General features: G+C 67.5%; 109 protein-coding genes. 58 read left to right on the plus strand and 51 right to left on the minus strand.

The window, feature by feature from the left end; all coding sequences use genetic code 11:
* Window positions 1-147 precede the first annotated feature (147 nt).
* On the plus strand, window positions 148-1,671 hold the full coding sequence (locus tag NDI86_RS20800; RefSeq protein ID WP_310902189.1) for a lipopolysaccharide biosynthesis protein: 1,524 nt from the start codon (window positions 148-150) through the stop codon (window positions 1,669-1,671).
* Between the two features lie 90 nt (window positions 1,672-1,761).
* On the opposite strand, the gene NDI86_RS20805 is transcribed toward NDI86_RS20800, so the two are convergent.
* On the minus strand, window positions 1,762-3,015 hold the full coding sequence (locus NDI86_RS20805; RefSeq protein WP_310902190.1) for a protoporphyrinogen/coproporphyrinogen oxidase: 1,254 nt from the start codon (window positions 3,013-3,015) through the stop codon (window positions 1,762-1,764).
* A gap of 337 nt (window positions 3,016-3,352) precedes the next feature.
* Between NDI86_RS20805 and NDI86_RS20810 the strand changes: the two genes are divergently transcribed.
* The 7 genes from NDI86_RS20810 to NDI86_RS20840 all read left to right on the plus strand — a co-directional run bounded on the left by NDI86_RS20810 (window position 3,353) and on the right by NDI86_RS20840 (window position 11,346).
* Window positions 3,353-4,237, plus strand: coding sequence for a hypothetical protein (locus NDI86_RS20810; protein ID WP_310902191.1), 885 nt, complete (start codon window positions 3,353-3,355; stop codon window positions 4,235-4,237).
* A 99-nt stretch (window positions 4,238-4,336) separates the two neighbouring features.
* Window positions 4,337-4,906 (plus strand): gluconate 2-dehydrogenase subunit 3 family protein, encoded by a 570-nt coding sequence (locus NDI86_RS20815; protein ID WP_310902192.1) that lies wholly within the window; start codon window positions 4,337-4,339, stop codon window positions 4,904-4,906.
* Between the two features lies 1 nt (window position 4,907).
* A complete protein-coding gene (locus NDI86_RS20820; RefSeq protein WP_310902193.1) occupies window positions 4,908-6,551 on the plus strand; it encodes a GMC family oxidoreductase in 1,644 nt (547 codons plus the stop codon).
* Window positions 6,552-6,713: 162 nt separating this feature from the next.
* Window positions 6,714-7,733 carry an NAD-dependent epimerase/dehydratase family protein gene (locus NDI86_RS20825; protein ID WP_310902194.1) on the plus strand — a complete coding sequence of 340 codons (1,020 nt, stop codon included), beginning with the start codon at window positions 6,714-6,716 and terminating at the stop codon, window positions 7,731-7,733.
* Window positions 7,730-8,749 carry an NAD-dependent epimerase/dehydratase family protein gene (locus NDI86_RS20830; RefSeq protein WP_310902195.1) on the plus strand — a complete coding sequence of 340 codons (1,020 nt, stop codon included), beginning with the start codon at window positions 7,730-7,732 and terminating at the stop codon, window positions 8,747-8,749. Before NDI86_RS20825 ends, NDI86_RS20830 begins: the two co-directional genes overlap by 4 nt.
* Window positions 8,750-10,012, plus strand: coding sequence for a glycosyltransferase family 4 protein (locus tag NDI86_RS20835; protein WP_310902196.1), 1,263 nt, complete (start codon window positions 8,750-8,752; stop codon window positions 10,010-10,012). It abuts the gene before it with no gap.
* Window positions 10,009-11,346, plus strand: coding sequence for a sulfatase (locus NDI86_RS20840; RefSeq protein WP_310902197.1), 1,338 nt, complete (start codon window positions 10,009-10,011; stop codon window positions 11,344-11,346). The genes NDI86_RS20835 and NDI86_RS20840 overlap by 4 nt, the downstream gene beginning before the upstream one ends.
* Before the next feature lie 296 nt (window positions 11,347-11,642).
* Here NDI86_RS20840 and NDI86_RS20845 read toward each other — a convergent pair whose 3' ends face one another.
* Window positions 11,643-12,692, minus strand: coding sequence for a GNAT family N-acetyltransferase (locus NDI86_RS20845; protein ID WP_310902198.1), 1,050 nt, complete (start codon window positions 12,690-12,692; stop codon window positions 11,643-11,645).
* 111 nt (window positions 12,693-12,803) lie between these two features.
* Here NDI86_RS20845 and NDI86_RS20850 point away from each other — a divergent pair, with 111 nt between their 5' ends.
* From NDI86_RS20850 to NDI86_RS20870, 5 genes are read left to right on the plus strand one after another with little or no spacing between them, the layout of a single operon-like run.
* Complete coding sequence (locus NDI86_RS20850) at window positions 12,804-13,862, plus strand: Gfo/Idh/MocA family protein (RefSeq protein ID WP_310902199.1); 1,059 nt, start codon at window positions 12,804-12,806, stop codon at window positions 13,860-13,862.
* The gene (locus tag NDI86_RS20855; RefSeq protein WP_310902200.1) at window positions 13,859-14,779 is read left to right on the plus strand and encodes an NAD-dependent epimerase/dehydratase family protein; all 921 of its coding nucleotides are present in this window, start codon (window positions 13,859-13,861) and stop codon (window positions 14,777-14,779) included. Before NDI86_RS20850 ends, NDI86_RS20855 begins: the two co-directional genes overlap by 4 nt.
* Before the next feature lies 1 nt (window position 14,780).
* The gene (locus tag NDI86_RS20860; protein ID WP_310902201.1) at window positions 14,781-16,250 is read left to right on the plus strand and encodes a flippase; all 1,470 of its coding nucleotides are present in this window, start codon (window positions 14,781-14,783) and stop codon (window positions 16,248-16,250) included.
* Between the two features lie 53 nt (window positions 16,251-16,303).
* Window positions 16,304-16,579 carry a hypothetical protein gene (locus NDI86_RS20865; RefSeq protein WP_310902202.1) on the plus strand — a complete coding sequence of 92 codons (276 nt, stop codon included), beginning with the start codon at window positions 16,304-16,306 and terminating at the stop codon, window positions 16,577-16,579.
* Complete coding sequence (locus NDI86_RS20870) at window positions 16,576-17,016, plus strand: type II toxin-antitoxin system VapC family toxin (RefSeq protein ID WP_310902203.1); 441 nt, start codon at window positions 16,576-16,578, stop codon at window positions 17,014-17,016. The genes NDI86_RS20865 and NDI86_RS20870 overlap by 4 nt, the downstream gene beginning before the upstream one ends.
* A 15-nt stretch (window positions 17,017-17,031) precedes the next feature.
* Here the strand turns inward: NDI86_RS20870 and NDI86_RS20875 are convergent, their stop codons facing one another.
* A complete protein-coding gene (locus NDI86_RS20875; protein ID WP_310902204.1) occupies window positions 17,032-18,426 on the minus strand; it encodes a PQQ-dependent sugar dehydrogenase in 1,395 nt (464 codons plus the stop codon).
* 335 nt (window positions 18,427-18,761) lie between these two features.
* On the opposite strand from NDI86_RS20875, the gene NDI86_RS20880 reads away from it, so the two are divergent.
* The 3 genes from NDI86_RS20880 to NDI86_RS20890 are packed head-to-tail and all read left to right on the plus strand — an operon-like array spanning window position 18,762 to window position 23,126.
* Complete coding sequence (locus tag NDI86_RS20880; protein WP_310902205.1) at window positions 18,762-20,621, plus strand: LamG domain-containing protein; 1,860 nt, start codon at window positions 18,762-18,764, stop codon at window positions 20,619-20,621.
* Between the two features lie 3 nt (window positions 20,622-20,624).
* Window positions 20,625-21,953, plus strand: coding sequence for a hypothetical protein (locus NDI86_RS20885; protein WP_310902206.1), 1,329 nt, complete (start codon window positions 20,625-20,627; stop codon window positions 21,951-21,953).
* A 57-nt stretch (window positions 21,954-22,010) separates the two neighbouring features.
* Window positions 22,011-23,126, plus strand: a complete 1,116-nt coding sequence (locus NDI86_RS20890; RefSeq protein WP_310902207.1) for a glucosamine inositolphosphorylceramide transferase family protein — start codon at window positions 22,011-22,013, stop codon at window positions 23,124-23,126.
* Window positions 23,127-23,151: 25 nt separating this feature from the next.
* Here the strand turns inward: NDI86_RS20890 and NDI86_RS20895 are convergent, their stop codons facing one another.
* Both NDI86_RS20895 and NDI86_RS20900 read right to left on the minus strand, forming a co-directional pair.
* Entirely contained in the window at window positions 23,152-24,165 is a 1,014-nt protein-coding gene (locus NDI86_RS20895) for a glycosyltransferase (protein ID WP_310902208.1), read from the minus strand.
* 45 nt (window positions 24,166-24,210) lie between these two features.
* A complete protein-coding gene (locus NDI86_RS20900; RefSeq protein ID WP_310902209.1) occupies window positions 24,211-25,383 on the minus strand; it encodes a hypothetical protein in 1,173 nt (390 codons plus the stop codon).
* A gap of 163 nt (window positions 25,384-25,546) precedes the next feature.
* On the opposite strand from NDI86_RS20900, the gene NDI86_RS20905 reads away from it, so the two are divergent.
* Genes NDI86_RS20905 through NDI86_RS20920 form a run of 4 tightly spaced genes read left to right on the plus strand, consistent with a single transcriptional unit; the run spans window position 25,547 to window position 29,683 of the window.
* Window positions 25,547-26,782 carry a glycosyltransferase family 4 protein gene (locus NDI86_RS20905; protein ID WP_310902210.1) on the plus strand — a complete coding sequence of 412 codons (1,236 nt, stop codon included), beginning with the start codon at window positions 25,547-25,549 and terminating at the stop codon, window positions 26,780-26,782.
* A complete protein-coding gene (locus NDI86_RS20910) occupies window positions 26,779-27,696 on the plus strand; it encodes a glycosyltransferase family 2 protein (protein ID WP_310902211.1) in 918 nt (305 codons plus the stop codon). The genes NDI86_RS20905 and NDI86_RS20910 overlap by 4 nt, the downstream gene beginning before the upstream one ends.
* Entirely contained in the window at window positions 27,693-28,913 is a 1,221-nt protein-coding gene (locus NDI86_RS20915) for a glycosyltransferase family 4 protein (RefSeq protein WP_310902212.1), read from the plus strand. Before NDI86_RS20910 ends, NDI86_RS20915 begins: the two co-directional genes overlap by 4 nt.
* Window positions 28,907-29,683 carry a glycosyltransferase gene (locus tag NDI86_RS20920; RefSeq protein WP_310902213.1) on the plus strand — a complete coding sequence of 259 codons (777 nt, stop codon included), beginning with the start codon at window positions 28,907-28,909 and terminating at the stop codon, window positions 29,681-29,683. The genes NDI86_RS20915 and NDI86_RS20920 overlap by 7 nt, the downstream gene beginning before the upstream one ends.
* Here the strand turns inward: NDI86_RS20920 and NDI86_RS20925 are convergent.
* Both NDI86_RS20925 and NDI86_RS20930 read right to left on the minus strand, forming a co-directional pair.
* Window positions 29,623-31,602, minus strand: a complete 1,980-nt coding sequence (locus tag NDI86_RS20925) for a hypothetical protein (protein ID WP_310902214.1) — start codon at window positions 31,600-31,602, stop codon at window positions 29,623-29,625. The genes NDI86_RS20920 and NDI86_RS20925 overlap by 61 nt on opposite strands.
* 121 nt (window positions 31,603-31,723) lie before the next feature.
* Window positions 31,724-32,269 (minus strand): metal-dependent hydrolase, encoded by a 546-nt coding sequence (locus NDI86_RS20930; RefSeq protein ID WP_310902215.1) that lies wholly within the window; start codon window positions 32,267-32,269, stop codon window positions 31,724-31,726.
* Window positions 32,270-32,372: 103 nt separating this feature from the next.
* Between NDI86_RS20930 and NDI86_RS20935 the strand changes: the two genes are divergently transcribed.
* Window positions 32,373-32,645, plus strand: coding sequence for a DUF8044 family membrane protein (locus tag NDI86_RS20935; RefSeq protein ID WP_310902216.1), 273 nt, complete (start codon window positions 32,373-32,375; stop codon window positions 32,643-32,645).
* A gap of 44 nt (window positions 32,646-32,689) precedes the next feature.
* On the opposite strand, the gene NDI86_RS20940 is transcribed toward NDI86_RS20935, so the two are convergent.
* The 4 genes from NDI86_RS20940 to NDI86_RS20955 form a co-directional block, all read right to left on the minus strand.
* Entirely contained in the window at window positions 32,690-34,519 is a 1,830-nt protein-coding gene (locus NDI86_RS20940; protein WP_310902217.1) for a glycosyltransferase family 2 protein, read from the minus strand.
* 89 nt (window positions 34,520-34,608) lie between these two features.
* Window positions 34,609-35,556 carry a DUF1616 domain-containing protein gene (locus NDI86_RS20945; RefSeq protein ID WP_310902218.1) on the minus strand — a complete coding sequence of 316 codons (948 nt, stop codon included), beginning with the start codon at window positions 35,554-35,556 and terminating at the stop codon, window positions 34,609-34,611.
* 53 nt (window positions 35,557-35,609) lie between these two features.
* A complete protein-coding gene (locus NDI86_RS20950) occupies window positions 35,610-36,059 on the minus strand; it encodes a DUF7970 domain-containing protein (protein WP_310902219.1) in 450 nt (149 codons plus the stop codon).
* Window positions 36,056-37,045 (minus strand): ParA family protein, encoded by a 990-nt coding sequence (locus NDI86_RS20955; RefSeq protein WP_310902220.1) that lies wholly within the window; start codon window positions 37,043-37,045, stop codon window positions 36,056-36,058. Before NDI86_RS20955 ends, NDI86_RS20950 begins: the two co-directional genes overlap by 4 nt.
* A 432-nt stretch (window positions 37,046-37,477) precedes the next feature.
* Here NDI86_RS20955 and NDI86_RS20960 point away from each other — a divergent pair, with 432 nt between their 5' ends.
* Window positions 37,478-39,169 carry a potassium channel family protein gene (locus NDI86_RS20960; RefSeq protein ID WP_310902221.1) on the plus strand — a complete coding sequence of 564 codons (1,692 nt, stop codon included), beginning with the start codon at window positions 37,478-37,480 and terminating at the stop codon, window positions 39,167-39,169.
* 5 nt (window positions 39,170-39,174) lie between these two features.
* Here the strand turns inward: NDI86_RS20960 and NDI86_RS20965 are convergent, their stop codons facing one another.
* A complete protein-coding gene (locus tag NDI86_RS20965) occupies window positions 39,175-41,826 on the minus strand; it encodes a cation-translocating P-type ATPase (RefSeq protein WP_310902222.1) in 2,652 nt (883 codons plus the stop codon).
* Window positions 41,827-41,886: 60 nt separating this feature from the next.
* On the opposite strand from NDI86_RS20965, the gene NDI86_RS20970 reads away from it, so the two are divergent.
* Together NDI86_RS20970 and NDI86_RS20975 are read left to right on the plus strand one after the other, a co-directional pair.
* A complete protein-coding gene (locus tag NDI86_RS20970; protein WP_310902223.1) occupies window positions 41,887-42,177 on the plus strand; it encodes a DUF211 domain-containing protein in 291 nt (96 codons plus the stop codon).
* A gap of 6 nt (window positions 42,178-42,183) precedes the next feature.
* Window positions 42,184-42,765 (plus strand): VIT1/CCC1 transporter family protein, encoded by a 582-nt coding sequence (locus tag NDI86_RS20975; RefSeq protein WP_310902224.1) that lies wholly within the window; start codon window positions 42,184-42,186, stop codon window positions 42,763-42,765.
* Between the two features lie 12 nt (window positions 42,766-42,777).
* On the opposite strand, the gene NDI86_RS20980 is transcribed toward NDI86_RS20975, so the two are convergent.
* A complete protein-coding gene (locus NDI86_RS20980; protein WP_310902225.1) occupies window positions 42,778-43,209 on the minus strand; it encodes a pyridoxamine 5'-phosphate oxidase family protein in 432 nt (143 codons plus the stop codon).
* Between the two features lie 95 nt (window positions 43,210-43,304).
* Here NDI86_RS20980 and NDI86_RS20985 point away from each other — a divergent pair, with 95 nt between their 5' ends.
* Window positions 43,305-43,589, plus strand: coding sequence for an amphi-Trp domain-containing protein (locus NDI86_RS20985; protein WP_310902226.1), 285 nt, complete (start codon window positions 43,305-43,307; stop codon window positions 43,587-43,589).
* 2 nt (window positions 43,590-43,591) lie between these two features.
* Here NDI86_RS20985 and NDI86_RS20990 read toward each other — a convergent pair whose 3' ends face one another.
* Complete coding sequence (locus NDI86_RS20990) at window positions 43,592-44,188, minus strand: metal-dependent hydrolase (RefSeq protein ID WP_310902227.1); 597 nt, start codon at window positions 44,186-44,188, stop codon at window positions 43,592-43,594.
* 174 nt (window positions 44,189-44,362) lie between these two features.
* Complete coding sequence (locus NDI86_RS20995) at window positions 44,363-45,004, minus strand: HVO_2922 family protein (protein ID WP_310902228.1); 642 nt, start codon at window positions 45,002-45,004, stop codon at window positions 44,363-44,365.
* A gap of 209 nt (window positions 45,005-45,213) precedes the next feature.
* Here NDI86_RS20995 and NDI86_RS21000 point away from each other — a divergent pair, with 209 nt between their 5' ends.
* The 3 genes from NDI86_RS21000 (at window position 45,214) to NDI86_RS21010 (ending at window position 47,879) form a co-directional block, all read left to right on the plus strand.
* Window positions 45,214-46,137, plus strand: coding sequence for a sugar phosphate isomerase/epimerase family protein (locus tag NDI86_RS21000; protein ID WP_310902229.1), 924 nt, complete (start codon window positions 45,214-45,216; stop codon window positions 46,135-46,137).
* A gap of 48 nt (window positions 46,138-46,185) precedes the next feature.
* Window positions 46,186-47,355 carry an FG-GAP repeat domain-containing protein gene (locus NDI86_RS21005; RefSeq protein ID WP_310902230.1) on the plus strand — a complete coding sequence of 390 codons (1,170 nt, stop codon included), beginning with the start codon at window positions 46,186-46,188 and terminating at the stop codon, window positions 47,353-47,355.
* Between the two features lie 98 nt (window positions 47,356-47,453).
* Window positions 47,454-47,879, plus strand: coding sequence for a hypothetical protein (locus NDI86_RS21010; RefSeq protein WP_310902231.1), 426 nt, complete (start codon window positions 47,454-47,456; stop codon window positions 47,877-47,879).
* Window positions 47,880-47,902: 23 nt separating this feature from the next.
* Here the strand turns inward: NDI86_RS21010 and NDI86_RS21015 are convergent, their stop codons facing one another.
* Window positions 47,903-48,130, minus strand: coding sequence for a hypothetical protein (locus tag NDI86_RS21015; protein ID WP_310902232.1), 228 nt, complete (start codon window positions 48,128-48,130; stop codon window positions 47,903-47,905).
* Window positions 48,131-48,934, minus strand: coding sequence for a M48 family metallopeptidase (locus NDI86_RS21020; protein WP_417936303.1), 804 nt, complete (start codon window positions 48,932-48,934; stop codon window positions 48,131-48,133).
* A 141-nt stretch (window positions 48,935-49,075) separates the two neighbouring features.
* On the opposite strand from NDI86_RS21020, the gene NDI86_RS21025 reads away from it, so the two are divergent.
* Window positions 49,076-49,498 (plus strand): DUF2391 family protein, encoded by a 423-nt coding sequence (locus tag NDI86_RS21025; RefSeq protein ID WP_310902234.1) that lies wholly within the window; start codon window positions 49,076-49,078, stop codon window positions 49,496-49,498.
* On the opposite strand, the gene NDI86_RS21030 is transcribed toward NDI86_RS21025, so the two are convergent.
* From NDI86_RS21030 to NDI86_RS21040, 3 genes are all read right to left on the minus strand, one after another.
* Window positions 49,499-51,238, minus strand: coding sequence for a hypothetical protein (locus NDI86_RS21030; protein WP_310902235.1), 1,740 nt, complete (start codon window positions 51,236-51,238; stop codon window positions 49,499-49,501).
* 443 nt (window positions 51,239-51,681) lie between these two features.
* A complete protein-coding gene (locus NDI86_RS21035; protein ID WP_310902236.1) occupies window positions 51,682-52,020 on the minus strand; it encodes a hypothetical protein in 339 nt (112 codons plus the stop codon).
* A 105-nt stretch (window positions 52,021-52,125) separates the two neighbouring features.
* Window positions 52,126-53,079, minus strand: a complete 954-nt coding sequence (locus NDI86_RS21040; RefSeq protein ID WP_310902237.1) for a hypothetical protein — start codon at window positions 53,077-53,079, stop codon at window positions 52,126-52,128.
* Between the two features lie 222 nt (window positions 53,080-53,301).
* On the opposite strand from NDI86_RS21040, the gene NDI86_RS21045 reads away from it, so the two are divergent.
* On the plus strand, window positions 53,302-54,750 hold the full coding sequence (locus NDI86_RS21045; RefSeq protein ID WP_310902238.1) for an ATP-binding response regulator: 1,449 nt from the start codon (window positions 53,302-53,304) through the stop codon (window positions 54,748-54,750).
* 218 nt (window positions 54,751-54,968) lie between these two features.
* Window positions 54,969-55,628, plus strand: a complete 660-nt coding sequence (locus NDI86_RS21050; RefSeq protein ID WP_310902239.1) for a helix-turn-helix domain-containing protein — start codon at window positions 54,969-54,971, stop codon at window positions 55,626-55,628.
* Here NDI86_RS21050 and NDI86_RS21055 read toward each other — a convergent pair.
* A complete protein-coding gene (locus tag NDI86_RS21055) occupies window positions 55,625-55,822 on the minus strand; it encodes a hypothetical protein (protein ID WP_310902240.1) in 198 nt (65 codons plus the stop codon). The two genes, NDI86_RS21050 and NDI86_RS21055, sit on opposite strands and share 4 nt — an antisense overlap.
* 100 nt (window positions 55,823-55,922) lie before the next feature.
* The gene (locus NDI86_RS21060) at window positions 55,923-56,120 is read right to left on the minus strand and encodes a CopZ family metallochaperone (protein WP_310902241.1); all 198 of its coding nucleotides are present in this window, start codon (window positions 56,118-56,120) and stop codon (window positions 55,923-55,925) included.
* Window positions 56,121-56,251: 131 nt separating this feature from the next.
* Between NDI86_RS21060 and NDI86_RS21065 the strand changes: the two genes are divergently transcribed.
* Entirely contained in the window at window positions 56,252-56,845 is a 594-nt protein-coding gene (locus tag NDI86_RS21065; RefSeq protein ID WP_310902242.1) for an AsnC family transcriptional regulator, read from the plus strand.
* 81 nt (window positions 56,846-56,926) lie between these two features.
* Window positions 56,927-57,910 (plus strand): ring-cleaving dioxygenase, encoded by a 984-nt coding sequence (locus tag NDI86_RS21070; protein WP_310902243.1) that lies wholly within the window; start codon window positions 56,927-56,929, stop codon window positions 57,908-57,910.
* Between the two features lie 18 nt (window positions 57,911-57,928).
* On the opposite strand, the gene NDI86_RS21075 is transcribed toward NDI86_RS21070, so the two are convergent.
* The 3 genes from NDI86_RS21075 to NDI86_RS21085 all read right to left on the minus strand — a co-directional run bounded on the left by NDI86_RS21075 (window position 57,929) and on the right by NDI86_RS21085 (window position 60,643).
* Window positions 57,929-59,767, minus strand: a complete 1,839-nt coding sequence (locus NDI86_RS21075) for an SLC13 family permease (RefSeq protein WP_310902244.1) — start codon at window positions 59,765-59,767, stop codon at window positions 57,929-57,931.
* Window positions 59,768-59,863: 96 nt separating this feature from the next.
* The gene (locus NDI86_RS21080) at window positions 59,864-60,133 is read right to left on the minus strand and encodes a DUF8028 family protein (RefSeq protein WP_310902245.1); all 270 of its coding nucleotides are present in this window, start codon (window positions 60,131-60,133) and stop codon (window positions 59,864-59,866) included.
* A gap of 75 nt (window positions 60,134-60,208) precedes the next feature.
* Window positions 60,209-60,643: a TRAM domain-containing protein gene (locus tag NDI86_RS21085; protein WP_310902246.1), complete on the minus strand. Its 435-nt coding sequence runs from the start codon at window positions 60,641-60,643 to the stop codon at window positions 60,209-60,211.
* A 253-nt stretch (window positions 60,644-60,896) separates the two neighbouring features.
* Here NDI86_RS21085 and NDI86_RS21090 point away from each other — a divergent pair, with 253 nt between their 5' ends.
* The gene (locus NDI86_RS21090; RefSeq protein ID WP_310902247.1) at window positions 60,897-61,502 is read left to right on the plus strand and encodes a GAP family protein; all 606 of its coding nucleotides are present in this window, start codon (window positions 60,897-60,899) and stop codon (window positions 61,500-61,502) included.
* Here NDI86_RS21090 and NDI86_RS21095 read toward each other — a convergent pair whose 3' ends face one another.
* Window positions 61,503-62,261 carry an SDR family oxidoreductase gene (locus NDI86_RS21095; RefSeq protein WP_310902248.1) on the minus strand — a complete coding sequence of 253 codons (759 nt, stop codon included), beginning with the start codon at window positions 62,259-62,261 and terminating at the stop codon, window positions 61,503-61,505.
* 105 nt (window positions 62,262-62,366) lie between these two features.
* Window positions 62,367-62,648 (minus strand): hypothetical protein, encoded by a 282-nt coding sequence (locus tag NDI86_RS21100; RefSeq protein WP_310902249.1) that lies wholly within the window; start codon window positions 62,646-62,648, stop codon window positions 62,367-62,369.
* A 287-nt stretch (window positions 62,649-62,935) separates the two neighbouring features.
* On the opposite strand from NDI86_RS21100, the gene malA reads away from it, so the two are divergent.
* From malA to NDI86_RS21120, 4 genes are all read left to right on the plus strand, one after another.
* The gene (malA, locus tag NDI86_RS21105) at window positions 62,936-64,927 is read left to right on the plus strand and encodes an alpha-amylase MalA (RefSeq protein ID WP_310902250.1); all 1,992 of its coding nucleotides are present in this window, start codon (window positions 62,936-62,938) and stop codon (window positions 64,925-64,927) included.
* A gap of 125 nt (window positions 64,928-65,052) precedes the next feature.
* Window positions 65,053-69,588: a DUF7997 domain-containing protein gene (locus NDI86_RS21110; RefSeq protein WP_310902251.1), complete on the plus strand. Its 4,536-nt coding sequence runs from the start codon at window positions 65,053-65,055 to the stop codon at window positions 69,586-69,588.
* Window positions 69,589-70,171: 583 nt separating this feature from the next.
* On the plus strand, window positions 70,172-71,173 hold the full coding sequence (locus tag NDI86_RS21115; RefSeq protein ID WP_310902252.1) for a hypothetical protein: 1,002 nt from the start codon (window positions 70,172-70,174) through the stop codon (window positions 71,171-71,173).
* Window positions 71,174-71,177: 4 nt separating this feature from the next.
* Entirely contained in the window at window positions 71,178-73,247 is a 2,070-nt protein-coding gene (locus NDI86_RS21120; protein ID WP_310902253.1) for a hypothetical protein, read from the plus strand.
* A 95-nt stretch (window positions 73,248-73,342) separates the two neighbouring features.
* On the opposite strand, the gene NDI86_RS21125 is transcribed toward NDI86_RS21120, so the two are convergent.
* The 4 genes from NDI86_RS21125 to NDI86_RS21140 all read right to left on the minus strand — a co-directional run bounded on the left by NDI86_RS21125 (window position 73,343) and on the right by NDI86_RS21140 (window position 77,198).
* On the minus strand, window positions 73,343-74,173 hold the full coding sequence (locus NDI86_RS21125; protein ID WP_310902254.1) for a formyltransferase family protein: 831 nt from the start codon (window positions 74,171-74,173) through the stop codon (window positions 73,343-73,345).
* 256 nt (window positions 74,174-74,429) lie between these two features.
* Entirely contained in the window at window positions 74,430-75,920 is a 1,491-nt protein-coding gene (malQ, locus tag NDI86_RS21130) for a 4-alpha-glucanotransferase (protein WP_310902255.1), read from the minus strand.
* Between the two features lie 109 nt (window positions 75,921-76,029).
* Window positions 76,030-76,695, minus strand: a complete 666-nt coding sequence (locus tag NDI86_RS21135) for a helix-turn-helix domain-containing protein (RefSeq protein ID WP_310902256.1) — start codon at window positions 76,693-76,695, stop codon at window positions 76,030-76,032.
* A 74-nt stretch (window positions 76,696-76,769) separates the two neighbouring features.
* Complete coding sequence (locus NDI86_RS21140) at window positions 76,770-77,198, minus strand: DUF4112 domain-containing protein (RefSeq protein WP_310902257.1); 429 nt, start codon at window positions 77,196-77,198, stop codon at window positions 76,770-76,772.
* A gap of 184 nt (window positions 77,199-77,382) precedes the next feature.
* Between NDI86_RS21140 and NDI86_RS21145 the strand changes: the two genes are divergently transcribed.
* Window positions 77,383-77,625, plus strand: a complete 243-nt coding sequence (locus tag NDI86_RS21145) for a PRC-barrel domain containing protein (RefSeq protein ID WP_310902258.1) — start codon at window positions 77,383-77,385, stop codon at window positions 77,623-77,625.
* Between the two features lie 339 nt (window positions 77,626-77,964).
* Window positions 77,965-79,014 (plus strand): glycosyltransferase family 4 protein, encoded by a 1,050-nt coding sequence (locus NDI86_RS21150; RefSeq protein ID WP_310902259.1) that lies wholly within the window; start codon window positions 77,965-77,967, stop codon window positions 79,012-79,014.
* Window positions 79,015-79,147: 133 nt separating this feature from the next.
* Here NDI86_RS21150 and NDI86_RS21155 read toward each other — a convergent pair whose 3' ends face one another.
* Entirely contained in the window at window positions 79,148-79,495 is a 348-nt protein-coding gene (locus tag NDI86_RS21155; RefSeq protein WP_310902260.1) for a DUF7510 family protein, read from the minus strand.
* 263 nt (window positions 79,496-79,758) lie between these two features.
* Here NDI86_RS21155 and NDI86_RS21160 point away from each other — a divergent pair, with 263 nt between their 5' ends.
* Window positions 79,759-80,136 (plus strand): hypothetical protein, encoded by a 378-nt coding sequence (locus tag NDI86_RS21160; protein WP_310902261.1) that lies wholly within the window; start codon window positions 79,759-79,761, stop codon window positions 80,134-80,136.
* Window positions 80,137-80,926: 790 nt separating this feature from the next.
* On the opposite strand, the gene NDI86_RS21165 is transcribed toward NDI86_RS21160, so the two are convergent.
* Window positions 80,927-81,055 carry a hypothetical protein gene (locus tag NDI86_RS21165; protein ID WP_310902262.1) on the minus strand — a complete coding sequence of 43 codons (129 nt, stop codon included), beginning with the start codon at window positions 81,053-81,055 and terminating at the stop codon, window positions 80,927-80,929.
* A gap of 122 nt (window positions 81,056-81,177) precedes the next feature.
* On the opposite strand from NDI86_RS21165, the gene NDI86_RS21170 reads away from it, so the two are divergent.
* Window positions 81,178-82,365, plus strand: a complete 1,188-nt coding sequence (locus NDI86_RS21170) for an orc1/cdc6 family replication initiation protein (RefSeq protein WP_310902263.1) — start codon at window positions 81,178-81,180, stop codon at window positions 82,363-82,365.
* Between the two features lie 895 nt (window positions 82,366-83,260).
* Here NDI86_RS21170 and NDI86_RS21175 read toward each other — a convergent pair.
* On the minus strand, window positions 83,261-83,620 hold the full coding sequence (locus tag NDI86_RS21175; RefSeq protein WP_310902264.1) for a hypothetical protein: 360 nt from the start codon (window positions 83,618-83,620) through the stop codon (window positions 83,261-83,263).
* A gap of 168 nt (window positions 83,621-83,788) precedes the next feature.
* Between NDI86_RS21175 and NDI86_RS21180 the strand changes: the two genes are divergently transcribed.
* Both NDI86_RS21180 and NDI86_RS21185 read left to right on the plus strand, forming a co-directional pair.
* On the plus strand, window positions 83,789-84,349 hold the full coding sequence (locus tag NDI86_RS21180) for a metal-dependent hydrolase (protein ID WP_310902265.1): 561 nt from the start codon (window positions 83,789-83,791) through the stop codon (window positions 84,347-84,349).
* Window positions 84,350-84,392: 43 nt separating this feature from the next.
* Complete coding sequence (locus NDI86_RS21185) at window positions 84,393-85,136, plus strand: GNAT family N-acetyltransferase (RefSeq protein ID WP_310902266.1); 744 nt, start codon at window positions 84,393-84,395, stop codon at window positions 85,134-85,136.
* A 139-nt stretch (window positions 85,137-85,275) separates the two neighbouring features.
* Here the strand turns inward: NDI86_RS21185 and NDI86_RS21190 are convergent, their stop codons facing one another.
* The gene (locus tag NDI86_RS21190) at window positions 85,276-86,133 is read right to left on the minus strand and encodes a CBS domain-containing protein (protein WP_310902267.1); all 858 of its coding nucleotides are present in this window, start codon (window positions 86,131-86,133) and stop codon (window positions 85,276-85,278) included.
* Between the two features lie 279 nt (window positions 86,134-86,412).
* Here NDI86_RS21190 and NDI86_RS21195 point away from each other — a divergent pair, with 279 nt between their 5' ends.
* The 4 genes from NDI86_RS21195 to NDI86_RS21210 all read left to right on the plus strand — a co-directional run bounded on the left by NDI86_RS21195 (window position 86,413) and on the right by NDI86_RS21210 (window position 88,777).
* Window positions 86,413-87,027 carry a prolipoprotein diacylglyceryl transferase gene (locus NDI86_RS21195; RefSeq protein ID WP_310902268.1) on the plus strand — a complete coding sequence of 205 codons (615 nt, stop codon included), beginning with the start codon at window positions 86,413-86,415 and terminating at the stop codon, window positions 87,025-87,027.
* Window positions 87,028-87,209: 182 nt separating this feature from the next.
* Window positions 87,210-87,572, plus strand: a complete 363-nt coding sequence (locus tag NDI86_RS21200) for a DUF5789 family protein (protein ID WP_310902269.1) — start codon at window positions 87,210-87,212, stop codon at window positions 87,570-87,572.
* Between the two features lie 126 nt (window positions 87,573-87,698).
* Window positions 87,699-88,322 (plus strand): DNA starvation/stationary phase protection protein Dps, encoded by a 624-nt coding sequence (gene dps / locus NDI86_RS21205; RefSeq protein ID WP_310902270.1) that lies wholly within the window; start codon window positions 87,699-87,701, stop codon window positions 88,320-88,322.
* Window positions 88,323-88,438: 116 nt separating this feature from the next.
* On the plus strand, window positions 88,439-88,777 hold the full coding sequence (locus tag NDI86_RS21210) for a DUF7130 family rubredoxin-like protein (protein WP_310902271.1): 339 nt from the start codon (window positions 88,439-88,441) through the stop codon (window positions 88,775-88,777).
* A gap of 161 nt (window positions 88,778-88,938) precedes the next feature.
* Here NDI86_RS21210 and NDI86_RS21215 read toward each other — a convergent pair whose 3' ends face one another.
* From NDI86_RS21215 to NDI86_RS21235, 5 genes are all read right to left on the minus strand, one after another.
* On the minus strand, window positions 88,939-89,286 hold the full coding sequence (locus tag NDI86_RS21215; protein WP_310902272.1) for a hypothetical protein: 348 nt from the start codon (window positions 89,284-89,286) through the stop codon (window positions 88,939-88,941).
* A 113-nt stretch (window positions 89,287-89,399) separates the two neighbouring features.
* Entirely contained in the window at window positions 89,400-90,323 is a 924-nt protein-coding gene (locus NDI86_RS21220; protein ID WP_310902273.1) for a hypothetical protein, read from the minus strand.
* A gap of 323 nt (window positions 90,324-90,646) precedes the next feature.
* A complete protein-coding gene (locus NDI86_RS21225) occupies window positions 90,647-90,991 on the minus strand; it encodes a HalOD1 output domain-containing protein (protein ID WP_310902274.1) in 345 nt (114 codons plus the stop codon).
* A gap of 219 nt (window positions 90,992-91,210) precedes the next feature.
* Window positions 91,211-92,581, minus strand: coding sequence for a hypothetical protein (locus NDI86_RS21230; protein ID WP_310902275.1), 1,371 nt, complete (start codon window positions 92,579-92,581; stop codon window positions 91,211-91,213).
* 93 nt (window positions 92,582-92,674) lie between these two features.
* Window positions 92,675-92,974, minus strand: a complete 300-nt coding sequence (locus NDI86_RS21235) for a DUF7553 family protein (protein ID WP_310902276.1) — start codon at window positions 92,972-92,974, stop codon at window positions 92,675-92,677.
* A gap of 100 nt (window positions 92,975-93,074) precedes the next feature.
* On the opposite strand from NDI86_RS21235, the gene NDI86_RS21240 reads away from it, so the two are divergent.
* From NDI86_RS21240 to NDI86_RS21255, 4 genes are all read left to right on the plus strand, one after another.
* Window positions 93,075-94,136, plus strand: coding sequence for an AI-2E family transporter (locus NDI86_RS21240; protein WP_310902277.1), 1,062 nt, complete (start codon window positions 93,075-93,077; stop codon window positions 94,134-94,136).
* 146 nt (window positions 94,137-94,282) lie between these two features.
* On the plus strand, window positions 94,283-94,600 hold the full coding sequence (locus NDI86_RS21245; RefSeq protein ID WP_310902278.1) for a DUF7344 domain-containing protein: 318 nt from the start codon (window positions 94,283-94,285) through the stop codon (window positions 94,598-94,600).
* A gap of 174 nt (window positions 94,601-94,774) precedes the next feature.
* Window positions 94,775-95,308, plus strand: a complete 534-nt coding sequence (locus tag NDI86_RS21250) for a hypothetical protein (RefSeq protein ID WP_310902279.1) — start codon at window positions 94,775-94,777, stop codon at window positions 95,306-95,308.
* Between the two features lie 291 nt (window positions 95,309-95,599).
* Entirely contained in the window at window positions 95,600-97,141 is a 1,542-nt protein-coding gene (locus NDI86_RS21255; RefSeq protein WP_310902280.1) for an FAD-dependent oxidoreductase, read from the plus strand.
* A 164-nt stretch (window positions 97,142-97,305) separates the two neighbouring features.
* Here the strand turns inward: NDI86_RS21255 and NDI86_RS21260 are convergent, their stop codons facing one another.
* The 3 genes from NDI86_RS21260 to NDI86_RS21270 all read right to left on the minus strand — a co-directional run bounded on the left by NDI86_RS21260 (window position 97,306) and on the right by NDI86_RS21270 (window position 101,167).
* The gene (locus NDI86_RS21260) at window positions 97,306-98,139 is read right to left on the minus strand and encodes a hypothetical protein (RefSeq protein WP_310902281.1); all 834 of its coding nucleotides are present in this window, start codon (window positions 98,137-98,139) and stop codon (window positions 97,306-97,308) included.
* Window positions 98,140-98,543: 404 nt separating this feature from the next.
* Complete coding sequence (locus tag NDI86_RS21265; protein WP_310902282.1) at window positions 98,544-99,020, minus strand: four-helix bundle copper-binding protein; 477 nt, start codon at window positions 99,018-99,020, stop codon at window positions 98,544-98,546.
* A 194-nt stretch (window positions 99,021-99,214) separates the two neighbouring features.
* The gene (locus tag NDI86_RS21270) at window positions 99,215-101,167 is read right to left on the minus strand and encodes a GAF domain-containing protein (protein WP_310902283.1); all 1,953 of its coding nucleotides are present in this window, start codon (window positions 101,165-101,167) and stop codon (window positions 99,215-99,217) included.
* A 216-nt stretch (window positions 101,168-101,383) separates the two neighbouring features.
* Between NDI86_RS21270 and NDI86_RS21275 the strand changes: the two genes are divergently transcribed.
* Window positions 101,384-101,701, plus strand: a complete 318-nt coding sequence (locus NDI86_RS21275; RefSeq protein WP_310902284.1) for a DUF7344 domain-containing protein — start codon at window positions 101,384-101,386, stop codon at window positions 101,699-101,701.
* A gap of 60 nt (window positions 101,702-101,761) precedes the next feature.
* On the opposite strand, the gene NDI86_RS21280 is transcribed toward NDI86_RS21275, so the two are convergent.
* Together NDI86_RS21280 and NDI86_RS21285 are read right to left on the minus strand one after the other, a co-directional pair.
* The gene (locus tag NDI86_RS21280) at window positions 101,762-102,511 is read right to left on the minus strand and encodes a mechanosensitive ion channel family protein (RefSeq protein WP_310902285.1); all 750 of its coding nucleotides are present in this window, start codon (window positions 102,509-102,511) and stop codon (window positions 101,762-101,764) included.
* 94 nt (window positions 102,512-102,605) lie between these two features.
* Window positions 102,606-102,869 carry a DUF6684 family protein gene (locus tag NDI86_RS21285; RefSeq protein WP_310902286.1) on the minus strand — a complete coding sequence of 88 codons (264 nt, stop codon included), beginning with the start codon at window positions 102,867-102,869 and terminating at the stop codon, window positions 102,606-102,608.
* 123 nt (window positions 102,870-102,992) lie between these two features.
* Between NDI86_RS21285 and NDI86_RS21290 the strand changes: the two genes are divergently transcribed.
* The gene (locus NDI86_RS21290) at window positions 102,993-103,157 is read left to right on the plus strand and encodes a hypothetical protein (RefSeq protein ID WP_310902287.1); all 165 of its coding nucleotides are present in this window, start codon (window positions 102,993-102,995) and stop codon (window positions 103,155-103,157) included.
* Window positions 103,158-103,191: 34 nt separating this feature from the next.
* On the opposite strand, the gene NDI86_RS21295 is transcribed toward NDI86_RS21290, so the two are convergent.
* Window positions 103,192-103,560, minus strand: coding sequence for a DUF5789 family protein (locus NDI86_RS21295; RefSeq protein WP_310902288.1), 369 nt, complete (start codon window positions 103,558-103,560; stop codon window positions 103,192-103,194).
* Between the two features lie 115 nt (window positions 103,561-103,675).
* Window positions 103,676-104,056, minus strand: a complete 381-nt coding sequence (locus NDI86_RS21300) for a hypothetical protein (protein ID WP_310902289.1) — start codon at window positions 104,054-104,056, stop codon at window positions 103,676-103,678.
* Between the two features lie 230 nt (window positions 104,057-104,286).
* Here NDI86_RS21300 and rdfA point away from each other — a divergent pair, with 230 nt between their 5' ends.
* Window positions 104,287-104,910, plus strand: a complete 624-nt coding sequence (gene rdfA / locus NDI86_RS21305; RefSeq protein ID WP_310902290.1) for a rod-determining factor RdfA — start codon at window positions 104,287-104,289, stop codon at window positions 104,908-104,910.
* Window positions 104,911-104,954: 44 nt separating this feature from the next.
* Window positions 104,955-106,844: an archaea-specific SMC-related protein gene (locus tag NDI86_RS21310; protein ID WP_310902291.1), complete on the plus strand. Its 1,890-nt coding sequence runs from the start codon at window positions 104,955-104,957 to the stop codon at window positions 106,842-106,844.
* Window positions 106,845-107,313: 469 nt separating this feature from the next.
* On the opposite strand, the gene NDI86_RS21315 is transcribed toward NDI86_RS21310, so the two are convergent.
* Complete coding sequence (locus tag NDI86_RS21315) at window positions 107,314-107,769, minus strand: Tfx family DNA-binding protein (protein ID WP_310902292.1); 456 nt, start codon at window positions 107,767-107,769, stop codon at window positions 107,314-107,316.
* 60 nt (window positions 107,770-107,829) lie between these two features.
* Between NDI86_RS21315 and NDI86_RS21320 the strand changes: the two genes are divergently transcribed.
* A complete protein-coding gene (locus NDI86_RS21320; protein ID WP_310902293.1) occupies window positions 107,830-108,726 on the plus strand; it encodes an extracellular solute-binding protein in 897 nt (298 codons plus the stop codon).
* On the plus strand, window positions 108,701-109,510 hold the full coding sequence (locus NDI86_RS21325) for an ABC transporter permease (RefSeq protein ID WP_310902294.1): 810 nt from the start codon (window positions 108,701-108,703) through the stop codon (window positions 109,508-109,510). Before NDI86_RS21320 ends, NDI86_RS21325 begins: the two co-directional genes overlap by 26 nt.
* Window positions 109,511-109,523: 13 nt before the next feature.
* Here NDI86_RS21325 and NDI86_RS21330 read toward each other — a convergent pair whose 3' ends face one another.
* The 3 genes from NDI86_RS21330 to NDI86_RS21340 all read right to left on the minus strand — a co-directional run bounded on the left by NDI86_RS21330 (window position 109,524) and on the right by NDI86_RS21340 (window position 111,886).
* Window positions 109,524-109,697 carry a DUF8106 domain-containing protein gene (locus NDI86_RS21330; protein WP_310902295.1) on the minus strand — a complete coding sequence of 58 codons (174 nt, stop codon included), beginning with the start codon at window positions 109,695-109,697 and terminating at the stop codon, window positions 109,524-109,526.
* Window positions 109,694-109,939 carry a DUF8028 family protein gene (locus NDI86_RS21335; protein ID WP_310902296.1) on the minus strand — a complete coding sequence of 82 codons (246 nt, stop codon included), beginning with the start codon at window positions 109,937-109,939 and terminating at the stop codon, window positions 109,694-109,696. Before NDI86_RS21335 ends, NDI86_RS21330 begins: the two co-directional genes overlap by 4 nt.
* Before the next feature lie 342 nt (window positions 109,940-110,281).
* Window positions 110,282-111,886 (minus strand): DUF7827 domain-containing protein, encoded by a 1,605-nt coding sequence (locus NDI86_RS21340; RefSeq protein WP_310902297.1) that lies wholly within the window; start codon window positions 111,884-111,886, stop codon window positions 110,282-110,284.
* Window positions 111,887-111,969 lie beyond the last annotated feature (83 nt).

Genomic DNA, 111,969 nt, shown 5'->3' on the forward strand with positions numbered 1-111,969 from the left:
TGTCGGGCGCGCCCGACCGCGCCCGGTGTCGTAGCTGACGCCTTCTTTTACCGACTGCTAGTAACGTGATACGCAAATGGACGACAGGAGTGGCAAGGGCGAGTTCGTCCGCACAGAGATACCGACCCACTGCGGTGACGACCGGGGATGGCACGGGCGGACACAGGCCAGCGACGGCTGGCGGCCACGGACCGGGCAGAGATGACGATAGCGGAGTTCGGTTTCGGGGACCTCTCCGAGACGGTCAGGCAGTTCCTGCAGGACGTCGGCCTGTACACGGTCGCGGGGCTGGTTCCGGCGCTGTTCAGCGTCCTCGCGCTGACTATCTTCACGAGACTGTTCCGACCGGCGGCGTTTGGCCGGTACTCCATCGCCATCGCGGTCGGTGGCATCGTGAGCACCCTGCTCTTTGGCTGGCTGAACAACGCCATCATCAGGTTCGCGCCCGAGGTAGACACCGAACAGCTCGTCGGGACCGTCTTCGCGGTCGTCGCGGGTCTCAGCACGGCGCTGGTCGCACTCGCCGCGGTCGGATACGGACTCGCCGGGGACTCGCTCGGTGCCTATCAGCCGTTCTACGTCGCGAAGCTGGCGTTTCTGGTGTTACAGGGCACGTTCCAACCGATGGTAGCGGTGTTCAGAGCGACGCTGAACTCGAAGTACGTCACGCTGTTCATGTGTGTCAAGTCCGTCGTCATGCTCGCCAGCGCGCTCCTCGTCGTCCTCTACGTCACGGACCACATCACCGGCTGGATATGGGGCCACGTCATCGGGATGGCCGTCGGGATACTGGCCCTGCTGGCGGCCTCCGATATACTCATCGCCCGACCGCGGGTGGACCGGAGCGTCCTCGTCCGGATAGCGGGCTACGGACTGCCGATGGTGGGCTGGATACTCGGCGACCCGCTCCTGAACCAGGCCGACAGGTTCCTCATCGAGTTTCTCCGGGGGAGCGCCATGGTCGGGATTTACTTCTCGAACTACAGCCTGGCCGACCGGGGGTTGCGACTGGCGATGATACCGCTGCTCGATGCGATTCAGCCCATCATCATCAACCGCTGGGAGGGCGACAACGAAGCCGAGATAGAGGCGCTCCTCACGCGGTTTACGAAGTATTTCCTGCTGCTCGCCGTCCCGGCGCTCGTCCTGTTAGCGGCGCTCAGCAGACCGCTGAGTACCGTCTTCTTGGGCGAAGCGTACCACGAGGGCTACGTCGTCATCCCCATCGTCGCGACCGGGGTGTTCGTCTGGTCGCTCTCGAACCTCGGCCAGATAGGGCTGGAGATACGCGAACGGACGGCCCTGATGTCGCGTGGCCTCCTCTGTGCGGTCGTGTTCAACGTGGTCGTCAACGTCCCGCTCATACTCACCATGGGGTATCTGGGCGCTGCCATCGGGACGTTGCTGAGCTACGGGGTCTACGCCCTGTTCGTCGTGCGGGCGTCTCGGAGCCGGATCGAGTGGCGACTGCCCACGGCGACCGTCGTCAGAGGGGGTATCGCCGGCTGCGGGATGGCCACGGTTCCCGGACTCCTCTACGTGAGCGGCTGGTATTCGTTCGAACGGATATTCCTCGCCGCCGGCCTCTCGCTGGTGACCTACGCGAGCGGGCTCTATCTCACCGGCGAACTCTCGCGGGACACCGTCGTCCAACTGCGAAACATGACGTGAGCGGCCTCGTCGGTTACTGCCGACCGCCGCTGTCATCGAGAGAGAACGTCGTTCCTCGAGGAGACGGTCGGGAGCCCCCAACTGGGCGTCTCAGTCGGCCGTCTGTGCGCCGACGTGTGCGAGGACGTCGTCTCGCGTCTCGTAGGCCTGCTGGACGATGTCCTTTATCCAGATGTACTCGTACGTACTCACGCGTCCGAGGTTGAACATGTTCTCGTGGGCACTGAGCTGACTGTTTATCCGCTCGAACGTCTCTATCTCCTCGGTGACCGGGAGCGGATACGCCCGCGGCGCGCGCCTGACCTTCGAGTCCAGTATCTCGGCGTCGATACCCTGCTCCTCGAGGAACGAGTGGAGGTAGTCGGTGTACCACTCGTCGTCGTTCGACCAGACGTCGTCGCCGATGAAGCAGGGGAACTCCGTCGTGAGGATGTACTCCCCGTCCGGGGTCTCCTGCGGGACGAACTCGTAGTCGGTCACGCGCGTGAACTCGTAGTCGTTGGGGAAGTAGCCCCAGTCGACGTGGTCGGGGAAGAGGCGCTCGTCGGCGCTGACGTGCGTGCCCAGAATCACCATGCTTCGGTAGTTTAGCGACTCGGTCGTGTCGACGACGAGGCTCGGGTCGATGGTGCTTATAAAGAGGTCGCCCCCGATGCGGTCGCCGCTCTCGGTTTCGAGGGCATCGATTCGGTCGCCGGTCGTCTCCAGCCCCGTCACCCCGTCGAAGACGACGTCGCAGTCCGATATCATCGTCTCCAGAATGTCGGTGTACTTGTCGTCGGGGTAGTAGGCGCCGTCACCGAAGAACTCCTGTTCCTCCTCGGGGAAGCTTATCTTGAAGTCGAACCAGTCGCCCGTGATGCGCTTGGGGTCGACCCCCCAGTGTTTCTCGGTGTAGTTCTTGTTGTATCGGTCGTAGAGGGTCTGACCGACCTGGTTTTTCATGTACTCCTCGAAGAACTCCGCGTCGGTCTTGCCCGGCGCCGCCGCCAGTTCCTCGCGAATCTGGTCCGCGTCGTCCCACCGGTCGATGTTCTGTTTGCTCACCGGGTAGTGGTGTGGGTCTTCGAGGTCGCCCCGCGGGTAGGTCGCGGCGTAGAAATCGTGCGGTTCGATGTGGGTGAACTCCGAGAAGAGGTCGCCGACGACGGCCTCCTCCTCCTCGTCGAAAAAGAGGAGGTGGGGGGCGGAGTCACAGTGGTACCCGGTGTCGAACTCTATCTCTCGGAGGAGCCCACCGACCGCGTCCTTCTCGACGAGGGTCACGTCGAACCCCTCCTCGTTGAGAAGGTAGCTTATCGTACAGCCTGCTACGCCAGCACCGATAACGGTGATTCGTGGCATTATTCGCGATTCGGACGGTCCGTATTATACTATCCGGCGTCTAACACTGACTCTGTCGAACGTATCCGACCGCACTCGCAAGTTGTTGGTGTCAACCCCGAAGCCGAATCGTATCCAGTAGATTTAGCCGAAGGATACTTTTGATGACCGGAGGCGATAGCAGTCGTAACCGCTCAGTTCCGGCGCGGGTCGGCGGCCGGAACGGCCCCGAGCAGAAACGGTCCCCCGGTCGCTCAGACGGAGCCACGGTCCCGACCGCCCGGTAGCGACGTAGCTACCAGTTGCCCTCGACTGTCGCCAGAATCTTTATCAAAACCGGCAATGTCAATTCGAAATAATGTCTGGTCCTATCGAACGAGCGTACCACCGCGTTACCGTGACCGTTCCCAACCCGGTGACCGGGTTGGTGGCGGTGGCGGCGACACTGCTGTACATCGGGCTCCTCGACGGGCTGGGAGTCCTCCTCGTCGTGCTGGGAGTGCTGACAGTAGAGCCCGTCTCGGTGTGGGTGGCGGCCGCCGGGCTGTTCGGTGGGCCGCTGGCCGTCGTCGGGAGCGTCGCCGGCTATCTCGGCTACCACTCCGTCTCCGGGTTCGTCCCCGTCTGGAAGGGCGTGGAGTATCTCTCGCTGGGACTGTTGCTCCATCTCTTCGTGAGTCGCTCCGGCTCACTCACCCGCGGGGCACCGCTGCGCTCGCTGTCACAACTTCGGGCGCTGGCCACCGGTATCGCCCTCGCGGGGCTGGGTTCGGCGGCCCTGTTCGCGTGGGGATACGACGTCGTGGGGGAGTTCCGGTTCGCGCCGCTGGTCTTTCTCTCCGGTGCCACACAGACCCTCTCGGCGCTGCTGGGAGCCTTCGTCGTCTTCGGCGTGCTCCCGCGGTTAGTCGGAACCGAACGGTGGCGTGAGGCCAGCAGCGCACTCCGCTCGGGGCTGGGACCGCCGCCGAATCCGTCGACCGCCTGGATACGGCTGTCCGTCCTCCTGCTCGGTGTCTGGCTCGCCGTCGGAACCGCGGTCAGCGTCTGGTTCCGGACCATCGCGCAGATTCCGACCTACCAGCTCAGACTGCGGAATCTCGACGTGTTGCTCGTCTTTACCGACGCCGGCGTCTTCAGTCACGGCGGGTCGAGCCTGCAACTCGGGGTCGGTGTCACGGTCCTCGCCCTCTGGTTGCTCTCGCTGCATCGGTACGACGTCTTCACCCGCGGCCGAGAGTAACCCTCTATGTGAGACGCTTGTTTCCAGTTGCATCGCTGTCAGGGTGTAGTTACCGACGATTACTAAAGTGGCTCCGGGTCCACACGTACGACAACTCACATGGAACTGACACGTCGAGACATCCTGTGTTCGGCGCTCGCAGGCGGGAGCGCGACTGTGGTGGGCGCGTCCGACCCGCTGGCGGCGCTGTCCGGTCGCTCGGAGCGGTCGGCGGCACTGAGCGACGAGACGGTGCGGACACTCGTCGCAGTCGCCGAAGTGATCTACCCGTCCGAAGTGACCGATATCGCCACGTTCGTTACCGAGTACGCCCGCGGGCTGTCGGACCCGAAGAAGCGAGCCGTAACCGCGGCCGTCGAGGACCTCCGGTCGCAGACGCGCTCGGTCACGAACACGGCGTTCGCCGAACTGCCCGCCGGGGAGCGCGACGGTGTCCTCAGAACCCTCGGGGTCGCACGAGCCGTCTCCCGACCGGGCGGGACCGTCCCCGAGCGGATACGCTATCACGTCGTCAACCAGTTGCTGTACGGGCTCTACACCACGCCGAAAGGGAGCGGTCTGGTCGGCGTTCGGAACCCGGTCGGCCACCCCGGCGGGCACGGGTCGTATCAGGACGTGCCAGCCCCGACCCGCGGTCGGCCGATGGCGTCCGTCGACCGGGAGGAGTGAGATGGGGGCGAACCGCTCTCCCGCGTCGAGTCCCGACGTCTGTATCGTCGGGTCGGGCGTCGCCGGGGCGCTGGTGGCCTACGAGCTATCCAAGGCGGGATTCGAGGTCGTCGTCCTGGAAGCCGGGCCCCGGTTCGACACGTCGAATCGTCTGGACCGGATGGAGACGGCCATCAGACCGGGGAACTCCATCACAGATATCTGGGACGTGGGCGGCGAGCGCGACCGCTTTTCCTCCTCGGGCGAGGTGTTCTACGGCCTGAACAAGACGCGAGTGAAAGGCGTCGGCGGGACGACGCTCCACTGGCTGGGAGTGACGCCGCGGTTCCACGAGAAGGACTTCGAGATGCAGACGCGGTACGGCCTCGCCAGCGACTGGCCTATCTCCTACGAGGACCTTCGGCCCTACTACGCACGCGCGGAGGAGGAACTCGGCGTCGCGGGCGGCACCGACAACCCGTTTACCCCGCCCCGCGAGAACGACTACCCGATGCCGGCGTTTCCGCCGAGTTACTCCGATTCGCTGTACGCCGAGGCCTGCGACGAACTCGGCATCGAGATGCACTCGGTGCCACAGGCCCGCAACTCCGAGCCCTACGACGGGCGCAGCGCCTGTGTCGGCTACAGCACGTGCATCCCGGTCTGCCCGTCGCGGGCGAAGTACAGCGCCGACGTCCACGTGGCGAAAGCCGAGGACCACGGCGCGCGCGTCATCGACCGCGCGCCGGTGCAGCGACTCGAACACGACGACGCCGGCGAGACCGTCGAAGCCGCCGTCTACGAGACGCCCGACGGGAGCCAGCATCGGCAGACGGCGGACACGTTCGTCCTCGCCTGTGGCGCCGTCGAGATTCCGCGACTGCTGTTGCTCTCGGAGTCCGAGACGTACCCGAATGGGCTGGCTAACTCCAGTGGCCTCGTCGGCAAGTACTTCATGGACCACCCGCAGGTGACGGTGACCGCCGAACTCGACCAGCCGACCAACCAGGAGCCCATCGGCTATCAGACGAGCGAGTCACACCAGTTCTACGACCACGAGGAGCCGACGCCCGGCAGTATCAAACTCGTCTTCATGAACAAGAACCCGCCGAACACGGCCGAAGCCGCGATGCGCGGCGGTGACGAGGGCGTTCGGGGCGAGATGACCGACGTCTTCACCGGCGACGTCTGGGGCGACGACCAGCTCGACTGGATGCGCGAGCAGGGGCCAAATCGGAAGCTGAAACTGCTCGCGGTCCCGGAGATGCTCCCCCAGAAGCGCAACGAGGTCACGCTAGACCGGACGACCACCGACGACCACGGCAACCCCGTCCCCGACGTCTCCTACAGTATCGGCAGCCACGCGGCCGAGACGATGGAGTACATCCGGGAGCTACAGCACGACATCTTGGACGAGATGGGCGCGACGATTCTGCACGAGAGCGACCTCTCCCAGCCCTCTATCGCCTCACACAAACTGGGGACGACGCGGATGGGAACGGACCCCGAGACCAGCGTCGTGACGCCCTCGCTCCGGACCCACGACCTGGAGAACCTCTACGTCTCGTCCGGGAGCGTCTTCGTGACCGGCGGCGCGATGAACCCGACGCTGACTATCGCGGCGCTCGCGCTACGCCTCGCGGACCACCTCAGCAGCAATCGCTAGACAGCCGCGCCACCAGAACGCCCCAGACGACCCGAAGCGGCACGTACCAGCACCCAGTCGTTGGCGGCCGGTATCTCACCGTGGTCCAACGGGCTAGTAACTGACCCCGGGGGTAAGCCGCTACATAACAATGCCCGGATGGTAGCTCTTTTCGCCCAGACCATGCATGACGACCTCGCAGACCGGACCGTACTGGTAACCGGCGGCGCCGGATTTATCGGCTCCTTTCTGACGGAGAAACTGGTGTCTCTGGGGGCCGACGTCCGTGTCGCGGACAACTTCTCGCGTGGCGACTGGTCGAAACTCGACGCCGTCAGCGACGACGTGGAGATTCTGCCGGTGGACCTGACGACGCAGAAGGGGTGTATCGAGGCGACGGAGGGGGTCGACGACGTGTTCCACCTCGCGGCCAGCGTCGGCGGCATCCACTACATCAAAGCGGCCAACGTCGGCGGGCTCACGCCCAGCGTCCTGATGAACCAGTTCATCCTCGAGGCCGCCCGGATAAACGACGTCGACCGGCTGCTGTTTGCCTCCAGCGCGTGTATCTACCGGCAGGAACACGACGGCCTGAACCGGTTCAGCGAGGACCAGGCGATTCCGGCCGACCCCCACAGCACGTACGGCTGGGCGAAGCTGCTCGGCGAGGTCGCGTGTGACGCCTACCACACCGACACCGACCTCCGGACGAGCAGCGTGCGAATCTTCAACTGCTACGGGCCCCGCGAGAGTCTCGACCCCGACAGTAGCCACGTCATTCCGTCGCTCTGTCGGAAGGTCATCGAGACCCCGGACGGGGGCTCCATCGAGCTGTTCGGCGACGGCTCCCAGCAACGGGGCTTCATCTACGTGACCGACCTCGTCGACGGGATGATAGAGGTACTGACGACGAAATCGGACGGGGAGGCCATCAACCTCGGCAACTCCCGGGAGGTCGTCAGTATCGAGGAGCTCGCGAAGACCATCATCGACATCAGCGGGAAGGACCTCTCGCTGACCTACGACCGCTCGAAACCCACCGGTACGGACCGGTACGCCTGTGACATGACACAGATGAAAGCCGAACTCGACTGGCGGCCCTCGGTCCCGCTCAGGGAGGGCCTGGAGAACGTCTACACCTGGGCCGAGACCGAACTCGAACCGGCACAGCCGGTGGTCTCCGCCGACGGGGGGCGAGAATGAGCGACTGGACCGACGAGCGAGTCCTCGTCACCGGCGGGGCGTCGTTCATCGGCAGTCACCTGGTCGAGGACCTCGTCGCCGCCGGCGCGGACGTCCGCGTCGCCGACGACTTCTCCAGTGGCGAGCGGGCGAACCTCGACGCGGTCGCAGACGACATCGAGATACTCGAAGGGGACCTGAAAGACATCGCGTTCGCGGACCGCGCGACCGAGGGCATCGAGACGCTGTTCCACCTCGCCGCCGACCACGGCGGGCGCGGCTACATCTCGAACTACCCGGCGAACTGCGCGACGAACATGGCCCTCGACACCATCGTCTACGAGGCCGCCGCGGAGAACGGCGTCGACCGCATCACCTTCGCCTCCAGCGCCTGTACGTACCCGACCGACATCCAGCAGGAGCGGACCCGGTTGCGGGAGGACATGATACAGTTCGACGAGCGCGGCGGGGCGTACGCCGACGAGGTGTACGGCTGGGCGAAGCTCATGGGCGAGCGCTCCCTGCAGGCGTTCCAGGAGCAGTACGACATCGACGCCAGTATCGTCCGAATCTTCACCGCCTACGGGCCCCGCGAGAACGAGACCCACGCCATCATCGCGCTCATGGCGAAGGCCTACGCCGGCCAGGACCCGTTCCGTATCTGGGGGGACGGCGAGCAGACGCGGAACTTCACGTACGTGAAAGACATCACGCGGGCGCTCCGCCTCGCTGCCGAGAACATCACCGACGGGACGGCGGTCAACGCCGGCATCAGCCGGTACGTCTCCATCAACGAGGCGACCGAGCTGATATTCGACCAGCTCGGCTGGGAGCCCGACGAGAGAGACTACCTGACCGACAAACCGGTCGGCGTGCGCCACCGGGCCGCGGACACGACCCGCGCCGAGGAACTGCTGGGCTGGGAGCCCGAGTACAACCTCGGCGACGGGCTCGCAGAGACGCTCGAGTGGTACACCGAGAACCGCGACCGCGACTACGTCCGGTCGAACCTCGAGACGCTGTTGCACGAGCGATAGATGTCGTCCGAACCCACCGAGCACCTCCTGGTCACCGAGTACTTCCACCCGGACACAGCCTCGACCGGCCAGCTGATGACCGACCTCGCCGTCGGACTCAAGGACAGAGGGCTCGACATGACGGTCTACACGGGCCAGCCGAACTACCACAGCGGGGAGAACGAACGACAGCCCTCCCGCTCGCTCCACGAGGGGGTCTCCGTCCGCCGCATCGGGGCCCCGCAGGTCCGACAGAGCTCGATGCCACGACGGCTCGTCAACTGGGCGCTCTTTACCGCCTGGATGACCGTACTGCTGCTGTTCGAACGCGTCGAGCGCGACCGGAAGGTGATATTCGTCACCTGTCCGCCGTTCCTGCCGGCGGCGATGTGGTTCGTCTGTCGGGTCCGGGGCTGGGAGTACACCTACGTCGCCTACGACCTCTACCCCGACGAGCCGGTGGAACTGGGCTACGTCCCCGAAGGCGGGCTGGTCCACCGACTCTGGGAGCGGCTGGACCGACAGGCGTTCCGCGACGCCGAACACGTCGTCGCGCTCGGCCCGGTGATGAAAGAGCGCATCGCGGCGAAGCTGGGTCCTTCGGCCGACCCCGAGAAGATAGAGATTATCCACAACTGGGAGGACGAGGACTTCATCACGCCGATGGCGAAAACGGACAACTGGTTCAGCGAGGAACACGGGCTCACGGACACGTTCACCGTGCTGTACTCGGGGAACATCGCCGAGTTCCACGACCTCGAGACGCTGGTCGGGGCCGCCGCCGAACTGGACGACAGGGAGGTCCAGTTTCTCATCATCGGCGAGGGCGACAACAAACAGCGGATAATCGACCTCGCGGAGGAACACGGCCTCCGCGGGGACAGCGTCGAGTTCCTCCCGTACCAGCCGTGGGACGACCTCCCGTACAGTCTCACGTCGGCGGACGTCTCCGTCGTCGCGGTCAAGGAAGGGTTCGAGGGCATCGTCGTCTCGAGTAAGCTGTACACCGCGATGGCGGCCGGGCAGCCGGTGCTCGTCATCGCGCAGGACGACGACGACGAGGCCCGCATCGTCGACCAGTTCGACGCGGGTATCAGCGTCGAACAGGGCGCCGTCGAGGACGCGGCCGCCGCTATCGAGCGCTGGCGGACGGACCCGCAACTCGTCGAGCGCCAGGGGACGAACGCGCGCGAGGCCTTCGAGGCGAACTTCGTCAAAGACACCGCTATCGACCAGTACTACGAGATGCTCGCTCCGACAGCGCAATCGAAGGTGGTCGCATGACCGACGAGACCGTCGACAACGTGTTGTTCGTCACGTACGACTCGCTCAGATACGACGTCTGGAACCAGATGCAAGACGACCTGGTCGCCGGGCCGAAACTGGAAGGGGCGGGCGTCGCGTTCGAGCGGGCGTTCGCGACGGGACCCGGGACCTCGCCGTCGTTCCCGGGCGTGTTGACCGGGACGCTGCCGCTCTCGCACGGCGGACTCGGACCGCTGACAGCGGAGCGACCCCGCGTTGCCGAACAGTTCCGCTCGCAGGGGTTCTCGACCGCCGGGTTCCACAGTAACCCGTTCCTCTCGACGCACTTCAACTACGACGTCGGGTTCGACACGTTCACCGACTACCAGAACCCGCTGATGGGCGTCGCGACGAAGATATTCCCCCGCGGCATCGAGATAAACAACCCCAAACTCGAACGCGTCGACGACCTGCTCAACCTGACCGGTATGATAAAGTCGGCGTACCAGGCGGTCAGCGACAAGCCCCGGCCGTACGTCGGTGCCGAGGTCATCACCGACGACGCCATCGACTGGTTGAACGGCGCCGACGACCCGTTCTTCTGCTGGGCACACTACATGGACGTCCACCATCCGTGTCACCCACCTGCGTCCTATCGAGCGGCATTCGGCGTCGAACACGTCGACATGGAGACGGTCTCCGAACTGTACTCCAAACTGCTCGACGACTCCCAGTCGTTGACGGAGTCCCAGCTAGCTGACATGCGGGACCTCTACCGGGCCGCAATCGTCCACGTCGACGAGCAGATAGACCGACTGCTCCGAACGCTCGAATCCAACGGGCAACTGGACGACACGCTCGTCGTCCTCACCTCGGACCACGGCGAACTGTTCGGGGAACACGGGCAGTACGGCAAGCCCGAACGGATGTACGACGAACTGATTCAGGTCCCGCTCGTGGTACTGAACGGCCCCTCCGGGCTTTCCGACGCGGCCGGTGACCTGGTGAGTCTGCTCGACCTCCCGCCACTGTTCCACGAGGCGGTCGGCGGGGACGTTCCGGCGGCCTACGAGGGGCAGTCGCCGACCGAACCGCGGGACCACGTCGTCGCGGAGCACGAAGTCGGCGGCGACCCGGTCGTCGGCGTCCGGTCGGCCGACTGGTGCTACGAGATAGACCGGATTCGGGACGAACGCCGCCTCCTCGAGGCCGAAACCGGCCTGGAAGTGGACCGGACCGACGCCGAGGCGGCCAGGGTCAGAGAGCTCGCGGACGGACGCGTGCGGAGTCTCGGCGGGGAAGTCGAGTCGGTGAGCGAGGACCATCTCGACGCCGACGTCGAGGCGCGCCTCGAGGACCTGGGCTATCGGTAGTCGGGGTTCCCGAGATGCCCGTCGCAGTTCAGCCCGAAACGTCTCCGTCGGCGAATCTGTACCGGCCGGTTTCGGTGTTCTCTGCAGAAAGGTAAGTATTAGTACTAGTCTGTTGGGTGCTGTGACCGACACAGTCACCACAACCAACGCAACAATATACCTCACACGCATTACTTTTAATAAATGTTATGCCGCTATATGGATTATCAGGTCCGTCCGACCGAACCGTTCACAATTCGGGCCAGCTACTACCGAGCGGGAGTGTTTCGGCCGCGACACACCCTCATCGCCGCGATTCACCGTCGACGGCGACCGCCGAACAGTCGGGCGACGACGCGGTCGCTGCCGAGTAGATACAGCACGCGGCCCAGCACCGAATCGACGCGCTCCCAGCGGAGGCCGGGTCGGGCCTGGCCGCCGAAGTCGGACTTGAACGAGAAGGTCCCGTCGGCGAAGTCGGGCGTCGTCTCGCCGAAGTCACAGGTCGCGTACCCGGCGTCGATACCCCAGCGGATGGCCGCTCGGTACAGCACTTCGGAGGGGAAGTGCGTGAAGTTCGCCGGGTCGTAGGCCGGAAACAGCAGGACCAGCGCGTCGCGCTCGTCGTCGAGGACCGCGAGCAGTTCACCGGCCGGCGCCCCGTCGACGGTGGCCCGGAACAGTTTCAGCCGGTCGCCGACGTGTGTCAACAGGGCTCGGAGGAAGGCGGGCGAGGCCCCGTCCCCGTCCAGTCGGGCCACGTGCTCGGCGTGGCGCCGCCCGAACGCCTCGACGGTGTCGGGCGTCACCGGCACGTCGGTGGCGGTAACCCCGCCATCGTCGGCTTTCCGGAGGTTCCGCCGCTTCTTCTGGGAGAGGTCGGCGTGAACGTCCGCCCACGGGCGGTCGATGTCGAGGACGAACCGGCAGTCCCTGACCGTGGGATAGTACTCGCGCTCTCGGAGGCGGGTCGCATATCGCAGCGACCGCTCCGACGCGGGCCGGAACAGGTGGCCGATGGTCCGCCCCGACGACAGCGACGCCATCTCGTCGGCGATGGCGTCGAAGACGGCGGCCTCGTCGGTCGCTATCATCGCGCCGTTGGTCCCCGGTTTCGGCGGGCCGAGAAACCGGAACGGGGTGCCCGGAAGCGGGCGGACGAACGACGGGTGGACGCCGACGAGCGTGCCCGACTTCCGGACGGTCACGTGGCGGGCCCGGGCGTCCGTGGCGGCCTCGTACGCCGCCAGCCACTCGTAGCGCTCGAAGACGCTGCCGGTGTCGGACTGCTGGGCGACGACGGCGTTCCACTCGCCGCGTTTGACCGCCGTTATCGAGTGATGAACGGCTGTCTCTAACTCGTCCATGAGTGACTAAAGATTGGCTCGTAACCTAACTCTATGCTGTCCAATCGGGACTGAAGCCGAAAATTCGGCCGTAGTAGATGGGTTTATCCCGGTGACAGAACAGTAGGCGGTATGACCGAACTCGCCGTCGGGGTGGTCGGCGCCGGGTGGATGGCAACCGACTACCACGTCCCGGCGTTCACCTCACATCCGCGGACGCGGGTCGTCGCCGTCGCGGAGCGCGACCCGGACCGCCGGGCGACCGTCGAGCGGGAGCTGTCGCTGCCCGGCTACGCGGACGCCACATCGATGCTCGCCGCCCACGACCTGGACGTGGTGAGCATCTGCACGCCGCCCAGCACCCACGAGGAGATATTCCTACAGGCCGTCGACGCCGGCTGTCACGTTCTCTGCGAGAAGCCGCTGGCCCTGACCGCAGAGAGCGCCCGGCGGATGGCCGACGCGGCGGCCGAGGCCGGCGTCGTCACGCAGGTCGGCTACCTCCACCGCTACTACCGCAACTACGAGCGGGCGCTCCAGTTGCTGGACAACGACATGCTCGGGGACATCGTCGAGGTGAGTATCGCCCACCACTCCGCGCCGCCGTCGGTGGGGTGGTACTATAACCCGGCGCTCTCTGGCGGCGGCGTGGCCCGGGACCTCTTTCCCCACTCGCTGGACGTGCTGTTCGAACTGTTCGGCGAGGACTGCGACGTGACCGACGCGTCAGTCCGCTATCTCCGGGACCGCGCCGTCGAGGACGCCGCCCGCGTATCGCTGTCGTTCGACGGCGTCTCCGCGAGCGGTGGGTCGCCAGACGAGCGCAGTGAGTCTGGCGGCGTCCCCGTCGACCTCTCGGCGACGTGGACACAGACCGAGGGCGTCACGCGCGTGCTCGTCGTCGGCACCGAGGGGTGGCTGGAACTCGATTCGGAGACGCTGCAGGGCGACATCCACGGGCGCCCCTTCGAGTACCAGCACGGGGAGCTCCCGCTGGTGGATATCGGCGTCGCGAACCTCTTCGGGGCCAGCGACGAGGACGCCCACACGGCCCGGATTCAGGACTTCGCGGACCACGCCGCGGCGGGCGACCGGGAGACGGCGGCCCCGGCGAGTCGTGGGGTCGCCGTCGCCGAGGTCATCGACGCGGTGTACGAGGCGTGTGGCGTCGACTGGGGGGCCGGGTCGTGACCGTCCTCGTCACCGGCGCGACGGGCTTTATCGGCCTGAACCTGCTGGCACACGTCGAGGGCACCGACCGCGACCCCGTCGCGATGGTCCGGGCGAGTTCTTCGACCGCGCGGCTGCCCGAGGGCGTCGAGACGGTCGAGGCGGACCTCTCGGACCCCGACTCGCTGGCCGCGGCCCTGGCGGGCGTCGACAGCGTCGTCCACCTCGCCGCCGCCGTCTACGACACCGGCGCGATGGCCGGGACGAACGTCGCCGGGACCGAACGGCTCGTCGAAGCGGCGGCCGACGCCGACGTCGACCGGTTCGTCTTCGTCTCGACCATCGGCGCCCACCCCGCGGTCCCGGCCGACGCCGACTCGACGTACCAGCAGTCGAAGGTCGCCTCGGAGGAGTTGCTGTTCGGCCGCGACCACCCCTTCGAGGTGTCGGCCGTCTACCCGACGTACATCTTCGGCCCGCGGGACTACCGGCTGACCCGCTACGAACACGTCCGCCCCGTCGCGACCAACCGGGTACTCGTGCCGCCGCTGTACACCGACGCGAAGTACAACGTCGTCCACGTCGACGACGTGGTCGGCACCATCGCCCACTGCCTCGACGGCGCCCCCGGGCGCCACCTCGTCACCGGGCCGAACGTCACGAACAAGCAGTTCCTGACGACGATTGCGCGCCACACGCCCGGCAAGTGTCGGGTCGTGAGCGTCCCCTACGGCGTCATCAAGTACGGCGTCAAGCCCGCGATGGACCTGCTCCACCGCGTCGGCATCTCGCCGGTACCGGGTGCGGGGTTCACCGACCGGGAGGACTTCGGCACCGTCCGCGAGGCCCTCACCGAGCGAGCGCCGGTCCGCCAGCGGGACTGGCGGGCCGCCATCGGCGACACCGTGGCGTGGTACGACCGGGTGGGGCTGCTGTAGGATGCGCGGGCGCGGGTCACGCGGGACGCTCTCGCCGCCGCCACTGGGCCGGACGATGAACCTCGCCCGGGCCAGTTCGCTGCTCTTCCTCGTCGAGTTGCTCAACACGGCCATCGGCTTCTTCGGGACGGTCTACTTCGCCCGGGAACTGGGGGCGACGCTGCTCGGCGTCTTCTTCCTCTTCGAGGCGACGCTGTACACGATGGCGACCGTCGTCGACTTCGGGCTGCGCGGGGCCGTCGAGAAGCGCATCAGCGCCGGCGAGGACCCCGGCCAGATGTTCGGCGCCGCGGTCGTGCTCAAACTGGCGCTCATCGTCGTCGTCTCGGCGGTCGTGCTGGCCCTGCGAGAGCCGCTCGCGGCCTACGTCGGCGCCGACTTGGCCCTGGAGCTCGTGGGCGTGGTCATCGCGTTCGAGCTGTCGATGCTCGTCGTCCACGTCCTTCAGGGGGAACTCCGCGTCGCACAGACCGCCGTCCTGCACTTCCTCCGGAGCCTCACCTTCGTCAGCGTCGCGGTCGCCCTGCTCCGGTACGGCTACGGCGTCCGGGCGCTCGTCTGGGCGCTCCTGGTCAGCTACACCGTCTTGCTGGTCGCGGGGAGTCTCCGGCTCTCGACGCCGCTGTCCCGCCCCAAGAAGTACCACCTCCGGTCGCTGTACGACTACGCGAAGTTCAACGGGGTTTGGGGACTGGGCGGGCACGTCTACAACTGGATGGACGTCATCGTCATCGGCTTCTTCCTCTCGCAGGCCGCCGTCGGGGCCTACGAACTCGCCTGGCGGCTGACGACGACGGCCATCATGTTCAGCACGGTCTTTGCCCGCGTCCTCTTCCCGCAACTGTCGGCGTGGCAGGCCGACGGCGCCACCGAGAAGGTCCGGGACCTGCTCTCGGACGCGATGACGACGTCGCTGTTGCTCATCGTCCCGTCGGTGGTCGGGGTCGCGCTCATCGGCCGGGAGATTCTCGGGGTCGTCTTCGGGGCCGAGTACGCAATCGCCGCGGCCGCCTTCCTCGTCCTGATGGTCGAGAAGCTCCCCCAGGCCGTGAACCTCGTCTTCGACAAGGCCATCCAGGCGTTCGACCGGCCCAAGTACGGCGCCATCGCCACCGTCGTCTCGCTGTCGATGAACATCGCCCTGAACCTCCTCCTGGTGCCCCGCTACGAACTGGTCGGTGCGGCCGCCGCTACGCTGCTGTCGGTGACGGCGAACACACTGATTCTGGGCTACTATCTCGGGCGACTCACGACGATACGGTTCCCGGTCCGGGACGTGGGCTGGACCGTCCTCGCCTCGCTCGCCATGGGGGCCGCGCTGGTCGGGCTGACCCGCCTGCTGACGGTGGAGACGCCGGGGACACTCGTCGCCGCCGTTGCCCTCTCGGCGGTCGTCTACGGCGCCGGCGTGCTCGCGGCACCGCCGCTGCGCGTGAAAGTCGTCGAGAACGTGCGAGACATCCGCGGGTGAGGGCGAGAGAGCCTGGCGAAAGTTTAACCCAGTTGAAGATGCAACTCCAGAGTATGGCGACGGCGGTAAAGATGGACGAGGAGACGAAGTCGCTTCTCGAAGAGCTACAGGCCGAAATCAAGCTCAAAACCGGCACGAAGGTCACACAACAGGAGATACTGGCTCGCGTCGTCGAATCGGCCGCCGAGTCACGAACGGCGTTCGTCGACTCGTTCAGAGACGGACGGACGGCACTCGACGAGTCGGAACTCGACGCCTTCAATCGGGGGATGGTGTCGTCCGGCGTCGAGACCGATGAAGACGACATAGACAGCGTTCTCTACGAGTGAGTGTCTTCGTCGATACGGGCGTCTTCTACGCCCACCACGATACCGATGCCAGCCGACACGAGAGCGGTGTCGGGGCCCTCAATCGCGTCGTCGAGTCGGCCGAATACGGTCACGTGATGACCAGCGAGTACGTGTACGACGAAGTCGTGACCCTGACTCACCGTCGAACCGGCGATGTTTCGGCGGGCGTCGAAGTCGGGCGCCGTATCCGCGGCGAGGGATATCCCGATGCCGTCGACCTGTTGTACTCCTCTGCGAGACTGTTCCAGGACGCCGTTAAGACACACGGCCGCTACAGCGACCACGGGCTCAGTTTCACCGACGCGATGACAGTCGCGATGGTCGAGTACCACGACGTAGACGCGGTGTTGAGTTTCGACGACGATTTCGACGGAATCGTCGACCGACTGGCGCCTGCAGCGGTCGCCGGTGAGTGAGCGGCGACCACCGGCTCAACTCGTCAGCCGGTAGACGACGCCCTCCTGTCTCGTGAGCGGGTCCTCCGCCAGCGCCGCCCGCGTCCCGAGGACGTAGCTGTCCCCGTCGGCCTGCCCGAGCGACAGCACCTGGATGTCCAGCCCGCCCTCGACCCGGACCTCGCGGGTCGGCCAGCGCCCCGAGTCCCGTGGCGTCGCCGCGACGAGGCGTCCGGCGGGACTGGTGAAGGAACTCGTGAACACGCCAAAGAGGTAGTCGTCCCGCAGCGGGTCGATATCGCCGGTGTGGACGTGGCCGCCGATGACGGCGAAGCCGACCGCGTCGCCCGCCTCGTCGAAGTGCGGGAACTCCAGTTTGGGGTCGACGAGCGGTTCCCCCCGGGCGGACTCGACGACACACTCCCCCTCGGCGCTGGTCCCCAGTTGCGGGTCGTGGCAGTGAAAGCCCTCCTTGAGCGGCCAGCCGTAGTTCCCGCCCTTCTCGACGACGTTGACCTCCTCCCAGGTGGCCTGGCCCACGTCGCCCAGGATGAGCCGGTCGCCGCTGAAGGCCATCTTCCAGGGGTTGCGAAGCCCCCACGCGTACAGTTCGTCGCGGCCCTGGACGCCCACGAGCGGGTTGTCCCCGGGGATGCCGTATGGCAGGTCGCCGGTGCGGCCGTCCACGTCGATGCGGACGATACAGCCCTTGAGGTTGTCGAGGTCCTGGCCGTTGAACGGGTTCAGACCGTCGCCCAGCGCGCCGTAGAGGTAGCCGTCGGGGCCGAACTCTATGGTCCCGGACTGATGGATGGGGCGGGGCCAGGGCATATCCAGCAGGACGCGTTCGCTCGACGTGTCGACGCCGTCCCGGTCCGCGGTGGCGGTGAACTCGGAGAGTATCTCGCGGTGGTCCAGTTCCGGGTCTTCGGCCGGCGTGCTGTAGCGGACGTACAGCTTCCGGTTCGTCGCGAAGTCGGGGTGGAAGGCCAGCCCCAGCAGTCCGCGTTCGTCGTAGGCAATCCAGTTGGGGAGGTCCTGTCCGAGCGCCACGAGTCGGTCCGAGAGGTCCAGAAACGTCGACTCGACGCCGTCGTCGCCGAGGACGTACACCTGCCCGACCTGGTCGAGGACGAACCGTCGGCCGTCGGCGGCGACGAGCGCGTTCGGCGAGACCAGCCCCGTGGCAACGGGTTCGACGCCGACGGTCGGCCCCTGTTCGAAGTAGTTCGTCGGTCCGCGGTCGCCACCCGGCCCCCCGCTTCCGGACGGTGTCCCCGCTCGCGTGTCCGTTCCCCGGGCCGCGTCCCGACCGCCGGACGAACAGCCCGCGAACGCGCCGGTCAACCCGACCGCACCGAGCGTTCCCAGCAGTCGCCGCCGTGAGACGCGTGACGAACCCCGTGGACGGGGCTCGGGTTTCCGATTCATGCGCTATCGAAGTCGCGTAACTATTTAAGGATTAATCGGTCATCAGCTGGAGAAGTACAGCAGGTATCGAGCGGCAATCCGGAACACACCGCGAGTGGCCGGCGCTCCCGGTCGGCGGGCAGACGGACCGCCGCCACTGCTCCGTCGTCGCTGGCAGCGGAAATTCGACAGCAATCGTACAGCGAGCGGCCCGGTTATCGTCCGTCTCTGGGACCACTCTACGCAAAATCCCGGCACCGCGTCGAAACTTCCCGAATCGAACTGTCTTAATTCATCGATACAATCGACAACTGTAGTAGTAAAGGATATATTTACTGCTAATAGTTGTCCGGTAGATGGCTACGGAACCACCATCAGATGACGACGAAACTGCCGTGACACGGCGGACACTGCTGAAGCTCACAGGGGTCAGTGCGGTCGGTGCGACGTCGCTCGCCGGGTGTCTCGGCACCGACGGGAGCCCGACATACCGGCTCGGCTACGGTGGTGTCGCCTGGTCGGTCGCCGAGGGGGTCTCCCCGGCGCTGCTCGCGGCGTCGCTCTCCTCGCCCAGCGACGGGCTCGTCGGGCACTGGCCGCTCGACGGGACGAGCGGGTCGGTCAGCGACGTCGCCGGCGGCAACGACGGGACGGTCCGCGGGGAGCCACAGCGGGGCGTCGCCGGCGTCTACGGGACGGCCGCCGTCGCCTTCGGACCCAGCCCGGACGACTACGTCGAGGTGCCCGACGCGGGTGCGCTCGGTCCCGACGAACTCACCTTCGGCGGCTGGTTCAGGACCGACAGCGGCGCGAACAGCCAGACCGTCGTCCAGAAGGCCGACGCCCGTTACGGCGACACCGGCTACGCCGTCGAGGTCCAGACCACCAACAGTCTGCGGGCCCACGTCGGCGTCGAGAGCGGCCGGGCGTCGGTCAACCCCTGGGGGGTGGCGACACAGGACGGCCAGTGGCACCACCTCATGTGCACGTGGGACGGCGCCGTCATGGTCATGTACCTGGACGGCGAGGCGGTCGGGCGCGACGGGTCACAGTCGGGGCGGGTCGTCCACTCGGACCGACCGCTGTACATCGGCTACGGCGACAACGGCTACACCAGCTACTACGACATGGACGGGGCCATCGACGACGTTCGGGTCTACGACCGCGCGCTCTCCGCGACGGAGGTCGGCGCCCTGTTCGACGGCGCCGGGCTGACGGAGTCGACGCCGACTGCGACCCCGACACCAACACCGACGCCGACTTCCACCCCGACGGCAACGCCAACACCGACGCCGACACCAACTCCGACGCCGACCCCAACGCCCACACCAACGCCGACCCCGACTGCAACGCCCACGCCGACTCCCACACCCACGCCGACGGAAGACGGGTCGGACACCACCGACCCCAGCACCCGGCCGGTGCCGGTGGCCCGCTGGCGCTTCTCGGAGACGAGCGGGACGACCGTCGCCGACAGCGCCGGGGGGTCGGACGGCTTCGTCCGCGGCTCGCCGACGCTGGACACCGACGGGGTGTCGGGCGGGTCGGGTATCGCGTTCGGAGCGAGCGCGGACGACTACGTCGAGGTGCCCGACGCCGGCGTCCTGACGCCGACGGCGGCGCTCACGTTCGCCGGCTGGTACCGGACGACGAGCGGCGCGAACGAACAGACCGTGGTCCAGAAGGCCGACAGCCGCTACGGCGCGGAGGGATACGCCGTCGACGTCCAGACGCCAGACAGTATCAGAGCGCACGTCGGCGTCGAGAGCGGCCGGGCCGCGGTCAATCCGAGCGCCCCGACCCACGACGGTCAGTGGCACCACGTGGCCTGTACGTGGGACGGCGACGCGCTCGTGCTGTACCTCGACGGCGAGGCGGCCGACCGCGACAGCTCCCAGTCGGGGGCCGTCGTCCCGAGCAGCCGGTCGCTGTACGTCGGCTACGGCGACAACGGCTACACCAGCTACTACGCGATGGACGGCGCCGTCGACGACGTCCGCGTCTACGACGTGGCGCTGACCGCCGACCAGGTCGCGGCGCTGTACGCCGACGGCGACGCGACCGGCACAGACGGCGGCGACAGCGGCGGGTCCACCGGGGACTCGACGCCGACACCAACACCCACACCGACGCCCACGCTGACGCCGGTGCCGAACGACGAGTTCGGCGATGTCGGCTACGGCGACTACGGCTTCGGCGGCGTCGGGGGGAGCTAACCGATGACAGACAACCACCAATACGAGACCCCGGCCGAGGGCAGCCTCAACTGGGACGAACCGCTGAACCGCAACTTCGAACGCATCGACACGGACGTCGAGGTCCGCGACACCGACGCCAGCCGCGGGAACTACGTCGCAAAGACCGGCGCGAAGTTCCTCGCGACGGACACCGGGAACGTCTACATCGGCGACGGCGGCTCGTGGACCCAACTGGGGACCATCGGGGCCGGCGGCGGTTCGACGGTCGAGGGCGACGGTATCACCTCGCTGTTGCTGCAGGGCTTCGTCGTCGCGCTCGGGCGGAACAACTCCGCGCCGCGGTCGGTCGACCCGGCGACGACCAGCACCCCCATCCAGGACGCGCTGGACATCGTGGCGGCCGCGGGCGGCGGCGAGGTCCGCCTGCCGACGGGCGTCGTCGAAGAGACCGGCCCCATCCGGCCCTACGAGGAGACACAGATACTCGGTCTGGGCGTCGAACTCTCGAAGGTCTCCATCACCGACCGGAGCGCCGACGGCATCCTGTTCGACCGCGAGTCGGGCACCAGTCGTGTCAAACTCGACGGCTTCGCGCTGAACGTCCCCGCCGGGAACCAGCCGACCGGCGTCGCCGTCCACCACACGAACCGGGACACGCAGGACCTCCTCGTCGGCCGGCTGCTGTTCTGGGGCTGGAACAACTCGGTGTATCGGGTCGACGAGAACGTCGGCCCGTTCCAGTGTCGCCACGAACAGCTCACCATCTACGAGTGCGACGCCGGCGACCAGGACGGCCTCTTCGAGTTCCGGTCGTACTACGGGCCGGCCAACTGGTTCGGCACTATCGCCGCTTACCCCAGCGCGACCGTCAGCGGGCAGAACACGACGGTGTTCTTCTCCCGCGGTGGCACCCAGACCGTCGATTTCCTGACGATGGGCGGCTCCGCCGGGGTCGCCGTCGAGCAGACCTGGGACGGCCTCGTCCACTTCGGCAACGTCCACTGGGAACCGACGACGAACCCGACGAACCCGCCGGCTATCGTCCGCCTGCTGGGCCACGGCACCGCCGTCATCGGGACGGTGAAACACGTCACCGGCGTCGCCGACTACGTCTACGAACTGGGGTACGACAGCTACAACGGCCGAGGCCCCGACCGGAAGATACTGGGCCCGTACATCGAACTGGGCGCCGAGGCGGACATCACGACCAACTACGTGAACCTGGCACACCCGGTCGACCCCGCGGCGCCGTCGCTCTACCAGGGCTCGCCCGACGACGTCGACGTGACCCACAGCGAGGGTGCGACCGGCGGCTTCCGGGCGCTCGGAACCGCCGGGACCGGGTTCTAACCGCCCTACTACGCGGTCGCAGATGGGATTAAGTAGTCCCGCCACACAGGAAATACAATGGCCGACGACCCGAAGGAAAACGAGTTCCTCGCACACGCTCGCTACCGGCTGGACCCGCTCGCAAGCGGGGTCCGGACCACGCTCGCCGGGACGCCCCTTGTCGAGCGGGTGGCCTGGCACCTCGGCGAGGCGCTGCACATGCGACAGGCCGGACCGACGGTCCGCCCCGAGGCGGCGGACCTGAGCGGCCGGTACGGCGGCCCGACGGTCCCGACGTTTCCGAGCGACGCCGACAGAGCCCCCGCGCGGTTCGTCCCGACGGCAGGTATCAACCCCGTCCTCACGGCCGCTGACGTGACGGACTTCGGACGGACTGACTGCGTCGCCGACCCCTTCCTGTACGTCACAGAAACCGGCGACTGGCACATGTTCTTCGAGGTGTACACGCACAACCGCGAGCCGACGGCCGCCATCGGCCACGCGACGAGCCCGGACGGCTACGACTGGCGCTACGACCGCATCGTCCTCGAAACCGACGAACACCTCTCCTATCCCTACGTCTTCCGGGCCGACGGCGAGCACTACATGGTGCCGGACCGCTGGGCCAAAGAGCGGGGGCCGGCCGGCGTCACCCTCTACCGGGCCGAGTCGTTCCCGCACGACTGGACCGCCGTGGCCGAACTGGTGCAACCGTCGACCCCGCTACACGACTTCAGCCCGTTCCGCTGGGACGGCCGGTGGTGGGCGCTCGTCGGCGACGGCACCGACCTCTACGCCTACTACAGCGACGACCTCGAAGCCGACGATTGGACCGGCCACGACGACAACCCCGTCGTCGCGGACCGGCCCCGCGCCGCCAGACCGGGGGGCCGTCCTCTCGTCTTCGACGACCACGTGCTGGCGTTCTACCAGGACTGCGAGCGCCGCTACGGGGAGTCGGTGCGTGCCTACGAGATTTCCGAGCTCACGCCCACGACCTACGTCGACGAGGAACGGGCCGGGTCGCCGGCCCTGACCCCGCCCGGCGGGCTGGGGTGGAACTCCGGCGCCATGCACACGGTCGACCCGTGGTACGACGGCGAGGGGTGGCACTGCGTGGTCGACGGCAACCTCGGGCTGGGGTACCAACTGCTCGGTGAACACCACTGGGCCATCGGCATCTACCGGGCGTAGCGAGGGCAACCCGGATGGTCTGGGTCTACGGAAGCTCCTGTGGGACCGGCTCGGGCGTCGTCAGCCCCTCAGCGAAGCCGATACCGTAGTAGGTGTACTGGGCCGCGAGCATGACCGGAACCAGCAGTGCGAGCCCGCTGCGCCGGTCCCGATACACCTGCCGCGTCGCGTAGCCACTGACGAGGAGGAAGGAGAGCGCGAGCAGCGGGGCGTTTCGCAGGCGTCCCCGGCGCAGGTCGTCGAGTCCGGCCAGCGAGCCACCAAGCAGCGCGAGCGAGGGCAGCGCCGAGTACCAGCGGATGACTTTCCCGTGGCGTCGCTGGATGCGAGCCATCGCGTAGCCGTACGAGCGGCTCTTCTTGCAGTAGTCGGCGAAGGTCGCCGAGAGGTGATGCGAGACGGCGATAGCGGGGTCGAACAGGAAGCGGTAGCCCGCCTCCGACAGTCGGAAGTGGAACTCGGCGTCCTCGCCGACGTTTATCTCGCCGTCGAAGCGGTGCTCCTCGAAGACCGACGCGTCGTAGCAGACGTTACAGCAGGCCACGGAGCGGACCTCCCGGACCCGGTCGATGGCGTGGGACTGCGGGGACCCCCCGGAGCCAAACACCGTTCCCTGGAGACTGCCGACCAGTTTCGCGAACGGCGGGTCCGACGGGAACGGCCGGTTCGGGCCGCCGACGCCGACGACGTGGTCCTCGGTCCCGGCGATGCGGTCGACGTGCGAGCGGAGCCACGTCGCGGGAACGGCACAGTCCGAATCGGTAAAGGCGACGTAGTCGCCCTCTGCCAGGTCGATGCCGTAGTTGCGACAGGCCCCGATGGTCCCGCCCGCGACGACGTGGAAACCGGCGCCGTATTCGGCGGCGAGGGCCTCGGTGTCGTCGGTGCTACCGCCGTCGACGACGTGGACCGCGTAGCGGTCCGCCGGGTACGTCTGGCCGGCGAGCGACGACAGCGTCTCCCCCACCGTCGCCGCGGAGTTGTACGTGACGACGACGACCGTGACGAACGGGTCCTCGTCGGGTGACTGGTCCGACACGACGTTTCAGAAGTCGGGTCGGGGAATAATCCTATCGGTGAATCGTTAGCCGAGCCCTACCCCGGCTCTGCCGAGGGCACGGAGGCTCCCGGTGCGCCAGGAACCGGCGACGTCGACGTCGCTCGCCCGGCCGAAGTACCACGACGGCCGGTCGGGGTCGAGCCGGTTGCTGACGTGGACGACGTTCTCCCGGACGACGCCGCTTCCCTCCGTCGAGTTCGAGAGCACGGCGTCGCCGGCTCCGGCGGTGAGTTCGTAGACGTAGTCGACCGCGCCCGAGTCCACGATGACGTCGTCGACCCGCGTGACGGCGTCGTCGCCGATGGCGACCAGTGCCGACGGAATCGACCGCTGACCGACGGGCTCGTAGTGGAGTCGCCCGACGTGGAGACGCCCGCCGGTCGTGTCGACGAGTCGGCCGGTGGTCGTCCCGACCGTGACGTGCTGAACAGAGAGCTCGCCGCCGCGCTGGTAAAGCAGCCGGCTGTCGCGGCCGCTCCTGCCCGCCGTCGGGTAGGCGACGATAGTCCCGAACCAGTTGGCCGGGCCGTACCCCGAACGCCACTCTACGAGGCCGTCGCGGTCGCCGGCGTCGCAGTCGTCCATCCGGAGGAAGTCGTGGCGACACTGGAACGGCCCGACGCCCTCGTCGACCCGGTACACCGTGTTGCTCCACTCGCGGCAGTAGAGGCGGCCGACGTAGAGGTCTGCGGGGTCCGTCGCAGCGTCGCGTTCGTTCGGGAGGAAGTGGACGGCGACGCCGGTGCCGGTGTTCGCGCCGGGCCCGCGCAGTTCGAAGCCGTCTAGCTGGACGCGGTGGGTCCGCTCGTCGCGGTCGAAGCGGATACCGTCGGTCCCCCGGCCCGTGATTTCCAGCACCGAGACGTTCATGCCGAAGCCGTAGATGCCGGTGTTCTCGTGGGGGCGAACCGGGCCGCGGTCGGTCACGCGCCCGGGCGGGAGGTAGACGCGGCCGCCGCTGTCGGCGACGGCGTCTAACGCGTCCTGTACCGGCGTGTCGGTGCCGGCCGTCTCGACGGTCGTCCGCTCGAAGTCCCGACCGACGGCGACGACGTGGCCCTCGGCCAGCGACTGCACGGCTGTCGGGGTGGCCTGCGTTTCGGTCGGCATCCCGTCACCTCCGAACAGCGAACAGCCGGCGGTAGAGGCGGCGAGCGCGAGGGCGAGGAACGAACGGCGGCCGAGCGGAGCCGTCACGGCTCCCCTCGTGGTAGACATCTGGTGTAAGACACACGGCTAGGTGTTGGATAGACGGTACAAAAAGCGTTTGCGCACGGCGGCAGTCGGCACGGAAAACGTAATATCCGCGTCCGCAGTATGGTAGGACGAACAGACCGCCGTCCAACGGCGTGGCCCCCTTATGTCCGACGACAAGTCAGCTACACCCGACTCGCCCGCCGCGCCGACCAGCACGCCGTACCGCGTCCTCGGCTGCGCGGCGGAACACCCGAACCACATCTTCCCGGTACGGACGCCGTTCAACCACCGGTCGTTCGACGCGCTCAACGCGACCGGCGTCGACCTCGACGTGGTGTCGCCAACACCGTTCGCACCGCCGGTCGGGCCCTACTCCGAGTATCGCCACGTCCCGGCGAGCGAGCGGTGGGGCTCCTACGAGGTCCACTACCCCCGCTTCCTCTACGCGCTGCCCAAGCGTTACTTCTACCACGTCTCTGGCAGCTCCGCGCGCAAGCGCGTCACCCGATTCGTCGAGCGCGAGTTCGAGACGCCCCACGACGTGGTGCAGGCCTGCGGGTTCTACCTCGACGGCTACGCCTGTCTGGAGTACTGCCGACGCAACGACATCCCGCTGGTCGCCCTCTCTCACGCCGGGGACCTGAAGAACTACGACCGATTCAACGACCGCGTCCAGTCCCACATCCGCGAGACCATCGACTACTGCTCGGCCGTCCTGACGGTGAGCGACGAACTCAGCGACGTGGCCCGGCGGTTCGCGCCGGCGAACAAGGTCGAGACGCTCCCCATCGGGGAGGACCCGGAGAACTACCCGACCGACAGCCGCGACCGGATTCGCCGCGAACTGGGGCTGGACCCCGACACGAAGCTCCTGCTGTTCGTCGGCCGCTTCGAGAAGGAGAAAGGCGTCAAGGAGTTGACCGCCGCCCTCCAGTCGCTCGACCGCGAGGACGTGGCCGTCGCCGCCGTCGGCCACGGTGGCGCCCTGCGCTGGTGGTTCCTGGAGCGACTCGGCGAGTTGTCCCACCCCGCCCACGCCTACTGGGAGCTCGACCCCCTGGCCGTCCGGCGGCTCCACGTCGCCGCGGACCTGCTGGTGTTGCCCAGCCACTTCGAGGCTCGCCCGACCGTCATCTACGAGGCGATGGCCGCCCGCTCGCCCGTGCTGGCGTCGAACGTCGGCGGCATCCCGGAGATGGTCGTCGACGGCGAGACGGGCGTTCTCGTTCCACCACACGACGCCGAGACGCTGTCCGAGACGCTCGACTACCTGCTCGACGACCCCGAGCGGCTCCGTGAGATGGGCGCGGCGGGCCACCAGCGGCTGCTCGACAACGAGTGGACCTGGCGGCGCCACGCCGAGCGCCTGCGCGAGATTCACCGGGAGGTCATGGCGTGACTGCGGTGAGCGTCGTCGTCCCGGCCTACGAACGGGCCGACGTGGTCGGCCGGGCCATCGACAGCGCGCTGGCACAAACGGTCGCGGACATCGAGGTCCTCGTGGTCGACGACGGGAGCGAAGACGACACGGAAGCGGTCGTCGGGGAGTACGCGGACGACCGGGTCCGGTATCTCGCCCACGACACCAACCGCGGCGTCAGCGCCGCCCGGAACACCGGCGTCGCGGCCGCGACGGGCGAGTACGTCGCCTTCCTCGACTCCGACGACGAGTGGCTGCCCCGGAAGCTCGAACGCCAGCTAGCGGTCCTCGACGGCCGGGGCGACGGCTGGGTCGGCGCCTACTGCGACGTGGCGACGGCCGGGCTCTCGCGGCTGGGGCGGCTCGCCGGGGTCGTCTCGGAGACGCTGTTTCGCTCCGGCGCGCCCCGCGAGGGCGGCCGGGAACTCGCCGAGTCGCTGCTCGCCATGCGGGTGTTCATGGGGCCGGGCTCGACGCTGCTGGTCGAGCGACGCGTCCTCGACCGGACCGGCGGCTTCGACGAGGGACTCTCCATCTACGAGGACTGGGACCTCGTCCTGCGGGTGCTCGCCGAGGGGAAACTCGCCTACGTCGACGAGGCGCTGGCGCTGACCCACTTCACCGGTGACGCCCCCGCGGAGGCCTACGTCGCGAACGACCGGCGCTACCTGGAACGCAACGCCGCCCTCGTGGCCGACCTCGAACGACGCGGCGTCCCGGTCCGTCGGGTCCACCGCATGGGGGTCGTGGGCCACTTCCTCGCGGAGGGGCGGTTCGCGGAGGCGCGGGAGTACCTCGACGCGGGGACCGTCGCCCGCCCGAAGAACCTCGCCCGACTGGCGTTCTGGTCGGTGCTTGGCCTACAGGCACGCCTCGGTGGAGGAGCGCGATGAGCGGCCCCGGCTACGGCGACGACGGCGAGCCCTACCGGGTGCTGGGGTGTTGTATCCACCACCAGAGCCACGCGCTGCCGGTCCGCTCGCCCTTTAACCACCGGTCGTTCGACGCGCTGAACCGGACCGCGGCGGAACTGGACCTCGTCGTGCCGACACCGTACGCCCCGCCGGTCGGGCCGTACTCGGAGTACAGCCGGGTGCCACGGACCGAGCGGTGGGGGACCTACGTCGCCCACTACCCGCGATTCGTCTACTGGGTGCCAAAGCGGCGCTTCTACCACCGCTCTGGGGACTCCCTGCAAAAGCGGGTCACCCGCTACGTCGAGGACGCCTTCACGACGCCCCACGACATCGTCCACGTCTCGGACATCTACCTCGACGGCTACGGGATGCTCCGGTACTGCCGTCGCCACGACCGCCCGCTCGTGGTCAACAGCCACGCCGTCGACCTCCACAACTACGACTCCTTTACCGACGGCGCACAGCGGCGCATCCGCGAGACCATCGAGTACGCATCGCGCATCCTCGTCGTCAGCGACGAACTGGCCGGCGTCGCGCGCCGCTTCGCCGACGACGGGAAGGTGGTGACGGTGCCTATCGGCGAGGACCCGAGCAAGTTCCCGACCGACCGGCGCGAGGCGATACGGGACGAACTCGGTATCGAGCCCGACACGAAGGTGTTGCTGTCGGTCGGTGCCTACACCAAGGAGAAAGGGCTGAAAGAACTGGTCGAGGCCGTCGGGGCGCTGGACCGCGACGACGTCATGCTCGTCACGGTCGGTCACGAGGGGGACCTCCGCTGGTGGCTACTGGACCGGCTCGGCGCCTTCCCGCACTCGGCCCAGTCCTTCTGGCGGCTCGACCCGGTGGCGCTGCGGCGCTGGCACGTCGCCGCCGACGCGCTCGTCCACCCGAGCTGGCGCGAGGGGCGGCCGACGGTCATCTACGAGGCGATGGCGGCCGGCACCCCGGTGGTCGCCTCGAACGTGGGCGGTATCCCGGAGATGGTGGTCGACGGTGAGACCGGCGTGCTCGTTCCGCCACACGACCCCGAGCGGCTGACCGGCGTGCTGGACGAGCTACTGGACGACCCCGAGCGCCTGCGGGCGATGGGCGCGGCGGGCCACCAGCGGCTGCTCGACCAGGGGTGGACCTGGCAGCGCCACGCCGAGCGACTCACCGAGATACACCGGACGGTGATGGCAGAATGGTGACCGAGCCGGTGTCGGTCGTGATTCCCTACAGCCCGAAGTACACCCCGGAGTCGATGCTCGAAGAGGCGAAGGCGACCGTCGCCGACCAGACCGTCCCCACCGAACTCGTCGTCGTCGACGACGTCGACACAGGGCCGGCCGACGCCCGCAACGCCGGGCTGGACCGGGCCGACACCCGCTACGTCGCCTTCCTCGACGCCGACGACCTCTGGACGCCCGACAAGCTGGACCGCCAGCTCGAACGCATGGCCGAGACCGGCGCCGGGCTGTGTCTGCAGGGCGAACCGACGGCGCTCGACGACTTCGTCTACGACGTGTTCGTCGGCGACTTCTCGGAGGTCACGTCGGCCATCCTCGTCGATACCGAGCGGGTCAGCGTCCGGTTCGAGACGGGGCTGCAACGGGGCGAGGACCTGCTGTACGTCCTCGAAGCGGCGAGCGAGGCGGGCGTCTGTTGCTGTCCGGACCTCTTTACCCGGCGGCGCCACGAGCGAAGCATGATGGCCTCGGGGATGGCCGTCGACGAGTACCGCGAGCACGCCACGCGCTTTGGCTACCTCGTCAGCCAGCGGGTCCCCGCGGCCCAGCCGTACCTCCCCATCTACTACAACCAGCTCTACACCGACCTCGGCGTGGCCTGCCACGAGGCTGGCGAGTACGACCGCGCCGTCACCTACCTGGGGCGGGCGGTCCGCATCTCGCCACACCCCTACTCGGTGGCGTTCCTGCTCAGGGCCGTGCTGTTCCGGGCGCTACCGGGCTCGCCGTAGAGCCGTCGGAAGCCGTCGTCGCTGCGGTAGATACGAACCGAATCCGTGGTGTACACTTTGGTCTGCATCGCTTCGGCGGCCTCGAAGCGGCGCTGGCCCACCGCGAAGGTGTTCAGGTCACCGGTCCGCAGGCCCCGCCCCAGCGCGACGACGTAGTCTGTCCATCGCTCGCGGGTGACGATATACGTCGCCCCGGTCCGCAAGCCAGTGGGCCGGGCCCGCAACGGCCGTGTGGCGTTGAATCGCGTCGTCTCGAAGGCCCGGTTGGTGACCCGGTCGGTCGCGACGGTGCCGTTGCCCCGCTCCCGGAGGAACGCCGACGCCGTCGTCACCGAGCGGTACTCGGTGTCCGACATCGACACCTGCTCGCGGCGCTCGTCGATGTAGACCCGGCTCATGTCGTCGGCGGCGAGGACGGTAAAGGCCGTCGCGCCGCCCAGCATCGCGAGCACCAGCAGCGACGCGACCGCGTAACGCGACTCGACGGCCAGCGCGCGCCGGAGGCCGACGGCCAGGGGCAACACGGCGAGCAGGGAGACGACGAACGTCAGGCGCTCTATCTGGGGAATCGGTATGGGAAGCGGGAGCAACAGCGCGGCGAGGCCGAGCCCGGTGACCGTGAGCGTAAAGCCCCGCCGGTACGTCGCGTACTCGCCCAGCAGTTCGTAGGCGGCGAGCAGCAAGACGGCCCCGAGGCCGACGGCGTACAGCCCCGTCGGCGTCAGCAGCCACGCGACGGCGCGCGCGAGGGTGTCGACGGGTAGCGTGGCCCCGTAGGTAAACAGCTGTGCCGTCGGCACGGCCACCACGTCGAACAGCAGTCCCAGCGTCAGTTCGACGATGCCGACGAGGATGAGACTCGGGGAGTACGCCCAGTAGGCAAGCAGGAAGAGGCCGCCGACGAAGCCGGGAAAGAGGTACCGATAGCTGAGTGTCCGGCGCAGTGCCCCGTCCCGGAACAGTCGAGAGCGAACGAGGAAGACGGGCACGGCGGCGGCCACGAGTGCGGCGAACAGCAGGTACGTCAGGTGGTGCGTGACGACCATCGTCGCCACCAGGAGCAGGGCGAACGTCGAGTGGTGGCGGTAGGCGCCCTCGGCGCGGGCGTCGACGAGTCGCCGGTTGGTGTACATGGCGACGAGGATGAGCAGGATGGCGAGCGCCTGCGGGTAGAAGTACACCGCGTGGTAGGCGAAAAACTCCAGGACGGTCGCGGCGAGCGCGGTCAGCAGCCCCATCCGGCTGTCGCCGAAGACGGCAGTTCCGAAGAGGTAGGCAAGCGGGACCAGCAGGGTAAACAGCGCGATGCCAGAAAGCACCAGCGCGTCGTAGGCCGCCATCCCGGTGAAGTACGTGACGGTGCCGACCAGGAAGTGAAAGACGGGGTAGAGGTCGTAACCGTGTGGAATCGCGGGCGTGTACCGGGCCGCGACGAGGGTGTCGACGGCGGCGACGTGCGCGAAGGTGTCGGTGCCGCCGTAGTAGAAGCCGGTCGTGAGGTACTTGCCGAGCCGCGGCGCGAGAAAGAGCGCACAGAGCTGTGTCAGGACCGACGGCACGGAGGGGTCGTCTCGGAGCTGGAGGGCGACCAGCACGAATCCCAGCGGGAGGACAATAGCGAACGGGAGCAACCGGGAGCCCAGCGCGGCCGTGACGAGGACGGCGGCCGCCGAGAGGGCCACGACCGCTTTCGCCGCGTTGCCCGGCGGGACGGCCCGGGTGTCCGAGGGCGGGCCCTCGCGCGAGCCGACGAACAGGACCAGTGCGACGAGCGCACCGAGGACGGTGAACCCGGCACGCAGCAGCGTTGGCCGCGCCACCAGTTCGAGAACCCCCACCGTGAGGAGCCCGGCGGCCGCGAGCAGGCAGACGGCGACCGGCAGATAGACGCTCCGGCGGAGCGTGGAGAGAGAGACCATCGATTCGTGCGTCCTCCTTCTGTGGGCGTCAGCAAAAGTGTTGCAGTCGAACGTCGATTGAAGTGAATTGAATCGTAGCCGAGGTCGAGTGGGACAAAGATGGGACAGATACTGCAAGCAGTCAGTTCGCACGCGGGGACGACCACCAGGGCGCCCGGAGGAAGTGGACGAGAAAGACGAGGCCGCCGAGGGCAGCGACGCCGAAGGCGGCCAGCAGCGGCGTCGTCACCTCGACGCCGGCGGCGAACTCCCCGAAGCTGGTGAAGTCGTCGTACGGGTACGGCGGCAGGAGCGGCCACAGCAGGAACGTGAACTCCTCGACGCGCCAGTAGTAGAGGGCGACGTAGACGTCGCCAAAGAGGTGGGTCGCGTAGCCAAGCGCGAACGCGAGGCCCACCTCGGCGTGGCCGCGATACCAGACGACGGCCAGCACGGCGAGACACAGCGGGACGGCGACGAGGAGCGAGTGGGCGAGCGAGCGGCCGGACGGCAGCACGGCGAACTGCCAGGCGAGGGGTTTGTCGACGAGGTCGGGGAGCTGTGTCCCGGCCACCACGGCCAGGAGTTCCGCCCGGGACAATCGCCCCCGCAGGTCGAGCGCGACGAGCGCGCCGGCCACGACCAGGAAGACGGCGTAGCCGAACGCGGCGTGGGTCCACGGAAACATCTCTGTCCATCGAACGGACCCAACTGGCTTGAACTCGGCGGCTGCGTGTGACCAGTCGGCAACCCACCGTAACTATGGTCGACGCCGCCGTAGCGCCGGCAGGATGGTCACAGCGAGTCAGCGACAGTTCCTCCTCGCACAGGCGGGCTGGACAGCGGCGGCTAGCGCCTTGCTCTGGGTCGTGGGCTCGCTCACGGCGGAACTCGTCTTCGTCGCCTCATTTCTCGGGTTCGCGCTGGTAACGGCGCTGACGGCGCCCCTCCACGACCGACCGGCCTGGCGCTCGTGGCTTCGCTGGCCGCTCCTCGTCGGGACGCTGGTCTTCCTCGTCGTCGTCGGACTGCGGACGCTTGAGAAGTTCGCCGGGCTGTACTGAGCCCGGGACGGCGACCACGCCCCCGCGGGAGCCGCGTCCGACGGCTAGTCGTTCCCGCCGGTCGTGAGCCGCTTCATCGTCGGGTGGACGTTCAGCACGTGCATCAGTATCGCGGCGATACAGAGCAACATCCCGCCGACGGCGAACAGAATCGAGACGAGTATCTCGTGGGCGGCGAGGGCGCCGGTGTCGAGATACGACGTGAGCAACAGCACCGTGACGGCGATGCCCATCACCGTTGAGACGACGCCGGGTGCCCCGACAACCAGCAGCGGGCGGCCGTACTCGACGGTCCAGGCGATGTTTCGCAGCAGGTCGACGCCGTGGGAGAGCGAGCCCTGGGAACTGGAGTTCTCCACGTCGTAGTAGATGGTCGTCGGAATCTCCCCCACGGAGAGGCGGGCCCGGTGGGCGTGATAGAGGATGTCCGTGCTGGCGCCCATGTTGTTGCCTATCATCGGGTCGGCCGCGAGCGAGCGGACGGCCCGCCGGCTGTAGGCCCGGTAGCCACTCTGTGTGTCGTGGACGAAGCCGCTCGGGCGGAGCTTCCCCATGCTCACGTTCGTCAGGCCGTTGATGACCGCGAGCCCGACCGAGCGGACGAAGGGTATCTTGGTGTCGCGCTCGCCGACGTAGCGGCTGCCGATGACGATGTCCGTCCCGTCGCGCTCCTGGCTCTCGACCAGCATCGGGATGTCGGCGGGGTCGTGCTGGCCGTCGGCGTCGATGACGACGAGGTGTTCGGCGCCGCGGTCGTCGGCCGTCCGAAAGAGCGTCTTCAGCGCCCCGCCGTAGCCGCGGTTTAGCTCGTGAACGACCACCGACGCGCCCGCCTCGCGGGCCCGGACGGCCGTCTCGTCGGCGCTCCCGTCGTCGACGACCACCACGTCGTCGGCGAAGGCCGTCGCCTGTTCGACCACCGAGGCGATGCTCGAGGCGGCGTTGTACGCCGGGATGCCGACCACGACCCGCGGCCCCTCCGACGGCGTCGACCAGGACTCCGGAATCGCAACGACCTCGTAGTCGGCGCTGTCGTAGGCGTCGGCCGTCCGGTCGTAGTCGATGCGCGGGCAGTCGCGCGTCTGGAGGACGATACCGGGCAGGCCTCGGCCCCTGGCTGCCGCCGAGAGGTGGCGGTGGAGCTGGCTCTGTGTCGCCCCCGCAGCGGGCGGGTCGAGCACCACCGCGCCCAGCGACGACAGCTTCGACAGTATCTCGGAGCCATCGCCCCCGTCGGCGTAGGTCACCAGCACGCTGTGACCCCGCTGACTGGCCCGGACCACCGTCCGCAGCGCGGCGTCCTCGTTCCGGGGTGTCAGGACCACACCGACGGCGGCGCCGGCCATCGACCGGGGCGCCGCCTCCCCGTTCAACAGCGCCTCGTCCGTCGCAGTCGGCCCGCCCAGCGTCAACAGCGGGAGCCGAAGCTGGGCCTGCCCGAGCAGCGTCTCGGTCCGAACGTCCAGCCGGGTCCGGTCGCCGTCCGCGGCGACCAGCGCGGCTGACACCCCCTCCTCTGGCACCCAGTCGGCGGGGAGTTCGACGCGTGGCTCGGGGAGGTCCGCGGCCACGGGACCGGTGAGAACGTAGCCGAACCGCAGCGCCGACTCCGGCCGAACGGTCCCCTCGACGCTGATGACACCGCCGGCCCCGCGCCCCCGGTCGCCACTCGAAACGGCGACGCCGTGTGTCTCCGGTACGGTCTCCGTGAGACGGACGCCGGTCGGCTCCGTGCCGGTCGTCGTGACGGTCACCACGGCGAGTTGCCGGTCCTCGCCGGTCGCGACCAGCGAGCGGACGACGGCGACGTCCCCCGCTGTCGTCACGCCGTCGGTGACGGTTTGGCCAACGTTGGCAGTTGATTGCTCCTCCATTACCTTCACGTCCAGCCAAGTTACGTACCAGTTGTTGGTCGAGGATTCAAATATAGATATCGTCTCGTGCAACAACCGGCAACGCTCTGTTACGAGGGCTGCGGGGTGACGGTCAGCCAGACGTGGACCTGCCGGAGCGGCCGGTCGCTGCCCCGCCGGTACAGCCGGTAGGTGAGCCGGAGTCGCTCACCCGCGAGGGGCAACTGGACGGTGTGGCGCCGGACGGTCGTCTCGCCGGGCTGAACCCGCATCTCGAACGTGTCGAGGCGGCGCGACTCGCGTATCCGAACGGTGTCGTTTTCCCTGGTGACCCGTTCGAGGCTGGCGACGACCGTCCCCTCGAACGGCCCCGAACCGGCCGCTCCGAGGCCGACACCGACGGTGGTGGGTTCACCGACGGTCACGTTCGTGGGGTAGTTCTCCGCGACCAGGTCGCCCGACTCGTCCTGTCCGAGGACGTAGAACTCCGTGACGACGCCCTGCTCGGTCGACTCGTGGGCGACGACGCCCACCGCGCCCGCGGCCGACAGGAGGACGACGAGCGTCAACAGCAAACCTGCGGGCCCCTCGCCGACGACGACCGACCGCGTTCGGGCGGCCAGTGTGGCGGCGTCGGTCCCGGCCCGCCGGTCGACGGGGAGTCGAAGCCGGCGATACCACGCGACCGCCGTCGCGGCCAGTGTGAACAGCCCGAGTCCGACCGCGACTGCCTCGCGCTGGAACCCCCAGACGGTGAAATCCAGCACGCCGCCGACCGCCGCGACAGCCACGACGCTACCGCCGACGCTCAGTCCGAGTCGGCCGAGCCAGGACGTGGTCCGCGCCGGCGTCGGCCCGGTCTCCCCGGCGGCGGGAAACACCGCCGAGACGAGCGCGTAGCCGGGAACGAGCAACACGAACGGGAGGCCGACGACGAGTGCAACCGGCCGCACCGAGCCCAGCGGCGAGAAGACGACCGCCGCCGCGAGGGCGACAGCGAGGACCACTGCCACGAGGTCGGCCGTCGATGTCCGGTCGCTGTCCCCAGTCGCTACCATACCCACTCCTCTGTGTCGGGGAACTAAAAGTGAGTGGAGTGGGACGCAAGTGGCTAGCCCAGCGAGTCGAACCCTTCCTCCCGCATCAGTTCGGCGACCCGCTCGGGGTAGCGAAACGCCGCCAGTAGCGCGAACTCACGGGCGTCGGTCTTCGAGACGTCACTCGCGCCCAGTTCGGCGGCCAGCGCGTGGCGGAACTGCGCCTCGCCCTCGGCGACCTTATCGCGGACGTGAATCTCCAGCCGGGTGTCTCGCTCGTCGCCGACGTTGTTCCGCCGGACGAAGTACGGATAGGTCTCCCCGTCGCCGGCGCCCGTCGACGCCGGCGGGTCGTCGGTCGCTGCGGGCGAGCGGTCGGCGGCGGGGCCGGTGGCGTCCTGTTCCGACGCGCCGTCCCCGCTTTCGGTCGCCCCCGCTGTCGACGTATCGCCCGTCGACTCCGCCTCGGACGCGTCCTCGGCGTCGAAGTCGAGGTTCCCGGAGCCGGACTTGAAGTTCGTCACGCCGTGGTCACCTCCCCTCGCTCGCGCAGGTCGATCTGTCTCGTCTCGTCGTCGGACACGTCGATGTCGAGCACCGGGTCGACCTCGGCGTCGAACGTCTCCGTAGCGAGGAAGTACGCCAGTTCGGCGAGCTTGCACAGCGTCTCGATTTCGCGGTCGCGCACGCGGCGCTGCCCCGGTTCGCTCACCATCTCGCCGTCGCGTTCGAACGTCTTCCAGCGCTCCTCGACCACCTTGAACGCCGACCCGCGGGCCTCCCACATCGCGTCCATCAGGCTCTCGCGGTCGCCGATGCTGACCGGCGTCGCGAACTCGGGCGTCTGCTCGAACTGTGCGCGGTACTGCTGGTGGGCGTTCGTCTGGCCCACGCCCGACGGGACCACGCAGGCGAGTCCGACCTCGATGTCCAGCTGGGCCTCCATGTTGCCGACCAGTTCGCCCAGCCCGTCGAGGCTCAGATTGCCCTTCCCCGCGGGTTTGACCGGCGCGACGAGCGTCCGGAGCGCGAAGATAGCGTTGTACAGCAGGTCCTCCGCGCGGGCGTTCGGGTCGATGAGCACCACGTCGTACGTCTCCTGGACTCGCTCGCGCTCCCACAGCAGGTCATAGAGGAGTTCGAACCGCGGGTACTCCTCCCGGCTCATGTTCTGCATCCCCGTCTCGTAGGATATCTTCTGCTCTAAGTTCGAGGTGAAATCGCCGAGCATGTCGTGGCTCGGGACGATGTCGACGCCCTCGGCCGTCGTCTCGACGAGCTCCTCGAAGGGGCCGTCGGGCATGTCGAGGACGTGTTTGACCAGGTTGTCCGCGTCCGGGTCGCTCCGACTGGCCCCGGCGTCGAAGAGGCTGGTCAGGTTCCCCTCCTGTGGGTCCAGGTCCAGCACGAGCGTCCGCAGCCCCATCCGCCGCAGCGCCACGGCGAGGTTGGCTGTCATCGTCGTCTTGTACGTCCCACCGGACTCCGAGTACACGACGGCCGTTATCATATAGCGGTCTGTTGCGTGCCCGTCTCATAAATCTGTGTCAGACATCCGGGCCAGTTATCTGTAATTTCTGTCTGTAACAGATGTCTGTAACGGAAATTGGGACCGGTCGCCGTGTCGTCGTTTCCGGAAGAGAGCCCCGAATTCGGGCCCGCTGCTGTGACAGTTATCTGTAACAGACATCTGTATCGAGCGGTAATGACAGCCCAGGATGCTGGATAGCCGCGTGAGCCCCCCGTCCCGGCCGCCCGTGGGACAGTGTCCGGTCGGCGGCTCCGACAGACGATACAGACAGGTGTTACAGACAGTCGGTACAGATAGCGATGGCAGATGGGTGGCCCGCCGGGTCGTCCCGAGCGCCGAACACCGGCGGATACCCGCTCCGCGAGTGCCAACCTATTTCACCGAGTTCCGTGAAGGACGGAACCGTTGCGCATGATTCCGTCGTCGTGGTCGCTTCCGGAGGTCGAATACTCGCGGCGAAACCGGCTCATCATCTACTACCTCGCTGGGCTGGTGGTCCTCGTCCTGTGTTACACGGCGACGTACAACGCCCTCCTGGCGCGTCTGGAGGGGGTCGAGCAGTCGTTCTTCGCCTCCTTCGAGTTCGTCGTCCAGACGATGACGACGACCGGCTACGGCCAGGACGCTGGGTACTGGAGCCATCCGCTGATGTTCCTGTTCGTGGCCGCGACACAGATTTCGGGCATCGCACTCGGATTCTTCACGCTGCGGCTCATCATCATCCCGCTGTTCACCGTCGCAGAGGTGAACCTCGACGACCGGTTGACGCGAAAACGCGACCACGTGGTCATCTGTGAGTACCGTCGCGACTCGGCGGTCCTGCTCGACGAGCTCCGGGAGCTGGACATCGAATACGTGCTGATTTCCTCCGACAGGGACGAGGCGAAATCGCTCTCCGACGCGGGCTACGCCGTCATCCACGGCTCGCCACAGGACGCGTCGGCGTTCGAGCGGGCGAGCATCGGGACGGCACGCGCCGTCGTCACCGACGCGGGGAGCGCGAACGTCAACACGATTCTGACGGTCAGATCGGTCAACGACGACGTGGAGATTATCGCCCTCTCGGACGACAGCGACATGCGAGACGTACTGGGTGACGCCGGGGCCGACAGCGTGCTCTCGCCACACGGTCTACTCGGACGCCGACTGGCCGAGAAGGCGGTGTCGTCGTTCGGAGCCGAACTGGACACCGTCGAACTCGGCGGCGACCTCGAGGTGGCGGAGCTGCCGGTGCTCCACGGGAGCCCGCTCATCGGCACCCGCATCAGGGACTCGCGCATCCGGGAGGCGACCGGGGCGAACATCGTCGGCGCCTGGATAGACGGCGAGTTACAGCTCCCGCCGGACCCTGACGCTGTCATCCGCGACAACACCGTCCTGCTGGTCTCCGGGGGACACGAGGCGCTGGAACGGTTCAGCGACGTGACGCGACAGACGCGCGGACTCGGGATGCACGACCGAATCATCGTCGTCGGTCAGGGCGAGGTCGGGCAGGCCGCGGCCGAGGTGGTCGCCGAGGCGGGCATCGACCTCGTGACGGTCGATACCGAGGACCGCGAGAGGGTCGACATCGTCGGCGACGTCGGCTCGAAGGAGCTCCTCCGCGAGGCCGGTATCGACGACGCCGGTGCGATACTCATCGGGCTCGCGGACGACTCGCAGTCGCTGCTGACGGCGGTCGTGGCGCGGTCGCTGAACCCGGACATCGAGGTGCTGATACGCGTCAACGACACCGACGCGACGCGGAAGGCGCTCTCGGCCGGGGCCGACTACGTCCTCTCGGTCCCGCGGGTCAGCGCACGGATGCTGGCGAAGGAACTGCGCGGGGAGGACGTGCTCGCGGCGGCGAACCAGATACGGCTCATCCGGGTGCCAGCGGCCCCCTTCGCCGGGTCGACCATCGCGGCTTCGGGCATCTTCGAGCAGTCGGGGTGTCGTATCATCGCCCTGGAGGACGACGACGGACTGGAGAGCACCATCGACCCCCAGCGGACGCTGACCGGCGACGAGCGGCTCACGCTCGCGGGCCCCGACGAGGCGGTCCGCCAGTTCCTGAAGCGGTTCGACGTCTCGCCGGTGGACGCGCCGACGGAGCAGCGCTGACGCGGTCAGGACGGGCCGCGCGTTCCGGAGTCGGTCCGGGCGTCCGTCCCCCGGCCGATTCGTCGGGCGGCCGCTGCGACGGCGAGATAGAGGGGCAAGACGCCGAGCGAGAGGACCGCGATGTACCCCCAGTCGAGGAGGCCGAGCGCCACCGTCCCGAAGTAGTCGCTGAGGGGGGTGTACAGGACGGCGAGTTGCAGGGCGAGCGAGCCGCCGACGGCGGCGGCGAGCCACCGGTTCGAGGCGGTCGGCGTCTCGCGGAGCCACCGGATGACGTAGAGCTTCTCGAACTCCAGGACGACGAAGGCGGTAAACACCATCGTCATCACGTACGGGGTCACCGACGGAGCGCCGTCGAGCGTGACGAACAGCAGGCCGAGGATGCCGGCCGTGGAGACGGTTCCGGCGCCGCCGATGAGCCCGAGCATCCCCGGGTCGACGATTCCCCGGTCCGGGTCGCGGGGAGCCCGTTCCATCACGTCGCCGCTCTGTGGGTCGGCCCCCAGCGCCAGCGCCGGGAGGCCGTCGGTCAGCAGGTTTATCCACAGCAACTGGACCGCGGGGAGAACGAGATAGCCAAGCAAGGAGGCGATAAAGACGATGGCCACCTCGGCGACGTTCGCGCTCAGGAGGTACCCGACGAACTTCCAGACGTTGTCGAAGATGGCTCGACCGCGCTCGACGGCCCGCTCGATGGTCGCGTAGTTGTCGTCGAGCAAGACGATGTCGCTGGCCTGCTTGGCCACGTCGGTGCCCCGAACCCCCATCGCGACGCCGATGTCGGCGTGTTTCAGCGCGGGGGCGTCGTTGACCCCGTCGCCCGTCATCGCGACGATGTGGTCGCCGGCCTGGAGCGCCCGCAGGATGCGGACCTTCTGGGCGGGAGAGGTCCGCGCGAAGACGTCGACCGACGCGACGCGCTCGCAGAGTTGCTCGTCGGTGAGCGCCTCGATGTCGCGCCCGGTCGTGACCGCGTCGCCCAGCCCCAGCGAGGCGCCGATAGCGGCCGCGGTGCGGGCGTTGTCTCCCGTCACCATCTTCACGTCGATACCGGCGCGCTGGGTCGCCGCGATGGCCGCGGCCACCTCCTCGCGTGGCGGGTCGAGCATCCCGACGAGCCCGACGACGGTCAGCCCGTCGCTGATATCGACGGGGTCCCCGGCGTCGTCGCGCTCGACGGCGGCGCTGTCGCCGACGGCCACCGCGAGCACCCGCAACGCGTCGTCGGCGAAGGCGTCGACGCGCTCGTGGATTCGCTCGGCCGCCGCCCCGGACAGGGGCGTGGGACCGTCGGCGGTGAGGACCTGCGAGGACTTCTCGACGACGACGGCCGGCGCGCCCTTGACGAAGACGTCGTCGCCGTGGACCGTTCCCATCCACTTTCGCTCAGAGGAGAACGGAATCTCGCCCGTCCGCGGCCGGTCCTCGCGGAGTGCCTGCACGTCGATGCCGCGCTGGCGCGCCGCCGCGACGATGGCTTGCTCGGTCGGGTCGCCGTCGTCGGCGGTGGCGTCGTTACAGAGGGTGCCGGCTCGGAGCAGGCGGTCGACGCGCTCGGCGTCGGCGACGTCGACCGACTCGCCCGGCGCGGTGACGCTGTCGTTGACCCAGATGCGGGTCACCGACATCCGGCCCTCCGTCAGCGTCCCAGTCTTGTCCGTACAGATGGTGTCGACAGCGCCGAGGGCTTCGACGGCCGGGAGACGGCGCACGAGCGCGTCTTCCTCGGCCATCCGCCTGACCCCGAGCGCCAGCGTCAGCGTGACCACCGCGGGCAACCCCTCGGGGACGGCCGCGACCGCGAGCGATATGGCCGTCAGCGCCGACTGGACCGGCTCGGTCCCGCGGGCGAGGAGAAGCGGGACGACGAGCGCCGCGAGGACGACGACCCCAAGCCCGAGGAGGCGGCCCAGCCGGTCCAGTTCCCGCTGTAACGGGGTTTCGGTCTCGGCCGTCCCGGCGAGTTGCCCCGCGATGGCGCCGACCTGCGTCTCCATGCCGGTGGCGGTGACGACGGCGACGCCGGAGCCGCGGGTGACGTTCGTCCCCCGGTACACCATCGAGGTCCGTTCGGCAAGGGGGGCGTCGGCCGGGACCGGCGCCACCGCCTTCGAGACGGGGACGCTCTCGCCGGTGAGCGCCGACTCGTCGACCTCCAGCGAGCGCGATACGACGAGCCGAGCGTCCGCCGGGACCACGTCGCCGCCGCCGAGTTCGACGATATCCCCGGGGACGAGGTCCGTGGCCGCCACGTCGGTGGCCGTCCCGTCCCGACGTACCGTCGCCGTCGGCGCCGCCAGTTCCCGGAGCGCGGCCAGACTCTCCTCGGCCCGGTAGTCCTGGACGAAGCCGAAGACGCCGTTGGCGACGACGATGACCGCGATGAGGACAGCGTCGACCGCGTGGCCGGCCCACACCGAGAGGAGGGCCGCGGCCACGAGCACCCAGATGAGGACGCTGTCGAACTGCGCCACGAAGATGTCGGCCGCGCTCCGACCGCCGCCCCGTTCGACCTCGTTGGGGCCGTGGGCCTCGAGTCGCGTCGCCGCCTCGGCCTCGGTGAGTCCGTCGCGGTCGGTGTCGTACGCGTCGAGGACCGTCCGGTCGTCGCCGCTGTGGGGCGCCTCGGCCGCGGCGGCCGCCGGCCGGTCGGTCATCGTCTGCTGTCGTCGCCCCGCGGGCGACGGTTTTGTGTCCCGCGGCTACCACGGTCCGGTATGGCACCCGTAAAGCGACTCGTCGTCGACATCCTGAAGCCACACGACCCGCCGCTGGCCGAGTTCACCGGCCACGTCGCGGACGTCGGCAGCGTCGACGGTGCGACCGCGTCGCTCATCGAACTCGACAAGGAGGTCCAGAACGTGAAACTCACCGCCGGCGGCGACGACGTCGACGTCGACGAGGTGGAAGCCGAGATAGAGGCCCTCGGCGGCACCGTCCACTCCGTCGACCAGGTGTCCTGCGGGGAACGGGTAGTCGAGGACCGGCCGATTCCCCAGGACCGCTGAGTGCCAGTGCCCTCCCTTCGACACCTCCTCGGGCGGCTGCTGGGCGACGAGGACGTCCGCTCGATATCGCGTCGGTACTTCGTCTCGAACGGGTTCGACGGCACGCTGACTTGCATCGGGGTCGTCGTCGGGGCCGTCCTCTCGGGCGTACCCGACGGGCTGACGGTCGTCAAAATCGGGCTGGGCGCGGCGGTCGGGCTCGGCACCTCCGCCGTCTGGAGCGTCTGGGAGATAGAGCGCGCCGAGACGAGAGCCGAGATTCTCCGCATCGAGCGGGCGATGCTCGTCGACCTGGACGACACGCGCATCCAGCGGGACCGACAGGGCGCCCGGCTCGTCCACGCGACGATGAGCGGACTCGGACCGCTCATCGGCATCCTCGTCCCGCTCGCGCCGTTCGTCCTGGAAGGGACCGTCTTCTCGATGGTCGAGGCGGCCCTCGTGGCGGTCGCGCTCGGTATCGGTATCCTCGGCGTGTTCGGGGCGTACATGGGGTCGATATCCGGACAGCGGTGGTACGTCGCCGCGGCCCGCATGGCGCTTGCCGGCCTGGTCGTCGCCGTCATCAACGTCTTCCTCCCTGGCTAGTGCGGACCACGCTCAGGACTGGACGCGCCCGACCAGTTCGTCCGGCACCAGCCGGTAGAACTCGAAGTCCACCTCCCGGGTCGGGTGGTCGAAAATCCCGACCAGCGGGATGTCCACCCGGTGTAACCCTTCGAGCGTCTCCGTCTCGATGCCCGCCCGCTCTACGTCTTCGAGGCCCCCCTCGGCGACCACGCTGTGCCAGTCGTCGTCCTCCCGGTCGTACGTGACAAAGGAGACGGGGCGGTCGGGGAGCGACCCCTTGGCGTGGCTCGCGCCCACCGCCAGCCGGAAGTAGAAGGTCGTCTCCGCCCGGTCGTAGCCGTAGGAGACGGGGACGGTGTGGGGCGCCCCCTCGTCGGTCGACAGCGAGAGCACGCCGGTGCCACCCCGCCCCAGGAACTCGTCTCGTTGTTCGTCCGTCATCTCGACGCTGGTCTCGGACATGATTAATACGTTGACATGAGCTTACATAAGCACAGGGGCCCGGACGTCTCGGCAGCAGCGAAACGGATGTATCCGTCGACACGTATAGCGGGGTGATGGTAGACAGTGACAGCGAGCGGTCGGTCATCCGAGCGGGCCGCGATTTCGAACAGGCGTACCGCCTCGACGCGAGCGAGGCCGGCGAGTTCCTCGTGGCCATCGGCGAACAGCTACGCGACGGGGACGAACTCACCATCGTCGAGGAGGAGTGGGAACTGCCCTTCGCGTTCGGCGAGCCGGTGGAACTGGAGATAGAGTTCGAGGGGACGGGCGACCCGACCCTGGAACTGGAGGTCGAACTCCCCGGCCGCACCGACGAGCGGGCGCCCGGCGTGGAGTGAGGTCAGTTCCTCCGGGCGACGGTCCGGCGGACCCAGCGATAGCCGTCGCGCACGACCGGCATCCCGTCGTAGACCCACAGCGCGACCGCGAGGACCCAGAACGCAAAGAACGCGAGCAGTGGTGCCGACAGGTCGCCCGAGAGCACCGCCCGAGCGATACCCCTGACGTAGGGCACGAAGTTGGTCATAAACTCCCCGAGGAAACTCTCTCCCTGACTTCCACCGCCGTCCGTGACCGGCCAGAGGAGGGTCCCGACGGCGAGTTCGCCGCTCGCGAGGAACGCCGGGAGAATGTCGCCCGGCAGGTGGAGCAGGTAGCCGGCGGCAAAGGCCAGGCCGAGTCGCGGCCGACCGCGCCTGGCGCTGACGGCGACGACGGCGACCGAGACGGGGACGGCGACGAAAATCGAGTGCGCCAGCGTTCGCCCGCCCTGGAGCAGGCCGAACTGCCAGGCCAGGGGCTTGTCGACGAGGTCCGGAAGCAGCGCGCCGAACGCCACCAGTGCCGTCTCCCGAGTCGTGGGCGCGGCCCGCGCGAGCGCGTGCGAGGATACCGAGTACGCTATGTAGGCGACGATGGCGTGTGTCCAGGGCATCATGACGGTGGAGGGTCCCCGTGAAACCTACCGTCACTCGGGCTTCCAGCGAGAAGTATCTTCGCGACGAGACGCGGACCACGACTCGATATAGCGGGCAGCGGTGTATCGGACGGTGACCGAGCGGCAGCCACGGAGCGTACACAGCCTGGGTGCACTCGCCGCCCCGCCCGACGCCTACCTGACCGAGGCGCCCCGGACGTTCGTCTTCACGCTCCGGAGGCCCTGTTTCGCCTTCTGCTTCGAGGCGTACCCCTGGCCGCCGTCGGCGATTATCTCGCCGTTGTCGTGTCGGAGCCGCCAGCGCCACTTCCCAGCCCGGTCGACGAACAGTTCGAACGTCGCCTTGCTGGCGCCCTCGTCCTCGTCGGGCTCGCCCGCTCTCGACGTGTCGACGACGTGGGCGCCCGGCGCGTTCTTCCTGACGCTCTCGAGGCCCTGCTCGGCCTTCTGTTTGGAGGCGTACCCCTGGCTGCTGTCGGCGATGATGTTGCCGTTGTCGTGGACGAGCCGCCAGCGCCACTTCCCGGCGTTGTCCTCGTACAGGTCGAACGTCGCCTTGCTGGCGTCGGCGTCCGTGTCGACTGTGCCTTCGGCCGCCGGCCACTCCACCTCGATGTCCAGACTGACCGTCTCGCCGTCCTGTTCGACCTCGACTTCGAAGTCGGGGTCGGCGGGCAGCTCGACGGTCACGGTCTGTTCCTCGTCCGCCGGAACGGGCTCGCCGCGGCTGAGTCGGTCGGCCAGTCGACGGAAGTACGTGGCGAGGCCACGGCGGCTTCGTCGCTCCGCTGACTCGTGGAGTGTCTCGTCTGACATGCGTGTTGACAATCAGATGGAACGCATATAGTCATATCCCAGAGACGTGTCAGCGTCGTATCTGGAGGCGGACCGGACGGGCCCACCGCCGGGCGAGACAGCGCGATGGATGGCTGGCTACCGGGCCCGAGATGCCAGGAATTAGGCGGTGCCTGCAAATTTCAACGTGTCGTTACCTTTCAATTATCGGCCCGTCGGACCGACCAACGATGGTCAGACCGGCACTCCAGTTGTACTCGGTCAGAGACGCCCACCAGCCCCTCGTGGAGTTGTTGCCCAGGATACGCGAGGCCGGGTACGAGGGGGTCGAGTTCGCGAGCCCGCCCGAGCGTGACTGTGAGCGACTCTCGTCTGCGCTGTCGGACGCCGGACTCGAAGTGGTCGGGATGCACGTCCGATTACAGGAGCTACGGGACGGGCGAGCGGAGATACTCGAATCGTGTCGCGCGCTCGGCTGTGCTGACGTAATCGTCGCCCACGTCTCCCCCTCGCACTTCCGGACGCGGAGCAGAGTGCACGCCCTGGCACAGGAGTTAGACGCGCAGGCGGCCGCGCTCGCCGAGGCGGGCGTCTCGCTGCACTACCACAACCAGTGCTTCGAGTTTCAGTCCGTCGACGTCGGCCCGCTCGTCGACGCCGCCTCGGCCGTGTGTAACCCGTCCCCACGCCCGAGGCTGTCCGGCGCCGGTGACGCCGAGACGTTGCGGCGGTACCGGCGGATGGCCGGAACGGCGGGCGAGCGGATACTCGACGCGCTCGGAGGGCCGCCGCCGGCCGACTCGTTCGAGGAGACGGGGCTGGCGACGCTGCTCGCTGAGACGGACGACGCCCTGGCGGTCGAACCCGACCTCGGAAACGTCCGGGCGGCCGGGTTCGACCCCGAACGCGTCCTCGCGAGGGCGACAGACCGGACGCGACTCGTCCACGTCAAAGACGAGTTCGTGTCGTCCGCGGGACCGTACCCCGAGGAGCGGCCCGCCCCGCTCGGGTCGGGCGACGTCGACGTCGAGGGAGCGGTCGCGGCGGCGGACGCGGCCGGTGCCACCTGGGTCGTCATGGAGAACGACGACCCGGCGACCCCGCTGGGCCCGATTGCGAACGGTCGCGAGGTTTTCGAGTCGGCCGGCGTATAATTCGATTAGGAGTGCAATAACAAGAAAGACACAGTCCCGAGCGAGGGTATGCAAAACCGAGTCGAGCGACAGGCGACGGACGTCGAGTTCGCCCACGAGCGCATCGACGACCACCCGCCCTGTAGCAAGCTCAACAGCCTGCAGACGACGGACCTGACGGGCAACGGCCACCCGGACATCATCGTCGTCGGGATGGGCGGGAACCCGAGCGTCACCGTGGGCGGACGGGAGTTCCAGTTGCCGATGGCGGGCCCCGCGAGTCGGCTGTCGCTGCGCTTTGAGACCAACGTGTTCTGGTACGAGAACCCCGGCTGGGAACGCCACACACTGGCCCCGGAGAGCTATCTGCATCCGGGGGTCGGCAGCGACCTGGCGGACATCAGCGGGTCGGGGACGCTCGATTTCGTCGTCGGGCAGGGGTTCGGGAGGCCGAACCTCTACTGGTACGAACAGCCGGAGGACCCGAGAGACCCCTGGATACAACACCACATCACCGACCGGTTCGAGAAGTACCACGACCTGCTCGTCGCCGACGTTGACGACGACGGCGAGGAGGAACTCGTCGGGCTCTCCCAGGACGCCGAGTCGATTTTCTACTACGACATCCCGGCCGACCCGTTCCAGGAGCCGTGGCCGGCGTCGAACTGCACAGTCGTCGACGACGACCGGCGCTGTGAGGGGGTCGCAGTCGTCGACATCGACGGCGACGGTCGCACCGAAATCGTCGCCGGGACGAACGTCTACCATCGGACCGAGGACGGGTGGAGACACGACGACGTCTGTACCGGCTGGGACGACACCCGCGTCGCCGTCACCGACGTCGACGGGGACGGCGACCCCGAAATCGTGCTCTCGGAGGGAGACTCGCCGACCTTCGGGACCCACCCCGGACGGCTGGCCTGGGTCGACTACCCCGACGGAATGCCGCGGATTATCCGCGACGACCTGTTCAATCCACACAGCCTCCAGACCGCGGACCTGACCGGCAACGGGCTCGCGGACATCTACGTCGGCGAGATGAGCCTCGGCAAGACCGAGACCCCCGAACAGCTGCTCTTCGAGAACCACGGCGACGGGCAGTTCACCGAGCACGTCGTCGAGCGTGGCGTCCCGATACACGAGGGAAAGCTGGCCGACATGACGGGAAGCGGGGACCTCGACATCGTCGGGAAGTCGTACGGGCCCGACCGTCACGTCGACATCTGGTACCGGAAGTGACCCCTGGCCGCTCGTAGCCGACAGGGGGCGAAGGTCGTCTCGCCGTAACGCGGCCCATACCCTTTACCCGTCCTGGCCCCCGAGCTAGACGAGAACAGATGGACCCCACACCGCCCCCGGCGGCGGCCCCGGACGAGGGCGACCAGCCGCCACTCCCCTGTGACGACTGTCGGGACGCGCTCGATACGGTGTCACGCGACAGTGTCTCCTTTCTCCTGTTGGACCAGTTCACGCTGCCGGTCGTCGGCTGTGCGGACCACCTCGAACGGTTCCGGGCCGTCTGTGGGCTCACGACCGACGGGCGGGCGGAACTGCTCTCCCACCAGCCGGCCGGCGGCATCACCTGTCCCGGCTGTCGCCGGGCGTCACACGCCACCGGACACGCGATGATTCCGATAGACGGCGGCGCCGCGGTGCTGCTTGGCTGCCCGGACCACGAGTCGACCATCGCCAGCCGCTACCAGACCGGCCAGCGGACGCGCCAGCGGTTGACCGACGATCTCGACGCCTTCCGCTCTGTCTGAGCGGGCACCTGTCGTCGCCGCCCTCAGAGCGCGATAGCCACGGCCACGGCGAGACAGGCGACGCCCACTCCCCGCGTCGCCCACAGCCATCGGCCGGGGAGGGCGCCGTCGCTCCCGTACTCCCCGCGGCGACGGCGCTGTCCGGGCCGACCGACCACCGACAGTTTGAGCGCCGCCCGCGGCGCGACGACCAGAAAGGCCCCCAACAGTACGCCCAGGCCGACCGCGAGCCACTGGCGAACGTCGACCATCTACGCGCGGAGCCGCTCGATGCGTTCCTCGGTCGGCGGGTGTGTCGAGACGAGTCTGGTGAGGACGCTGTCGGCGTCCCCGAAGATACAGAGCGCGCTCACCTGGTCGTCGACAGCCGACTCGCGGGCCCGCTCGTGGCCGCCCGATATCTTCTCCAGGGCGCGCGCGAGTGGCTCGCCGCTGCCGATGGCCTCCCTGGCGTCGGCGTCGGCGACGTACTCTCGGTACCGGGAGATGGCGAGCACGAACAGCATCACGACGAACTGGACGACGTTCCCGACGACGACGGCCAGGAAGAAGTCCGCGAGGTCGTTGTCCCCCGTCGCGAGGACGGCGAACTGGGCCGCGATGCCGACGATGGAGGCGATGCCCTGGCCGACGACCATCGTCACCACGTCGCGGTTGGCGATGTGGGCCAGTTCGTGGGCCAGCACCCCTTCGAGTTCGTCGTCGTCCAGTAGCTGCATGAGTTCCGTCGAGACGACGACGACGCCGGCGCCCTTCCGGCCGACGGCGAAGGCGTTCGGGACGCCCATCCGGGCGCCCATCAGCCGCGGCTCCTCGATGCCCATGTCCCGCGAGAGCCGGCGCACCTGCTGGTGGACGCGGGGATACTGCTCCTCGGGGAGGTCCTCCGCGCCGACGCTTCGCAGCGCCGCCCACTTGCCTATCTTGTACTGCACGCCGACGAGCAGGACGGTGCCCGCGACGGCGACCGGCCAGATGCCCGGACCGAAGGCGGCCACTGCGACCGCGACCACCACGAGGTAGAAGGCCGCGAGGATGGCAGCCACGACCGCCATACGCAGCTTCAGACCGACGTGTTTCATGTGGTCAGGAATTGGCAACTGAGACGTAAAAAGGGAGTGAACCTGACATCCGGTCCAGGCGGCCGCGAGACCTCCGCCCCAACTGGTATGGGGTAGAGCCGTCAGTACGGACGTATGAAGCAACGCCAGAAACACAAACTCGCGGACACCGCCCAGCAGATAGTGGGCGGGTTTCTGCTTGCCGGCCCCTTCGTCGTCACGGAGGAAGTGTGGATGCTCGCGCGGAACATGACCATGTTCCACAGCCTCTTTCTCGTCGTCGCCATCATGGCCATCGGCTACGGGGGCCTCTACGGTGCGGACAACGACCGCGACCCGCGGACGGAAGCCGCCGTCGCCGGCGTCCCGGTCCGGTTCATCTCGGTGATGTTCGTCGCCTTTGGCTCGGTGGGGACGCTGGCGTACGCCATCACCGCGCCGGACCTGTTCCTGAGCGACCTGGACCCCGAGACGACGATGCTAGTCACCTTCCGGGCGCTGAGCGTGGCCGCCGTCTTCTCCGTGGTCGGCGCGGTGACGACCGACAGCCTGTTCTGATTACTCGCTGAGCACGTCGATGGTCTGCTCGTCGACGTACTGGCCCTCCCGGCCCGCGGTGTAGGCCTTGGCGATGGCGATAGCGCGGCCCGTCTCCGAGTCCCCGAGCGTGGGCGAGAGCTCGGACTGGAGCAGTTCCGTGGTCCAGTCGCAGTCCTCGTACGCGATGTCGCCCCGAACCAGCGCCAGACACAGCGAGACCACGATGCCGTGCATCGCGGAGGTGACGTAGCTCGTCTCCGCGCCGGCGACGGCCGCCAGGCGGTCGACGTCGACCTGGGTCTGGCCGATAGTCGCGGCGAAAAGGACGGCCCCGGCGGCCAGTTCGGCGGCGGTGTACGCCTCGGCGTCGCCGTCGAACCGGTCCAGCGAGCGCTGGCTCTCGGCGAGGACGGACTCGGACAGCCCCAGTTCCGCCGCCACGTCCTCCACCACGTCCTCGGGGTCACGTCGCGGGATGTCCGCGTCGACGGTCTCGTCGAGGGTGTCGAGCCACTGGGCGATGACGCGGGGCTCGAACGACCGGCGACCGGCCACCTCGACGATGTCGACGCCCCCGCCGCTCATCCGGGCGGCGGCGACCACCGTCGTGGCCGCCAGCTCGGCGGCGTCCTCGACGGCGGCGTCCTCGACGGCGTCGCTGACCATCCCGCGGGCGAGCAGCCGGGCCGAGGAGCCGATGTCCAGCTCCTCGACCAGAGAATCTATCTCGGTCTCGACTGCGTCGACGGTCAGGGCGGTCCCCACCTCGTCACCGCCGGCCGGAATCCAGACGTCGACGGAGCCGGCCCGCTTGCGCTCGACCTCCCCGTCGTCGGCCAGCGACTCCAGGGCGTCCTCGGCGACCGATTCGCTCGTGTCGTGGGTCTCGGCCACGTTGGCCGTCGTCGGGAGCTCGTCGGGGTAGACGGACTGGACGGTATCGAGCACGGCGTCGGTGTCGGCAGTCTCCACGGACGAAGCGGACGCCCCGTCGGCGCTCCCGGCGCCGTCGGCGGCGGTCGCCTCGTCGGCGGACGACGCCCCACCGGCGCTTGCCGTCCCCGACCGGGACTCGCCGGACGCCTCGCCGCCCGTGGTACTGCCCTCACCTGCGTCGGACTGGCTCTCGTCGCTGGGCCGGTCCGGGGCCTGCGAGGCCGGGACAACCCGGTAGCGGTCGTTGGCCAGCCGGTCGTCGAGCAGGTCCTGGAGGTCGCGACAGCGGTTCCGGACGGTCACCTCGCTGGTGCCCGACACCTTGCCGAGCGTGCTCTGTTCGTAGGTGTCGTCCAGGCCGTTGACGAGCGCGGCGAGCGAGAGCGCCCCGCCGGCCGTCGCCGCCGGTGAGGGGCCGCCGGAGACGACCGTCGGGTCCAGCGCGAAGGCGTCCTGGAGGAGCCGGTGAGCGACCGTGACCAGTTCCTCCGGCATCTCGACGGCCTCGCCGAACCGCTGGACCAACGAGTTCGGGTGTGGCGGCACCTCGGCGATATCGAAGTAGTCGGAGACGGCCTCCAGTTGCTGGCTGGTGATACTGATGTCGGCGTCGGCAGCCTCCATGGCGTCGGACCAGGCGCTGGCGATGTCCTCGTCGCGGACCGGCAGTCCGTCCTCGCGGGCCGAGAGGGCCAGCGACGCGGCGGCCGTGGTGTCGAGGTGGTCCTCGTTGACGTCCGGCTCGCTGCGGAGCTGGTCTAGCCGGACCAGTGTTATCTGCATCGTGTTGTTCGGAATCTGCAGTTTATCGCATACAGACACGAGCCGATTCTGCACAGTATTATCTGAAGTACTCACCATTGCCATTCGTTGTGACCCTCAGGGTGTTAAGTTTTGCATACTGTCAGCGAATGACTCGGCCGTGCCGGCCGATGGCCCGCGGCCTCGCCGCCGGGCCACGGCCGGGAGAGTCTGACCGGGGCGACTGCTCCCGTCGGGAGTGCAAGAGCGGTGCCGTCCGCCATATCCGCCCGGACGCCGTGACAGACCGAGCGGGAGAGCAGGTCACCGTACGACCTGCTACCTAGCTGGTCCGCCCGTTCAAGCCGGACCTGTAGCGTGGGCAGGTGTGGCGCGGTGGCGTCCGGGGCCGGCGAGGGGCTGCAGACTCGGCCGGTCGAGCAGCGACGGGAGCGGCGCCGGTCAGGCCGACAGTGGTACGTCCACGCCGCAAAGGAGACGCGAGCGGGACGCCTCTCCCCCGACTACGCCGATATCGGGTCGGCGAAGGTCGAGAGGGTCTCCAAGGTGAGCCGGGGCGGACTGTCACGCTCGCGGGGACCGAGCATGTGGCCCCCGGCGTTGAACGTGCGACTGTAGCTGTGCCAGTCCCCGAACCGCGCGGTGGGGTCGAGGACGTCGCGTTCGCCGAACCCGGTGGGGTCGTCCACGACCACGACGGTGTCGGTCCCCGGCGTGTCGCCGATGCGTTCGAGCACCAGTCGGTCGTCGTGGTGGCGCCCGCAGCGTTCGGTCACGTTGAGGACGTCACCGGCCGCGAAGCCGGGCACCGCCTCCGTGACTCTGTACCCGTTGGGTTGCATGGGCGAGCGACGGTAGACGCTTCAGTCGGATAAACATATTCGAGGACTAATAATTAGGCAGGTCGGCCGCGAGCGTATCGGTTCAGGCGGACGAAACCGAAGTCCTCAGACCGCCTCGAACCCTTCGAGCGCGACCGTCAGCGTCCCATCGTCGGGGTCGGCTCGGACGCTGTAGGCAGTCGGGTGGCGGCCGTCGTGGGGGTAGACAGCCGGCTGTGGCACCCCGTAGCGCTCGGTTCCCTCGAACCCCCGGAGGAACTCGCGGGTGAGCATCGGTTCGACGAACGCCAACTCGGGCTCCCCGTCGACGCCGACGAAGCCCTGGACGAGCGTGTTGGTGAACGCCTCGGGGGTGCCCGGGAGCTCCGGCGCGTCGGCGGGCGCCAGGTGCTCGCCCATGTCGGTGATGTAGCGTTCGGCCGCGGCGCTCGGTGGCGAGCGGCGGTAGCCCGACGGAATCTGCTCGGGCTGAATGGCGTCGTAGGGCGCGTGGTCCGGGCCCCGAATGGCGTCGATAGTGTCGGTCCCCAGCATGTGGAAGTGGACGTCGAAATGCGGTCTCGCCCAGGCCCCGCCGCCGCCGGGGTGTCCGTCGGGGTTCCAGTTGAGGCCCACAAACGTAAACGGCGTCCCGTCGGCCCCGGGAAGCGGGATAAAAAACTGCAGGGACTCCCGCCGGTGGACGCTACGCGCCTCGCCGGTCGCCGAGTACTTGTCGTCGTAGGTCGGTGACTCGCCGGTCCGGTCGGCGGCCAGTTCGTCGGCGCTCGGCAGCGGGCCGGTCACCGCCTCGCGGTCGAACTCGACGCCGTGGTACCGGGGACGACCCTCGGCCGTCTCCGCGGTGAACGTGCGGACCTCGCCGCCGCCGAGCCGGGCGGTGTCCCCGTACGCCGTGTGACACGCCGGCGGGAACCCGTCGGTCGTGTCGCCGGCCGACGCCCCGGCGGCCGTGGGAACGCCGGTAGCGAGCGCCCCGACCGCGGCCCCGCGCAGTAGCTGCCGGCGGCACACTCCCCGCTGTCGATTCGACTCCGTGGCGTTGCGCTCTCGGAACATGTGGTACTGACACCCGTCGACGAGCAGACGCTCCGGTGGGTGTCCGGAACCACTCCCGGAACGTGTAAGAGCTTTGTGACGGTTTTCCCGACGGGCCGTAAAATCCGCTCCCGGAGGCGTGAACGGATAGGTCGGCCGAAGTCGTACCGAACGCCGACGACCGGTTTGTTCACGCTGTGACTACCCTAATATTCATCACTGTGGGCCTGTATATCAGGGCGCATGGATAGTCGAATCCGGGTCCTGCACGTGGACGACGACCCGGAGTTCAGGGACCTGACGGCGGAGTTGCTCGAACGGGAGAACGACCGCTTCGACGTGAGGACCGCGGCGGGCCCCACGGAGGGGCGAACGCAGTTGGAGTCGGGGGAGTTCGACTGTGTCGTCTCCGACTTCGACATGCCCGGCGAGTCGGGCATCGCGTTCCTGGAGACGGTCAGGGGCGACTATCCGGACCTCCCTTTCATCCTGTTTACCGGCAAGGGGAGCGAAGAGGTGGCGAGCGAGGCCATCTCGGCCGGTGTCACCGACTACCTGCAAAAGACCATCGGCGCCGAGCAGTACGAACTGCTCGCCAACCGCATCGCGACGGCGGTCGACCAGTACCGGACCGCCCGCGAGCTGGAGCGCCAGAACGACCTCTTCGAGAAGGCCGAGAGCATCGGCAACGTCGGCGCCTGGGAGTACGACATCGTCTCGGACACGTCCTACGTCTCCGACGAGGTGTTGCGTATCCACGGGCTGGACACCGACGCCCACCTCACGCCCGAGGAGACCATAGAGTACTTCCACCCCGACGACCGCGAGCAGCTCCGGGGGGCCTTCCGCGCCGCCATCGACGCGGGGCGGTCCTACGACCTGGAGCTTCGGATGCGAGACGCCGACGGCAGACAGCGGTGGATTCGGACGCGGGGAGAGCCCCAGTCCGAGGACGGTGACATCGTCCGAGTGCGCGGTATCCTTCAGGACATCACCGACCAGAAGCGCCGCGAGAGGAAGCTAGAGCGCCAGAACGCGCGGCTGGAGGAATTCGCACACGTCGTCTCCCACGACATCCGCAACCCGCTGCAGGTCGCGTCCGGGCAACTGGAGCTTGCCAGACAGACCGGCGACCCGACGGCGTTCGCGGGGGCCGAGGACGCGCTGAACCGCATCGAGACCATCGTCGAGAACATCCTCACGCTCGCGCGCCACGGCCGGACCGTCGACGAGACGGAGCCGGTCCCGCTGGCCGCGGTCGCCCGAGAGGCGTGGGAGACGGTCGAGACGGGCGGGCTCGCGCTGTCGGTCGACTCGGAGGTCGAACTGGCGGCAGACCGGGAGCGGCTGCGACAGCTCCTCGAGAATCTCGTCGCCAACACGGTCGAACACGGCGAGGGCGCCGAGACGATTCGAATCGGCGAGATTCAGCCGCTGTACACCGCGACCCGTGCGGACGGCGACACCACGAACGGGTTCTACGTCGCCGACGACGGCGTCGGCATCCCGGAGGGCATCCGCGACGAGGTGTTCGACTCCGGCTTTACCACGGCGGCCGAGAGCACCGGCTTCGGGCTGGCTATCGTCGCACAGGTCGCCGAGGCACACGGCTGGGAGACGGCGGTGACCGACAGCCGGGACGGCGGCGCCAGGTTCGAGTTCACCGAGGGGCCGGCTGGCGGAACCGGCTGAGCGACAGGCCGCCGCGGCGGCCGGCACCGCCCCTGACCCGCGCGCGAGCGCAGGCAGGGGTTCCATGTCGAAGGTCGAAGTCATCAGTATCTCAACATACACGCCGAGGCCGCTGTGTCTCTACTGGCCGACCCCGTGCCGGTATCGGACGGAGTAGTTCCCAGTGTCACCGCCACGAGAGAAGGTTCTTGTTGTTAGTTTGAGAAGAGTGTCTCGACATGGCTACCATCGTAATCGGCTCAGTGCCGACAGAGGAACTCGCGCTGGCCCACACCTTCGAGGAGTTGCCGGAGGTCACGTTCGAGAGCGAGCGAATCATCGAGAGCGGCGACGACGCGGTCATGCCGCTGCTGTGGGCCCGAAACGCGGACCGCCAGTCGCTGGAGTCGGCCATCCACGAGGACTCGACGGTCAAAAATGTCACCCTGCTGGCCGACTTCGGCGACGAACACCTCTACCGGATGGACTGGGTCGACCAGGTGCAGCTTCTTCTCCACATGCTGACAAACTCCGAGGCGACGATACTGGACGCTCACGGTCGGCCCGACGGGTGGCGGCTCCGGGTGATGTTCCCCTCCCGGTCACACCTCTCCGAGACCCACGAGTTCTGCAAGGGTCACGGGATGGAGTTCACCATCCAGTCGATTCGGGAGATGGACGGCCAGCCATCCGGGCGGTTCGGACTCACCGAGGACCAGTACCGGGCGCTCATCACGGCGGTCGAGAAGGGGTACTACGACGTACCGCAGAAACGAACCCTCGAAGAGCTGGCCGACGAGTTCGAGATATCCCACCAGGCGCTCTCCGAGCGGCTTCGGCGCGGTACCGAGTCACTCGTCGAGGACACGCTGCTCGTCGGGACGCCCTCGGAGCGCTAGCGGAGCCGCCGGACGAGTCGGACCAGCGCCGAGGCGACGACGCCGGCGCCGGGGATTCGCGTCGAGAGCGCGGCGGCGCCCAGCAGGAGGGCGGCCGCCCAGTGCTCGCCGCGGCGCACGGCCATCGCGGCGTCGACGAGTGTGGAGACGATTGCGAGGTTTCCGAGGGGCGAACCCCGAGACTGTGTTTGCATTGCGGCCCCAGGTACGCCCAGCGCGGGCCAGAGTACTCGCCCTGTATCCGCAGGGTATTTTTATACTGTCGGCGAAGCCGCGTTCTCGCCCGGACGGCGCTCAGACGGCGGCCGTGTAGCCGGCCTCGTCGACGGCGGCCACCAGCGCGTCCGCGTCGGCGTCGCCCTCGACCGTCGCGGACTCGGCCTCACGGTCGACGTGTACGTCGGTGACGCCATCGACGCCGGTCAGCGCGTCCGCGACGCTCTGCTCGCAGTGTTCACAGCTCATCCCTTCGACGGTGAGTGTCGTCGACATACGGGTAGTACCAGGGGCGCCGGCGTTAAGCCGATTGTCCCTTCGATTCCGTAGCCAGCTCCAGTCTCTGCTTTCGGATTCGAACTTTTTTCGTCCGGACGCTTTTACCGCTGGAGGGAGTGGGGTCGCGTATGCGTGACCTCGACGACATCGACATGGAGATTCTGCAGTTGCTGCTGGCCAACGCGAGACGGCCCTACAGCGAGATAGCGGAGACGGTCGGGCTGTCGGCGCCGGCGGTCTCCGACCGGGTGGCACGCCTGGCGGAGGCCGGCGTCATCAACCGCTTCACCGTCGACATCGACCGCTCACAGCTCCGGACCGGGATTCCGGTGCTGGTCACCATCGCAGTGACGGGGCGAGAGCCCGGCGCCGTCCGGTCGACGCTGCTCGAAGCGGACGCGGTCGAACACGTGTTCACGACCGCCGAGGCCGACCTCGTGGTGTTTGCCCGCGTCCCGGACAACGACATCGCCGGGTGGCTCGGCGACACGGTGGATACTGACGCGGTGGCCGACTTCGAGGTGGAGTTGCTGGCGGACGCGGTGTGGTCGCCGGACCTCGCCGGCACGGAGTTCGCGCTCTCCTGTGCTCAGTGTGGCAACACCGTCGACAGCGAGGGGACGGCGGCCCGCATCGAGGACTCGCTCTACCAGTTCTGCTGTCCCTCCTGTGAGGCCCGCTTCACCGACAAGTACGAGCAACTGCAGGAGGGCGCGGACTGAGACCACCGCTCGTCGACCGCCGGAGGCTGGTAACATCGGTGTCAGCACGTACTCAAGTGCCACGAGCGCGTACAGGGGGACATGACAGTATCCACGCCGGGCATCCACCACGTGACCTGTATCGCGGGCGACCCACAGCGAAACATCGACTTCTGGGTCGAGACGCTTGGCCTGCGGCTCGTGAAGCGGTCGGTCAACCAGGACGACCCCGGGACCTACCACTTCTTCTTCGCCGACGCCGAGGGGACCCCCGGGACGAGCATGACCTTCTTCCCGTGGGAGAGCATGCGCCAGGGGAAGGTCGGGTCGGGGCAGGTCGCCCGCACCGCCTTCCGGGTGCCCGAGGGCAGCCTGGACTACTGGGAGGACCGCTTCGACGAGTACGGCGTCGACTACGACGAGCGCGTCGAGCGGTTCGGCGAGACCGTCCTCCCCTTCTCGGACCCCGACGGGCTGCCGGTGGAACTGGTCGAAGTCGACCTCCCCGACGACGAGCCGACCGTCCCGTGGACGGAGTTCGTTCCCGAAGCGTACGCGATTCGGGGCTTTCACTCCGTGACGCTGTGGCTTGCCGACCCCCAGCGGACCGAGGAGCTACTGTTGCAGATGGGACTGGAAGAGGTCGGCACCGAGGAAGCCGAGGGCGACACGCCGGGCGACGAGCGGACCCGCTTCGCCGCGGGCGGCCCGGTCGGCAAGTACGTCGACGTGCTTCCCACCATCGTGGGCGGCCGCCAGGGCCACGGCATCGTCCACCACGTCGCCTTCCAGACGCCGACCGACGAGGACCAGCGGGCGATGCGCGAGGTGGTCCAGTCGGCGGGGCTGCGCCCGACCCAGCAGATAAACCGCCACTGGTTCCGCTCGGTGTACGTCCGCGAGTTCGGCAACGTGCTGTTCGAGTTCGCCACGACCGACCCCGGCTACGACAGCGACGAACCGCTCGAGGAACTGGGTGAGCGACTCGTCCTCCCCGGCGAGTTCGAGGCGCGCCGCGAGGAAATCGAGGCGCAACTGACGGAGATTACGGTCCCGCGGGCGGAGGCGGCCGAGGCCGACGACTGAGCACAGCCGGGAGCACGATTACACGCCCCAGAGCGCGACGATGCCGACGGTGACGACGACCGACTGGAGCAGTTGCAAGGGCGCACCGATGCGGACGTAGTCGCCAAAGCGGTAGCCGCCGGGGCCGTAGACGAACAGGTTCGTCTGGTAGCCCACGGGGCCGAGGAAGGCCGTGCTCGCGGCGAACGTGACCGCGAGGACGAACGCGAAGGGGTTCGCGCCGATTTGCGCCGCGGAGGCCGCGGCGACGGGGATGAGCAGGACGACGCTCGCGTTGTTGCTGATGACCTCCGTGATGAGACCGGTCATGATGTAGAACAGCCAGAGGACGACGGCCGGGGGGAGCGTCCCGAACTGGACGACGATGCCCGTCGCCAGAACGGACGCGGCGCCGGTCCGCTCCAGCGCGATACCGAGCGGGATAACCCCCGCGAGCAGGAAGATGACGTCCCACTCGACGGCGTCGTACAGCTCGTTGGGTTCGAGGACGCCGGTCAGCACCATCGCGACGACGCCGCCGAGCGCGCTGATGAGCAGCGGGAGCAGTTCGGCGGTGGCGAGGCCGACCACCCCGGCCAGGATGGCGACGGCGACGGGCGCTTTCTCAGTGCGATAGTCCGGTGTCGGGGGCTCGTAGGCGACGATGAAGTCCGGCTCGCGGCTCAGCCGCGGGACCGTCTCCTCGGGGACCTCCACGAGCAGGGTGTCGCCGACCTGGAGACGGCGGCCGACGATGCGCTCTACGAGCCCCTCGCGCGGACTGCGCAGTCCCAGGACGGCCGCGCCGTACTCGTCGCGGAACCGCTCGGGACTGAGCCGCTCGCCGACCAGCCGGGAGTCGATGGCGACGACGAGTTCCGCCAGTGTGGCCCGCTCGGTGGTCTCGATGGTGTCTATCACGGGGTCGCCGCGGACGAAGTCCATACCGTCGAACGACGGCGGTTCGGCGACGACAGCCCGGTTGGTGCGGACGACGAGACTGTCGCCCGCCCGGAGCGTCACGGCCTGGCGGGGGGCGACCGTCTCCGTGTGGTCGCGGACGACTTCGACGATGTCTATCTCGGCGCCCAGTTCATCGGTCACCGTCTCGACTGACTCCCCGACGAACCGGGAGTCCGACTCCAGCGCGAGTTCGGCCACGTAGTCGCCGACGTCGTAGGTGTCGAGGAAGTCCTGGTTCGGCGGGACCCTCTCCGGCAGCAGCCGGTGGCCCACGAACAGCAGGTAAGCGCCGCCGACGAGCACGACGACGACGCCGAGCTGGGTGAACTCGAACATCGAGAACCGGTGGAGCTCGGGGTACCGGCGGCCGAGTCTGGCGCTGATGTCGCTGGCCAGGATGTTCGTCGAGGTGCCGACGAGCGTGAGCATCCCGCCGAGCTGGGAGGCATAGGACAGCGGGATGAGCAGTTTCGAGGGGGAGGTGTCCCCGCGGTTCGCCAGGTCGGTGACGACCGGCACCAGCAGGGCGACGACGGGCGTGTTGTTCAGAAAGCCCGACAGCGGGCTGGTGATACCGACGGTCGCGAGGAGCTGTCGCCGGAGGCTGGTCCCGGCGAAGTCGGTCATCCGGCGGCCCAGTTCCTGGACCACCCCGGTCCGACTGACGCCCGAACTGAGTATCAACATCGCCAGCACGGTGACGGTCGCCTCGTTGGCAAAGCCCGAGATGGCGTCCGTCGGGGAGATGGTGGTCCAGGGCTCCAGCAGTGCCAGCACGACCATCAACAGGATGGCCGTCACGTCGACCGGCATGACCTCCGTCAGAAAGAGGACGACGGCGAATCCGACGACGGCGAGGACGACGACTACGTCGACGGTGAGCCCCGACTGTGTCTGTGCCAACGGGGCCGCCATGGGGACGGAGCTTCGCCGCCGGCGGGATTAGTTAGCGGTGTGGTACCGCGGGACGGGTCGAGTGGGGGACGCTTACGGCCGGGGAACGGGTCCGGGTCAACTGCTCGGGCGATAGCTCCGGCCCAGCAGGATACAGAGGACGTTCAGCCCGACCAGCGAGGCGAAAAGCGTCGGCGCCGACGCGGCGGCCTCCGTCAGCAGTCCGCCGACGATGACGAACGGGAGGAGTATCGTCGCCCAGAACGCCGTCGCTCGGACGTACGTGGCCGCGTGTGCGACCCCGTCGAAGACGGCGATGAAGACGTCGAGCGCACCGACGGCACAGCGGCGGAGTACCGACCCCAAGGTGCCCGGTTCCGTGCCCATACAGCGAGTCCGGGCCGTAGCCCTAATAGTAAGCGGCCTGTAACCGCTGGCCGGCGGGTGGGCGGGAGGTTCGGGCTACCGGACGGTCGCCTCGCCGACTGTCTCGGCGAACGCGACGGTCTCTTTCACGTCGGTTATCTCGACCTCGACTCGGTCGCCCGGTTTGGTCCCCGGGACGATGACGATAAAGCCCCGTTCGACCTTGGCGATGCCGTCGCCCTGGTCGCCCAGCGTGTCGATGGACACCGTGCGGACCTCCCCCTCCTCGACGGGCGGGCCCTGGGTGTGTGATGGCGCCGGTTCGGGGCGGGAGACGGAGCGGTCGGTGTCGGACTCGGTCGGCTCGCTCGGTTCGTCCGCCGCGGCGAGCAAGGCGACGCGGTAGGACTCGGTCGTGTCTATCGAGCCGTTCTCGACGAGTTCGGAGGGGATAGCGACGGTGTAGCGGTCGCCCTCGTCCCGGACCGAGGTCTCGAATAGCAGCCGTAACGAATCAGATATCTGTGGCATTAGCTCGTCTACGGGCGCCAGGGCTAAATCCTACCGGAATCGGACTGTATAATTCGGCTGGCCGTCACGTCCGGAGTCGCCGGTCACCGCGGCCGCGTGTCGGACGGGACGGCAGTCGACCGGCGCCTCTCGGCCCTCGCCGCCGACCACGGCGGAGGGTCAGTGGTCGGCGGCGTGGCGAGCGCCCGAGTCAGGGCGCTCTTGCCGGCGATAAGCTGCGAGGAACGGAGTCCGAGCGGTACGACAGGTGAGTATGAGCCTGCTCACCGTCGTCCCGCTGGCGGTCGTCATGGTCGCCGGACCGCAGCTTCTGAGTGCCATCTTCCTCGCGACGAGCGAGCAGTGGCGGCGCAACTCGGCCGCTTACGTCGGCGGCGCGGCCCTCTCCATCGGTCTCGTCGTCACGCTGGCGTACTTCCTCGCCACCGGAAGCCGGTCGGCCGGCGCCTCGAACACGACGCTGACCTGGGTCGTGGTCGCGACTCTCCTCGTCGCCGCCGTCAACGTCTACCGGACTCGCGAGACGGCCGAACCGCCAGCGTGGATGGGGAAGCTGACCGGCGGGAACCCTCGCTTCGCGTTCCGGCTCGGCTTTCTGCTGTTGGGATTTTTCCCCACGGACATCCTCACCTCGGTGGCGGTCGGCACGTCGCTGTCGAGCGAGGGAGCGCCGCTTCTCGACGCGACGGGGTTCCTGCTGGTGACGCTGCTGTTTCTCTCGACGCCGTCGCTGGCGGTGCTGTCCCTCGGTGAACGCGCCGAACGGTTCCTGCCGAGGGCGCGAGACTGGATGACCGACAACGCCTGGGTAGTCAACGAGGCCGTCATCGGCATCTTCCTCGCGCTGACGCTGACGTGACTACTGAGCGGTGTAGCCGCCGTCGACGACGAGGTTGTGACCGGTGACGTAGGCCGACTCGTCGCTGGCGAGGAAGAGCGCGGCGTCGGCCACGTCCTCGGGTTGTCCGTCCCGGCGCAGCGGTATCTGCTCGTCCATCTCGCCGGCGACGTGGGTGTCCTCCGTCGTCATCGCCGTCTCGATGACGCCGGGGTTGATGGCGTTGACCCGGACGCCCTCGGGGCCGAGTTCGAGCGCGAGCGCGCGCGTGAGATTGGTGATACCGCCCTTGGAAGCGCAGTAGGCCGACGCCCCCGGATAGCCGACCAGCCCCGCGATAGAGGAGAGGTTGACGACGCTGCCGCCGTTGCCCCGCATCGCCTCGGCGGCCAGTTTGCTCCCGAAGTAGACCCCCCTGAGGTTGATGTCCATCAGCCAGTCGTAGTCCTCGGGTTCGACGGACTCGATGGGCTGGTTCGCCCGGAACACGCCGGCGTTGTTCACCATCACGTCGAGGCCCCCGAACGTCTCGGTCGCGGTCGCGACAGCCTCGGCGATGTCGTCGACGACCGAGACATCGGTCTCGACGAACGTCGCACGCTGGTCGGTCTCGGCTTCGACGCGCTCGTGGGTCAGTTTGCCGCCTTCGCGTGGCTCCTCGCGGACGTCCGCGACGACGACGTCTGCCCCCTCCCTGGCGAAGCGCATCGCGATAGCACGGCCGATGCCGGAGGAGGCCCCCGTGACGAGTGCCGTCTCGTCGGCTAATCTGTCAGTCATTTGAATTTCCGTGCGGTACGTCGTGTCGGGGCGGCTTAACGGTTGACCAGGAGCCCTACGGGAGAAGAGATGACTCGGGTCGCGTCGGGACTCCCCACGCCGCGCTCAGTCGGTCGCGTCGAGTGCGGCCGCGACGGCTTCGAGCTGTGCCTTGCGGAACGGCCGCTGGGCCTCGGCGGGGTCGTCGGTGTCGCGTTCGCCGATTGCATAGAGGATACCGGCCCGCATCTCGGGTTTGGGCGGCAGGCGGTTCGTGTCGATATCGTAGCCGACGGCCTCGCAGATAGCGGCCAGCGCTTCCTTGGTGAACGCTGTCGACTCGACGCGCTCGTATCGTCCGACGGCGGTGCGGATGTCGTTTCTGAGTTCGTCCACGGTCGGGGACATGGGTTGTGGGGCGGCGCCGTCGGAGGTGTGGCTTTCGGTTCGGTCGCCGACGAGCGGGCCGAGACAGGAGCCGGCGTGTGCGGACTGGGTGGGTGTCGTGGCACGGCCTGCGACTGCAGGCAGTATGGTTGCCAAACTGACCTGTAACGGGAGGTTTCACGGCGGCCGACGCGGTCGATTGGGGCGAATTGCGGGACTCCGGCCCGATTACGCACCAGAAATTAATCATGTAGGAGGCGAGCGGTCACCGCAAGGCCCAAGACACTCCTAATCGCAGGGAAATATATATGCATCACCCTGGACCGCCACGGTTCGTGGCCGCCGGTGACGAGATAGAGCTCGCACCGCGCGACCCCGACCCGTCGGCAAGCTACAGGTGGCAGCTCGTACAGACCCCCGAAGACTCCGACGCGACCGTCGGTGACGACCCGGTCGAACATCTGGTGCCGGACGTCCCCGGTACCTACGTCGCGGAGTTGACCGCACCCGACGGGACCCACCGCCTCACCGTCCGGGCGTTCCCGAGCGCGCTCTCGCCGGCCGGCGCATACGGCGCCTCCGGCATCTCCGGTCGTCGGAGCGGACAGGTAAGCGGCAGCGTCTCTGGCGGCGTCAGCGGCGGCCGGAGCGGCTCCGGCAGCTACGGCGAACTCGGCACGCGAGAGAAGGGCGAGGGCGGCCGGCCACGGCTGACCCTGACCCCGGTCGTCGAGGACGACGACGCCGTCGTCGAGGCCGACCCACAACCGCACCCGAACGCGACCGAGACGGTCGAGGACCTGGAGGTCGAGTTCCTGCTGGACGACCGCGACGACGTCGACCCGAGCGCCGTGACCGTCAGCGACCGCGAACTGCGGGTGCCAGTCGACGCGCTCGGCGACCGACTGCGCGTCCACGCGGTCGCCGTCGGCGAGGACGGCTACAGCGTCGCCGACGCCGCGGAGTTCGAGCGCGAGGAGGTCGCGACCGACGGCGGCACGGCCGTCCAGACCGGCCAGACCGTCACGACGAACCAGCCCTACCACCCACCCGAATGGGCCGAAGAGTCGGTCATCTACGAGATTTACATCCGCACCTTCGGCGGCGAGGAGGGCGAGGCGTTCGACGCCATCCGTTCCCGCCTCGACTACATCGAGTCGCTCGGGGTTGACACCATCTGGCTCACGCCGGTGCTCCAGAACGACCACGCGCCACACGGCTACAACATCGTGGACTTCCTCTCCATCGCCGACGACCTCGGGAGCAGGGACGACTACGAGCGGTTCATCGACGCCGCCCACGAACGGGGCATCAAGGTCCTCTTTGACCTCGTCTGTAACCACTCCGCTCGCACGCACCCGTACTTCCAGGCCGCGGTCAACGACAAGGAAAGCGAGTACCGCGACTGGTACGAGTGGCGCGGCGACACCGAGCCCGAGACGTACTTCGAGTGGGAACACATCGCGAACTTCAACTTCGACCACCTGCCGGTGCGCCGGCACCTGCTCGACGCCGTCGAGAAGTGGCAACCCCTCGTCGACGGGTTCCGCTGTGACATGGCGTGGGCCGTCCCGAACAACTTCTGGCGGGAGATTCACGACTACTGCAACGAGGCCGACCACGACTTCCTCCTCCTGGACGAGACCATCCCCTACATCGCGGACTTCCAGGCCGGCCTCTTCGATATGCACTTTGACTCGACGCTGTATTTCTCCCTGCGCCAGGTCGGCGGCGGCGAGGACGCCGAGATGGTGCTCGACGCCATCGACGAACGCGGCGAGGCCGGCTTCCCCGACCACGCCTCGTTCATGGTGTACGCCGAGAACCACGACGAGACCCGGTACATCGTCGACTACGGCAAGGAGGCTGCCAAGGCCGCGGCGGCGTCGACGTTTACCCTGCCGGGCGCGCCGATGGTGTACGCCGGACAGGAGTTCGGCCAGCGCGGTCGCCGCGACGACCTGGCGTGGGACCACGCCGACGACGACCTGCGCGAGTACTTCAGTTCGCTGGCCGACGTGCGAAAGCACACCCCGGCGCTGTCGGCCGACGGCGAGTTACAGCGGGTCGACTACGCCGTCGAGGACGGCTGGGACGACCGCGTGGTCGCCTACGCCCGCGTGACCGAGGAGGAAGCCGTCGTCGTCGCCCTCAACTTCGGCGAGGAGGCCGCGACGGTGTCGGTCCCCGAGGAAGCGGCCGACCACGACCTCATCGCGGACGAAGACGTCGGCGCCGATGGCGGGGCCGTCACGGTCGACAGCGCGGTCGTGCTGCCCGCCGACAGCCTCGTGCAGTGACCCAAACGAGGCGACAGTAACGAACCGATATCGGCCGTAGGAGGTCGAAAACACGCCTCCACGGCCGTTTTGCAACATTGCGCGAAATCGTAGGGGTTTATTGAGAGCGTTGTCTTGTGGTAGCTATGCGACTTACGACAGCGCTCAACGAGTACAAGAAAGCTCGTGGCGAGCGCTTCCCCGAGGAGAGCAAGACCGTCGCTGGCTCGTTCTCGGGGCATGGGGACCGTCTGGTGCATATTGGCGAACACGGTTCGTTGCGGGACTACTCAGATTCGCTGTCCGGACTGTACGGTATCGACCGCTCCCAGCTGGGTATCCAGATAGGGGACGAGACGCGGTGGTTCAGCGACTTAGAGACCATCAGGCAACACTACTACCGCGACACTCGCCTGGTGGAGACCGAGTACGACGCGGGCAGTTTCACCGTCCACCAGTACGACCTGACGCTCGGGCGGGCACACGCGACACACGTCGAGGTCCGCGGGACCGTCCCGCAGGGGGCGAAGCTCGTCGCCTTCGTGACGATGGCGCCCGAGGGGAAAGACACCGGCGTCGGCGCCCTCATCCACGAGGACGGCGGCCCGGACAACGCCCGGGTCCTCGAGGTCTACCACCGCCAGGAACACGACTACATCACCGCCTCGACCGGCCTGGACGAGGTCCACGGGCAGCGGCCCGAGCGGCTCGGCGAGATTCTCGACGGCGAGCCCGTCTACTTCCCGCGCCGGCGCGGCACCGAGCGGCGCGACCAGACCCGCCTCACCGGTGACTTCGTCGTCACCGCCCCGCTCGAACGGGTCGGGCGCTCCAACAGCACGACGCTCATCACGCAACTGTCCGACCACACCGAGGTCGACCGCCAGCAGGCGATGGCCGACGTCAGCGTCTGTGCGGAGTCACACTCGACCGCGTCGGACCTGCGGGAGTCGGCCCGCGAGCGGACCCGTATCCAGGTGGACGACTCGCTACCGCGTGCTGCGAGCGTCCGGAAGGACCTGCGCGTGATGGACCTGCTGTCCTCGCCCTCCGGCGGGCGCATCGCCGCCCCCGAGTTCGACCCGTTCTACGAGAACTCCGGCGGCTACGGCTTCGTCTGGTTCCGCGACGACGCCTCCGTCTCGCGACACCTGCTGGAGGCCAGCGACCGCCTCGACATCGAGACAGACGACATCTTAGAGGAGAGCGCAGAGTTCCTCTGTAACCGCCAGCTCGCCGACGGTACCTGGCCCCACCGCGTGTGGGCGACCGACGGCTCGCTCGCGCCGGGGTGGGCCAACGCGAACGTCGAGCACAACGACGAGTCGCCCGAGTATCAGGGCGACCAGACCGCCACCGTCACCGCCTTCCTCGCGACGCTGCTTCGCACCCGTCACGGTCGGCTCAGCGACTCCCTGACCGTCCAGATACGAGACACCATCGTCGAAGCGGTCGACGCCCTCTCCCGGGACGTGGCCGACAACGGGCTCCCCTCGGAGTGTCAGAACGTCTGGGAGGACTCCGTCGGGCAGTTCGCCCACACCGCCGCGGCCTACATCGAGGCGTTCTCGGCGGTCGCGCGGGCGCCCATGACCAACCAGATAAAGGAGCGCAGCCGCCACGGCGCCGAGCGCGTCATGGACGGGCTGGAAGAGCTCTGGGACGAGGAGATGGAGGTGTTCGTGATGCGCCTGACCGACGGCGAGAAGGACCACCGCATCGACGCCGCGGCGCTGAAGCTCACGGACGCCTTCCGCCAGTACGACGCCGTCGAGGACACCGAACTCTCCGACGACGAGGTCCAGCGGCTGGCCGACCACGTCAGTACGACGCTCGACACCCTGTTCCGGAACCCGCCACACAGCCAGGTCGCGGGCCTCATCCGCTACGAGGGCGACCGCTGGCGGATGCAGGAACAGGACGGCGAGAAGATATGGTCCGTGACGACCGGTATCGGCGCGGTGTCGGCCGCCCAGGTCGGCGTCATGCTCAACGAGCGCGGCGAGAACGGCGACGCCTACCTGAATCGCAGTTCGGACCTCTACGAACTCATCGCCGACGACGGTCCGATGGCGACCGAGGCCGGCTACCTGGCCGAGCAGGCGTTCGACTCGGGCGAACTCGACAGCGCGACGCCGCTTGGCTGGTCACACGCCATCCGACTCCACGCCACGGCGCTGCTCGACGACCTCAAGGCCCTGCCGACGACCTCGACCACGACCGAAGGGCCCGACGAGATGCCGACCTGGACCACCGGGGAGAAGTTCGGCATCGGGACCGTCGCCGACCACGACGCGGCCGACCCCTCGCGCGTCTGGTTCACGCTGACGCGGGGCGCGCTGACCGAGGCGCGGTTCCCGCAGGTCGACCTGTTGAACCTGCGGACGCTGGATTTCATCGTCCGGTGTAACGACGACTCCGACTACGCGGTCCGGACCCACCGGGAGGACCGGCGCAACACCGACACCATCGAGCGGCGCGTCGAACCGGCCGACGACGAGGCACTGCTCTTCCGTCACATCTTCACGGAGACCGGCGACGGCCAGGGCCACGCCTGGGAGCTGACCGTCGACTACGCGGCCGACCCGAACCACGACGCCATCCTCGCGAGCGTCGAGTTCACCGCCGAGGACGACCACAGCTACGACATCTTCTCGGCCGCGAACATCGCGCTGACGAGCACGAACGGCGTCGACCGCGGGCTCCGCTACGGTGAGGCCGAGAACTACCACCTCGTCGCCAGGAATCCCGAGGCGTACACCGCCGAGACCCACAACGAGCTACTGGTCGACGAGAACGGCGACGCCCTCTCGGTCGCGATGGCGATGGCCGCGGAGAGCCGCTTCGACTGGGCGACCGTCGGCGCCGCGGGCAGCGAGCGGCTGAACGCGCTGTACACGCAGGGCGAACTGCCCGAACCCGTCGAGTCGGTCGACGGGGAGAACATCGTCCTCATCGGCCGCCTGGGCACCGGCGCGACCGCACAGGAGACCATCGCGCTCGGCTTCGCCCGGCGGGCCGACACCGCCGCCGCGCTGGGCGAGGCCGACGGGGCGCTCGACCGCGGGTACGAGACCGTCGAGAAGGCCTACACCGAGAGCTGGGTCGACTACCTCGCGGACAAGGAACTGCCCGACTCGGTCCAGGGCCACCCTAACCTGGCAAACCAGTATCGCACCGCCATCATGACGCTGATGGCCGTCGAGGACAAGACCTACCACGGCGCCTCCATCGCCTCGCCCTCGGTACCGTGGGGCGACGCGGTGTACGCCGGCGAGCCGAAGAACTACGGCTACAACTTCGTCTGGTCGCGTGACCTCTACCAGGTCTTCACCGCCTTCGACACCGTCGGGTCGCTCGACATCGCGGCCCAGCAACTGGAGTACATCTACGAGTACCAGCAGGACGAGGCCGGCTTCATCCCGCAGAACACCTACGTCAACGGGACGACCCGCTGGGGCGGCGAGCAGATGGACAACATCTCCTACCCGCAGGTGATGGCCTACCACCTCGCCGAGGACGGCATCAGCTTCGACGACGTGAGCTACAGCTACGAGAACCTGCGCCGGTCGGCCGACTACGTCGCTCGCAACGGACCCGAGACGGCCCAGGAGCGCTGGGAGGAGGAGGCCGGCTTCTCGCCCTCGTCCATCGCCGCCGAGATATCCGGACTGGCCTGTGCGGCCAAGCTCGCGCTGGACGAGGGCCACGAGGCCGACGCGCTGGTCTGGCTCTCGCTGGCCGACCACTGGGCCAACAACGTCGAGGACTGGACGGCCACCGAGACGGGGACCGACCAGCACCAGAACACGCCCTACTACACCCGCGTCACGCGGGACGGCAACCCCGAGGCCGGCCACCTGCGGACGCTGGCCAACAACGGGCCGACGCTGGACGAGCGCAACATCATCGACGGCGGCTTCCTCGACCTCGTGCGGCTGGGTATCAAGCCGGCCGACGACGAGGTGATGCAAAACAGCGTCGTCGAGGTCGACGAGACCATCCGCGTCGACGTGGAGGACAACCCCGGCTTCTACCGCTACAACGGCGACGGCTACGGCGAGCGGGGCCGCGAGGACCCCGGTGCGCCGTGGTCCGTCGAACACAAGGGGAAAGGGCGCCTCTGGCCCCTGCTGACCGGCGAGCGCGGGGAGTACGAACTGCGCCTGGACGACCCCGCCATCGAGCCCGAGACCTGTCTGCGGGCGATGGAACGCTTTGCCAACTCCGGCCGGATGATTCCCGAGCAGGTGTGGGACCGCGAGCACGAGACCGACTACAACTGGGAGTTCGGCCAGGGGACCGGCGGCGCGACGCCGCTGGCCTGGGCGATGGCCCAGTACATCCGGCTCGCTCACTGCATCAGCGCGGACACGCCGATCGAGACGCCCGAGTTCGTCCACGAGCGCTACCGCGAGAAGGCGCTGAACGAACCGAGTCGCAGCCCCGCGCTGCGCGTGGACACCCAGTTCCGCGGGAACGAACTCGTCGTCTCCGGCGAGACCACCGGCGTGAAGGTGGTCATCAAGACGCCCGTCGAGAGCGTCATCGTCGACGTCGACGACGGCGAGTTCGAGGAGGCACTGGCCGTCGAACCCGGCGAGAACCAGATTATCGTCGCCGCAGCGGACAAGGCCGACCTCGAGGCCGCCGGTACCACCGTCTGGCGGATGAGCCTGTAGCCCGGCGACCGAATCGGTTCGGCGGCAGACCGCCGTCCGGTCGGTGGGATGCCTAGTTTTCTCCGTCGGTCGCTCCGTGTCCCCCACCCGCTACGGCCGGGCCGTCGACGACGGCTCGTTCGTCGCCACGCGACAGTGGAGAAGGGACCTTCGGATAGCGCGCAGAGTTTTCGCGACGGCGGGCTCCGAGGGTGTCAGTCCAAGTGGGTTCCAGTGACGACCGGTCCGGAGCGCCACGTGTCGAGTCGTCCAGAGATGTATAAGAAAACCGAAATGTGTCGGCGCTGTGACAGCGATTGTAAGCACGGCGACCAGTCGCGCCAGCGGCGAATCCGCGCGTCGGGGCCGCGCGTCTCCTAACCTCGCTGATACCTACCGAATCCCCCGAGTAAGCTTCTCCTACGGGCCGATATTGGCCCATTCGGCGCTCGTGTTATGCATACAACACTTGTCGAAAACTGAGACAGTTGGTACGTAATCATGGTGTTATCTACACCTGTTGAGGTGCAACTCAGGTAACGTGGGCCTCTCCGGGCAGCAACTGGTCAGAAATGCTATTTGTATAGCCCGGTCCTACCGCGATATGGCACGAGATGATACCGGTGGCGGTGCGGGTAACGAACACCATACCAGTCGGCGGGCCGTGCTGCGGGCAGCGGGGGCCGCGACGCTGGCGCTGGGCGCGGGCGGCGTGGCTTCGGCCCAGTCGGACACGACGGTCGTCAACCTCGGTAAGGAGGGCTTAACCGACGGTGACGCCATCGATTCGTATCTGGACACCCACCTCGCGGACGGCGTGGAGGTCCGAATTCCGGCCGGGACCTACACGTACACCGGCGAGGGGCTAAACGGGAAGTACGCGGACGCGGCAGTGGTCGGCTCAGCCGACGGCGTCAAGTTCCGCCGACCGAAAGACCCCGAGAAGAAAGTCGCCCCCAAAATCGTGGCCAAGCGCGGGACCGTCCGCATCGAGAATATCACGGTGAAAGGCGCCAGCGGACAGGCCCGGTCTCGCTGGCGCGTCGGCGCGGCCGCCGACGCGAGCGTCCACCTGCTGAACGTGAACTTCCCGGACGGCGCTGTGAAGAAGTCGTCCTCGATGGGCGTCTACGCGAAGAAGAACCACGCGGGCCTGCTGTGGGTCAAGGGCTGTCACTTCGCGAAGTTCGCGGACGTGGCCCTGCACGTCTCCGACCCGGCCGGGTCGGGCGACGGGCGCGTCGTCGTCGATGACTGTAGCTTCGTGAACACGGGGACGGCCGCCGTCAGCGCCGCGCCCGACAACAGCGCGGTGCGGGGCTGTTACTTCGAGGCGACCGAGTCCGCGCCCGCCGGCAGTGACGGGAACAGCCAGCACGGCGTGCAGGTGCCCGTCCCCGGCGGGGACCTTTCCGTCGCGGACTGTGACTTCAACTGGGCCGGGCCCGGGACGAGCGTCGTCGACTTCGCCGGCGGCGGCGAGGGCGGCAGCGGCGCGCTCTCGGACCTCCGCGTGGGCTACGGCGACCAGAAGTCCCTCTTCACGACCGGCTGGGACATCGAGGCGGGCTGGACAGGCGAGGCAATCAACGTGAGCGAGGCCTAAGACAATGCCATCTATTCCATCCGACCGACCCGGCAGCGAACTAGTAGCACTCGACGTGAGCGACGGCGACGACCTCCCGAGCGCCATCAACGACGCGCTCGGCGACGGCGTCCAGGTGTACATCCCACCGGGGAAGTACACGGGGAGCCACTCCGACCTCGACTTCCAGGCCGACGACGCGACGGTGTATGGCGACCCCGCGGGCGTCTCCATCGACTGCGACATGGACTCGAACGCCACGATGGACACGAGCGGGACCCTGCGCATCGAGAACATCGACGTACGCGGGAAAAAGCCCGAGGAGCAGGTCAAAATCGACGTCGACCTCAGCGGCGGCCGCCTGGAGTGGGTGAACTTCAACTTCCCCGACGGGACCGCGAACCCGACCGACAGCTACGTCGCCCGCTGTGACAGCGGCACGGGCGAACAGCTCGTCCAGAACTGCTACTACGGGCCCCACGGGAACTCGCTGTTCTACTACTCCGAGCGCAACGTCGACGAGATGCCCGTCACGTTCCGCGGCTGTGCGTTCCACAACTGCGCCGGCCCCATCCGCGCCGGCGGCGTCACCGTCGAGGACTGTATCTACCTCGCCGACGGCACCGTCCCCAACTTCAAGGAGGAGGGGAGCAGTTCCGAGGACGATGGCACCCCGCGGATGTTCAAGTTCGAGGGCGGCGGGAACTCCGTCGTCAGGAACACGGATATCCTCATCACGGAGGACGCCGGCCCCGCCGACGGCCCCTGTGTCGACTGGGGCGGCGAGGCCGACGACTCGAACACCGTCGAGGTCGAGAACTCCCGCTTCGGGAACTTCTGTGGCCGCGAGGTGTTCGACACGGCGAGTGCCCCCGGCGGCGTCGCGGGCGACTCCTCGCTGTCGAACGTGAGCGTCGTCAGCGACCAGCGGTTCTCGGGCGACGAGATACCCGGCGACATCACGAACGGCGACGAGCCACGCAGCGACATCGAGTCACGTCGCTGGAACCCGCTGGAAGGCGGTAGCGGCGGCAACTCCGGCGGCGAGACGTTCGGCCTCCCCAACTCCTTCGAGGTCGTCACCGGCGGCGACGCCGCGGCGCCGGCCACGGAGTACGAGGTCTGGACGCCCGTCGAGAACCCCGAACCCCCGGAACCGGTCGGCGACGGCGGTGAGGCGGGAAACGGTAACGGGGGCCAGCGCGAACTGGTCGTTCGCGCGAGCCCCGACAACCCGGACACGGACTGTGACGTGACGGTCACCGCCGACGGCGAGATTACCTACGGCGACGAGTCCGAAGAGGGGACCGACACCATCGTCGAGAACGACGACGGCACCTACACCGCCACCAGCGTCCAGATGAACCCCGACGCCGTGGATTCGTATCTGGTGGCCGGGTCGGTCACGGCGGTCTCGATAACCGACGGCTACCGGGCGACGCTTACCCTCGACGGCGAGGAACTGGACCTAACCGAGTTCGGGGTCTACAGCGAGCCCCGAGAGCTGGTCCTGCGGGCAAGCCCGGACAACCCGGACACGGACTGTGACGTGACGGTCACCGCCGACGGCGAGATCGAGTTCGGCGAGGAGTCCGAAGAGGGAACCGACACCATCGTCGAGAACGACGACGGCACCTACACCGCCACCAGCGTCCAGATGAACCCCGACGCGGTCGACTCCTATCAGGTGTCGGGGGCCATCACCGAGTTCGTCGTCACCGACGGCTACGAGGTGTCGGTGATGCTCGACGGGGAGACAGTGTCCGTCGGCGACCTCGTCGGCGACGGCGAGGACAGCTCCAGCGATAGCGACGGCGGTGACAGCGACACGCCGAAGGTCCTCGTCATCGACGGTAGCGCGACGCCGGACGAGGCCATCGAGTACGAGTTCAGCGTCACCGGGGAGCTGTCGCGGGACGCGGAGCGCTCCGAAACGGTCAACGAGGGGCTGACTGCCGACCTGACGGCCGACAGCATCGACGGTGCGACCGCCGTCGGCGCCGTCGGCGACGGCCGGGACGCCTTCCGCTTTACCGGGAAGGTCCAGTCGCTCTCCCTGAGCGGGGCCGGCGTCGTCGAAGTGCAGGACCAGTAGGCCCGAGCGGTCTACCCGCGTCGGCGGTCCCCGTCGGCTGAGGGGACCGCGAACGGGTCGGCTCCCGGCAGCCGTCGGTGGTGTCGCCCGCGTCCTCACGCGGGACGGACCATCCGCCGGACGCGATTTCGGTTATTTTTCAGCAGGTACGCGACAACTGCACCGCCCTGGGGCAGGGTCACGAGCTTCCCGGTCTCCGCCGGCTCGGCCGGCGCGAACGCCGGGTCGGTGAGCCGACGGACACTCTCGGTCAACAGCCCCCTGGCTCGCTCGACACAGCGCAGTCGGATGCGCTGCCAGGTGTCGGTATCGGTGATGTCGACGTGCTCCAGCACGACGATGCGCCCGCCGTCGAGGGTCTCCGAGAGCTGCTGGACGGTCACGCCGACACGGTCCTCGTCTTCGAGGAACTCCCAGAAACCGCCGGGACGACCGCGGTATCGACGGATGTCCCCGAAGTGGTAGCTCAACACCCCGTGGGTCGGTGCGGACAGGATATCGCCCTTGAGGATACCGAAGCCAAAGCGGACCGCCAGGTCCGCCTCCGCGGCGACCCGGTCGACCACCTCGGCCGGGAGTTCGTGACCGATACCCTCCGTCGGCAGCGCCGGGCTGTGTATCCACTCGGCGCTCGTCACCCCGGTTATCGTCGAAATCGGGACCTTGCGTTTGTACGTCGGGTCCGGCGTCACCGTCCGGACGACGCCGACCAGCGACCAGAGCGGGTACTCTCCGAACCGGTCCCTGACGTCCCGCAGAAAGTCCGTCGTGCCGTCTCGCCGGGACTCGCTGTCACGGAGGACGACCTGGGTTATCTCGGCGTCGGTCTCGGTGACCATCCGCTGGAGCGCGTCGCGTTGCCACCGCGGCAGCGTGGCGCTGTTGACCAGCAAGGTAGTGGACAGCGTAGCGTCCTCGGTCACCATCGTCCGCCCTCTGTGTGCCCTCGCGCGTGCGTTGGTCTCGAACCAGCCCGCTGGGAAGGCGGCGTACGTAACGGGGTTGGCATCGTCTGTACGTGGCCGCGCAATCGAGCAAAGTAAAAATCCAGTTAGCGTCCCGACAGGAAGGTATGTCTCGGTTACCGAGAGGCGGATCGAGAGGGGGTGCGTAGCGTCGACGACGGTGCGAAACCGTGTGGCGAGCCGACAGCGACGGCCCGCTCCCGCCGCTCCGCCGTGCTTACCGAATCGTCCGGTCGGTCACCAGCATCAACTCGGTGGCGACGTCGTCGTCGAACCCCTCCGAGGTCACTCGCCACCGCCAGTTCCCGGTGGCCGTGCCGGGGGTGTTGAAGCGGGCGTCGCTGTCGAGTCCGAGCAGGTCCTGCATCGTCGTCATCGCGACGACGGCGTTGGAGTTCCAGACCGCCTCTATCATGTCCCACTCGATGCCCTCGCCGTCGGTCCCGAGGTTGTGCCTGAGACAGTCGCGCTGGCGGTCGTCGAGTTCGCGCCAGTAGCCGACGATAGTGTCCGTGTCGTGTGTGCTCGTGTAGCCCACCGCCTGCTCGGGGTAGTGCATCGGCTGGTACATGTGACCCTGCTCGCACCAGTCGGCGTACTGGGGCACTCGCATCCCCGGGAAGTCGTAGTGGTCACGCAGCGAGGCGATGCGCTCGTCGAGGAAGCCCAGGTCCTCGACGAGGAACGGGAGGTCGCCGAGGTGGTCCCGCATCCGGTCGAAGAACTCCCGGCCGGGCCCCTCGCGCCACTGGCCCGCGGCGGGGCTGTCGGCTTCCTCGGGGATGGCCCAGAACTCGTCGAACCCCTTGAAGTGGTCGATGCGAGCGATGTCGACCTGGTCGAACAGGCGGTCGAAGCGCCGGCGCCACCAGGCGAAGTCGTTCTCCCGGATAGTGTCCCAGTCGTACACCGGGTTCCCCCAGCGCTGGCCGTCGTCACCGGGGTTGGGCGGGACGCCCGCCACCTCGGAGGGCTGGTTGTTCTCGTCGAGCCTGAAGACCTCTGGCGCCGACCAGACGTCCGCCGAATCGAGGGCGACGTAGATGGGGAGGTCACCGACCAGTTTGACGCCCTGCTCGGCCGCGTAGTCGGCCATCGCCTGCCACTGCTCGTCGAACAGCCACTGGACGAACTTGTGGTACCGTATCTCGTCGGTGAGTTGCTCGCGTCGCTGGGCCAGAGCGTCGGGGTCCCGCGTGACGAGTTCGTGGGGCCACTCGGTCCAGAGCGCCCCGTCGAACTCGGCTTTCAGCGATATAAAGAGCGCGTAGTCGTCGAGCCACTCGGCTTCGGCCCCACAGAACGACTCGAAGGCCGCCTCGTCGTCCCCGTTCGGGTCGGCCTGGAACGTCTCGAATGCCGACCGGAGCTTCGACTCCTTGAACTCGGTGACGCGGTCGTAGCGGACCTCGTGTGGCGAGGCCGCGTCCGGGGGGTCGAGGTCGCCCTCGTCGAGGTACCCACGGTCGGCGAGGTCCCGGAGGTCGACCAGAATCGGATTCCCGGCGAAAGCCGAGTAGGCCTGATACGGCGAGTTGCCGTGCGCGCTCGATGTCGGTCCGAGCGGGCAGAACTGCCACAGCGACTGGTCGGCCGACGCGAGGAAGTCGATGAACTCCCGGGCTCCGGCGCCGAGGTCGCCGACGCCGTGGGGGCCGGGGAGTGACGTGAGATGGAGAAATACACCACTCTGTCGTTCGAAACGCATACAACCGGCTTCCAAGCACAGCTATTTCAAGCTATTGTCCGGCGGAGGCCACAGCGTCCCCGTGAGTGGTGCAGTTCACGTCGCTCCGTCGGACGGGGGCCTCGGGTCTCTACACTATCTCGTCCGCCATCTCCCCGACGAACAGCGTGTCCTCGACGAGCGCCTCCATCCCCCGACGGAGCTGCTCGGAGAGCGCCTGGTGGGAGACGTCGAGTTCGTCCGCGAGTTCTTCGAGGGTGGTCTCACGGGACACCTCGAAGTAGCCCCGGTCGGCCGCCAGGATCAGCGCCTCGTACTGCCCCTCGGTCAACCCGTACCGACCCGCCGGCTCGCCTTCCAGCTCCCGAATCGAGCGCACGTCGAAGGCGAGCCCGTGGTCCTCGGCGAACTCGTGTGTCCGGGCGAAGTGCTCGCGGTCGGGGAACAGGACGCGGAGGTGCCAGCGGTCACGCCGGCCGACGGCATCGAGTATCGTCGCCTCGCCGTTGGTCAGGATGTTCAACAGGAGGTGGACGTGGTCAATCCACTCCATCTCGTAGAGATACTCCTCGTCGAGCGACGAGAGACACTCCACCGACTCGACGGTGGGGTCGTCCGCCAGCGCGTCCTCTATCGCTTCCTGTGTCGCGTCGCGCATCCAGAGTACGGGAAAGACAGTGTTCTCGCCGCTCTTGACGACGCGTTCGCACTGGACCTCGAGTTCCGGCAGTTCTTGGAACGTGCGATGCAACGCCAGCTCGTCGGACGGCACCGACCCCTGCACTATCGTACTCATACGAGCCGATTCGACGCCCTGCCTAATTAAATGTAAACTAGAAATAATTTGGTCCGGCGGCCCGGGGGATATCGTCAGGATGGCTCGATGTGCCCTTCGAGGAGTCGACGGTTCCACTCGTTTGCCTTCCAGACGGCGTCGAACAGCGACCCGAGCACCGGGACAGAGCCGACGACGGCGTCGACGGTGACAAGCCCGAGCATGGCCACGAGCGTCCGCTTTGGCACGCCGAGGCGCGCGGCCTCGACGATAGGATACAGTGAGATGGCGGCGGCGAGGGCGTCCCCGCCGACCGGCAGGAGACTCAACACCGGGTCCAGACCGAACCGGAACTGCGTTCCGGGCACCCGTATCGCCTCGTCTTGCAGCCTGGCCACCCGCCGGACGCGTTCGAGTGCCGCCGACTCACGGGGCGAGCGGGTGCCGGTCGCCTCGTCGGTCAGGACGGGGTCGTCTGTCGAGTCGGTCGACACGGGGCCGGGTCGATTCGGGTCAGTCGGCATACCGTCCCCTGACGGCCACGGGCAATAGCCATGTCCCTGGCGCGTGCGTGGCCGACGGCGTCGCGACCACACAGAGTCGGAACCGAAGGGTGAGACGGTGAGCGGCGGTTGGCTCCGGTTCGTCCCCCGCTGACCTGCGCCTGCAGGCAGTGCGGTGAGGTATCGACGCGGCGAACGACCGGTGATGCCTTCGAAAGTATCCGAGGACGAAGTCGGGAAAGACGTCGTCGACGCACAGGGCGACCAAGTCGGAATCGTCTCCGCCGTGAAACACGGGACCGCCCACGTCGACCCAGAGCCGGGTATCACGGACAAGATACGAACGACACTTGGGTGGGAAGACACCGACGAAGAGGATTACCCGCTCCAGGAGGAAGCCATAGACACCATCACCGACGACGAAATCCGTCTGGAAAGCGGCCTGTAGCGCCGTCGTCCAGTGGGTCTTTGGCGCTGGAACGGGCCGACCGTCGATGCGTGTCTCCGGAGCGTCGGCCGTCGGCGCTCCGTCTTCGCCGGAGCTAACCAACAGAGAGCCCCATAACGGCCCAGTTGTTGGTTAGCGACCGCCGTCGGCGCGGTCCGGGTACCCGTCACCTCCCGACCGGCCGTCGGCGAGGGCGATAGCACCTCGACGTCCGTCGCGAACCGCTCTTGGATTCCGTCACGCCCCAGCCGAGACGACGCCGATATCCTGCTCGGTGTCCACCGACCACCACAAACGTATTTACCGTATTGACTTGATTTACGAATACGGGTTACTGATATGCCACCGAAAGTTCTGATGCTCGGCTGGGGGTTCCCGCCGAACATCACCGGCGGACTCGACACAGTCGTTGGTGAACTGTACGAGCAACTCGAACCGCGCGACGACATCCAGTTCGAACTGGTACTGCCGGACGAGTACGCCCCGGAGGGCAGGGAGGGCATCCACGGCGTTCCGACCGGTCAGGGCGACATCATCACGCGTATCGGTCGCCTCGCGGGTGATTTCGCGGATATCGCCGCTGACTTCGATATCATCCACACGAACGACTGGTTCGGCTACAACCCCGGGACTCGCGCGGTCTCGACGGCCGACCTGGAGTGGGTAACGTCGTTCCACTCGCTGTCACAGGACCGGAACGTCAACCCGCCCGAGCGGGAGGTCCAGACGGAGCAGCGCGTCGCCAACCGTTCCGACCACCTGCTCGCGGTCAGTCAGTTCACACAGCGACGCATCAAGAAGTTCTACGACGCCGACTCGCAGGTCATCTACAACGGCTTTTCCTCGGTCGAAGCGACGGGGAAAGACATCAAGGCCGAACACGATATCGACGGGAAGATGCTCTTTTTCGTGGGCCGTCACACCGACCAGAAGGGGCTCTCGTATCTCCTCTATGCCCTCTCGAAGCTCCGCCGGGACGACCTGACGCTCGTCCTGGGTGGGACGGGCCACCTGACCGACCAGCTAAGACGCTTCGCCGAACTGCTTGATATCGACGACCGGGTGGTCTTCGCCGGCTTCCTCGCCCAGGAGGAACTGGGGGACTACTACGCCAGCGCCGACCTGTTCGTCTCCCCATCGCTGGCCGAACCCTTTGGCATCACTATCGTCGAATCGCTGTCGGTGGGGACCCGCGTCGTCGCCTGCGAGAGCGGCGCCGCGGAGTTGCTCCCCGAAGACTGCGTCATCGAGGTCGAGCCCGACTCGGAGTCCATCGCCGACGGCATCGAGCACGCGCTCGCGCTCGACACGCCCATCGAGTACGAGGAGCGAACGTGGGAGGACGTGGCCGACGAACACGTCGAGTTCTACAACGAAATCCTCGAATAGCACCGCGTCGGGACGCTATCGTGGAAATCCGTCAGGAGAATTTTGGCCTGTCAGAGTCCGCTGTGGCGGACTCGGCGGTCGGGACCCGCGGTGCCGGAGAGGGCGGCTGTGTATCGGAGAAAGCGGCTGTTCGTTACCGGAGAAAGCGGATGTCCGTTATCGGTTCCGGGTGGACGATGAAGTAGCCGCCGGCGGTCGGTTCCATCCCGGTGACCGACGACGCGTCCGGGTGCGTCGAGTACGGGCTCTCCTGGGCGCCGCTGCGCGGTTCGTAGGGGCTCTCGTAGGCGCCACCGCCGGGTTCGGCCTCGCGGTCGAAGTCCTCCGGCGGGAGATATATCTTCTCGCCCGACTCCGACCGGACGATGACGGCCGTATCACGGTCGCCCGTGACGCGAATTTCGGTCCGTCCGTTGCCGATGTCCATATCGAAATCGACCGATTCGAGCGGCATCTCGTCGTTTCCGGAACTCTCGCTCATGGCGTGAGAATGGAGGGTCATTTACTTAGTCCTTCGCCACACCCTCGGGCCAGATACTGACCGACTATCCGTCTCGGCTGGACCGCGGAGATGCGGGATGTCGGGTAGTTTAGGCCATACGGCAGGGTCTGCGACCGGGTGTCTACGACCGGATTCTGACTTGCTGGTGAGTACGTGACTACCGACGAGTCCGCATATGAAACGACTAAGGATATCACCCAGACACGACCAGGTTCGAGTGAGAACGTGGCAGGTTCAACTGTATGATAGATACGACACAGATTCAGATAGCTGCCGTCGTGTTCCCGATTATCGTCCTGATTACTAACTTCGCTATCAACTCCGTGACCGACGAGGACGACCGACGGTATCGGATATTCGTCGGCGGAATGGGGATACTGGGACTGCTTACGGCGATGATAGCCGCGATGCTCCTGTTCATCGGTGGGTTTCTGGAACTCCAGATCGGCGTCGCCTACCGATTTCTCATGGTGTCGGTCGTAGTGATATTCTTCCTCTCGCTTGGGATCATGGTCCACGAACTGTCGCGAGGCCTCGACGCCGACGCCGACCGCGTCTACGTGTTCGTCGGCATCGGTGTGTTCGTGAGCCTCTCGGTCGTCCTCCTTCGCGTGCTGTGACGACTGTGGAACCGATTCCGGAGGACTGAAAGTCCGAATCCGACAGAGGGCGTCGTCCCTTCGGGGATAGCAGGCTACGGTCCGGCAACACGAACCTCAGTCCGGAGTTGGTAGGTCGCGACGGGTCGAACTGGGAGTAACCAACAGAACACCGACTCCCGACGGCTGTTGGTTAGGACTGGCGTCCGACGCCCAGGACAGGGCGGCATGAATTGTACGGTATATTGAGCGAGGCATGAAATATGAGGGGACACACCCACCCCACTGGTTCCGCTGTTAGCGGAGAAGAACGGCACCACCCCCCATGGGAGGGGGGTGGTTTGTCATTCAGTGAAGAACGGTCTACGGATATGGTTCACACCCAAACTATTTAAACTTATTTACTAGAGATAGAAACTTACCTGCTAGCGCTAGAACCTTATCCGCTAACTCTCGAAAGCTAGCTTCCTAGTTCTAGAATGGCCTGCACAACGACCGGCACGACATTCTAGAAAGCCTCCTGAACGCGGACCGCTCTTTCTAGAGCGTCTCCAGAGACAGTGACGGACGAAGATTCCGTCAAACAGTGCTGTTCGGCTAGACTAGCGCCGTTCCGCTCAAACAGCAACCGAAAGCTCTCTCCACGACAGTCTCCTCGCGACTCCGCCCCAGCCTCCATCTCTTCACCCCTCCCCACCCCCCTCCCCTCGACATCGCTAACAGCGGAACCAGTGGGGTGGGTGTCCCGAAGAACAGCACTATCCTGGCATGGACATCCCGCCACTTTCACACTCTCCTCACACCCACCCATTCACTCCCGTTTCTCACTCCCGTTTCTCACTTCCTCTCTCGCTATCCGCCCCACATGATTTGCTCTCCTCTCCTCTCCTCTCCTCTCCTCTCCTCTCCTCTCCTCTCCTCTCCTCTCCTCTCCTCTCAAGCCCACTCGACGCTAACAGCGGAAGCGGTGGAGTGGGGAATATATAAACTAGCGCCAACAGCGGAAGCAGCGGAAACAAAGGAACCAAAGGTTAAGTCCCTCCCGCTCTCACACCGACTCGAATGAGTGACCTCTCGTTTACACCTACTTCGTCGATATTCGAGAAGCGCGAGGCGCTGCTGGAGGAGTGGACGCCGGAAGAACTCGTCGGCCGCGACAACGAACTCCAGCGGTACCACGCCGCGTTGCAGCCAGTCATCAACAACGAGAGCCCTTCCAATATCTTCCTCTACGGCAAGAGCGGCGTCGGCAAGACGGCCGCGACCCGGTATCTACTCAACGCGCTCAAACGCGACGCCGCGGACGTTCCCGAACTAGACCTCCACACCGTCGAGATAAACTGCGACGGACTCAACTCCAGTTACCAGGCCGCTGTCGCTCTGGTCAACGAACTCCGCGACCCGGCAAAGCAGATATCGAACACCGGGTACCCACAGGCCTCCGTTTACCAGTTCCTCTTCGAGGAACTCAACCAGGTGGGCGGTACCGTCCTCATCGTCCTGGACGAGGTCGACCACATCAAGGACGACTCGCTGCTCTACAAGCTCCCGCGGGCGCGCTCGAACGGCGACGTGACCGAGGCGAAACTCGGCGTCATCGGTATCTCCAACGACCTCGACTTCCGGAACCAGCTCTCCTCCAAAGTCCGATCTAGCCTCTGTGAGAAAGAAGTCTCGTTCTCCGCCTACGACGCTCAGGAGCTCCAGCTCGTCCTACAGCAGCGCGATTCGGTGGCGTTCAAAGAGGGCGTCCTCGACGACGGTGTCGTCCAGATGTGTGCCGCCTACGGCGCAAAGGACTCGGGGGACGCCCGACAGGCGCTCGACCTCCTGCTCGAAGCCGGTGACCTCGCGCGGGAGTACAACGACGACCTCGTCACCGAGGCCCACGTCCGCGAGGCCCGCCAGCGTCTCCAGACGGACCAGGTGGTCGAGGGTATCAGGAACTACTCCGACCACGGCCAGCTCGTCCTGTACGCCCTGACGCTGCTCGCCGAGCGCGACGAGACTCCGGCCCGGACGAAGGACATCCTGGCGGCCTACCAGCAGGTGGCGAACGAGAACGGGATGGACCCGGTCTCGCTGCGCTCCGTTCGGGACTATCTGGGCGAACTGGACCAGCTGGGCATCATCTCGTCGACGGAATTCAACCGCGGGAAGGGCGGCGGGAAGTACAAGGAACACGAACTGGAGCAGTCGGTCTCCTCGGTGAAGACGGGACTGTCGGAGATTCTCGACGCGACGCCCTGACCCCACCGGTTCCGCTGTTCCGGGCACGGGATTCGACACCGTCGGTTCCGCTGTTAGCCGAAGACCCGAGTAATCCGACCTTTCTCCGTCCAAAGCGCGGCTAGGACGCTCCGACTGTGGCCGCCACCCCACTGGTTCCGCTGTTACCACGACGTGTTCGATTAGACCCCACTGGTTCCGCTGTTAGAACCGGGAAGCAGACCGATATCCCGGCGTTTCGGCCGGACTACAGCTGCCTCAGTTACGAATGGTCTACCCCACTGGTTCCGCTGTTATCCCATCCAGCTACCCCCACCGGTTCCGCTGTTAGGACCCGGCTCACGACACCGCCACTTCCGCTGTTAGAGCGGTCCGGTTCGCCGCCGGGTGTCCCGGGTTGGGCGCACGTCGGACACCGTTGGTTCCGCTGTTATCCGAGCGAACGAGTGGGGGACCCCACTGGTTCCGCTGTTAGACTGGCAGGTAGTATCCGGGCCGAGCCATCCGAACGAGAGAGATGTCCGATGCCGAGGGCCGACCACGAATTAACCAACAGACAGCCGAATTCAGGGCCGAATGTTGGTTAACCGCGTGGGAGACGTCACTTGTGCCGACTGCAGAGATGGGGAGTGGTACACGGGCCGACCGACAGCGACGTGTGAGAGTATCTATTGCGACCGGGACCTGGAGTCTCCACTGGGATACCCAGCAAGCGATAAGGCGATTCACAACTCGATTATCGCCTGACGGATTCACGTCTCGAAGTTGCGCCAGAAATAGCCCGATAGAACTCTACTATCTGTCGAAAGGGAAATATATGTCGAAATGGGATAATATGTCTATAAAATATAGTCATATACCCACAAACAGCGAGAAATAAAAATGAAAATCGAAAATCTGGCACTGAATCGTTTCTTCACACCCCTGGGACACCAGTCGCCTCGAACGTGATAAAGCCGATTAGGCCGAGGACGAACAGTACGACGACAGACGCGAGCCAGGCGATAGCCGCGATACCGGCTGCATCCACCCAGCCGCCGGGGTAGCGGGCGTTGATGACGCCGAGGTACGCGACGAGCGCGAGGAGTGGTCCGAGAAGCGGTATCCAGCCGACGAAGAAGGCGACGACCGCCCAGACGAAACCGGCGATAAGGGCTGTTACGATGGCGTAGCTGTAGTCCTCGAAGTCGGCTATCACTCGGGCACCGACGTATATCCCGAGTGCGCCGACGAGGAGATTCACCACGAAGACGACGAGAGAATCGACGAGTGCCATGACGAACACCGACGGCGGTCCGGCGCGTAGTTATACCGAGCTTATGACGGCCTGGCCCGACGGTAGTGACGGAGCCGGGCCGGTGGCGAGAAAATAACTAACTGCGGCGAAATCCCTGTTTACTTATCTACAGTTACAGAAGACACTCCCGTCACAGAGGTACCACGGATGGTTGATGTCATGGGCCATCTCGCGATGGCACTGCTGTGGGCGTTCCCGGCGTGGGCGCTCTGGGAAGAGCGCGTGGCGCCCCTCTTCGTCGGGTTCGCCGTTACGACGGCGATGCTTCCCGACGTAGACCTCGTCTTGCGCGCGGTTCTCCCGATACAGCATCACGGTGTCACCCACACTATCGTGTTCGTCACGGCCGTGGCTCTGGTCGCAGGTGGCGTCATCGAGTACGGGCTTCGCTCCAGGCTCGAACGGGTGTGGCTCGGCGAGCGCGGCTACCGCCTCACGGCGGGGACGCTGTTCGTCTTCGTCACCGCGGCGCTCTTGTTCGGCGGCTACAGCCACCTCTTCGCGGATATGCTCTCCGCGCCAGACATCGCCCCGCCGGTGAACCCGTTCTGGCCGTTCTTCGACAAACCGTGGTCGGTCGACGTTATCTGGTACAACTCGAGGATGTGGAACGCCGGCCTCCTCGTCGTCGCCGTCGTCCTCCACGTCCTCGCCGCGACGGCCGAACTCTCCGTCCCCCACCGCTGGGGTCTCGAGCGAAGCGAGTGAGTCGCGGCCGGGTCCTTTTCGGGCCCGAGCGACTACGGCACCCATGGAAATCCGAGACGCGACACCGCCGGACAGCACCCGCATCGAACGCATCGCCGAGAGTTCTTTCCAGTCGTCGTTCGCCCTCAGTCCCGAGGAAATCGCGACGCTGGTCGACGAGCGGTTCTCCGAGGAGGCCCTGACGGCGCGGCTCTCGGACTCGGACGGCTGGTTCCTCGTGGCCGAGGCCGAGGTCGACGGTGAAACTATCCTGGGCGGGTTCCTCGATGGCACTCCGGGCGGGCGAATCCGCTGGCTGCACGTCGACCCCGAAGCGCGGGGCCAGGGCATCGCGACGGCCCTGGTCGAGCACGTCCGCGACGCGCACGACGACCGACCGCTCGCCTGGGAGGTCCTCGAAGACGCTGTCGAGGGACACGGGTTCTGTGAGCGGTTCGGCCTCACGGAAGAACGCCGAGACCGGGTCGAAATCGGTGGCCACGAGTTCGGGGTGACCCGGTACACTGAGGGGAACCGGTCCGATGAACCCAACGAGCCGGCCGTCCGGGTGCCCGAGACGGTCACCGCCGGCGGCGAGGCGCGGCTGCTCGACCGCGACGACCGAATCCCCGGCCGCGAGGCCCCGTTCTTCCGCACGTTCACGTCGTTCGACCGCGAGTCCGCCTACGGCTACTTCTGCTCGCAGTGCGGGAGCACCGACGTCACCGCCGACGGGCTGGACCGACTGGAGTGTGCCGACTGTGGCAACGTCCATCTGGCCGACGAGTGGGACGGCGGCTACCTCTGAAGACCGCGAGGGCCCATCCCCCAACGGGTCGGGCCAGCGTCTGCCCGCAAACGCAGCGGGTGGCGGCTCTCGCTGTTACGGACGGGGTGGGACCGCCATCGGACGGTGAGGGCGGGCCGTCAGGTGGGGAAATTGCTCCCTACAGCCGGGGCGACTGGGACTGGACGGTGTCGGCGACTTCGCTGACGACACCGCCCAGTAGGACCAGGGCGTCGTCGAGCGTGACGATACCCCGGAGGGCGCCGTTGTCGTCGACGATGGGCAGCCGCCGGACGCCCTCGTCGCTCATGACTTCGATGGCGTCGAAGATACTCATCGACGGGTCGGCGGTGAAGACGTCGCCGTGGAGCAACTCTTCCGCCGTCCGCTGGGCTATGTCCGGCATCTCTTCCAGCGCGAGTGCGACCTTTCGGTCGGTGATGATACCAATCGGGCGGTCGTCCTCGATGACCACGACCGAGCCGACGTTGTGTTCGGACATCTGCGCCACGACGGTTCGTACCGGGGTGTCCTTGTCGGCGGTGACGACGTCTTCGGTGATGATTTCGTTGACCCGGATGGGTTTGAGCAGCGGCTGCTGGGCGCTGGGGTGTTGTGGTCGCTGCTGCGGTTGCACGCCGGTCGGTCTCTGTTCCGCGCCGACGGCCGCCTGTTGGCTCCCCTGGCCCGGCAGCTGCTGTCCCGGTATCGCTCCGGGCGGCTGCTGTGAAAGTTGCGGCCGCTGCTGGGGTTGCTGCGTTTGCTGGACCCGCTGGGCTTGCTGCCCCTGCCGGGGCTGCTGCGGTGCCCCTCCAGGGCCCTGTGGCGCCGGGGCCTGCTGGCCCGTCACTTGCTGTCCTTGCGCCCCCTGGACCTGCTGTGGAGGTTGCTGGGGCTGGAGTGGTTGTCCCTGTCGGGGCTGGGGTTGCTGTCCCGGCTGGCCGGTCGGCTGCTGGCCTGGCGTCGCCTGTTCTCTCCTGCGGTCGTCTGCCGGTGTGTATCCGTGGTTCGGTGTCATTGTGATGTACACGCTCCGCTGCTGGCCGCCGGTGGAACCGTTCGCTCCAGTGTCAGATAAATCCTTGCCGGTATCCCGACTCCGGCCCGCGGTTTGCCACGGATTGACCGCGAGACAGCTGGTGACCCTCGCCGTCACCGACCATCGGCAGCGAGGCGCGCCGAAACCGCCCGAAAAGCCCGGCTTACTCGCGTAATCTGGGTGAAAACAGCCGAATCGTCGAGCGACTTTATGTGTTCCCGTCGGTAGCTACCACTACCGGACCGGCCAGAGGAGAGTATGACATCGGACGACACTGACACATCACGGGCGAGCGACGAGGACGCCGAGGCGGCGTCCACCGAGGATGAGGCGGGTGAGCCACTCCGGGACTCGGAAACCGGGAAATTCCTTCCCAGGGACGAACAGCCTGCTTCCGAGTCGGAGCCCCACGAACCGGACGTCTCCGGCGGGGAGACCCGCGAGGAGCCACCGGACGAGTCGGCCGCGGCGCTCGACGACGAACCGGACGCGGGAGAACCGGCGCCCGACGAGCCGACTGACGAGTCGGCGCACGCGGGAGACGAAGGAGCCCCGGGCCGCGCGGCCGAGGCTGAACCATCGGATTCGGCCGCCGAGTCGGACACTGAAGAGGCGCCAGCCCAACCGGATACCGAGGAGACGGAGCAGGAGTCGTCGGAACCGACGGACACCGCGCCGACCGCTCGGCCCGACGCACCGTCGCCGTCGCGCGGTCCCGGCAACACCACCGCGGCCCGCGCGGCGAACCGGGGCGTCTTCGTCCCGAACCCGAACGGATACCCGCGCCCGGCGACCGCGTACCTGCCGACACATCCGTGGCTTCGCCAGCCCTCGCGTCCTCCGGCCCACGAAACGGTGATGCACCGCCGCTGAGCCGGTCCCGCGTCCGCTGGCCGGACGCCACGCGAGGACCCGACACCGCGAGCGTCCGCGCTCCCCTGTCGGCCGGAACTTCACAGCTCCATTACTGTGAAGTACTGCCCCGCAGGCGACGTCGTCCCTGAACTGTCAACCGCTGGGACAGACCTTTCGGCGCGGCCACACTACCTCTGCCCATGCGTGACGACGATTCCTACGACCCGGACCCGGAACGCGTCCAGTCGGAGTCCATCGAGCGGCGCCACGAGCGGACCGAGACGGTCGAAGACGCGCTGGGACACGTCGGCGGGTTGCTCGAGGAGGCGAAGTATCCGGTCACCGCGGAGGAACTGTCCGTCGAGTACAGCGACGAACTGCTCGACCTCCCCAACGAGACGGAGTCGCTGGGCTCGGTGTTCGACCGACTCGTCGACGAGCGGTTCGAGTCCGCCGAGGAAGCCAGAGAAGCGGTGTACAACGAGGTGACCGGGGAGGCCGCCGGTCCGGAGGAGTACAACGACGAGCGAGCCGTGCGGGAACTCGACGACGAGGAGGGCTGACAACGCCGTACGCCCCAGACCGAACCGTCGGTCGGATGCGGGCGCTGTCGGTGAGCCTGTCACACGACATGACAGGACACTAACCTTTTACAGGGGCGGGGCCGTACCGTGCAGTGGAGATACAGTATGAGCCACTCCCAGCAACCCGTTCGACAGCAGCAGCGCCAGCCAGCGACCGAAAACGCCGGTGCGGACCAGTCCGTCACCGCACCCGTCGGGCAGCAACTGCCGACCCGCAGCTACCTCCCCGAGAACGTCCGGGCGACGAGTGTCGGCCTCCTCGACCAGGCGGTGGCCGACCTCTCGGCGGTGAGGATGCAGCTACAGCACGCTCACTGGAACGTCAAAGGCATCGAGTTCTACCAGCTCCACGAACTGTTCCAGGAGCTGTACGAGAGTCTCGAGCCACACATCGACGCCGTCGCAGAACGCTCTAGCGCGCTCGGTGGGCAGCCGATGGGCACCGCGGCCGCCGTCGCACAGCAGACGTCGATTCCGCAGCTGTCCCACGGCGCGACCGACGGCCAGTCGATGCTCCGGGAGCTGGCTGACAGACTGTCCGTCCTCGACGCCAGCCTCTATCAGCAGATAGAGACCGCCAGTCAGCAGGGCGACCTCGACACCGCGGACCTCCTCAACGAGGTATCCCGCGACGTGACCAAGGCGCTCTGGTTCGTCGAGTCACACCTGCAGGTACCACAGTCGGGCGGGGCGACACACCAGCAGGGCGCTGTCGCTCCCCAGCGGTAGGGCGACGCGGTCCCGTAGGATTCCCGGCGCCCCTTCGTGGTCACTTCTGACCCGTTCGACGTAGCCCGATACTGTCACGCAAACAGAGTTTTCAGGGACCGGCCCGAATCGGTGGTATGACCGGACGAGGCGAGACACCCGACCGCGAAGCCGACGCTGAAGCGACCGAGGAAGCCACGGCCCTGTCGTTCGGGCAGGTCCTGTACGACGACGCGGGCCGTCCCGTGGGGAGCGTCCGCGGGATGGAGGCCGGCGGCGTCTTCCTGACCACCCGAGACGGCGTCGAATCGCTCAGCGTCGAACACGCCCGCTCGGGCCACGCCTTCGGGCAGGCTGAGTTGATGTGGCGCTGTATGAACTGCGGAGAGATGGGCGACATCGACGGTGACCTCCCGGCGAACTGTCCGAACTGCGGCGTCGACCGTGAGGACCTGATGTACTGGACGGAGGACTGAACAGTCTCCGGAGCCACCACGACGCGGGGAACTGTCCGCTGACTGTCGGAGCGACAACTGAGAGAAACGAGGAGGCGGGAGCCGCCGCCCGACAGGTCCCTGGGCGGCGGTGACGGGCGTGACTGTCCGCGGCGTCAGTCTACCGGGTCAGACGGGACGAACTATCGGCCGGACTGGCCGGGGCCGCGGGGGAACTGCTGCATCTGCTGTTGCTGTGCGAGTCCGCCGCCCTGCTGTGTCGGCGCTCCCTGTGCCATTCCGCCCGGACGTCCCTGCTCGGGGACGCCGGTCGGCTGCGGGGCCTGCTGGACCATCTCGTCGGGGAGGACGAAGTGAAGTTCCGTGATGGGGACGAAGCCGTCGGCTTTTCGTTCCTCTTCCTCCTCTTCTTCCTCTTCCTCGCCGCCTTCCGTGGCTCGCTCCATCTCCTGGAAGAACAGGACGCCGGAGTCGATCGCTTCGAAGTCGGCACACTGTATCGTGGTTCCGTCTTTACAGATAATCTGCACGGTGAAACACCGATTAGATGTTCACCTGGCCGACAGATAAGTACTACCGAGCTAGTACTGGTATCATCCCATTACTGGGACTTACGCGGCGAAAACGGCGGTGGGGACCGGCCTCAGGTGTTGTCGACCGGGGCCTCGGAACTCCCCGACTCCTCGTCCGGGACGCCGCCGGCGACCGCCAGCCGGCGGCCGGACTGTGCCAGCGACTGGGGCTGCTCCTGGACCGGCTGGGACTGCTCTTCGACCGGTGCCGGCTGGGTCTGTCGCTGGACCGGCGGCTGCTGTAGCTGCTGTCCGGCCGGCTGCTGGGGCGGCTGCTGTATCTGCTGTCCGGCCGGCTGTTGGGGCGGCTGCTGTATCTGCTGTCCGGCCGGCTGCTGGGGCGGCTGCTGTATCTGCTGTCCGGCCGGCTGCTGGGGCGGCTGCTGTATCTGCTGTCCGGCCGGCTGCTGGGGCGGTTCCTGAGCCGTGCCTGCGGCGGGCGGCTGCTGACTCCCCGCGGGTGTCTGGGATTGGCCGACCGGCTGTGCGGGCGGCTGTGGCGGCTGGGACTGGGCCATCGGCTGCTGGGACTGGGGCGACATCTGGGTTCCCTGACTGTAGCCGGTGGACTGCTCCCGTGTCGGCTGCTGGGTCCCCGCCCGCTGCTGGCCGCCGAAGGCGGCGCCGGGCTGGAACTGCTGTTGGCCCGCCCGGAACTGCTGTTGGCCGAAGTCGCCGGCCTGCTGGATGCCCTGCTCGGTCATCTGGGCGGCCTGCTGGATGCCCTGCTCGGTCATCTCCGTCGCGTTCTGGGCGGCGCTGTCGACCGTCTGGAAGTAGGTGTCGAGCGCCTCGCGGGTCAGTTCGGCGCCGCGGTTGCCAAGCCAGTTACTCATCTCCAGCCCGTTGAGGAACAGCTTCCCGGCGCTTTTCTGGAGTTCGATGGACTGTTTCAGCGGTATCTCGACGGCCTGGTCCATCGCCTCCTGCCCGATGTCGAGCGCGTTCTGCTGCATCTCTATCGCGTTGCTCATCAGCTGGTTTGTCTGTTGCATATCGGATTGACTCATAGTTTCTCGTGAGGCGTAGTCGGCGCGCGTGATGCACACAGGTCGGGTCGCGCGGTGGGCCGCGCAGTAACGGTGGCCGGGCCGTTCGCGGTTCACCGGCCAGTACCCGGCGACGCGCTACACCTCGTTCGTGTGCATCGATGAGGATGGCTGTGGCAGTAATAAACCGGGGGCACCGTTCAGCCAGTAAGTGGTACTCCGCCCCACGGACGGCGGTCCGAATCTCCGGCTCACCGGGCGTGGCCGCCACCTCTCGGTCGGTGGTCGTCGACGCGGTGACCCGCCGGAAGAAGTCGCTTACGGCCGTCTCACCGGGTCGGCTGAGGGGGCTGCTGTGGCGGGACTATCGCTATCTGTCCGTCGCTGTAGACGGTTACCTGGTGTCCCCAGACGGTGACAGTGAGCATCCCGTTGATGCGCTGGCCGTCCTCCTTGGGTTTGAACAACTGGTCGAGCGCGTCGGGGTCGATGTAGTCATAGAGGGTAAAGCCCGTGTCCGTGACGTCGACGCCGCTGACGTCGGACAGCGCGTGTGCGAGCGTCGTCGTGAGTTCCGCCGGCCCGTCGAAATCGTGTTTGACGAAGTACGTCCCCGTATCCCGGACGTGGTGCTGTCGTGGAGATTGTTTCGCGTGTGCTTCGTTACGATACATTGGTTGTGACACTCTCTCATTGTCTACCGAGTAATAAAAGCTTTCCCCTCCATCGGGCTCGGTCACGGGGCGGAAAAACGGGGGACAACGGCGGGACTGATTCGCTCGTTTCGACCCAGATTACTCCGACTCGCTTCCCGGTAATATCGACCTATCTCGTCTCGAACCCGCGACGCCAGTCGACCGGGCAGCCCGGCTCTGACCGCAGAGCCGTGGCGCTCACTCCGCGTCGTGTTCCATACGCAGGACGACCTGCTCGTCGTCGATGTAGTCGATGTGGTCGGTGCCGAGCAGGTAGCTGTCGTCGTCGTGGTCGCTCCAGCCCAGGACGGTCCTGATGCGGTCCGTTACCGACGGGTGCGGGTCGACGTACAGCTGGCCGCCGTCGACGTCGACGACCATCCCGACCTGGTCGCCGTCGGGGTTGACGACCGTCTTCCCCTCGTCGCCCTCCTCTGGAGTGACTCTGTGGTCCTCCTCGGTCCCCATCTCGGCGTCGCTCGTCTCGGCGTCGTCCATCTCCGTTTCGGCAACAGATGGCTCCCCGGTGGCCGGTTCGTCGACGGGTTCGGTGTCCGTCGTGGTCTCCGTGGCGGCGACCGTCGCGGCGAGGTCGACGTCGTACTCCTCCTGGTCGACGATTTCGCTCTCGACGACCGTGTGGGAGACGGCGTCGGCGCTGACCGTCTCGGCCTCGGACACCTGGCCGGTTATCTCCTTGCTGACGGTCATCTCCTCGTCGATGGTCTGGCGCCGGAGCAGGTTCGTCTCGATGACGTCGTCCTCGCGGTACTGGCTCTCGACGCGGTCGTGCTCGACGGCGGCGGCCGCCGTCTCCGGCGACTCGACGAGTTCGCCCTCCAGCACCGTCTCGGTGACTCCCTCGATGTCGACCGTCTCACGCATCGTGTCGCTCTCGAGAGTCTCGGTCTCCTCGACGTCGGCCTCGACGACGCGGCTCTCGATGGTGATGCGCTCGACGACCTCCCGCGCGAGCTCCCACTCCTCTTCGACGTCTATCTCCACGTCGTAGGGGTCTTCGAGCTGTGTCCCTGGCTGGAACCACGTCAGGTCGGCCGTCGACTCCGTCGGCGACTCCGCCCGTGTCACGGAGCACTGGTTCACCGCCGTCGTCAGCAGGTTCACGTCGACGATGTCGCTCTGGACGATTTCGCGGTCGGCCACCTCGCTCTCGACGGTCACCTCCTCGACGATGACGTGTTCGACGACACGCCGGTCGGTTATCTCGCTCTCGACGGTCTCGCCCTCGACCAGCGCCTCTTCGACCGCCTCGCTCTCGGTCGTCGCCCGGCGGACGACGTCGGCTCGGTCGACGACGTCGATGTCCTCGGTGTCGTCGCCGCTCCAGGCCACGACCATCCCCCGGTCTCGCAGCGCTTCCTCGAACTCCGCCCACTCAAGCTCCTCGTCGTCGGCCCCCGTCTCGGACTCGGGAACGACTTCGAGCCGTTGCTCGTCCGCGTGTTCGCGACGAACCGGCACCAGGGTGTGCGTCTCCGCCCAGGACTGAATCGTCTCCGCGTCGGCCGTTACCTGACTCTCCGTGTGGGTGTCGCTATCTCGTGCCATCGGATATCTTTCGCTCCTCTGACAGTTAAGTCCACGGCAAGCTACGGCCGGTAACCGACGAACTACGGCTTCGGACGCCGACTTTGGCCCGGCTTAGTCCGCGTCGCCCTCCCAGTCCGGAGCGCGCTCCTGCCGGAACAGGTCGACGTTGTCCCGTGCGACTTCGAGCTGTTGCTCTACGAGCCCGTCGGTGTCGTCGCCGAGTTTCACGAGCTGGTGTTCGAGCTGTTCGAGGCGGCTGCCCTCCTCGATGTCGTCGTCGAGCGCCGCGTCCCCTTCCAGTCCCTCCAGGGCCTCGTCGACGGACTGCAACTGCTCGTGGACCGTCGCGTCGTCGGTGCGCTGGCTGGCGGTCTGGACCGCGTCGCGGGCGATAGCGAGCCGGGAGACCATACGGGACGTAGTCGACCCGGACGGAAACACGTGTGGGTGGCGTTCACCGAGGCCCGCCGCCCTGCCCGTGGCTTTTCACCGTGGCCGCCGAAAACGTAGCATGGTTGATACGTCCGACATCCCGTGGCTGACCGGTGTGTGGGGCGTCGCGGGGCTGCTCATCGTGGCCAGCGTCGCGTTCGTCCTGTACTCGTTCGTCGGCGCGCTCGTCGTCGGGCTCTTCCTCTACTACGCCCTGCGACCGGTGTCCCGACGGGTCGAGCGGCGGCTCGAGCGCCCGAACGTCAGCGCGGCGCTGACGCTGCTCGTCGTCGGCATTCCCATGCTGGCTATCCTCTCGTATGCGGGCCTGGTGGGCGCGCGGGAGGCCGACGCGTTCCTCAGGCAGGTCGACCTCCCCCAGGTGCGCACGGCGCTGGGGCCGTACATCGACATCGCGTCGGCGACGGCCCCCCGGAATCTGGTGCGGCCCCTGCGAGACATCGCGCCGGAACTGCTCGAACTCGGCTCGGCGGTGTTCGTCTGGGCGCTCCGACTGTTCGTCGTCGTGACGGTGGCGTTCTACCTGCTCCGGGACGACCGGAAGATATCGACCTGGGTCCGTGCGACGTTCGAACGGAACTACGGCGTCGTCACGTTCCTCGAAGGAGTCGACGACGACCTCTCGACTATCTACACCGGCAACCTCATCACCATCCTGCTCACGACGGTCATCGCCGTCGCCGTCTTCTACGGTCTGGACACCGTTGCACCCGCCGCTACCGGTGTCGTGTTCCCCGTGTTGCTCGGGTTGCTCACCGGCGTCGCCACGCTGATACCCGCCATCGGCATCAAACTCATCTACTTCCCCTACACCGGCTACCTCCTCTGGATTGCTCTGCAAAACGGTGCCGGGCCCCTCTGGTTCCCGGTCGCGTTCTTCCTCGTCACGTTCGCACTCGTGGACGTCGTCCCCGACTTCGTCATCCGCGCGGAGGCCTCGAAGGGCGACCACAACTTGGGGCTGATGTTGCTGACCTACACTATCGGCGCCGTCGTCTTCGGCTGGTACGGGGTGTTCCTCGCACCGATACTGCTCGTCGTCTTCCTCCATTTCATGCGCGATGTCCTCCCCAACCTCCTCGATAGGCGGACCGACGAAGTCGTCTCACGGGGCGACTGATACCGGTTCCTGTCGTTCGTAACGGTATTCGCCACCCGGGGGTAGCGAACGCCCTCAGTCCGGTGTCGCCACCAGTACGAGCGCTCGGCCTATCTCTTTAGACGCTGTAATGATACGCCTCGACTGTGACACGTTATCACAGTGATATGTTCACAGACCTCTCTGCCGGTGACGGCACGACCGACGAGAAACCCATCGACGACCTCCTGTCGGACCCACACTGCAGGCATCTGCTCACCGTCCTCCGGGAGCGCGACCGTCCGACTGGCGTCTCGACGGCGTCGCGACACATAGTCAGCGAGATGACCGACTCGCCGGTCGACCAGGTGCCGGCCAACGTCGAGCGTCGCGTCCAGACCTGGCTCCACCACGGCCTGTTACCGACTCTCGACGACCGTGGAGTCGTCGCGTTCGACCCCGAACGGCGAACGGTGACACTGACCGACCCGACACTCGTCCCATGACGAACGGCCACCGCACGCGAGTCGCTTCGCTCCCGACTCCGGGTGGAGCGACCGGTGATGCGGGCGGCCGGAACTGGCCGTTGTATCCGTCGAAGAATATAGCCGGAGTGTAACTAAGCGCTCGCCGTGCGAACTGTCGGTTCGGGCGTTCCCCGACTATCGCCCGGGACTACTATGAATCAGTACACCCCCCACCAGTCCGACCCACAGCGGCGGCGCCAGCGAACCCACCCACAGGCGGGTCAGTCGGTCAGCTATCAGACCGGCCAGCCGTTCGTCCAGGACCAGCAGCCGGCCAGGACCGCGCAGGGCCAGCAGCCCCAGCAGTTCCAGTCCCAGCAGCGGCCCCGACAGTCACAGCCGACGGGCCCCCGCCACCACACCCAGTGGCGACCGGACACCGAGGAGCCCCGACGGCAACAGGCGCAGTGGCGACGGGACAACCGACAGCGCCACGAGCAGCACCCGCAGGGGCGCCAGCAGCCACGGCAGACCGACGGACTCGACCAGGGCCCCCGACCGGGCGCCCAGAACTGGCAGGAAGCCCAGCGCCACCGGCAGTTCACAGACACACGCGGCGGGCGCAAGGGGTACGGCGGGACGGCACAGGAGTACCAGCAACAGGGACAGCGAGGCCAGCACAGGCGGGCCGCGCCGGAGCGGCGCGAGCAGCGGACTGACCGGTCCCGTCACTCGCGTCACGGCTAGGCCGATTCGCTGTCCGTGTCACCGAACGGACCGGCGCTAACAGTAATATCGCTGTGAAAACGGTGACACCGGCGCGGTGCCGGCTTGCAGCGCGCCGGCCTCGCGGTGGCACCCGCTCTCTCGCTCGTGTGCTTCGCCGTCGAATCGGACACCGCGCTCGCCGACCGACGCGCGCGGACGCTGCCGGCAGGTGCAGGCCGCGGCCGTCACACGGGTCGGCGAACGACCCCGGCGGCCCGGCCGTTGCCAGCACCAGGTTCACCTCGTGACGCCGCGTTTACCGGTCTCACGATGGACGACTCAGCTTCGGCTCCCGAGGGTAGACACGAACCGGTCTGGTTCGCGACGTCGGACCGGACCGACTACGACCCGCTCGACGGCGACCGCACCGTCGACACCGCCGTCGTCGGCGGCGGCATCGCGGGTATCACGACCGCCGCGAAACTCGACGCGGCCGGACAGACCGTCGCCCTGCTCGAACGCGACCGCATCCTCGACGGCACGACCGGCCACACGACGGCGAAGGTGACCTCCCTGCACGGGCTCGTCTACGACCGGCTGCTGGACCGCTTCGGCGCCGAGTTGACCCGGCAGTACGCCGCCGCCAACCAGGCGGCCATCGACGACATCGCCGAGACCGTCCAGCGCCGGGACATCGACTGTGGCTTCGGTCGGGCGCCGGCCTACACCTACGCCACACCCGGCGAGGACCGCTCGAAGATTCGGTCGGAGGTCAACGCGGCCAGGCGAGTCGGGCTCCCGGCGAGCTACGTCGAGGAGACCGACCTCCCCTACGCGGTCGAGGGGGCCGTCAGGTTCGACGAGCAGGCGTACTTCGACCCGCGGCGGTACCTGCTCGAACTCGCCCGCGGCGTCGCCGGGGGCGGGAGCCACGTCTTCGAGGAGACGACGGTGGAATCGGTCGACGACGGCGCGCCCTGTCGCGTCTCGACGGACCGCGGGACCGTCAGGGCCGACGACGTCGTCGTCGCCTCCCACTTCCCGGTGGAAGACGACGCGCTGTACTTCTCGCGGATGCGGCCGAAACGCTCCTACGTCGTCGCGGCGCGGCTCGCGGGCGACGCCCCCGACGGGCTCTACTACCACGCCGGCGAGCCGTACTTCTCCGTGCGGCCACACGCCACCGCCGACTCGCTCGTCCTGCTGGGCGGGCAGAACCACCGCACCGGCCACGGCGACAGCACCGAGGAGCGGTACCGGCGACTCGAACGCCGCGCCCGCGAGCGCTTCGACGTCGAGTCCATCGAGTACCGCTGGGCGACGCAGGACTACGTCTCGGTGGACTCGGTCCCCTTCGTCGGTAAAGCCGCGCCGCAGGTCTCGAACGTCTACGTCGCCACTGGCTTCGGCGGCTGGGGGATGACCAACGGCACCGCGGCGGGGCGGATACTGGCCGACGAGATACTCGACCGGGAGTCGGCCTGGAGCGAGGTGTTCGAACCCACACGGCTCAAACCGCTGGCCTCCAAGTCGACCTTCCTCTCGCACAACAGGCACGCGATGGAACACTACGCCGAGGACTACCTCGGCAGTCGGCCGGCCGTCGAGCGTGCCGACCTCGACCCCGGCGAGGCCGGCGTCTACGAGGCCGACGGTGACCCGGTCGCCGTGTACCGCGACGACGACGGCGAGCGACACACTCGCTCGGCGGTCTGTCCGCATCTGGGCTGTCTCGTCTCGTGGAACGACGGCGAGCGGTCCTGGGACTGCCCGTGTCACGGCTCCCGCTTCGACGTCGACGGTGAGGTACTGGACACGCCCGCGGTCGAGGGTCTGGACGACGTCTCGCTCTCCGACGAGTTCGACTTCTGAGGAACTGGCCGTTCTGGACGTTCCTCGACTCTCCCGAAAAGTGACGGCCGTCCCGCGCCACAGCGGGCCATCGCGGGACGCCCGCCCCAATCAGCTACGCGCCGCTGCCTCGTCGCCGACGCGGCGCGCCGCTGGTCGGGCCGATGGGACCGTGCGTGAACTGCTCAGTACTGCTGGGACTGCTCGGACTGCTGCTCCTGGGGTCGCTGCTGGAGCTGGAGTCCGCCCTGCTGGGACGGCTGCTGGGGCTGCTGGGACTGCTGGAGGCTACTCCCCTGGGGCTGCTGGGACTGCTGGCTCGTCCCCTGTGGCTGCTGATTGGGGAGTTGCTGCTGTGGCTGCTGGAACTGCTGGGGCTGCTGAGCCTGCCGGCTCATCCCCTGTGGCTGCTGGAACTGCTGGGACGGCTGGGACTGCTGGCTCATCCCCTGTGGCTGCTGGAACTGCTGGGGCGGCTGCTGGCCCTGCTGAATCCCGCTCTGCTGGGGCTGCTGGCCGTACTGCTGTTGCCGTGGCTGGACCTGCTGGGACGGCTGCTGCTGAACCGACTGCTGGCCCATCCCCTGACTCTGGGGCTGGAACTGCCCGCTCTGTGGGTCCCGCGGCGGCATCTGGTGCTGGTGCTGGGGCTGCCCGTAGGTCGGCTGTAGCTGACTCGAAATCTGCTGCGGGGAGACGCCCTGTGCGCCCTGCGGACCGGCCTGTGTCGGCTGCTGGGTCGGCAGGCCAATCTGCTGGTGAATCTGGCGCTCCTGCTGTTCGCGCTGTTGCTCGTGTTGCGGTGACTCCTGCACGAACTGCCCGGTCTGGGGGTCACGCGGCTGGAACTCCGACTGGATGGCCTTGTCCTCCTGGAAGGCCTGGCTCTGGCGGAGGTCCGGTCCCTGAGCGACGCCGCGCTGGCTCTGCTGGCTCTGATAGCCCTGTTGACCGGACTGCTGTGCTGTCTGCTGGCCGTGCTGCTGCTGCCCTTGCCGCTGATTTCCTTGATAGCTCATGGTTAGATTGCTGGGGCGGGCGGTGACGACCCGACGGCGTCGTCCGAGTGACCCGGATGCCTGGTCGGACTGGCCGACGCTGTGAGAGTGTGGACGACGACCGTGGGCGTCCCGCCACTTCCCGTCCGACGCAAAGACCGGCCCTGATAAACCCGTTGCGACAGTTCAGGGGTCTAAAAGCCAGCTACTGGGGGCAAGAAGGCGTTACTCGCCGGTTTTATATTCCGGCGCTCGGCTTTTAGAACCGGACGTTCGCTCACTTTTCGACCCGGGCCGCGGGGCGCACCGACCGCGTTCCTGTGGCGGCGACGCCGGCGCCCCGCTGGCGGGGCTCGCTTATAAAAAGTTGGAGACTCCTGCCGTGGGCGGCCCCGTAACTGGCCGCCCGTCGACAGGACGCGTGCTTACCGCGAGAACTGTTGGGTCTGTCCGCCGGCGAACTGCTGGGTCCCGCGGGCCGACAGCTGGCGGGCCATCTGGGCCGCCTGCGGGAGCACGGCGGCACACTCCTGGCAGTGTGAGTGGGAGTGCTGGCCACACTCCTGTGCGCAGGCCTGTGCGGCGCGCTCGAACGTCTGTACCAGTTCGGCGGTGAAGCGCGAGGAGCGCGGGCCGAGCGCGAGGACCGTCTCGCCGATTTCCACGACGTCCTCACACAGCTTGATGCACTCTATCATGTTCGGGCTGCCCTCCTCGATGCACTTGTCGGCGCACCAGCCACACACCTCGACGGCCTGTGCGACCGCGTCGAGGCTCTGGCGGTACTGCTGTGGTAGCTGGCCGGCGTCCTGGCGCTGGCCGCCGCCGGTCCCCTGCTGGGACTGGAACTGTTGTGGTTGCTGGACTGTCTGACCGCTGCCGTACTGTGTCATCTGAGACATCGCAAGCGGTCCGTTGACCGATAGACAGGATATAAACGGCCGATAGTTCGTCGCTGTACAGTGGTGTTACCGGCGATAGCCGTACCGTGTTCGACACCAAGCGCTTCATATTTATGACCCCACTCCGGCGAATCCCGAACCGACTGCTCGCCGTCCTGCGGTTTCTGCCCGAAACCGGCCGGGGCAGGCTCCGGTTACAGGAGGGCCGGCACGAGTTCGTCGAAGATGTGTTTCTCGGCCTTCCGGAGGTGCTGGTGAAACGTCGGCGGTGCGATATCCAGCGACCGGGCGACATCCTCGCCCGACACCGTCCGCGGCCACTCGAAGAAGCCAGCGTGGTAAGCGGCCCGGACGACGGCGGACTGGCGGTCGGTCAGTCCCTCGGCGATTTCGGCGGTCGGGGACGCCGACTGTAACTCCTCTCGCGCGGTCTGGCGTCGGGTCAGCATCTTCGCGCTGGGATACACCGACTGGACCGTCTCGATGACGCTCCGCACGTCCCCGCCCACCGGGAGTTGTAGCGTCATGTGATAGCTCCCGTCGTCGATTCCGGCCTCGACCACCCCGCCGCCGGCGTTCGCCAGAGCCGTGAGGACCGGCGGGTCTATCAGCCGCGCCTCGAAACTCGTCACGTCCTCGCCGTCCACGTCGTGTGTCTCGACGCCGTCCCAGTGTTCCAGCCTGTCGATGACGGTCTCGAGCAGGTCGGCCCCGTCCCGTGTCACCGTCCCGTACACCAGATATTCGCCGTCGCTCACCGGAATGGCCTCGTCGATGTGCACCGTCCCGGTCACGTCGTCAATGTCGAGCATCTCACCGATGTCGCCGACGTGGAAGCCGAGTTCGGTCACCGTATCGCTCATCAGGGCGCGCTTGCGCTCGACGGCCGCGATGGCGTGGCCGACGATTTCGCCGAGCTGCGTGAGGACGGTACGCTCACGCTCGAGGATACCGTTCGGCCGGTCGGCGTACACGTTCAGGACGCCGTAGACGGTCCCCTCGTGGACGACGGGAATCGCGGCCGAAGACTGGTAGCCGTGCGCCCCGGCGTGGTCGAGCCAGGGCTCGTAGCGCGGGTCCATCCGAATCTGCTGGCAGGTCTGTGTCTCGCCGGTCAGGAACGCGCGCCCGGTCGGTCCCTCGCTGCGCTCGTCGTCCGGGTCGACCGAGATACTGATATCGTCGAGGTAGTTCTCGACGCCGGCCTCCGCGCGGACCTGTACGGTCTGTGACCGGTGGTCGACGTCCCCGATCCAGGCGAACTCGTAGGAGTCGGTCCCCGCGAGGCGTTCGCAGACGACCGACTCTATCTCGCCGCGGGTGGACTGGTCGATGACGGCGTCGGTCACCTCGCGGACGACGTCCTGCAGAGAGACCACCGCGGCGAGTTGCTTGCGCTGACTCACCAGGACCTCCTCGTCGGCCCGCCGGCCTATCGCCGAAGCCAGGATGTTCGCCACCGACTGGACGAAGTTCACGTCGTCGACGGCGAACGACTTACAGGCCCTGTCGTGGGTCCCGAGGATACCCCAGGGCTTCTCGGTGGTCCCGATGATGACGCTGATACCGCTGCGTACGCCGTGGTCGGTCAGCAGGTCGGGCCCGCTGAACCGGGCCTCGGTCCGCAGGTCCTCGACGACGACGGGCTCGTCCGTGGCCAGCGTGTGGGCGGCCTGGGAGTCGTCGTCGGTCGCCGACACCGTAGTGGTGCCGACGATGCCGTCGCGCCAGCCAACCCCCGACCGTAACAGCAGTTCCTCGCCGTCGTCCGCCAGCTCCAGCACCTTGCAGTAGTCGGTACCGAGCGTCTCGGCGACCTCCCCACAGGCCCGCTGCAAGAGCGACTCGATGTCACGCTCCGCGAGCGCGTGCTGGCCCAGCTCCGCCACGACCTCCTGCTGGCGCACGCGCTGTTGGAGGTCCGATTCCTCGCCGGTGTCGCGCCACCAGATACGCGCCTTCGCTCCCACCTTCTTGGTCTCGAGCAGCCCGCTGTCAGCGAGTCGCATGAGCCGCTCGTACGCGCTCCGTCGCGACACCGGCAACTCGTCGGCGACCTCGCTGGTCGTCAGGGGGGCGTCCCTCCCCGGTCCATCGAACACCGCCAACGTCTCCCGAAGCTGCGGAGATACACCGGTGACATTCATACAGCCTGTCAGGTCTGTCGCGTTTATGAACGTTCCGTTGTCGGTGACTGTCACGGACCGCGCTGCTGGGCCGCATGCGCCGGTTTCAACGGCTGAGCGGCCGTCGCCGTCGCCACTGGTCGACCGTCGGCACCGCCGGAAGCCTAGCCCTTTAGGCCGAGCAGATTACCCCACACGCCGGCTTCGGCGCGATAGCGGACAACCGAGCGCGAACACATGAACCGACAGACCGTATCCGGACTCGACGAAACGACGCGGCATCGACTGCTCGCCGACGAACAGCGCCGAGTTATCGTCGAAACGCTGCGAACCGCCTCGCCCAGTGGCGAAATCACGCTCGAGGAACTCGCCGCGCGGCTAGTGCGGGCGACAGCGCGCGACGGCGGGGAGGCCGTCGACGACCGGCGGACCCTCAGTCGTCGGCTCCACCACGTCCACCTGCCCGTGCTGGCCGACGCGGGGCTGCTCGAGTACGACGCGGAGACGAGACAGGTCCGCTTCGGACGGGCCCGGACCGTGACCGAGTCGTCCTGAGACGGGGCCCCGGCGGCCCCGTGACACGGGTCGCCGCCGAAACTGCGCGTGACGCCGTCGTCAGTCGTCCGACTCGGTCCCGCCGTCAGCCTGCTGGCGCTGTGGCTCCGGCGCGGCGTCGGTGACGTTCCCCATCCAGCGGTCGACGTTGTTGGAGACGTAGGTGTGAGCGCCCCAGCCGACGGCGATACCGACACCGAGGGCGATGGCCGCGGCGAGTCCCCACGCGATGGCTCGGGCGAACAGGTAGAGGATGCCGACGTCGATTCCCATGGTGTCTAGCCCGATGACGATGGCCGTGAAGTAGAGGAACATCCGCGTGCCGGTCGCGAACCAGGACGTGTACTCCGTCTGCGTGGCCGCGCGGGTCCGCATGATGGCGTCGCCGATGAAGTCGGCGACCACGAACCCGCCGATGATGACCGCCAGCCCGGCGATGAAAGCCGGGATGTAGGAGACGACCGTCTGTATCCACGCCGAGAGCGTCGCGATGGCGAGGACGTTCGCGGCCGCGAGGATGGCGATGGCGTAGACGAACCACTTGGTGATAGTGCCGAACGTCTTCGAGACGGCCTGTTCAGAGCCGCCCAGCAGTCGGCCAAGCGGCGTGTCGAGGACCATCTGGTCGAGTTCGATACGGTCGGTCAGTCCCATCACCAGCTTCGCCGCCGCGACGCCGACGGCCCAGCCGATGAGCAGGACGATAAGCGCCGCGACCAACCGCGGCAGGTATGCGACTATCTGTGCGACGGTCTGTTCGAGAAATTCGGGTATCCCGAACTGGAGTGGGTGTAACGTTGAGGCTGTCATCTGCACACTCCGTAGCCGAGCCGGCGGCTAAACGGATGAGTTTGCGGCTGCAAGCGAGGTGCCCTGAAACCGCTTGAATCGGGCTACAGGAGACTCAAGCCCCCTGCTCGGCGCTCGCGATGGCCCGTGCCGAAACGTAGGTCAAAAGCGCTAGCAGGAGGAACGGGAACACCGTCAGGAAGTGCATGAGCACGAACATCCTCGGGTCCAACCCCCAGGGGCGGAAGACGGTGTAGAGCACGACGAAGAACAGCAGTATTCCCATCGGAATGAGGTTCACCGTGATGTCGAGGAGCGTGTCCAGGTTGGCCCAGTCCCGCTGCTCGCCGGCGTCGGCACGGACGGGTTCGTCAGCCATACCCGACGTACGTGGCGGTTACCGATAAACATTTTCAGTGACATGTTTCCGGGCCGCCGCCAGTTCGGTTCGAGGAACGTGTCACTGGCGAACATTTTTCGCCCGGCCGGGCGACGGGACTGTATGGAGTTCCCACCACTCGCGAGCACCGAGGGCGCGTACTGGTATCTCATCGGCCTCATTCTACTGCTAGCGCTCGCTTCGTCGCTGTATCTGGTGGGGGCGATTCTGGGCTACCTCCCAGACCCGACGCGGGTACTCTATCTCGCGGCCGCGAGCCCGCTCTGAGGTCGCCGGTCGGGCTCGCGACTGCAGGCCCCGCTCACAGCGACTGGTCGCTCTCGGACTCGCCCTCGCCGACGTCGTCCTGTAGCGAGCCGCCGCGGTCGCTGTAGTCGGTCCGGCCGACGGCGCGGTCCCCGACCATGTTGAGGACGGCCTGGCGGACCTCGCCGGCGGACTCGTACTCGATGGTGTCCTGTTCCTCTGCCAGCTCCCGTTCGGCGAGGGCGCTCGACAGCGTCTCCTCGCCGTCCGTCAGGTCTAGCTCTACGTCGCCGTACTCTTCGAGCAGTCGCTCCTGCGTGGTCGGATAGTCGTGCTCTTCGAGAGCGTCCATCAGCCCGCCGAACTCGACGCCCTGCTCGCGTGTCTCGCTACTGGTCTCCGTGTCAGAACTGTCGTTCGACATACACTATCTACCGCCACTGGCCTCAAGGGTGTTGTGCAAGCAGGGTGCCGTTCGCCCCGTCGATAACAACGATACCGATGTTACGCAGCCGCGGAGAGCCGTCGGATTCGTCGGGTCACCCGTCGGCGTCGACCGGCGCTTCGGCCTCGACGCGGTCGCCGGCCGCCGTCTCCTCGTCGACGTCGTTCGGCCGCGTCGGATAGTCGTCGTCCGACTGGCCGCGTCTCCGGAGCAGATAGGCGACGACGCCGACGGCGGCGAGGCCAGCGACGAACGCGAGGACGGGCGTACTCGACTCGGTGTCGGCGTCCGAACCGTTCTCCGCGACGGACCCGTCTTCCACGACGGCGGGCTGGCGGTCGCCCTGCTCGCGCGTGGCCGCCCGTTCCTCCGCGAGCGCTTCGCGGACTGCGTCCTTGACCGGCGCTTCGAGCAGTTCACTGGCGAGCCACCGGCCGAATTCGACCGCCGACTCCGTCCGCAGTTGTCTCCTCATGTGACGGTCGAGGCCATCGACCCGCGAAGCCGTTCGGGCTGTATTTGCAAGGCCCGACTGCAGTCCTCACCCGCTCCCGACCGAACCGGTAAGCCGGTCCTACCGACCGGAGAGCCTCGCTTCGACCGATTTTCGGCACCGGCACAACGCATAAGTAGGTCATAGCGGCAATTTGTTGGTACGATGGAACGCCTCAGTGCAACCGACCGGGTCGCGCCCGTCCTCTCCGGATGAGTAACGGTGACCAGTTGGCTGTCACCGGACGCGAGGCCTGCGGTTGCAAGGTCGGCCGGACGGCGCGGAAGTACGCCCTCCCCGACCTCGACGACCGACTGCGAGAGCGGCGGGCGGACGGCGCGAGCCTCCGCCGCCTGGAGACCGTCGTCAACGAGGCCGTCCTGCGGGCGGCCCTGGCGGCGACCGACGCCGACGTGTTCCGTGACGTCGCGGCCATCTACCGGAGTCTGACCGACGAGGAGACGAGCGCCGGCGTGCGGACGGAGACGGAGGCCTGGCTGTCCCGGGTGGGCGTCGACCCGGCCGAACTCGAGGGCGATTTCGTCTCCTACCAGACGGTCCGCACCCACCTCCGGCAGTGCCTCGACGTCGACACCGACCGGAACAGTTCGCTGTCGGTCGACGACGCGGAGGGGACGATAGAGTGGGCCCGCTCCCGGAGCGAGGGTATCGTCGGCCGCACTATCGAGCGGCTGGAAGACACCGACGGGTTCCACAGCGGGTCCGTGGACGTGACACACGTCGTCCGGGTCTCGTGTACGGACTGCGGTGCCAGCTATCCGGTCGAGCGGTACCTCGACCGGGGCGGCTGTGACTGTGACGCCCAGCGCCGGTGAGTGGACCGATACTCAGTTACGTGCCCGACCTCTCATGTTGAATAATGCCTGTCAGTGACGAAACTGTCCGGCTCGCCGTCGAGAACCTGGGCGGCATCGACGCTGCGGACGTGACGCTGGCCGACGGCGTCTCGGTGCTGACCGGCCGGAACGCGACGAACCGAACCTCGCTCCTGCGTGCGCTGGGCGCCGCCCTGGGCGGTTCGACGGGCGCGCTGAAGGCCGACGCCGACCGTGGCTCGGTGACGCTCTCGCTCGGTGGCGACTCGTACACGCGGACCTTCGAGCGCGACGGCGAGACGGTCCGCGTCGGGGGCGACCCGTACACTGACCGGTCGACGCTGGTCGACCAGTACTGTTCGCTCCTGGCGGACAACCCCGCTCGCCGGGCGGTGGCGGGGGCCGACGCCGAGGCGCTCCGGTCGTTCATCATGGCCCCCGTGGACACTGACGACCTCGAATCGAGGATTCGGCGAACCCGGCGTGCTGTCGAGTCGCTCCGGGAGGACCGCGCGGCGGCCGAGCGGACGCTTGACCGGCGCCCGCGACTGGAGCGACGGCTGGCCGACCACCGCGAGGCGCTCGCCGACGTCCGCGCGGAACTCGACGAGGTCCGGGCGGCCATCGACGGGTTCGAGACCGACCGCGAGGCCGCCGAACGGGCCGAGGCGGTGGTCGACGACCTCACGGCGGCCCGCGAGACGTACGAGCGTGTCAGCGACCGCTTAGAGACCCAGCGAGACGCGCTGGCGTCGCTCCGCGAGGAACGCGAGGACGTGTGTGCGGCCCTCTCGGACCTCTCGGCCCCCGACGTAGACCACGAGCCCCTCGAAGCCGAGATAGAGCGCCTCCAGCGGCGCGAGCGGGACCTCGAGACGACTATCTCCAGTCTCCTCTCCATCGTCGAGTTCAACGAACGGCTGACCGGCGAGGGGGAGCTACCGGGCCTGAACGACGCCGTCGCCGACGGCGCGACCGGGACGGTCGAGTGCTGGACCTGTGGGACGACCGTCGAGCCGGCGGCCATCGAGGACCGGCTCGACGACCTCCGGGCGGTCGTCGACGAGAAGCGGGCCGAACGGAACGAGGTCCGCTCGACGCTCCAGTCCCGCCGCGCCGACCTGGAGGACCGCCGCGAGGTGGCACAGCGACGCGAGACCCTGGAGGCCGAACTCGACGACATCGAGGCGGAGATAGCCGACCGCGAGGCGACGGCCGAGGAACTGGCGACGCGGGCCGACGAACTCGAAAGCCGCATCGAAGCGCTGGAGACGGCGGCCGAGGAGTGGGAGCATCTCCGGGAGAGCGACATCCTGGCGACGTACCGCCGCCGCTCCGAACTGGAGTACGAACGCGGGCAACTCGAAGAGCAGATAGAGTCGGTCGAAGCCGAACTGGCGCGGGTCGACGAGGCGGCCGAACGCCGCGAGGATATCGAGGGGCGCCTCGACGAACGGGAGTCGGAACTCGAACGCCTCCGAACCCGCATCGAGTCGCTCGGACGCTCGGCCGTCGAGACGTTCAACGACCACATGGAGACGGTGCGTTCGAAGCTCGGCTACGAGAACGTAGAGCGGGTGTGGATAGAGCGGACCGCGACCGACGCCGCCGAGAGCGAGTTCGCGCTCCACGTGGTCCGGTCGACGGCCGAGGGCACGGTCTACGAGGACACGATAGACCACCTCTCGGAGTCCGAACGCGAGACCATCGGGCTGGTCGTTGCGCTCGCGGGCTATCTCGTCCACGGCGTCCACGAGACGGTGCCGGTGATGCTGCTCGACTCGCTGGAGGCCATCGACGCCGAGCGCATCGCCGACCTGCTAGCGTACTTCGCCGACTTCGCCGACCACCTCGCCGTTGCACTCCTCCCCGAGGACGCCCAGGCGCTCCCGGACGAGTACGAGCGCATCGAGATGCGCGACACGTCGGCCTGAGCACCGCTCTCCGAGTCCGGCCGACAGCGTGTAGCCGCGGGTCCGGACGTGTCGGAACTCGACATATAGGATATCTCTGTATCATACAGAGACGACATATCTGTCCCCTCTTTCGGACGTTTTCCCGGGCCAGGCCGGGCGACGCTCGTCGTCGATGAGCCCCAGTGAGCGTCCCACGGTCCGCGAAAACCGCCAGATTGCGACGGAGCCCCGGTCGGAGACTCGCCTCACACTGCGGTCCAGCGAACGCACACCGCGGCTGCAGGTATCGGCCCCGAAGACCACGGTCCGCCGAGCGGTGCCAGGGACCCGTGTAGCGCCTCTCTGTACGCACCGTAGTGACTGCCGCCACCGGATACTGGACGCTCACGGGGAGACCCGGCGCGGTCGGTGTGCTCGCGGGGCGTATGGTATCTCTTTCGTTAGGTCTCCAAAATCATATCGAATCTGACACAGAATCCCCTAACTGTCAGGGACCGCCGTCCGCGTTCGACCCCACGCCGCGCTCGTTGGCGTACACGTTCACCTCGCCGTCTTCGGTCAGGCCGATATCGACCGGTTCCGTCAGTTTGTTCGCGTCCGTCACCGATGCGAGCAACCCGTACAGGTGGGCGTACAGCTCCGGTCGGCAGTAGGCGACCTTGATGCCGGCCTCGTCGCCGTGGTCGTACACCGCGGCGACCAGTTCGTCGAACGAACTGCCGGCCGCGACCGTGAACTGTACTGGCGCCCGTAGCGCCCGCACGAGTTCGAGCGTCCGGCGGGCCTTCTCGACGTTCGCCTCTGCCGCCCGCTCGATGGCGGAGACGTTGGACGCCGTCGTGCCCAGGTCGTCGGCGACTTCGCGCTGGGTCGCGCCCCGCTCACGGCGTTCGAGCACTGCCACTTGCCGCTCGGTGAGGACCGTCGCGTCGGTCTCCATCATACGGACTCAAACAAAACTGTTTGAGATAAGCTTATTGGACGAACAGAGTAACTCGATTCCATGCGTAGAGACGTAGCGGGCCCCAGTCGACGAGCGCTCCTCTCGGCGCTGCCCGCCTGCGTACTCGCGGGCTGCTCGGGTGCGCTGGGCGGGGGCGAGACGGTGTCGATGCTCGTCGCCGGGAGTCTCAACGACGCCGTCGAGAACGGCCTCCGTCCGGCGGTGGACACGCGGCTCCAGTCGGCGGCCCACGGCTCGGCCGAGGTGGCTCGGCTGGTCGCCGACGGCGCCAAGGACCCCGATATCGTCACCCTCGCCGACGTGGCCCTGTTCGACGCGCTGCTGTCGGCCGAGTGGGTCGCCGAGTTCGCCACGAACGCGCTGGTCGTCGTCTACGACCCCGACACCGTGGCCGGCGACCGGCTGGCCGGCGGCGCGCCGTGGTACGAGGTGTTGCTGGACGACGACGTCTCGCTGGGTCGGACCGACCCGGACGTGGACCCGCTGGGCTACCGGACGCTGTTCTGTCTCGCCCTCGCGACCGACCACTACGGGACGGACCGGGACCTCCGCGAGGCCGTCCCGCGGCCCGACCAGCGTTACCCGGAGACACAGCTCGTCAGTCAGTTCGAGACCGGGGCCATCGACGTCGCCATCGCGTACCGGAACATGGCCGAGGCGCGGGGGTACGACTACGTCGACCTCCCGCCCGAAATCGACCTCAGCGACCCCGCTCTCGCGGACCGCTACGGCGCGGCCAGCTACGAACTGCCCGACGGCACCGTCGTCTCGGGCGACGTCATCAGCTACGGCTCGACGCTCCGTCACGACGCTCCACCGACTCGTGACGTCTTCGAGACACACACCACGGGCGCGTACCTGACCGAGTTCGGGTTCACCGTCCCCGACGACTACCCCCGATACCGAGGCAATGTCCCGGACGGAATCGCGAACTGAGGCCCTCGTCGGCCGGGTCGACCCCCGCTCGGCGGCGGTCCTCCTCGGCGGACTCCTGCTCTGTTACTATCTGGTGCCGCTGTTCTCGCTGCTCTTGAGCCAGCCGCCGGGGGTGGTTCTGCAGCGTCTCCGGTCCCCGACAGTCGCCTCCGCGGCGGTCACCTCGCTCACCGCCTCGCTGCTCAGCACGGCCATCGCCGCGGTCTTCGGTCTCGGCCTCGCGTACTGGCTGGCCCGCGTCGACGGGCCGCTCGGAACGGTGGTTACGTCGCTGGTCGTTCTGCCGCTCGTGTTACCGCCGGTGGTCAGCGGGATGCTCCTGCTGACGGTCGTCGGCCCGGGGACGCTGCTGGGGCGACTGGCGGCCGCGAACGGCCTGCCACTGACCCGCTCGCTGGTCGGGGTCGTCCTGGCACAGACGTTCGTCGCATCGCCGTTCGTCGTCATCACGGCCAAGGCCGCCTTCGAGAGCGTCGACCGGAGCCTGGAGGACGCCGCGCGCACGCTCGGACAGAGCCGCCTCGCCACGTTCCGCCGGGTGACGCTGCCGCTGGCCTGGCCCGGTATCCTCGCCGGCATCACGCTCGCGTTCGCCCGCGCCATCGGGGAGTTCGGCGCGACCATCATGCTCGCGTACTACCCGCGGACGATGCCGGTCCAGATATGGGTCTCCTTCACGACGCTTGGACTGGAGAACGCCTTCCCGGTGGCGGTCGTGCTCGTCGGTGTCGCCGTCGCGACGATACTCGTCCTCAACGTCCTGGGGACGACCCCGCTGGAGTGACGGCCGGAGGGCGTCAGGCCCGCGGCCGGTCGACGACGCAGTCCCCACAGCGGGGACACAGCAGGCGGCGCCGGGTGGTCCTGTCGTCGCCTATCCAGTCGCCGTCGGGCGGGCTCTCGTGGTCGCAGGTCGGACAGAAGAGGCGGGTCTTGGCGGGGCGCTGTCGGGATTCCGGTTCGAGGGTCATCTGGTGGGGGTGTACGAGTGACCGAGGGCGGCACAGCAGACGTTCAACACGACCAGCCCGACGAGCACCGCGGGCGCGGCCGTGGCGACCCCCGACAACAGCACGGCGAGGATGACCAGGGGCAGCGGGATGCTCGCCCAGAACGCCGCGCCGCTGAGGGCTCTCCGAGCCTTGCCGACCAGGCGGTCGGCGTCGGTGGACGGGGCGGGCAGTCGCGGGGTGGAGGGGTCGAGCGTTGACATTGGGTGGTGGCCTATCCACTCCATCACCGGGTAGCTGCATATAAATACCAGACCGCTAGGACGGATTCAGCACGATTCACCCGTCTTGGCTCCTTTCAGTTCGTTTCACCGTCCAGTGTGGCCCGCTGAAACTATTTTAAAATCGACGAGACGTTTTACCGGCTGCGTAGCGGCCGTAACTGGTACGGGCGAACGTCTCCGGGAACGATGGCCGACCGGTGCGTCTCCCGACGAGTTCCGGACCCGACTCCCCGGGTCGCGGGCCGCTTCGAGTACCGTCGTCGTCGGGCGCGCCGTGTCACCGAGGACTCTCCGGCTCAGGGCGCGTCGACTGTGGGCGTCTCACCCCTCGGACAGGACCAGCGTCGCGATGGCGTCGGGGTCGTCGACTGTCGGGCTGGTCTTTGGCCCGCTGGCGACGGACATCCGGTAGTCGGTGGCATCGAGCAGGTCGGAGCCGGCCGGCTGGTTCCCCTCGAAACTCCCGTCGGCGGTATCGACCGCCGAGACGACCGTGTCCGGGCCCGCTCTGAGCGTGTCGCTCGGGGTCCCGTTCGCGGCCAGGTAGCTGTCGAACTCGACGGTCGCGACGCCGTCGCGGTCGCCGTCTTCCAGTTCGGCGACGACGGCGTATCCGTCGTCCTCGATTGTGCCGATTTGCAGCGTTGCGACACTGGTAGCGTCGAACTCGACGGTGATGCTCGCCGTCTCCCCGCGGGCGATGACGTAGACGTTTTCGCCGAACTCGGCCGACGGGTCTCTATCGCTCGATTCAGCCGTCGCGGTCGGTGTCTCGGTTGCAGGCGACGCCGGCGTCTCCGCACCCGCATCAGCCGCCGTGTTGGCCTCGGGCGTGGCCGTCGACGGGGCGGGCGCGTCGGGAGCGACGCCGTCGCCCGACTGGGTGTCCGAGGACTCCGACCCGGGCATACTGGTGACTAGCCAGGCCCCGCCACCGATACCGGTGAGTCCGACGAGCCCGACTGCCGCTCTCCGGGTCAGCGCGGTGTCGTCGTCATCGCTCGCCGCCTGTTCTGCCTCGGCAGTGGGGCTGTCGCCCCCTTCGTCCGGTCTTGCGTCCGTGTCCGTGGCGGCAGTCGCCGCCGCCTCCGACCCCCTCTCGGTCACTTCGTCGTCCGTTTCGCCGCTATCGGGGTCGAACGACCCGAGGAACGCGCGGCTGAACACGTACGGGGACGCCTGCCGGTCGGCTGGCTGTTCGGACAGCGCCCGCAAGACCGCTTCGTCGAGCGCGGGAGGAACCGTGTCGACGTACTCGCTCGGTGGTGACGGAGCCACGCCCGCATCGGCGTCTCCGTCGGGCGCCCTGCCGGTCAGCGCGAAGTACGTCACCGCGCCGAGCCCGTAGACGTCGCTCCGCTCGGTCGGCTGGCCCGGCTCGGCCCGAAGCTCCGGCGCGGTGTACGGCGTGGGCTCGTACTCGCCGACTGCCGTCCTGATAGCCGCTTCGAGTCCGAAACCGCCTATCTGAACCGACGGCTCGTCACCCGTTGCCGACACGTAGACGTCCGACGGCGAGAGGTGGCCGTGGACGGTGTTGTAGAGCCCGAGCGTCCGGAGTGCGTCCGCGGTTTCGCTCACGACGGAGCCGATAGCCGCCGGTGAGAGCTCTGACTGGACCGCTTCGAGCGCCGCTCCCGGCTCCGCCGGGACTGCAATCCAGGGCCGAGGGGTGTCGTCCCGGTGGCGTACCGAGACGATGGTCGCGTTCGCCGCCGCGTTGGCCCACTGGTCACTCACCCGGGTGAAAGCGTCGACCACGTCCTCGTTCCCGGCCAGTGCCGGTGCGGGGGTGTAGACACGGACTGACTCCGACGTGTCTGCAAGCACACCGGTGTACTCGTGCAGGTAGTCACTGCACTCGCCCCGCCGGGCGTCCTCGAGTTTCGGCGTCTCCGCCGCGAAACGGTCAGTCGGTTCGGTCATCTAACGGGTAATATCAAAGCAGACGCAAATACCTCCTGTCGATATCCGCTACTGAGTTGTAGACCCCTCACGCGGCGCAGTGC

It is taken from the genome of Haloarcula onubensis, assembly GCF_031624605.1.
Classification (GTDB): Archaea; Halobacteriota; Halobacteria; order Halobacteriales; family Haloarculaceae; genus Haloarcula; species Haloarcula onubensis.

Bases quoted from the DNA above. Each gene is read 5' to 3' on its own strand.
- NDI86_RS20800 (WP_310902189.1), top strand. From the start codon at position 148: ATGGCACGGGCGGACACAGGCCAGCGACGGCTGGCGGCCACGGACCGG.
- NDI86_RS20805 (WP_310902190.1), bottom strand. From the start codon at position 3,015: ATGCCACGAATCACCGTTATCGGTGCTGGCGTAGCAGGCTGTACGATA.
- NDI86_RS20810 (WP_310902191.1), top strand. From the start codon at position 3,353: ATGTCTGGTCCTATCGAACGAGCGTACCACCGCGTTACCGTGACCGTT.
- NDI86_RS20815 (WP_310902192.1), top strand. From the start codon at position 4,337: ATGGAACTGACACGTCGAGACATCCTGTGTTCGGCGCTCGCAGGCGGG.
- NDI86_RS20820 (WP_310902193.1), top strand. From the start codon at position 4,908: ATGGGGGCGAACCGCTCTCCCGCGTCGAGTCCCGACGTCTGTATCGTC.
- NDI86_RS20825 (WP_310902194.1), top strand. From the start codon at position 6,714: ATGCATGACGACCTCGCAGACCGGACCGTACTGGTAACCGGCGGCGCC.
- NDI86_RS20830 (WP_310902195.1), top strand. From the start codon at position 7,730: ATGAGCGACTGGACCGACGAGCGAGTCCTCGTCACCGGCGGGGCGTCG.
- NDI86_RS20835 (WP_310902196.1), top strand. From the start codon at position 8,750: ATGTCGTCCGAACCCACCGAGCACCTCCTGGTCACCGAGTACTTCCAC.
- NDI86_RS20840 (WP_310902197.1), top strand. From the start codon at position 10,009: ATGACCGACGAGACCGTCGACAACGTGTTGTTCGTCACGTACGACTCG.
- NDI86_RS20845 (WP_310902198.1), bottom strand. From the start codon at position 12,692: ATGGACGAGTTAGAGACAGCCGTTCATCACTCGATAACGGCGGTCAAA.
- NDI86_RS20850 (WP_310902199.1), top strand. From the start codon at position 12,804: ATGACCGAACTCGCCGTCGGGGTGGTCGGCGCCGGGTGGATGGCAACC.
- NDI86_RS20860 (WP_310902201.1), top strand. From the start codon at position 14,781: ATGCGCGGGCGCGGGTCACGCGGGACGCTCTCGCCGCCGCCACTGGGC.
- NDI86_RS20865 (WP_310902202.1), top strand. From the start codon at position 16,304: ATGGCGACGGCGGTAAAGATGGACGAGGAGACGAAGTCGCTTCTCGAA.
- NDI86_RS20875 (WP_310902204.1), bottom strand. From the start codon at position 18,426: ATGAATCGGAAACCCGAGCCCCGTCCACGGGGTTCGTCACGCGTCTCA.
- NDI86_RS20880 (WP_310902205.1), top strand. From the start codon at position 18,762: ATGGCTACGGAACCACCATCAGATGACGACGAAACTGCCGTGACACGG.
- NDI86_RS20885 (WP_310902206.1), top strand. From the start codon at position 20,625: ATGACAGACAACCACCAATACGAGACCCCGGCCGAGGGCAGCCTCAAC.
- NDI86_RS20890 (WP_310902207.1), top strand. From the start codon at position 22,011: ATGGCCGACGACCCGAAGGAAAACGAGTTCCTCGCACACGCTCGCTAC.
- NDI86_RS20905 (WP_310902210.1), top strand. From the start codon at position 25,547: ATGTCCGACGACAAGTCAGCTACACCCGACTCGCCCGCCGCGCCGACC.
- NDI86_RS20915 (WP_310902212.1), top strand. From the start codon at position 27,693: ATGAGCGGCCCCGGCTACGGCGACGACGGCGAGCCCTACCGGGTGCTG.
- NDI86_RS20920 (WP_310902213.1), top strand. From the start codon at position 28,907: ATGGTGACCGAGCCGGTGTCGGTCGTGATTCCCTACAGCCCGAAGTAC.
- NDI86_RS20925 (WP_310902214.1), bottom strand. From the start codon at position 31,602: ATGGTCTCTCTCTCCACGCTCCGCCGGAGCGTCTATCTGCCGGTCGCC.
- NDI86_RS20930 (WP_310902215.1), bottom strand. From the start codon at position 32,269: ATGTTTCCGTGGACCCACGCCGCGTTCGGCTACGCCGTCTTCCTGGTC.
- NDI86_RS20935 (WP_310902216.1), top strand. From the start codon at position 32,373: ATGGTCACAGCGAGTCAGCGACAGTTCCTCCTCGCACAGGCGGGCTGG.
- NDI86_RS20940 (WP_310902217.1), bottom strand. From the start codon at position 34,519: ATGGAGGAGCAATCAACTGCCAACGTTGGCCAAACCGTCACCGACGGC.
- NDI86_RS20945 (WP_310902218.1), bottom strand. From the start codon at position 35,556: ATGGTAGCGACTGGGGACAGCGACCGGACATCGACGGCCGACCTCGTG.
- NDI86_RS20955 (WP_310902220.1), bottom strand. From the start codon at position 37,045: ATGATAACGGCCGTCGTGTACTCGGAGTCCGGTGGGACGTACAAGACG.
- NDI86_RS20960 (WP_310902221.1), top strand. From the start codon at position 37,478: ATGATTCCGTCGTCGTGGTCGCTTCCGGAGGTCGAATACTCGCGGCGA.
- NDI86_RS20965 (WP_310902222.1), bottom strand. From the start codon at position 41,826: ATGACCGACCGGCCGGCGGCCGCCGCGGCCGAGGCGCCCCACAGCGGC.
- NDI86_RS20970 (WP_310902223.1), top strand. From the start codon at position 41,887: ATGGCACCCGTAAAGCGACTCGTCGTCGACATCCTGAAGCCACACGAC.
- NDI86_RS20980 (WP_310902225.1), bottom strand. From the start codon at position 43,209: ATGTCCGAGACCAGCGTCGAGATGACGGACGAACAACGAGACGAGTTC.
- NDI86_RS20985 (WP_310902226.1), top strand. From the start codon at position 43,305: ATGGTAGACAGTGACAGCGAGCGGTCGGTCATCCGAGCGGGCCGCGAT.
- NDI86_RS20990 (WP_310902227.1), bottom strand. From the start codon at position 44,188: ATGATGCCCTGGACACACGCCATCGTCGCCTACATAGCGTACTCGGTA.
- NDI86_RS20995 (WP_310902228.1), bottom strand. From the start codon at position 45,004: ATGTCAGACGAGACACTCCACGAGTCAGCGGAGCGACGAAGCCGCCGT.
- NDI86_RS21000 (WP_310902229.1), top strand. From the start codon at position 45,214: ATGGTCAGACCGGCACTCCAGTTGTACTCGGTCAGAGACGCCCACCAG.
- NDI86_RS21005 (WP_310902230.1), top strand. From the start codon at position 46,186: ATGCAAAACCGAGTCGAGCGACAGGCGACGGACGTCGAGTTCGCCCAC.
- NDI86_RS21010 (WP_310902231.1), top strand. From the start codon at position 47,454: ATGGACCCCACACCGCCCCCGGCGGCGGCCCCGGACGAGGGCGACCAG.
- NDI86_RS21015 (WP_310902232.1), bottom strand. From the start codon at position 48,130: ATGGTCGACGTTCGCCAGTGGCTCGCGGTCGGCCTGGGCGTACTGTTG.
- NDI86_RS21020 (WP_417936303.1), bottom strand. From the start codon at position 48,934: ATGGCGGTCGTGGCTGCCATCCTCGCGGCCTTCTACCTCGTGGTGGTC.
- NDI86_RS21025 (WP_310902234.1), top strand. From the start codon at position 49,076: ATGAAGCAACGCCAGAAACACAAACTCGCGGACACCGCCCAGCAGATA.
- NDI86_RS21035 (WP_310902236.1), bottom strand. From the start codon at position 52,020: ATGCAACCCAACGGGTACAGAGTCACGGAGGCGGTGCCCGGCTTCGCG.
- NDI86_RS21040 (WP_310902237.1), bottom strand. From the start codon at position 53,079: ATGTTCCGAGAGCGCAACGCCACGGAGTCGAATCGACAGCGGGGAGTG.
- NDI86_RS21045 (WP_310902238.1), top strand. From the start codon at position 53,302: ATGGATAGTCGAATCCGGGTCCTGCACGTGGACGACGACCCGGAGTTC.
- NDI86_RS21050 (WP_310902239.1), top strand. From the start codon at position 54,969: ATGGCTACCATCGTAATCGGCTCAGTGCCGACAGAGGAACTCGCGCTG.
- NDI86_RS21055 (WP_310902240.1), bottom strand. From the start codon at position 55,822: ATGCAAACACAGTCTCGGGGTTCGCCCCTCGGAAACCTCGCAATCGTC.
- NDI86_RS21060 (WP_310902241.1), bottom strand. From the start codon at position 56,120: ATGTCGACGACACTCACCGTCGAAGGGATGAGCTGTGAACACTGCGAG.
- NDI86_RS21065 (WP_310902242.1), top strand. From the start codon at position 56,252: ATGCGTGACCTCGACGACATCGACATGGAGATTCTGCAGTTGCTGCTG.
- NDI86_RS21070 (WP_310902243.1), top strand. From the start codon at position 56,927: ATGACAGTATCCACGCCGGGCATCCACCACGTGACCTGTATCGCGGGC.
- NDI86_RS21075 (WP_310902244.1), bottom strand. From the start codon at position 59,767: ATGGCGGCCCCGTTGGCACAGACACAGTCGGGGCTCACCGTCGACGTA.
- NDI86_RS21080 (WP_310902245.1), bottom strand. From the start codon at position 60,133: ATGGGCACGGAACCGGGCACCTTGGGGTCGGTACTCCGCCGCTGTGCC.
- NDI86_RS21085 (WP_310902246.1), bottom strand. From the start codon at position 60,643: ATGCCACAGATATCTGATTCGTTACGGCTGCTATTCGAGACCTCGGTC.
- NDI86_RS21090 (WP_310902247.1), top strand. From the start codon at position 60,897: ATGAGCCTGCTCACCGTCGTCCCGCTGGCGGTCGTCATGGTCGCCGGA.
- NDI86_RS21095 (WP_310902248.1), bottom strand. From the start codon at position 62,261: ATGACTGACAGATTAGCCGACGAGACGGCACTCGTCACGGGGGCCTCC.
- NDI86_RS21100 (WP_310902249.1), bottom strand. From the start codon at position 62,648: ATGTCCCCGACCGTGGACGAACTCAGAAACGACATCCGCACCGCCGTC.
- malA (WP_310902250.1), top strand. From the start codon at position 62,936: ATGCATCACCCTGGACCGCCACGGTTCGTGGCCGCCGGTGACGAGATA.
- NDI86_RS21110 (WP_310902251.1), top strand. From the start codon at position 65,053: ATGCGACTTACGACAGCGCTCAACGAGTACAAGAAAGCTCGTGGCGAG.
- NDI86_RS21115 (WP_310902252.1), top strand. From the start codon at position 70,172: ATGGCACGAGATGATACCGGTGGCGGTGCGGGTAACGAACACCATACC.
- NDI86_RS21120 (WP_310902253.1), top strand. From the start codon at position 71,178: ATGCCATCTATTCCATCCGACCGACCCGGCAGCGAACTAGTAGCACTC.
- NDI86_RS21125 (WP_310902254.1), bottom strand. From the start codon at position 74,173: ATGGTGACCGAGGACGCTACGCTGTCCACTACCTTGCTGGTCAACAGC.
- malQ (WP_310902255.1), bottom strand. From the start codon at position 75,920: ATGCGTTTCGAACGACAGAGTGGTGTATTTCTCCATCTCACGTCACTC.
- NDI86_RS21135 (WP_310902256.1), bottom strand. From the start codon at position 76,695: ATGAGTACGATAGTGCAGGGGTCGGTGCCGTCCGACGAGCTGGCGTTG.
- NDI86_RS21140 (WP_310902257.1), bottom strand. From the start codon at position 77,198: ATGCCGACTGACCCGAATCGACCCGGCCCCGTGTCGACCGACTCGACA.
- NDI86_RS21145 (WP_310902258.1), top strand. From the start codon at position 77,383: ATGCCTTCGAAAGTATCCGAGGACGAAGTCGGGAAAGACGTCGTCGAC.
- NDI86_RS21150 (WP_310902259.1), top strand. From the start codon at position 77,965: ATGCCACCGAAAGTTCTGATGCTCGGCTGGGGGTTCCCGCCGAACATC.
- NDI86_RS21155 (WP_310902260.1), bottom strand. From the start codon at position 79,495: ATGAGCGAGAGTTCCGGAAACGACGAGATGCCGCTCGAATCGGTCGAT.
- NDI86_RS21160 (WP_310902261.1), top strand. From the start codon at position 79,759: ATGATAGATACGACACAGATTCAGATAGCTGCCGTCGTGTTCCCGATT.
- NDI86_RS21170 (WP_310902263.1), top strand. From the start codon at position 81,178: ATGAGTGACCTCTCGTTTACACCTACTTCGTCGATATTCGAGAAGCGC.
- NDI86_RS21175 (WP_310902264.1), bottom strand. From the start codon at position 83,620: ATGGCACTCGTCGATTCTCTCGTCGTCTTCGTGGTGAATCTCCTCGTC.
- NDI86_RS21180 (WP_310902265.1), top strand. From the start codon at position 83,789: ATGGTTGATGTCATGGGCCATCTCGCGATGGCACTGCTGTGGGCGTTC.
- NDI86_RS21185 (WP_310902266.1), top strand. From the start codon at position 84,393: ATGGAAATCCGAGACGCGACACCGCCGGACAGCACCCGCATCGAACGC.
- NDI86_RS21190 (WP_310902267.1), bottom strand. From the start codon at position 86,133: ATGACACCGAACCACGGATACACACCGGCAGACGACCGCAGGAGAGAA.
- NDI86_RS21195 (WP_310902268.1), top strand. From the start codon at position 86,413: ATGACATCGGACGACACTGACACATCACGGGCGAGCGACGAGGACGCC.
- NDI86_RS21200 (WP_310902269.1), top strand. From the start codon at position 87,210: ATGCGTGACGACGATTCCTACGACCCGGACCCGGAACGCGTCCAGTCG.
- dps (WP_310902270.1), top strand. From the start codon at position 87,699: ATGAGCCACTCCCAGCAACCCGTTCGACAGCAGCAGCGCCAGCCAGCG.
- NDI86_RS21210 (WP_310902271.1), top strand. From the start codon at position 88,439: ATGACCGGACGAGGCGAGACACCCGACCGCGAAGCCGACGCTGAAGCG.
- NDI86_RS21220 (WP_310902273.1), bottom strand. From the start codon at position 90,323: ATGCAACAGACAAACCAGCTGATGAGCAACGCGATAGAGATGCAGCAG.
- NDI86_RS21225 (WP_310902274.1), bottom strand. From the start codon at position 90,991: ATGTATCGTAACGAAGCACACGCGAAACAATCTCCACGACAGCACCAC.
- NDI86_RS21230 (WP_310902275.1), bottom strand. From the start codon at position 92,581: ATGGCACGAGATAGCGACACCCACACGGAGAGTCAGGTAACGGCCGAC.
- NDI86_RS21235 (WP_310902276.1), bottom strand. From the start codon at position 92,974: ATGGTCTCCCGGCTCGCTATCGCCCGCGACGCGGTCCAGACCGCCAGC.
- NDI86_RS21240 (WP_310902277.1), top strand. From the start codon at position 93,075: ATGGTTGATACGTCCGACATCCCGTGGCTGACCGGTGTGTGGGGCGTC.
- NDI86_RS21245 (WP_310902278.1), top strand. From the start codon at position 94,283: ATGTTCACAGACCTCTCTGCCGGTGACGGCACGACCGACGAGAAACCC.
- NDI86_RS21250 (WP_310902279.1), top strand. From the start codon at position 94,775: ATGAATCAGTACACCCCCCACCAGTCCGACCCACAGCGGCGGCGCCAG.
- NDI86_RS21255 (WP_310902280.1), top strand. From the start codon at position 95,600: ATGGACGACTCAGCTTCGGCTCCCGAGGGTAGACACGAACCGGTCTGG.
- NDI86_RS21260 (WP_310902281.1), bottom strand. From the start codon at position 98,139: ATGAGCTATCAAGGAAATCAGCGGCAAGGGCAGCAGCAGCACGGCCAG.
- NDI86_RS21265 (WP_310902282.1), bottom strand. From the start codon at position 99,020: ATGTCTCAGATGACACAGTACGGCAGCGGTCAGACAGTCCAGCAACCA.
- NDI86_RS21270 (WP_310902283.1), bottom strand. From the start codon at position 101,167: ATGAATGTCACCGGTGTATCTCCGCAGCTTCGGGAGACGTTGGCGGTG.
- NDI86_RS21275 (WP_310902284.1), top strand. From the start codon at position 101,384: ATGAACCGACAGACCGTATCCGGACTCGACGAAACGACGCGGCATCGA.
- NDI86_RS21280 (WP_310902285.1), bottom strand. From the start codon at position 102,511: ATGACAGCCTCAACGTTACACCCACTCCAGTTCGGGATACCCGAATTT.
- NDI86_RS21285 (WP_310902286.1), bottom strand. From the start codon at position 102,869: ATGGCTGACGAACCCGTCCGTGCCGACGCCGGCGAGCAGCGGGACTGG.
- NDI86_RS21290 (WP_310902287.1), top strand. From the start codon at position 102,993: ATGGAGTTCCCACCACTCGCGAGCACCGAGGGCGCGTACTGGTATCTC.
- NDI86_RS21295 (WP_310902288.1), bottom strand. From the start codon at position 103,560: ATGTCGAACGACAGTTCTGACACGGAGACCAGTAGCGAGACACGCGAG.
- NDI86_RS21300 (WP_310902289.1), bottom strand. From the start codon at position 104,056: ATGAGGAGACAACTGCGGACGGAGTCGGCGGTCGAATTCGGCCGGTGG.
- rdfA (WP_310902290.1), top strand. From the start codon at position 104,287: ATGAGTAACGGTGACCAGTTGGCTGTCACCGGACGCGAGGCCTGCGGT.
- NDI86_RS21310 (WP_310902291.1), top strand. From the start codon at position 104,955: ATGCCTGTCAGTGACGAAACTGTCCGGCTCGCCGTCGAGAACCTGGGC.
- NDI86_RS21315 (WP_310902292.1), bottom strand. From the start codon at position 107,769: ATGATGGAGACCGACGCGACGGTCCTCACCGAGCGGCAAGTGGCAGTG.
- NDI86_RS21320 (WP_310902293.1), top strand. From the start codon at position 107,830: ATGCGTAGAGACGTAGCGGGCCCCAGTCGACGAGCGCTCCTCTCGGCG.
- NDI86_RS21325 (WP_310902294.1), top strand. From the start codon at position 108,701: ATGTCCCGGACGGAATCGCGAACTGAGGCCCTCGTCGGCCGGGTCGAC.
- NDI86_RS21330 (WP_310902295.1), bottom strand. From the start codon at position 109,697: ATGACCCTCGAACCGGAATCCCGACAGCGCCCCGCCAAGACCCGCCTC.
- NDI86_RS21335 (WP_310902296.1), bottom strand. From the start codon at position 109,939: ATGTCAACGCTCGACCCCTCCACCCCGCGACTGCCCGCCCCGTCCACC.
- NDI86_RS21340 (WP_310902297.1), bottom strand. From the start codon at position 111,886: ATGACCGAACCGACTGACCGTTTCGCGGCGGAGACGCCGAAACTCGAG.